Genomic DNA, 115343 nt, shown 5'->3' with positions numbered 1-115343 from the left:
TACTTTAGTGATCTTCATTACATTAATTTTGCCAAGTAAAAGTCACACAAGATGGCCAGTGAATCAATCAGAAATTTAATTTGCTGGTTTCGTTTAGCTGATTATCTTAAGAGTGAAAATAGGACATAAGTCGGAATGACTTATGTCCTATTTTCTTTTTTATTTCAGAAAAATAAAAATATCTTCTGTATGATGGCACCTCACATTACGCGGTTCTTGCTAAAAGGGCTATCTTTTTGGTAGATAGGGAAAACCATTAAGACGTTAAAAGTTTAATAAATCGAGCAATTCTCTTTTGTTAGAAAATAAGATAGCATCATTAATTAAAATACTTGGAACACTGGTTTCAATAATTGGTTGATTGGTAATAATCAAGTCAAATTCTTCGAGTCGATGGTCACCTAATTGTTCTTCCGTAATTGCTAACGTATTTGAACGAATCCGATGCAAAGCTAAAATATCGTGGACATAGTTTCCAATATATTGACTATGATTCAGGCCCATGTCGCTAATAATCAAAATCTTTTTTGAGTCGAAACTCTGGTTAATTTCTGGAAAAGTATTAAGCAAGCAAAAAATATAAGAAGATGAATAGTTTAATAGATTTGTTTCTAAAAGAGCGGAAAAGAAATGCAATTCTGCTTTTAATCGTGCATATAAGTGAAGCTGAGTAAAATGAATTTGTCGAGTGAAAAAGGTGGCCCTTTGTGTCAATTCGGAGGTGTCAAAAGGCACTAATTGAGAAAACAAATAAAGACAGGTTAACAAGTGAACAGCGAAGTCGACGACTTCTTCTGTTAATTGTTCAATCTGTGAAAAAGCATTAAATTTTAAATTTTCACGTATTCTTTGACTGATGACTTCTTGGTCTTCGGAGTAGTATTGCTGAAAAGCGCCTCTTTGAAAATACCGGAGAACTTCCCGATAGGTTTCACGGCTGAGCCCAGTAAAATGACGACTGAGTAAAAGATAATCTTCCATTTTGATTGGACTCTTTTTATCTGTTTTTTTCTGGAAACGTTGCTGAAAGCCTTGATGCTCTCTTAATAAATCAACAATAAAATACATAATAAAGAAATCGTGTTCATAACTGTTATCCATACTAATAATATTTAATTGGCATTGATTACGGCGCATTAATTGTTTGATTTCCTGCTTATCTAATTGATAAGGCAATTCATAATGACCATAATACATTAAAAAGAAAAAGGTTGTAAAAATACGTAAAGGCAATTCTTCTGTTTGGCTAGTTAATTGATAGCCTTGATCAACGATAACGCGAAGAGAGTAAGTTTCCAAGACCTGATTACACTGCTTCAATTTTCGAGCAAAAGAAGAGCGACTAATATTGATGGTATCGCAATAATATTCGATGGTTTTGCCAGGATTTTGGATAAACTCATGGAGCAATTGGGTGGTCGTTGACGTTTTTGCCATATCCGTCAGCACGTTTAAATATAAGGACACATTAAAGTTTTCTAAACGATAGCCTAATTTATGCGATGTTTTAATGGTTAAACTTTCGCCCCAACGCTGTTTAATCTCCTCAATATAACGAATAAAAGTAGACTCAGAACTACCAATATATTTTGCAAGTTCTTTTTTAGTCATCCATTTATCAGAAATGGATAAGACACGAATGATTTCTTCCATTTTCCGATAATTTTTTTCTAAAAACCTAATCATATTGTTTCCTCCCAAGTCCTTTACTTTAATGAAACAATCATCGAAACAATAACGCAATTTCAGAAATGAAACCGCTTGGTATGAAAGCTGGTGTGATTTAATGAGCTCCTTCTCTGTATAATAATTATCAGATTAGAATAATGAAATTTTACGTGCTAGGCAATTCTAATTTAACTGTTAATTCATAAAAGAAAGGAGAGAACAGACATTAAATTACTAAAGAAATTTGGGGTTTTCGGCGTAGTCTTTTTACTTGTCTCATCCTATTTCATACCGCTCATTGGCTATGCAGAAACAGCCAAAGAAGTTGAAATTACATCCGCTCAAATGATAACAGATGAGAATGATAAAACGAATATTAATATCGAGTTAAATCTTCTCAACCAAACAGAGCAGCCATTACAACGAGAAATTCAATTGAAAAATGCACAGTTCATGGATACTGCTGTAATTGAAAAAGACGGATATTCTTACCAAGTGACTAATGGTACGCTTTATCTGACTTTGGACGCACAAGTAAAAAAGTCGGTACAGCTTTCGTTAGCTGTTGAGCAAAGTTCGCTTCAAACAGCTCAGCCACCTAAGTTATTGTATGAAAACAACGAATATGATGTTTCAGTTACTTCTGAAAAAATAACAGTAGAGGATTCTGCTAAAGAATCAACTGAACCAGAAAAAATAACTGTACCAGAAAATACGAAAGAAACTAACAAAAATGATTCGGCTCCAGAAAAAACAGAACAGCCGACCGCAACAGAAGAGGTAACCAATCCATTTGCAGAAGCAAGAATGGCGCCAGCTACTTTGAGAGCGAATCTGGCACTGCCTTTAATTGCACCACAATACACGACGGATAATTCTGGGACTTATCCGACAGCTAATTGGCAGCCCACAGGCAATCAAAATGTGTTAAACCATCAAGGGAATAAAGATGGTGGTGCCCAATGGGATGGCCAAACGAGTTGGAATGGGGACCCTACTAATCGCACAAATTCTTATATTGAGTATGGCGGTACAGGAGACCAAGCCGATTATGCCATCCGAAAATATGCTAGAGAAACAACAACACCAGGGCTTTTTGATGTATATCTTAATGTGCGTGGAAATGTTCAAAAAGAAATCACGCCATTGGATTTGGTCTTAGTCGTTGACTGGTCCGGAAGTATGAATGAAAACAATCGGATTGGTGAAGTTCAAAAAGGAGTGAACCGTTTTGTTGATACATTGGCAGATAGCGGTATTACCAATAACATCAACATGGGCTATGTTGGCTACTCAAGTGACGGTTATAATAACAACGCCATTCAAATGGGGCCGTTTGATACAGTCAAAAATCCAATTAAAAATATTACGCCAAGTAGCACTAGAGGAGGAACTTTCACTCAAAAAGCATTAAGAGATGCTGGTGATATGTTAGCAACGCCAAATGGACATAAGAAAGTCATTGTACTTTTAACGGATGGCGTCCCAACCTTCTCTTATAAAGTGAGTCGAGTTCAAACAGAGGCAGATGGTCGCTTTTACGGGACACAATTTACGAATCGACAAGATCAACCAGGTAGCACTTCTTATATCTCTGGTAGCTATAATGCGCCAGATCAAAACAATATCAATAAACGGATTAACAGTACGTTTATCGCCACGATAGGTGAGGCAATGGCCTTAAAACAACGTGGGATTGAAATACATGGATTGGGCATTCAATTGCAAAGCGATCCACGAGCTAATTTATCTAAACAACAAGTTGAAGATAAAATGCGTGAGATGGTGTCAGCCGATGAAAATGGAGACCTTTATTATGAATCCGCGGATTATGCACCAGACATTTCTGATTATTTAGCGAAAAAAGCCGTTCAGATTTCAGGAACGGTTGTAAACGGAAAAGTAGTTGATCCAATTGCTGAACCTTTTAAATACGAGCCAAATACATTATCAATGAAAAGTGTGGGTCCTGTTCAGGTTCAAACATTACCAGAAGTGTCGCTAACAGGCGCTACAATTAATAGTAATGAGATTTATTTGGGTAAAGGGCAAGAAATTCAAATTCATTATCAAGTACGTATTCAAACAGAGTCAGAAAACTTCAAACCTGATTTTTGGTATCAAATGAATGGTCGGACAACGTTTCAGCCATTAGCCACGGCCCCTGAAAAAGTTGATTTTGGGGTTCCTTCGGGAAAAGCACCTGGCGTGAAGTTAGACGTGAAAAAAATCTGGGAAGAGTATGATCAAGACCCAACAAGTAGGCCAGATAACGTGATTTATGAAATTAGTAGAAAGCAAGTAACTGACACAGCCAACTGGCAAACTGGGTATATTAAATTATCAAAACCAGAAAATGATACCAGCAATAGTTGGGAGCGCAAAAATGTAACCCAACTTTCCAAAACCGCGGATGAAAGCTATCAAGAAGTTCTTGGGCTTCCCCAATACAACAATCAAGGACAAGCTTTCAATTATCAAACAACCCGTGAATTAGCAGTTCCTGGTTACAGTCAAGAAAAAATCGACGATACGACTTGGAAAAACACGAAGCAATTCAAGCCATTAGATTTAAAAGTAATCAAAAATTCTTCCTCAGGTGAGAAAAACTTAGTGGGAGCCGTCTTTGAATTGAGTGGTAAAAATGTTCAAACAACATTAGTGGACAATAAAGATGGTAGCTATTCTTTGCCAAAAGATGTGCGCCTACAAAAAGGGGAACGCTATACATTAACTGAAGTAAAAGCACCTGCAGGACATGAGTTAGGTAAGAAAACGACTTGGCAAATTGAGGTGAGTGAGCAAGGCAAAGTAAGCATCGATGGACAAGAAGTGACCACCACAAATCAAGTTATTCCATTGGAAATTGAAAATAAATTTTCTTCTTTGCCAATCAGAATTAGAAAATACACCATGCAAAACGGCAAACAAGTGAACTTAGCAGAGGCGACTTTTGCGTTGCAAAGAAAAAATGCTCAAGGAAGTTACCAAACTGTGGCAACTCAAAAAACAGATACTGCAGGATTGAGCTATTTTAAAATTAGTGAACCTGGTGAGTATCGAATGGTGGAACAATCAGGACCATTAGGCTACGACACTCTTGCTGGAAATTATGAATTTACTGTTGATAAATATGGGGAAATTCACTATGCAGGCAAAAATATTGAAGAAAATGCGCCAGAATGGACACTGACACATCAAAATCATTTGAAACCTTTTGACTTAACGGTTCATAAAAAAGCCGATAATCAGACGCCACTTAAAGGAGCGAAATTCCGTTTAACAGGGCCAGATACGGATATTGAATTACCAAAAGATGGCAAAGAAACGGATACTTTTGTTTTTGAAAACTTAAAACCAGGGAAATATGTCCTAACAGAAACCTTTACGCCAGAAGGATATCAGGGGTTAAAAGAACCAATCGAATTAATAATTCGCGAAGATGGTTCAGTCACGATAGATGGAGAAAAAGTAGCAGATGTTTTAATTTCTGGAGAGAAGAATAATCAAATTACTTTAGATGTTACTAACCAAGCAAAGGTTCCTTTACCTGAAACTGGTGGCATAGGACGCTTGTGGTTTTACTTGATAGCGATTAGTACATTCGTGATAGCGGGTGTTTATCTCTTTATTAGACGACCAGAAGGGAGTGTGTAATCAATGAAAAACGCACGTTGGTTAAGTATTTGCGTCATGCTACTCGCTCTTTTCGGGTTTTCACAGCAAGCATTAGCAGAAGCATCGCAAGCAAGCGTTCAAGTTACGTTGCACAAATTATTGTTCCCTGATGGTAAATTACCAGAACAGCAGCAAAACACAGGGGAAGAGGGAACGCTGCTTCAAAATTATCGGGGCTTAAATGACGTCACTTATCAAGTCTATGATGTGACGGATCCGTTTTATCAGCTTCGTTCTGAAGGAAAAACGGTCCAAGAAGCACAGCGTCAATTAGCAGAAACCGGTACAATGAATAGAAAACCGATCGCAGAAGATAAAACACAGACAATAAATGGAGAAGATGGAGTGGTTTCTTTTTCATTAGCTAGCAAAGATTCGCAGCAACGAGATAAAGCCTATTTATTTGTTGAAGCGGAAGCACCAGAAGTGGTAAAGGAAAAAGCTAGTAACCTAGTAGTGATTTTGCCTGTTCAAGATCCACAAGGGCAATCGTTAACGCATATTCATTTATATCCAAAAAATGAAGAAAATGCCTATGACTTACCACCACTTGAAAAAACGGTACTCGATAAGCAACAAGGCTTTAATCAAGGAGAGCACATTAACTATCAGTTAACGACTCAGATTCCAGCGAATATTTTAGGATATCAGGAATTCCGTTTGTCAGATAAGGCGGATACAACGTTGACACTTTTACCAGAATCAATTGAGGTAAAAGTGGCTGGAAAAACAGTTACTACAGGTTACACACTGACGACGCAAAAGCATGGATTTACGCTTGATTTTTCAATTAAAGACTTACAAAACTTTGCAAATCAAACAATGACTGTGTCGTATCAAATGCGTTTAGAAAAGACCGCTGAACCAGACACTGCGATTAACAACGAAGGACAATTAGTCACGGACAAGCATACCTTGACTAAAAGAGCCGCAGTTCGTACAGGCGGCAAGTCTTTTGTCAAAGTTGATAGTGAAAATGCGAAAATCACCTTGCCAGAGGCTGTTTTTATCGTCAAAAATCAAGCGGGGGAATACCTCAATGAAACAGCAAACGGGTATCGTTGGCAAAAAGAAAAAGCATTAGCTAAAAAATTCACGTCTAATCAAGCCGGTGAATTTTCAGTTAAAGGCTTAAAAGATGGCCAGTACTTCTTAGAAGAAATCTCTGCACCAAAAGGTTATCTTCTGAATCAAACAGAAATTCCTTTTACGGTGGAAAAAAATTCTTATGCAACGAACGGACAACGAACAGCACCGTTACATGTAATCAATAAAAAAGTAAAAGAGTCAGGCTTCTTACCAAAAACAAATGAAGAACGTTCTATTTGGTTGACGATTGCAGGCCTGCTAATCATTGGGATGGTAGTCATTTGGCTATTTTATCAAAAACAAAAAAGAGGAGAGAGAAAATGAAGCAATTAAAAAAAGTTTGGTACACCGTTAGTACCTTGTTACTAATTTTGCCACTTTTCACGAGTGTATTAGGGACAACAACTGCATTTGCAGAAGAAAATGGGGAGAGCGCACAGCTCGTGATTCACAAAAAGAAAATGACGGATTTACCAGATCCGCTTATTCAAAATAGCGGGAAAGAAATGAGCGAGTTTGATAAATATCAAGGACTGGCAGATGTGACGTTTAGTATTTATAACGTGACGAGCGAATTTTACGAGCAACGAGCAGCAGGCGCAAGCGTCGATGCAGCTAAACAAGCTGTCCAAAGTTTAACTCCTGGGAAACCTGTTGCTCAAGGAACCACCGATGCAAATGGGAATGTCACTGTTCAGTTACCTAAAAAACAAAATGGTAAAGATGCAGTGTATACCATTAAAGAAGAACCAAAAGAGGGTGTAGTTGCTGCTACTAATATGGTGGTGGCGTTCCCAGTTTACGAAATGATCAAGCAAGCAGATGGTTCCTATAAATATGGAACAGAAGAATTAGCGGTTGTTCATATTTATCCTAAAAATGTGGTAGCCAATGATGGTAGTTTACATGTGAAAAAAGTAGGAACTGCTGAAAATGAAGGATTAAATGGCGCAGAATTTGTTATTTCCAAAAGCGAAGGCTCACCAGGCACAGTAAAATATATCCAAGGAGTCAAAGATGGATTATATACATGGACAACGGATAAAGAACAAGCAAAACGCTTTATTACTGGGAAAAGTTATGAAATTGGCGAAAATGATTTTACAGAAGCAGAGAATGGAACGGGAGAATTAACAGTTAAAAATCTTGAGGTTGGTTCGTATATTTTAGAAGAAGTAAAAGCTCCAAATAATGCAGAATTAATTGAAAATCAAACAAAAACACCATTTACAATTGAAGCAAACAATCAAACACCTGTTGAAAAAACAGTCAAAAATGATACCTCTAAAGTTGATAAAACAACACCAAACTTAGATGGTAAAGATGTGGCAATTGGCGAAAAAATTAAATATCAAATTTCTGTAAATATTCCATTGGGGATTGCAGACAAAGAAGGTGACGCTAATAAATACGTCAAATTCAATTTAGTTGATAAACATGATGCAGCCTTAACTTTTGATAACGTGACTTCTGGAGAGTATGCCTATGCGTTATATGATGGGGATACAGTGATTGCTCCTGAAAATTATCAAGTGACTGAACAAGCAAATGGCTTCACTGTCGCCGTTAATCCAGCATATATTCCTACGTTAACGCCAGGCGGCACACTAAAATTCGTTTACTTTATGCATTTAAATGAAAAAGCAGATCCTACGAAAGGCTTTAAAAATGAGGCGAATGTTGATAACGGTCATACCGACGACCAAACACCACCAACTGTTGAAGTTGTGACAGGTGGGAAACGTTTCATTAAAGTCGATGGCGATGTGACAGCGACACAAGCCTTGGCGGGAGCTTCCTTTGTCGTCCGTGATCAAAACAGCGACACAGCAAATTATTTGAAAATCGATGAAACAACGAAAGCAGCAACTTGGGTGAAAACAAAAGCTGAAGCAACTACTTTTACAACAACGGCTGATGGATTAGTTGATATCACAGGGCTTAAATACGGTACCTATTATTTAGAAGAAACTGTAGCTCCTGATGATTATGTCTTGTTAACAAATCGGATTGAATTTGTGGTCAATGAACAATCATATGGCACAACAGAAAACCTAGTTTCACCAGAAAAAGTACCAAACAAACACAAAGGTACCTTACCTTCAACAGGTGGCAAAGGAATCTACGTTTACTTAGGAAGTGGCGCAGTCTTGCTACTTATTGCAGGAGTCTACTTTGCTAGACGTAGAAAAGAAAATGCTTAATTTCTAGCATCACCGAAGAAATTTTTAGAAAAACAAAGAGCCTGGGCCAATCACTGTCCCAGGCTTTCATGCTTTATTTTTAAGGAGGAAGCAATGAAGTCAAAAAAGAAACGTCGTATCATTGATGGTTTTATGATTCTTTTACTGATTATTGGAATAGGTGCATTTGCGTATCCTTTTGTTAGCGATGCATTAAATAACTATCTGGATCAACAAATTATCGCTCATTATCAAGCAAAAGCAAGCCAAGAAAACACCAAAGAAATGGCTGAACTTCAAGAAAAAATGGAAAAGAAAAACCAAGAATTAGCGAAAAAAGGCAGCAATCCTGGATTAGATCCTTTTTCTGAAACGCAAAAAACAACGAAAAAACCAGACAAATCCTATTTTGAAAGTCATACGATTGGTGTTTTAACCATTCCAAAAATAAATGTCCGTTTACCAATTTTTGATAAAACGAATGCATTGCTATTGGAAAAAGGAAGCTCCTTGTTAGAAGGAACCTCCTATCCTACAGGTGGTGCGAATACACATGCGGTCATTTCAGGACATCGTGGTCTCCCTCAAGCCAAATTATTTACAGATTTGCCAGAATTAAAAAAAGGCGATGAATTTTATATCGAAGTTAATGGGAAGACGCTTGCTTATCAAGTAGATCAAATAAAAACCGTTGAACCAACTGATACAAAAGATTTACACATTGAGTCTGGCCAAGATCTCGTCACTTTATTAACTTGCACACCGTATATGATAAACAGTCATCGGTTATTAGTTCGAGGACATCGTATCCCATATCAACCAGAAAAAGCAGCAGCAGGAATGAAAAAAGTGGCACAACAACAAAATTTACTATTATGGACATTACTTTTAATTGCCTGTGCGTTAATTATTAGCGGCTTCATTATCTGGTACAAGCGACGGAAAAAGACGACCAGAAAGCATGGAAATTAACGATTCGTATAATAAAAGTGACTATGTTTTTATTTTTTTAAACCCTTTACGTAGTAAATCAATGACCAAACCTAAGCAAAAATAAGTACAAAAATGAAGCCCAGAAGAAATCAACATTCTGGTTGTTAAAGGCTGCTGGGAATAATAAGTATCCAGCACAGGCGTTTGGTGAATAATAGAAAAACTTAGAAAATCTGTAAGGGCCAATAGAAATCCCTTACTATCATATCCAGAAAACCAAAGTAGTATGACGAAAAGGCTAAACATACTAAAAAAAAGAGTAAAAAAATAGCTTTTCAATTTTTAAGCCTCCTTATCGTGCATAATTGAACCAGAGAAACAGAAGTATTAACGAAATAACTAAAAGAGCAAGCCCTGAATAAAAAGCGACAAAGGGCCAATCAATCGACTGTTTAAATTCCTGCCAAGTTTGGATTTTTCTGTTTTTTTTCGCGCTATCCTCAAGCGTGAGTAAATAATTCAATAGTAAGAGGAGCAGCAACACCGTGAAATCATTTGTGGTAAAAAGCACATGTAAAAATAGAATGACAAAGACAACACGGGATAACACTCGATTCCGCAAAATTAAAAATAACTTAGCACGCATAATAAACCACCATTTCTTATCAGAGATAATGAATCTGTTTTTGTCTACTCTTTAGTTATATCATAAAATTCTTAATAACGAAAAAATGATTCGAGAAAATAATTGAAAAAAGTTTTTTTCCTGAATCATTATTTTCGTAAATAAAGAATAAACGTGTTACTCTTGGCTTATCAAATTTGGAAGGAGTGTTAAAAATGAAATATCTGGATATTATTGCTTTAATTTTATTGATTGTCGGAGGTTTAAACTGGTTATTAGTTGGTGCATTTAATTTTGATTTAGTTGCAACAATTAGTGGCGGTGCAACCACACCATTAGCAAAAATTATCTATATTATTGTCGGAATTTGTGCGATTTATTCTATTAAGTTTTTAGCTCCTTTGTTCCGCGAACCATAGGATTGATTTAAAAGATTTAGATAACGTGAAGTTATTTTGACTTAGCAATTGAGAGTTTCCTTGAGAAAGGGGACTCTTTTTTTATTTTCTATATTCGTTTCAGAAGGTTTAGATAAGCTCAAAAAATATTTCAAGAGAGCTGCGTTGTTTTCAAAATAGAACCTAGCATTACCTCGAACGTACCTCAAATAACCTGTGTCTTTTTTTGAATCATTAGTTCAAATTGATGTGATCACTAGTGAGAAAAATCAGCTCTAGGATATATAGGAAAATATAAGCATCAAATAGGGATTTTGATGATAAATTATCTTTTTCCTTGTTATGATTATAACAAGGAAAAAGAAAGTAGGGATTTATTTATGGAATTACAGGTGACAAAAAAGGCTAAATTTTTTTGTTTGGCGATGGCATTACTAATGACATTAGGTATTTTTATCAGCGCTGGTACAAGTGTTTATGCATCTGACCAGCTAGAGGATTCAGAAGTTGAGGCTGTAGCAAAAGGACTGGAAGAAATGTATGCGAATGGAGTGACGGAAGATAACTTTAAAAACTATGTCAAAAATAATTTTGCTCAGCAAGAGATTTCTTCAGTTGAGGAAGAATTAAATGTAAATATTTCTGATGCTTCAACAGTAGTTCAAGCACGTTTTAATTGGAATGCATTAGGAAGTTGCGTTGCTAACAAAATCAAAGATGAGTTTTTTGCAATGATTAGTATCAGCGCAATTGTAAAAGCTGCACAAAAGAAAGCCTGGAAAGAATTAGCAGTGACTGTATTACGCTTCGCTAAAGCCAATGGGTTAAAGACGAATGCTATTATTGTAGCTGGACAACTAGCTTTATGGGCAGTTCAATGTGGGCTAAGCTAATGAATTTAAAAGATCATGTTACGGAAATAGTAATTACTTTTATCATCGCTTTTGTGTATACTTGGATAGATTCAGGAGAAATTGAAATCTTAAAAACTCTTTTGATAACAATAATATTTTTAGCCATGTTCTATGCAATACCCAAAATCACCAATAGAAAAAGAAAATGAAGTGGTTTTAGAAAGATAATGTGATAGGAAGTGTAAGAGGAGGTAACGAGCCTTCTCTTTATTTTTTTATTGACTTGCTATGTAGATGGTTCAAGATAGCTAAAAAGCCTACCAAACCGTTAAAATGAAGTTTGGTTCACGACAACCACATTAACAGTTTAAGAGGTAATACTTATAAAAAAGCCATAGAAATTTCATTACACTTAAGGTAGAAATATAAGTATCCTATATAACATTCAGGTTTAAACTATTCAATGTTTCTTTGATAAGCTTAGCATAACTTGATTCCTACTTAGAATGGGTTCAGTAACTTTAATTCTACAGAATTTTTGGGGGTCTTTTTTTGTGAATCAAAAAAGATGTTGAAAAAAATATTGATATTAGAAATATAGAAGCTAAAAACTACATCATATCAAGATATGTTTTTTTCTAAATCATCAAAATACTTTACTAATATTTCCGCTTTTCCAAGTCCAATATTTTCAATAGCTGTTTTTCCACTTCTGATTTTGTCAATGTATTGCGTGCTGATTCCAGTTTCTTTTGCAATACGATAGCTCGTTAAATCTAGGTCTATTAATTTTTCGATTTTTTCAGTGTAAGTCATTTAATCAACTACTTTCTTTTGCTTAATATGCCTACAATTAACAAGATCACTGAGTAAGTAATCCAATTAATTACAGTAAAAAGTGTCAGTACTAAACCGACTAACACGATAGTTAATAATAGTAATACATAATTTTTATTATTCATGTTATTCTTGCTAGAATTATTCTATAGAGAAGGGAATACTAGCAAGAATAATAGGGTTAGTTTATTTCTATACTATCTAGATTTGATATAAAACATAGTTATTAGTAATTGAAAAGATGGCTAAAAAGATAAGTTTTGTAGCAGTCTTTTTCTTAATTCTTCCTTCCTATCTGTATACATTTGGATGAATTCATTCTTTTTATAAACTTTATTTAGTAAATTCCTATTTAGATAATAATCCAGTTCCTCGTTAGAATTATATCTTTTTAATAACCAATCATCGAAATACTTATTATTTTTTTCTGTATTAGGAATGCCTTCTAGTAATTGTAAATTTACAATTGTATCGATGTGTTCAACAATAAATGTTATTTCTTCTTCTGAATAACCTATTTCTCTTAAATTCTTTTTATTTTTATATTTGCTTGAAGGGAATATATGATCTTGGTGAAACTTATTTTTTAAATCTATGGCTGGAAAAATTACCGATAAAAGTGTGAAAGAGTACTTTCCAATTTTTGTATCTAGTAAATAATCAATGTCTTCATCCGTTAGGATTAAAGATTTGTTTGTATCTCTAACTTTAAGAAGTTTTGACAATGGGAACCCTTCGGATAAATCCTGCATATTTTCTCTCATTTTAAGTAATATTGAGTCTGGAGTTCCTCCAAAGATTCTTTTTAACAAAGAAATCTGAACAAAATATTTTATTTTATTCCTATCATTTAAGTATCTATCAGCTTCTAAATAGTTATTTGGGCAATCAATTTTGTATAGGTAATAAACAACAGGGATGATTACACTATTAGCAATTAAAGTATCTCCATTAAACCCAAAATTTGAAAGTAAATTCACTGCTAAAGATATTGCTTTTTTTGTCTTTTCCCAGTTAGTTTCGATTAGGTTTGTGGTTTGTTTGTCAAAATTGGAAGCTCTAAATTTAATATTCTTTTTATCAGTTAACACTAAAGCAGCCTTTAAAATATTATCTTTGTTAAAATTGAAACCGTTTCCTATCATATTTAGTTCATCAACTAATGAATAAATTTCTTCTCGAGCATTCAGATTTTGCCATTTAGCAGTCGCTAAAGAAAGCAAAAGGTCAGAATAAGTTAGCGTAGTACCACCGCTATTCATTCTGATAAAGATATCTAAAACCTTATCAATTTCTTGTGAGTTTTCTTCATAATATGCCAATATATCTTTTTCCATCATTTGATGTAAAGTTCCTAAAGAATTCATAATATAACTTGTTTTTTCAACGGATTCATTAGGAAAATTTTTCCGATAAAGCTCTTGATATCTAGCAATCACAGTAAACATTTCACCTACTTCAAATTGCAAAATATCGGAGACAGGGTACCAAAGAGTATCTTCGGTAAAATCTTCTGCTTCCTCATTAGTTAAAAATCTAAAATCAAATTGAACATCTTTGTTGGTATCTAAATTTGGAGAAACGATATTTAAATAAAGCTGTCTCGAAGGATAAGCATTGTCATTATTTTTCCATGCTCCTTTTATTTTGTAGCTGTAGGTACCTTTCAAAGCTATATAGATAGATGTTATTCTTTGTTGCCCATCTAGTATTGCTGTAACACTATCTTTATGTGAAATATTGATTTTTGTATTATGTCTAGCATCTCTTTGATGGTATTCTTTTAATATGTTATAAAATTCATATTTATTTATATTTTCATTTTGGACGTTCCAAAATAAGAACGAGCCGATGGGATATCCTTTCATAATGGAATCGAATAATCTTTCAATTTGTTCTGGTTTCCATACAAATTCTCTTTGAAGCGCAGGTAGTACATATTCATTGTTATCTATTTTCTTAATTAAATTTTTTATAGTGAAATTTACGTAACCCATTTTGAGAATCTCCTTTGACATTATTTAATTAATTTTACCACATAAAATACAAAAATATTGAATCTATTTTTATTATACAAATTTGTTATCTGGATTCTATAAGGTAATATAAATCGAAATTTCTACAGGTTTATCCATTAGAATATCTATTCATAAATATGAAATAATTACAATGGAGATTCATTTTAGAAAAAGTGGATATCCATGTGAAGCTAATCGAATCAAGTATAATTTAAATAAATTGAAATTATTCAGCAGAAAATTGGTTCGTTATGTAAAAGATTACCTTTTTAATAATGTTTTCTTGAAAGTATTCACCAAATTTTGATTATTAGTTGATACCTTTTTCTATTTTCTTTATGATTTTTCTCAAAAGTCCGAGTTCAGTCCAACTCCCAAGAAAATAAGGAACTTACTAAATCGTTGATTTAACAACGTTTAGCAAGTTCCTTTTTAATGGAGACGGCGGGAGTCGAACCCGCGTCCAAACATATTGCCACTTAAATCTCTACGTTCATAGACACTCATTTAAAGGTTCGCTTTACAGCGTGCCGAGTGACAGGCATTCTGTATTGCTAGTCTGGTAAGCTCTTCTAAATTTTACAGACGGAAAAATTTAGCGTATCCCACTTCGATTAGGACCCTGACCCGAGCACATGGGCGATACCGGGAGGATCTTCGCTAGCTGGTTTTTAGGCAGCTAAAGCGAAAGAATTGTTTTCGTTTTTAGCAGTTATATTTAACTGTAACGTTTTAACGTAGCCGTAACCTACGAAACGCAATTCAAGCTCAACTATGCCTGTCGAATCCGTAACGCCCCCGAAATAACATAAGTATCCCTTGATACTTATCAAAGTATAGCATAAATTCCTTGTTTTTTCAAAGAGTAGGATAACACTCTTTTAGATATTCATAAAAAGAGGAAGGATGGACCGTAACTCAGTTCATCCTTCCTCTTTTTATGAAAGTGTGTGGGTATGTTTTGTAATCCATTGTTGCAAACGGATATTCAACCAAAAACCATAAATTCCTAAAGTAATTATAGTTAATAAAAGCCATTTAATCCAATGACCGAATAATTGCATAGCTGTACCATCAAAATAAAGGCGTTTACCATCAATAACGGTATGCTTGATTTTCCAGTTGTACATCATACAAATTCCCCAAGGTGCGCAAATGCCTAATGTAAAGACAGTAATCAAGGTTGCTAAAATTGAAGTCCCGATATACGTTGCTAAACCACCGTCAAAATATGAATTTTTCATTCTTTTCCTCCTTAACTCATAAACTTTATTATAACAAGAATAAATGGCCTGGGAAACAAAATGAGGATGAAATAAGTATTTTTATTCATTATTGATGTGAAATATGTTATTTATGCAACTCAAACTTGGCAGCATTAGATATTTTGTAACAAATGTTATCTAATGTAACTACCATAATAAAACGTTTTCCTTAGGAAGTGAATTAGAAATTTAAAAAAAAGGCTACTTAAATGAGCATTAATATTGTACGAGACATATCTTTTTGCTATTGTCAACTTCTGAAAAAGACCACTAAGTGGAAAAAATAAGAGAAAAGAAAGGTGAATAATTTTTTATGACAAAAAGTGTAAAATTTTTAGTGTTACTGTTGGTAATGATTCTACCAATTGCGGGGGCGTTATTGATTGGTCCAATTTCGTTTGGCGCCGAATTGAGCAAAAGTCCAATCGTTGACAAAGTAGAATTGGATCATACTACTTTATATCAAGGAGAGATGACCTCCATTAAAGTATCTTTTAGTGACAAAGAGAATCAGAAAATAAAACCTGGAGATACTATTACTTTAACTTTACCAGGTGCATTAGTTGGAATGACCGAGAACGATGGCTCACCACGAAAAATCAATTTAAATGGTTTAGGGGAAGTTTTTATCTATAAAGATCATGTTGTAGCAACATTTAACGAAAAAGTTGAATCTTTACATAATGTGAATGGGCATTTTTCTTTCGGGATTAAAACGCTTATCACCAATAGTTCGCAACCGAATGTGATAGAAACGGATTTCGGAACAGCAACGGCGACTCAACGTTTGACGATTGAAGGAGTGACTAACACAGAGACTGGCCAAATTGAGCGAGACTATCCGTTTTTTTATAAAGTAGGCGATTTGGCTGGAGAGTCAAATCAAGTACGTTGGTTTTTAAATGTGAACCTCAATAAATCCGATGTCACAGAAGATATTTCAATTGCGGATCGACAAGGAAGTGGTCAACAATTAAATAAAGAGAGTTTTACATTTGATATTGTGAATGACAAAGAAACTAAATATATTTCACTTGCCGAGTTTGAGCAACAAGGTTATGGCAAAATTGACTTCGTAACAGATAATGACTTTAATTTACGTTTTTATCGGGATAAAGCACGCTTTACTTCCTTTATCGTCCGTTACACTTCGACAATCACAGAAGCAGGCCAACATCAAGCAACATTTAAAAATAGTTATGACATCAATTATCAACTAAACAATCAAGACGCAACGAATGAAAAAAATACATCACAGGTTAAAAATGTTTTTGTAGACGGTGAGGCAAGCGGCAATCAAAATGTGGAAATGCCAACAGAAGAAAGTCTAGACATTCCTTTAGAGACAATAGAAGAATGGGAACCAAAGACACCTACTTCGGAACAGGCAACAGAAACAAGTGAAAAGACAGACACAACAGAAACCGCAGAAAGCAGCCAACCAGAAGTTCATGTCTCACCAACAGAAGAAGAAAATCCAGATGAAAGTGAAACACTAGGCACGATTGAGCCAATCATACCTGAAAAACCAAGTGTGACAACTGAAGAGAATGGCGCAACAGAAACGGCAGAAAGCAGCCAACCAGAAGTTCATGTCTCACCAACAGAAGAAGAAAATCCAGATGAAAGTGAAACACTAGGCACGATTGAGCCAATCATACCTGAAAAACCAAGTGTGACAACTGAAGAGAACGGCACAACAGAAACCGCAGAAAGCAGTCAACCAGAAGTTCATGTCTCACCAACGGAAGAAGAAAATCCAGATGAAAGTGAAACGTTAGGTACAATTTCACCAATTATTCCTGAAAAACCAAGTGTGACAACTGAAGAGAACGGCACAACAGAAACGGCAGAAAGCAGTCAACCAGAAGTTCATGTCTCACCAACGGAAGAAGAAAATCCAGATGAAAGTGAAACGTTAGGTACAATTTCACCAATTATTCCTGAAAAACCAAGTGTGACAACTGAAGAGAACGGCACAACAGAAACGGCAGAAAGCAGCCAACCAGAAGTCCATGTCTCGCCAACAAAAGAAATTACTACAACTGAGAAAAAACAGCCATCCACAGAAACAACTGTGGAGACAAATAAAACTATTACATCAAAAAATCAACCACAAATACTAAACGTTCCATTAAATACATTGAAAAATGAAGGAAGCCCACAATTGGCTCACCAACTGCTTAGTGAACCAATTCAAAAATTAAATGAAGCAAACGGGCAACGAGAACTTCCCAAAACAGGCACAACAAAAACACCGTTTATGCTAATAGCAGGAATACTGGCAAGTACATTTGCCGTTTTAGGTGTAAGTTATCTACAAATCAGAAAGAATTAACAATAGAAAAGCCATCCAGCTTTCGCTGGGGGGCTTTTCTATTATCTGGAGATAAATTGCTGATAGGCGCCAATCAAAAACTATGCTACAGTAAGGTATGTACTGCTCGAAAAGGAGGGAGTAAATGACTAAAAAAATATGGTCGCACTTTCGGAAAAGCTTCACTTGGTACATTTTGATTGGCGTGATTGTTTCATTATGTAGTGCTTTAGCAATTTATTTTTTTCAACAGTTGTTAGATCATTATCAAAAAAGTTTCCAACTAGGGTTGTTAGTAGCGTATGGAACGACAATTATTTTAATTCCGCTATTGTCTTACTGTGAACAGAAACCGAAAGCTTACTTAACTAATGGCATCTATTTCTATTTGAAGAAATTAAGTTTAATAAAAATGAGCAAGATTTCCTATGAAGAATATCTAAAACTGGGAGCGGGAGCTTTACTACAAAAAGTAGAAGTTGGTGCAGCAGCTGGGAGAAATATCCACTTGAATTTTTATGGGCGCTTATTTCGAGAGTTAATTCCAGAGACGTTATTTAATTTATTTTTCATAGCATTGATTGATAAAAAATTATTACCAGCAATTCTAATTGGTTATGTGATTGTATTTATTTTAACCAAAATACTTTTGAAAACGCTACAAAAAATGAAAGAAAAAACACTTATTTCTGAAGAAGCAATGAATGCTACTTTGATACGAGGGATGACAGAACTAGTAACTTTTAGAATTAATCGAAAATATAAAAAAGAGATTGAAAATTACGCGTTAATGGCAGAGGAAAATAGTCAAAATATAACAAAAATGACTATGATCCATGAATTTTTCTTTGGCTTTTTTGCCTTGTTAGTTGCACTTATCAAAGTAAGTATTGTCGTACTTAGTTTTACTAACGTCGTGACGCTAAGTTTAGGTGGACTTGTAGCGATAGTGATGTATATCGATCGAATTTATACGCCGATAGCCATATTTAATGTTTTATTTGTTCAATATAATTTGGATAAAGTAGCCTATCAGCGCTTGGAAGATTTTTATAAAAAAGAAGATGATCCTGACTTAGCGGTTCCAGGCAAAGCGTTACCTGAAATTCAAACAATTTCATTAAAAGAGGTGTGTTTTAGCGTAGATAGTCAAACGATTATGTCCCAACAAAATCGACAATTTTCAATGAACAAAACCTATGGCTTGATTGGAAAAAGTGGGACAGGCAAATCTACCCTGATTAAATTGATTTTAGGATTATTGAAGCCGACAGAGGGGACAGTTTATGTGAATCAATTTCCTCTAACACAATTCAATTTGGAAGATTATTATGAAAAAGTTTTTTATTTATCTCAAGATGTGCCAATATTTCAAGGAACGTTGAAAGAAAATATTGTATTTAATCAAGAAATTTCTGATGAACAAGTAATTGAAGCTATGTATCGTTTTCAGTTGGGGGAACTTTATGAACGGTTACCGGAAGGCTTAAACACTATTGTGAGTGAAAAAGGAATGAATTTTTCTGGTGGCGAGAAACAACGGATTGCTTTTACACGCTTAGCATTTACACAAGCAGAGATCCTTATTTTAGATGAGGCGACTTCTGCATTGGACGAAAAGACCGAAGAAAAAGTGTTACAAGAAGTACAAAAATTTACCCATAATAAGTTGACTATTTTGGTTACTCATCGACCTAAAACCCTGCGATTTGTAGATGAAATTATTGATTTAAATGAGTGAACTTGTTAGCTCTTTGGCGCTTCTTTTGCTACACTTTTTATAAGAATTGAGAGAAAGGGGCAACTGTTGATGAATAATAATGAGCAAGAATTAGCGGAATTTTGGGATGAATTTGCAGAAGAATATGAAGAAATTCAACAAGAATCGCCATTTCCAATTGCTCGAGAATTACGTGATTTCTTGGTCCAAGAAGGCATTTTTCCGTGTCAGACATTTCTGGATATCGCAGGTGGGACGGGACGATATTTACCTTTTTTTCAAGAGCAAGTCACGGAGTATACGCTAGCCGATATTTCTCAGAGAATGTTGGAGATTGCGGAAGCAAAAGCACAAAGCAACGTTGTTTTTCTTCACCAAAGCCAAGAAAGACTGATTGAGACTGGGAAAAAATTTCAAGTCGTTTTTTCAGCGATGAATCCTGCTTTGGATACGCCGGAAAAAGTTAATGCATTGTGCCAATTAAGTGAGGAATGGTGTCTTATATTTCGGCTAGTGGAAGAGCAAGATTCGTTATTTTCTCCTTTTGAGCAAGAGAGCAACCCGCAGTTAAATTGGATGGCAAAATACAAAGCATTTCTAAAAAAAGAACAGCGACCTTTTTTCACAAAAAAATTTTTCTTTGAAGCATCAGAAGCTATTTCAAAAGACTTTTTCCGCAACTATTTTGAAGAACAATGTTCAGTTCCAATTTTAGAACAACGCGTACAAGAAATTTTTGGTTCTCATGAAATTAAGCAAAATCAGCGTACCATTATTTATGAATTAATTGTTATTCCATGTAAAAAAACAACCAGCGATGACTAATTATCGCTGGTTGTTTTTCGGTTATTTAATTGTGCGAAAGCTTTTTCTGGAATCTCTTTTTTATCAATTTTGACAGGAGATTGGATGATTCTTTTTTTACTAATGGTTGCTTCTATGTAAGCATTTGGTTCCAAAGGTTGAGGATTTTTGTCTGTCCGTTCGTAGTCCATAACTTGCGTTTTTCCATTACTTTTAACAAAAGTTAGTCGATAGTGTAAAGAATATTGGCCATCTATGCTTTTTTGATTGTCATCTACTGTTTGTTTTCGTTCAGGAATTTCTAGAGGAACTTGTGCATAGGCTTTTTCACCCTTATATGTATCTGCATAATAACGATAGCCTGTATAACCACCAACAATAAATAAGCCAATAAATAAAATAGCGCCGATTTTTTTCATTTTTTCTCCTCCTAACAATTTACAAAAATAGCATAGCAAAAGAAGAAGGAGATGGAACATCGAAAAAACGAACAGTTATCTTACAAAACTGTTCGTTTTTTTGGTCTATTTAGCTTTCATCAGAGAGTAGAAAGGAATCATTTTTATTACGATAACTAAAGAAAATAACAAAGTACAATAGGCCTGTTAAAAGAGTAACGCCTAACGAATTTGTAAATAAGATGCCAATAAAGATGAGTCCTAAAATGATTAAAGCAAGGAGATTAATACTTTTTTCAAAGAGAGACCCTCGTTTTAAAGACAGAACAAACGCCGCAGCGCTAATTAAAATCCAAATTAGCAAGACAGTGTAAGAGAGAGAACCGGCTAAGTAACCAAATAATTCATCGCCAACAAAATAAGAAAGAATAACGCCCAGATATAAAACACTGGCGCAGAAGAAAACTGAACGTTGAGGTACTTGGTGCTTGTTTAAAACCGCTAGTTTACTCATGGGTCCTTTTTTATCTTTTAAGCGAAAATATAAAAGGCGAGAAGAGGCGTATACCCCAGAATTAATAGAAGAAAACAAGGCTAAAATAATCACAAAATTTACGATGTCAGCAGCAAAAGGAATATTCATTTTTTCAAAAACCATAACAAATGGACTCACCGTTGTGCCTGCTAAGGTATTCCAAGGGAAAATAATCAAAAGTAAGAATAATGGAATGATATAGAAGGAAATAATCCGTCCCATCACACCACGAATCGCTTTAGGAATGGCTTTTTTAGGATCATCTGCTTCACTGACAGTAATCGCGATTAATTCTGAACCGCCATAAGAATAAATAACTACTAATAAAGAATTAACAATACCTTTCATGCCATGTGGGGCGAAGCCACCATGCTTGGTGATACTTTGTAAAGTAGGGAAGACACCACTGCCTAGCATTTGTTGTCCCACCAGATAAACACCAAAAATAATTAACAAAATGATGACACTAATTTTAGCAAACGCCAACCAATATTCTGTTTCTGCAAATAAACGAACCGAGTAAAGATTAATGAGCGTCGTTAAAATAGCTAAAATGAAAACAAAAAACCAAGCAGGAATATTAGGAAACCAAAGTTGTAAAAAGGAAGCTGCGGCAACCGCTTCTGCGATAATATTAATTGTCCACATGGAATAATAAACCCAATCAATAAAATCAGCAGAATGTGCACCTAAAAATGGTCGAACTAAGCCAGACAAACCATGATGTGTGTCTCCGCCATCTAAAACAAGTTTTCCTAAACCACTCATGACGATGAAGAGAACAGCACCGCCAATTAGAAAGGCGATTAAAACAGAAGGACCAGCAATACCAATTGCTTCGCCACTTCCTTTAAAAAGACCTGCGCCAATCGCTCCCCCTAAGGCTAACATCGTAATGTGGCGCGAGCTTAATTGTTTTTTTAAGGTTGTTTGTTGTGTTTCACTCATAGGATTCTCCTTTAATTGAAAAAAATAATATGAAAATAACTTTCTTTATTATATACAATTTTCTGACAATTACAACTATTCTGTCAATGAAAATGAAAAAATAAGTGAAAAATATTATGAAAATAAAAAAATTGAGCAATTTAAGTGATTAAAATTGCTCAATTTTTTTATTAATTTTTATTTTTTAATAGAGTCATAATTGTTAATGGAACAGTAATGACTACATAGCCGATGATACTAGCCACTACTAAATAAGCTATAGGACTCGAGAAATTAAATAAGTCCGTTAAAAGTATTGCGACAATCATTGAAATAGCATAACAAATGAATAATTGAATAAACCGCTTTGCAGACAAAAAATCACCTCTTCCTAATTAGTTAAAGTCTCTTTTCAATCATTTAGTATACACCTGAAAAGAAGAATAAACTATCATTAATTAAAAGAAAAAGTGAAACCACTAGCGGATTTTTTGTTCAGCTGATTATCTTAAGAATTAGAAAATGGGCCATAAGTCATTTCGACTTATGGCCCATTTTCATTTATGACGTTGGCTTCGTGTAAATTGAGAAGTCTCGTCTTCTCTAGTGGTTGGTTGCTGTGTTCGTTGTACGGTTTGCTTTTCCGGCTCGCTCTTTTTTGCAACATCAGTCACAACATTTGGCTTCTGAGAAGGGGGAACGGTTGTTTTTTTGTTTGAAGTTGGCGTAGTTCTTTTTGCTTCTTTCTTTTGTTTCTTTTTATTATTTTTATCATTTCCAGTGACTGTCAAATAGATAATCAGAAAAATCATTAGGATCGTTGCAACAATTAATAGAATAAACATGTTAAATGAAATGAACATGCATGGCCCTCGTTTCTCGTTTTTTCTTAGTTTACCAAAATTTCAAAATTTCGTCACTCTTTTCTTCAGAAAAAACGAATTTCAAAGGGGTTAAAAGAAACTTTTATAAAAAAGCCTCCTTTTTTGTGTGAAAATGCACAAAATTTCTGGAATCGTTTGCTGTTAAAACCAGATACTGGTAAAATAATTATTGTATAAGAATCATTTTAAAAAAGATTTTTGTTACAAATAACGTATTTGTTGAAAAGGCACTGTGAAGTAGTTAGAGACGACAGCCAAGTGACTTTTAATGACAGCCGCCCAATTAATTTCATGGAGCCTTTTCGTAGAAAACGAGGAGGTTATTTTGCGTGAAAGTGAGTATATTTTCGACATGCGTGGTGGATTTACTTTTTCCAAATGTAGGGCAAGCAATGGTAGAGGTTTTGGAACGATATGGCTGTGAAACGGTTTTACCAACAAGCCAAACGTGTTGTGGTCAGCCAACGTACAATAGTGGCTATGTGACAGAGAGCACGACAACGCTTAAGAATCAAATTGATAGTTTTGACGGTGCCGATTATGTGGTGGGACCTGCGGGGTCTTGCGTCGGCATGATGAAAGAATACCACAAATTTTTAGCAGATGATCCTATTTATGGACCAAAAGCACAACGTTTAGCTGAGCGAACTTATGAGTTTAGTCAGTTTCTTTATCGTGTCTTAGGGGTCAAAGATGTTGGCGCAACGCTATATGGGAAAGCCACTTATCATCGTTCTTGTCATATGACGCGAATTTTAAATGAACGAGAATCACCCTTTGTTTTGTTGGATCATGTGAAAGGATTAGAAATGATTCCTTTAGGACATCTTGAAAATTGTTGCGGATTTGGCGGAACGTTTTCAGTGAAAATGCCAGCTATTTCTGAACAAATGGTGACGGAAAAAATGAACGATGTGATTGATACAGGCGCAGAAATTTTAATTAGTGCGGATATGGGTTGCCTGATGAATATCGGGGGTAAATTCAATCGTGATGGGAAAAAGATTAAGATTATGCATATTGCAGAAGTCCTTAATCACGAAGTGGATGAAGCACGCATGGACCAACCGCAAATCATATCGGTAGGGTAAGGGGGAAGAACTGTGGGATTATCAACGAGCAATAAGCCGTTAAGTGAACGAATTGAAGAAAGTAAAAAAGATGTGTTTATGCAAAAGGCTGTCGCCAAAGCACAAGATGCCCAATGGGAGAAACGAGAAGGTGCGCGGGAAGCTTTAGGCAATTGGCCACAATGGCGTGAACTGGGAGAACAAATTCGCCAACATACCATTCAATATCTGCCTGACTATTTAGAAGAGTTCAGTGATAACGTTGCCAAACGAGGTGGCAAAGTCTTTTTTGCTCAAACCGCCGAAGAGGCCAATGAATATGTGAAACAAGTGGTTCTAGAAAAAAGGGCGAAAAAAATTGTGAAATCTAAATCAATGGTGACGACCGAAGTCGATATAGATCCAATGTTATTGGGATTAGACGATGTTAGTGTGATGGAAACAGATTTGGCGGAATTCATTTTACAAATGGATGACTGGGATGAGCCGTCACATATTGTTTTCCCAAGTATTCATAAAAATCGCGAACAGATTCGTCAGGTTTTTGCGAAAAAATTAGGGTATCAAGGAGATAATGACCCGGTAAATTTGGCACGCTGTGCACGAGAAGTGATGCGCAAATTCTTTTTGGAAGCGGAGATTGGCATTACAGGTTGTAATTTCGCTATTGCGGATAGCGGCTTAATTAACTTAAATACAAATGAAGGAAATGCTGATTTGACCATCAGTATTCCTAAGACACAAATCGTGTTAATGGGAATGGAAAGAATCGTACCAACAATGCGTGAAGCAGAGGTTTTAGATAACCTTTTAGCCAGAAGTGCCGTTGGTCAAAATTTAACAACGTATGTGACGTTTGCTGGGCAAAAAAATGCGGATGAATCCGATGGTCCGGAAGAATTTCACGTAGTCATTTTGGATAACGGGCGTTCAAAAGCTTTAGGAACAGCCTTTCAGCCAGTCTTACAGTGTATTCGTTGTGGGTCTTGTCTGAATGTTTGTCCGGTCTATCGCCATATTGGAGGGCACGGTTATGGCTCTATTTATCCAGGACCAATTGGTGCTGTGCTTTCTCCAATTTTAGGTGGATATAAACAGTTTGGGGAATTGCCTTATGCGTCTAGTCTTTGTGGGGCATGTACGGAAACGTGTCCTGTGAAAATTCCATTGCACGAATTATTAATTGAACATCGTAAAGTGATGACCGATGATCTGAAAATGAAACATGGATTTGAAGATTTCCAAATGCGTATGGTAGGTAAAGCCACTGGTTCACCAGCAATGTTTAAAGCAGCCATGAAAGTCGATCATGCTGCAGCGGGCATTTTAAGTAAACAAAAAGACATTACTGTTGAAAACATGTACAATCATGGGGGCTACCTTGATAAAGGACCAGGGTTAGTAAAAGGTTGGACCGATGTTCGTGATTTGCCAAGACCACCAAAATCTTCAGAAAACTTCAGAAGTTGGTTCAAAAAACATCAAGAAGGTGAAAAAAATGACTAACGAAGCGATTCAAAATCGAGAACCTTTTTTACAAAATCTACGAGAAAAATTAGGCGTAGAAAAACAGCCTGTTTCGGCCCATCCATTTGAGCCAGTTAATCATTTACCAGAAGAACAGTTGGCAGATAAAACACCAGCAGAGCTATTAACGATTGTGAAAGAACGTGTGGAAACGATTCACACGAACTTAGTGGAAACCACACAAGAAAATTTACTGACGACGATTCAGCAAATTGTTGCTGAGTTTGGTGGGGGCAATCTTTTATTGCCAACAGATGCACGTTTTGAAGCCTATGGATTAGCTGATTTAGCTAAGTCATTAGAGGCTGTTTCTGTTAAGCAATGGCAACCTGGAAGTGAGCAACGAGAAGCGAATATTCAAACAGCTGCTCAGGCAAATATCGCGATTGCCTTTGCTGAGTTTTTACTAGCTGAATCAGGAACGATTGTGGTGGAGTCCAATGCGGGACAAGGCAGAGCCTTACATTTTTTACCGAAGCATTACATTTCAATTATACCGTTTAGCAAACTCGTTCCACGTTTGACTCAGCCAGCAGCTTTTTATACAGAAAAAATAGAAAAAGGCGAAAAAATCGGCTCAGCGATTCACTTTATTTCAGGGCCTTCTAATTCAGGAGATATTGAAATGCAACTGGTTGTCGGGTTGCATGGTCCTTTAGAAGTTTGTTACGTGGTTGTGATGGATCGCTAAAACGCTAGAAGCATAATCAATTCAGCCCTTTTTAGAATTGATTGTGCTTTTTTTATGAGCAGGATCAAAAAAGTAAGAATCAAATTTGAAAGAAATACGTTTTTTTTCTGACCATTTTGTAAAAAAAGCGTACATAAAAATTAATTGAGTGTTAAGCACTATAGGATTGATTTACTTTGTGGTAGAATATGAGACATAAGATAATAAGGTTTTTGGAGGAATGAGTTTGAAATCAAAAGAATTAATTAAAACAGTCGTCTTTTTTGCCTGTTTAGCTTTGGGTCTGTTTTTACTGAGACAATTTGTATTTACGCCTGTCGTAGTGAGAGGTCATTCAATGGATCCAACGTTAGCAGATGGTGAACGGGTAATTACGTTAAAAAACACAGAAATTAATCGTTTCGATATTATTACTTTCCCAGCGCCAGATGAACCAGATAAAAATTATATTAAACGTGTGATTGGTTTACCTGGAGATACAATTGCGTACAAGGATGATACGTTGTACATCAATGGAAAAGAAGTTGACGAACCCTATTTAGATGAATTTAAAAAAGCCTTAACAGATGGTCAACCTTTGACAGGCGATTTTTCATTAAAAGAAAAAGTACCAGCAGATAGCTACTTTGTTTTAGGTGATAATCGACGGAATTCAAAAGACGGTCGTGTCATTGGTTTTATTCATAAAAAAGATATTTTGGGTGAAGTGAAATTTGTGATGTGGCCATTCTCACGGTTTGGTCCAATACCAGAAGTGTCAAAACAATAAAAGAGACAATGAGTAAAAGAGAAGGACGGAAATGTGTAAAAACAAACACATGTTTCCGTCCTTCTTTTGTGGTAAAATAAAGGCAGTGCAAAGGAAAAGGATGTGAAACCATGAGTGTGCAGTTTATTAGAGGAACCGCCGTGGCAGACTTAGAAGCGCCACTTATACAGGCGACAAAACAATGGCTAGAGGAAGACGCACAGCATGAAGTATTCTATTTAGTCCCGAACCATATTAAGTTTGAGCAAGAAATTCAAGTCTTGCAAAAGTTACGTCAATTACAGACAACTACGTCTGATTCAATAACCAGTACCCGTCTGCAGGTTTTTAGTTTTTATCGTTTGGCTTGGTACTATTTACAACATACACCTTTTTACTCGGCAGATGTTTTATCTGATGCAGGCGCTGCGATGATTTTCCGCAAAATTTTAGTAGAAGCAGAAGAAGAGTTACAAATTTTTAGAGGTGAAATTAACAAGCCCGGCTTTATTCAGCAACTATTTCAGCTTTATCAAGAAATGCGCGAAGGCAATATTGAGATTGCGGAGCTTTATCCATTTTTAGAAAAACAAACGGAGAACCCTAAAGGACAAGATTTACAACTTAAGTTTCAAGATTTAACGTTAATTTTTACGCGATTCCAATTACAAATGAGTCAGTATGGCTATGAATCAGCGGAGATTATTCAACATTTAAGCGAGTATTTACAAACGGTTGATTTGTCGAATGTTCAATTCGTTATTTCAGGCTATCAGCAGTTTACTGCCAGAGAATTAAAGTTGATTGAAGTGCTAATGGCGCAAGCAGGTTCTGTGAAAGTAGCCCTCGTATTGGACAAACAATATCCGCATGACTTACCTGATCCGCGGTCGTTATTTTATGAAGCGGGACAAACCTATCATCAGCTTTATCAACTAGCAAGGCAGAAGCAAATCCCGATTCTTTCAGATTATGTGGAAAAGAAAGAGGTATTAATTACAAATCCAGACTTGCAAGGATTAAACGATTATTGGATTCAATCGCAAGAACACCTGCCTCCATTAAGCACATCTGACTGGAGTGGCGATGGCTTATTTCTGTGGCGTGCTGAAAACGTTAAAGAAGAATTAACACATGTTGCAACCGAAATTCGCCGTTTAGTAGTGGAAGAAGGGTATCGGTACAAAGAAATTCAGGTGTTGACTCGTGATTTAGATTGTTATGAAAATTTATTAGAACCGATTTTTGCGGAACACGAGATTCCTGTTTATGTCGACCGAGATATGGCTATGGATCGGCATCCTTTAGTCGAATGGATTGAATCTTTATTTGCTATTCATTCGTACAATTATCGTTATCGCGATGTGCTCCGTTTTTTGAGAACGGAATTATTTATGCCAATGAATCAACTCGCTACTTCTGAAGAAAGCTTGACTGATTGGTTAAACCAACGGAACGCTTGGCGCAGAAAAGTTGATATTACCGAAAATGTGGTCCTGGCATACGGCTATGAAGGTTATTATTGGTCGCAAGAAAAAGATTGGGAATTTATTCGGTATGATTTTGAAGCGGAAGAGCAAGAAGATGTCGCTACGATGGAAGAAGAGTCAAATGCGATTCGTCAATCGCTTCAACGGCTGTTACCTAGTTACTTTCAAGCAATGATAAGTGCCAAAACTGGTTTGGAAGCAGCGACCGTCTTCTATCACTTTTTACTGCAAAGTGGTGTGGCAACACAATTAAAAATGTGGCGCTTACAAGCTATCGAAGCAGGTCAACTAGAAACAGCTCGTAACCATGAACAGACTTGGGATGCATTGATGTCGTTACTAGATGAATACGTCACTGTTTACGGAGAAAGTTCGTTTGATTTTACAACGTTTCAAGAAATATTTGTTAGTGGCTTGGAAGGTTTGCACTATAGTAAAGTGCCGACAGCGATTGACCAAGTACAAGTTCGCGCAATGGATTTAACTCGACCTGGCGCTGCCAAGGTTACTTTTGCTATTGGGATGACGGAAGAAATTTTTCCACAAAAGATTGAAAATAAAACACTGTTGTCTGATGAAGAACGTCAGACAATCAATGATACGTTAACGGAAAACCAATATTTACGTGGGACAACCGGACGCAAAATTGCGCAAGAACCTTATGTTGCGTATCTCGTCTTTTCTTCTGCGCGAGAACGGTTATATTTAACCTATCCAAGTGTTAAAGACACCGCTCAAGAAGTCAAACCGTCTCCTTATTTTAAAAATATCCAAAAAGATTTAAACTTGCCCGTTTTTGAAAAAAATGAAACAACCATTTTCGATGATGAAACGACCAGTTTAGCCCATATTAGTACGTATCGGACGTTAATCGGTGAATTAACGCGTTTGAAAAGACAACGGAAAGAAACACAAGAAGCATTGTTGCCTTTCTGGTTAAATATGGAAAAAGCGCTAATGAACCAATCAATTGCGCCGCTAGCCAAGCAAGTTTTCGAAAGTTTAACGCATCAAAATATTCCTGAAAAGATTGATGAGGTCTTAGCAGAACCTTTATATGGTAAAGATATTTATACGTCCGTTTCTCGGATGGAGAGTTTTTATCGCTGTCAGTATCAATACTTTTCTCGCTATGGCTTACGTTTGAAAGAAAGAGATGTCTTTGGGCTTTCGCCAGCAGCTACAGGGGAATTTTTCCATGAAGCATTGGATCAGTTCTTTAAATTATTGATTATTAATCAACGGAACTTATCTGAATTAACCGATCAGGAAGTCAATTTATTGGCGGAGGAAGTGCTAAATAGTATTTTAGGGGATGCGCGTTTTTCTGTATTAACGACCTCTAGTCGCATGAACTATATTCGCTATCAATTGAGTCAAACAATTAAAAAAGTCAGTTGGGCGCTGAAACGTCAAAGCCAACGAAGTGGCATGACGACTGTTCAAACAGAAGTGTTATTTGGCCAAATTGCCGCTAAAAAAGGAATTTCTGGTTTGGAATTACCATTAAAAAATCAAGGGAAAATTCATGTTCGGGGGAAAATCGACCGGATTGATCAATTGGTTACACCCGAATCAACCTATTTAGGTGTGATTGATTATAAATCGAGTCACCGTAAATTTAATATGACAGAAGCGTATTACGGCTTAGCCATGCAAATGCTGACGTACTTGGATGTGGCTTTAATGGATGCTGTGCAATTAGTTGGTCAAGAAGCTAAACCTGCTGGCTCACTTTATCTGCATGTACACAATCCTACATTATCTTATGAAGGCAAAGACGACATTGAACAACAAATGCTTAAAAAATATCAGTTTGATGGTCTTTTGATGAAAGACCCAGATTTATTGGATCATTTAGATACGAGTCTGCAAGCTAAACAAAGTTCGTTGCTGTTTCCGATTGAAGAATCCGCCAAAGAACAAATTAAACCTGGTCGTCGCCAAGAAGATAAATTTGTGACAGAACCAGAATTAGGCGCGTTGCTTTCCCATAACCGAAATAAATTTATTGAAGCGGGGAATCAAATTATTGGCGGCGAAGTTCAACTTAATCCCGCTTATCAAGGCAAGGAACGGATTGCTTGTCGCTATTGTCCGTTTCGAAGTGTCTGTGATTTTGATGTGATGCTAAAAGAAAATAATTATCATCGTATTGAGAATTTATCCAAAGAGGAAATTATGGCGCGCTTGTTAAACAAAGATGAGGAAGGAGCAACCGAAGATGAGTAAAACAATTCCACTACGTCCAGCCAATGAGCAATTCACCGACAGTCAATGGCAAGCGGTGTTTGATGGCGATGAAAATATCTTAGTTTCTGCTTCGGCTGGCTCAGGAAAAACCACTGTTTTAGTCCGCCGTGTCATTGAAAAAGTCAAAAGCGGCGTCGATATCGATCGTCTCTTGATTGTGACGTACACTGAAGCCGCCGCCCGTGAGATGAAAGAACGTATCCAAGTGGCTTTACAAAAGGCAATGAATGAAGAACAAGATCCAGAAAGAAGACGGCATTTTTCTCGTCAAATTGCTCTTTTGCCAACAGCCAATATCAGCACGTTACATGCCTTTTGTTTAACTGTTATTCGTCGTTTTTATTATTTAATTGACATAGATCCAGTTTTTCGGATGTTAACAGATGAAACAGAAACATTGTTATTAAAAGAAGATGTTTGGGATGCATTACGTGAACAATTTTATGCGGAAAATCAAGAAGAATTTTACCAATTAACAGCGAATTTTTCCAATGATCGTAGTGATGACGGACTCACTAACTTAATTTTTTCTTTTTATGAATTTGCCAAAGCCAATCCTGATCCAGAGGCGTGGATTAATGGCTTAACACAAGCCTACGAAGTAGGGGATCAGCTAGGCGAATCAACGTTATTTCAGACGTATTTAAAACCGCTAGCCGTTGAGACGTTACAACGAACTCTTCAGCGTTACGAAGAAATGGTGACCTTAACAGAGGGCGAAGAGAAACTTCAAAAGATTTGGTATTTAGCTCAAAATGAAAAGGAACAAACAAAACAATTTTTACAATTTTTAGAGAGAAATGATTTAGAAAGCGCCTATAATTTGACTGAATTGTTAAGCTTTGACCGCTACCCAACGGTTCGTGCCGAAGAGTTGAAACCAACCGCGGAACAAGCCAAACAGTTACGAGAACAAAATAAAAAAGCGTTAAATGATTTGAAAAAGCAACTGTTTACACTTTCTCCAGATGCCATGAAACAAGTCTTGAAAGAGGCCACGCCCATTGTTCAAGAAATGGCTCACGTGGGGAAACAATTTATGGAGGCCTATGGCACAGAAAAACGGCTTAAAAATTTAGTGGATTTTAACGATTTAGAACATTATACGTTAGCTATTTTAGCGAAAAATCAGGCAGATGGCTGGCATGCATCAGAAGCCTCTCTTTACTATCGCGAAAAATTTGATGAAGTGTTAGTCGATGAATACCAAGATATCAATCAATTACAAGAATCTATTTTGTATTGGTTGCGCCGCCCGCTTAGCGCAGAAGGAAACCTTTTTATGGTAGGGGATGTGAAACAGTCTATTTATTCTTTCCGCTTGGCAGATCCTACGTTGTTTATTGAAAAATACAATCAGTATGGGCAAGGCAAAGAGGGCAAACGAATTATTCTAGCTGAAAATTTTCGTTCCCGCAAAGACGTTTTAGACTTTACGAATTTAGTATTTAGTCAATTAATGGATGAGCGAGTGGGCCAAATTGCTTACGATGAGTCAGCCGCTTTGCTTCATGGCTTTGATCAATTTTCGGAGGCGGCTGATTATTCAACTGAATTGCTAATTTATGAAAAAAAAGCAACAGAATCAGTTGAATTTCCAGAATTACAATCCCCTGAGTTGTTGATTGAAGATAAGACAGAAGGGGAACTTTACGTTACTGCTTTGAAAATTCGTGAATTAATTGACCAAAATTTCTTAATTTATGATAAAAAGCTGAAAACGGATCGACCGATTACTTATCAAGATATTGTCTTATTAACGCCTACAAAGAAAAATAATTTAACTATTTTAGATGTTTTTAAATCATTAGAAATTCCAGTTCAAGTCAATGATGCTCAAAATTATTTCCAAGCAACGGAAATTCGTACAATGATTGCCTTGCTTCAATTGATTGATAATCCCTATCAAGACATTCCTTTGGCAGCTGTGTTACGTTCACCAATTGTTGGATTAAAAGAAAACGAATTAGTGCTTATTCGTTTGGCTAATAAGGAAACCAGTTACTACGAAGCATTTTTAACGTTTAATCAAAAGATGGAACCAACCATGGAGGAAGCAGTTGTTCAGGAAAAAACTATACGTTTTGCTGAATCATTAGAAAAATGGCGGGAACAGGCTCGACGCAACCAGATTAGCACCTTGCTGTGGACGATTTATCGAGAAACGGCCTACCTTGATTATGTTGGCGGGTTGCCTGTTGGCAAACAACGCCAAGCCAATTTATATGCGTTGGTCGATCGGGCCGCGGCGTATGAAAAAACAACCTTCCACGGATTATTTCAATTTGTTCGCTTCATCGAAAAAATGCAAGAAAAAGACAAAGATTTAGCAGAACCAGTCGTTTTAAGTGAAGAGAATGCCGTACGCGTCATGACGATTCACGCTAGTAAAGGGTTAGAATTTCCGGTGGTATTCGTTTTAGATATGACCAAAGAATTTAATGTCAGTGATTTGAATGAACGCTATATCTTTGAAGAAAATTTAGGGGTAGGCATTCGTTATTTACAACCTGAAGAACGAGTTATGTACGATACTTTACCATTTTTGGCGATTAAACAAGTACGATTGAGAAAATTACTATCCGAAGAAATGCGGAAGTTATATGTGGCGTTGACACGTGCAGAACAAAAACTTTTTCTGGTGGGCTCCTATAAAGACCAAGCGGCAATGTGGAAAGAGTGGCTGAAAGTTGGCGATGTGGAAACACTGGTGCTACCAGCTGAAAATCGCTTGCAAAGTAAAAGTAGTTTAATGAATTGGGTTGGGATGACATTGGTACGCCATCAAAAAGCCGATGAATATCAGCAAGAAGTAGTAGTAAGTAACGTTCCGCAAGTCAAAAAGCACCCAGCTAACTTTCATATTCAGTGGTTCAACGAAGAACAACTACGAGCAGCCATTCAGCAATTACAATTGCCAGAAAGACAAGCAGAGGATTTAGCCGAAAAAGCGCAATTATCTGCTGACAAAATCAATCGTGGTCTTGCACGGTTAAGTTTCAATTATCCGTTTGAAGTGGCTACTCGGACTACCAGTTATCAGTCTGTTTCTGAAATCAAGCGAGTATTTGATGACCCCGATAACAAAGAAATTGGTAAAATTGAGGTTCGGGAAGACAATACTATTCAAGCGCAACCGTTGATTGTCAATCGAATGATTGAAGGAGATTTAAGTAAGCCTAAATTTTTAGATACGGTTCAAGCGCCCTCAGCAGCTGAAATTGGGACAGCAACCCATTATTTATTACAACTAATTGATTTAAGTAAGCAACCTTCTTACGAGGAAGTGCGAGCTGTTCAAGAACGCTTAGTGGAAAATAAATTGATTTTACCAGCAATTGCTGAAAAAATGAATCTGGAACAAATCGTGGCCTTCTTTGACACCGCCCTAGGAAAACAATTGATTCAACACCATCAAACCGTTAGAAGGGAACAACCTTTTTCTATGCTGATTGAAGCAGAAGAGCTCATTCAAAATTATCCAGAAACGACACAAGATGATTTATTAATTCATGGGATTATTGATGGCTATATCGAATTAGACAATCAATGCATTTTGTATGACTATAAAACCGATCATGTAAAAAGCACCTCTCCCCAAGCGATTTCTGAAATTGTCGAACGGTATCGCGGACAGATGAATCTTTATCGTAGAGCACTACAAGAGGCAACGCATAAAGAGGTGTCGCACGTCTATTTAATTTTATTAAATGGAGGAGTAATTATTGACATGCAGACAGGAAATGTTGTAGATTTTATAAAGTAGAAAAAATTAGAAGCAGAAACACTTACATTTTGTAAGGAATGTGCTATACTCATTGAAGAGGTGAGGAAGATGGAAAAAGTAAAAACAGAATCGTTTGTACTTTGTCCCAAATTTGAAAAATCATTTTCAATACTTGGTAAAAAATGGAATGGTTTAATTATTGATGTTTTATTAGAACGAGGTCCTCAACGTTTTGGCGAATTAAAAGAAAAAATTCCAATGTTAAGTGATCGTGTCTTAGTAGAGCGATTGAAGGAACTAGAAGCTGAAGGAATTATCACCAAAGCTGTTCGTTGCGGTGAAGGAAATCGCTTAGAATATTTCCTAACCGAAAAAGGCGAAGACTTGCAATTAGCAATGGAACAAATTCAACATTGGGCAGAAAAATGGGTAAAAGACGAAGAATGCAGTTGACCGCAAGCAAAACTTCTTGTAAACTAAACGTAATTAAATAACTAAAAAAACAGTGATGGAAACAAGTAGTTTGAATTGACGTGTTTTAGGGAGAGTCAGCCAGAGACTGGAAGCTGATTTACACAGTCACCAAGCGAAATTCACTTCCTGAGTTTGTTTGTTTTCAAGAAGAAAGCAAACCGGTAATTGCCGTTAAATGAAATGAGTGCATGACAACAATTTGTTATGAATTAGGATGGTAACACGATAGCTCGTTCCTTTGAAAGGAATGGGTTATCGTTTTTTTTAGTTTAAATAAAAGATAGAGGGGAACGCATAATGACATTACAAGCGCAATTAGAAGCTCTTAGAGACAATACGCTCAAAGAAATCGCACAAGTTGCTACTTTAAAAGAATTAAACCAAATTCGCGTAGAAACATTAGGAAAAAAAGGACCAATCACCGAAGTATTAAGAGACATGAAAAACCTTTCACCAGAAGAACGACCAGTGGTGGGGGGCTTTGCAAATGAAATTCGTGATTTATTAACAGAAGCAATTGAAGCGCGCAAAGTTGTTTTAGAAAACGAAGCGTTAAATGCGGCACTAAAAGAAGAAAGTTTAGATGTAACTTTACCTGGAAAACAAATGCCTCAAGGCACACGTCATATTTTGACACAAGTTATGGAAGAGATTGAAGATATTTTCTTAGGCATGGGTTATCAAGTAGTGGAAGGATACGAAGTAGAATCCGATCATTATAATTTCGAACGCATGAATCTACCAAAAGATCATCCGGCACGCGACATGCAAGATACGTTTTATATTTCAGATGAGATGTTAATTCGTACGCATACTTCACCAGTTCAAGCTCGAACAATGGAAAAACACGATTTTTCAAAAGGTGCATTACGAATGATTTCTCCTGGGAAAGTATTCCGTCGTGATACAGATGATGCGACACATAGTCACCAATTCCATCAGATTGAAGGCCTTGTTGTCGATAAAAATGTCACAATGGGTGATTTAAAAGGGACGTTAGAAGTCATGATGAAAAAAATGTTTGGTGAAGATCGTAAAATTCGTTTACGTCCTAGCTATTTCCCTTTTACAGAACCTTCAGTCGAAGTAGATGTTAGCTGTTTTAAATGTGGCGGCGCAGGTTGTAACGTCTGCAAACATACAGGTTGGATTGAAATTTTAGGTGCGGGGATGGTTCATCCAGATGTGTTACAAATGTCAGGGATTGATCCAACAGAGTACTCAGGCTTTGCCTTTGGCTTAGGACCAGATCGCGTTGCTATGTTACGTTACGGTGTAAATGATATCCGTAATTTTTATCAAAATGATTTACGTTTCTTAAATCAATTCAAGGTAAAGGAGTAGTTGAAAAATGTTAGTTTCTTATAAATGGTTAAATGAATATGTTAATCTTTCAAACGTTACTCCGCAAGAATTAGCGGACAAAATGTCTGTGACAGGTATCGAAGTTGAGGGCGTTGCTGTACCTGAAGAAGGCTTAAAGAAAATTGTTGTCGGTGAAGTAAAAGAATGTGTTCCTCATCCAAACTCTGACCACTTATCAATTTGCCAAGTAGACATCGGTGAAGAAGAATTGTCACAAATTGTTTGTGGAGCACCAAATGTAAAAGCCGGAATTAAAGTCATCGTAGCATTACCTGGTTCAAGAATTGCAGGAAATCAAAAAATTAAAAAAGGTAAAATGCGTGGCGAAGTCTCTAACGGAATGATTTGTTCGTTAGAAGAGCTAGGATATTCAGACAATGTCGTACCAAAAGCCTATGCTGAAGGGATTTATTATTTACCTCAAGAAGCAGTGAATGGGACACCTGTTTTCCCTTATTTAGACATGGATGATGCGATTATTGAATTATCAATTACACCAAACCGTGCAGATGCACTAAGTATGAGAGGGGTAGCCTATGAAGTTGGCGCAATTTATCGTCAAACGCCTCAGTTTAATGATCCCGAACTCAAAGAAGATGCTTCAGATAACGTGGGAAATTACGTAACAGTGACTGTTGAAGATTCACAAGATGCGCCAGCGTATCAAATTCGTGTCATTAAAGATGTGACGATTGCAGAAAGTCCTCAGTGGTTGCAAAATCGATTGATGAATGAAGGAATCCGTCCGATTAACAATGTGGTGGACGTGACAAATTATATTTTATTATTATTTGGTCAACCGTTGCATGCATTTGACTACCAAAAATTAGATAGCAAAGAAATCTTGGTTCGTCGAGCAACAGCAGCAGAAGAACTAATTACATTAGATGGTGAAACACGTCAATTAACAGAAGAAAATATCGTCATTACGAATGGAAAAACGCCTGTCGGTTTAGCTGGCGTAATGGGTGGGGCTAATTCTGAAATCAGTCAAGAAACAACAACTGTGGCTTTAGAAGCGGCATTGTTCAATCCATTGTCTATTCGCAAAACGTCTAAACAATTCAATTTACGGAGTGAATCTTCAAGTAGATTTGAAAAAGGCATCAACCAAGCGACAGTTGGGTTAGCTTGTGATGTGGCAGCCGCGATGATTGCAGAGTTAGCCGACGGAACAGTGGTTTCAGGCACTGCAGTTGGTTCTGAAGTGGCCGTTAAAGAAGCGCAGGTAGCTGTGACTTTAGAACGAATCAACCAATATTTAGGTACTGCATTAGATAAAGCAACGGTGAATGAAATTTTTGAAGCACTCGGTTTTGCTTATGAAGTAAATCGAGGCGCCTATGAAATTACGATTCCACCAAGACGTTGGGATATTACGATTGAAGCAGATATTATTGAAGAAGTGGCGCGCATTTATGGATATGATCATTTACCTTCAACATTGCCAAGTGGAGAAACAGTTGCTGGAAGTCTAACCAAAGCACAACATGTTACGCGCCAATTAAAGAGCTTACTGGAAGGTCATGGTACGAGTGAAGCCATCAGCTATGCATTGACAACAGAAGAAAAATCCCGTCAATTTATGATGAAAGAAAGTCAAACAACACGGTTGCAATGGCCAATGAGTGAAGAGCGTTCTGTGTTACGTATGAACTTAATTTCTGGTTTATTAGATGATGTCGCATACAATGTGGCACGTAAAAATAATAATATCGCCTTCTACGAAGTAGGACGCGTTTTCTACCAAACAGAAGATCCAACAAAAAATTTACCTACAGAAGAAAATCACTTAGCACTTGCTTTAACTGGTAATACAATGGTTAAAGATTGGCAAACAAAAGCAACAGCCGTTGATTTTTATACAGTAAAAGGCTTAGTGGAAAGTATTGTAGCTGTTTTAGGATTAACAGAAAAAATCAGTTATCAAGCGACAACGGCGATTCCAGAAATGCATCCAGGCCGGACAGCATGGATTTATTTAGAAGGTGAAGTGGTTGGTTTTGTCGGACAAGTTCACCCAACGACAGCGAAAGCGTACGATATTCCAAAAACATATGTTGCTGAATTAAACTTGCAACAATTAGTAGCCATAGAAGCAGGCGGGGTTACTTATGAAGCAGTTTCTAAATTTCCAGCAGTTTCTCGAGACATTGCTTTATTAGTCGATGAAACAGTTACCAATCAAGAACTAGTTAAAACTATTTCAGATAACGCAGGTAAATATTTGAAAGAGATTCATTTATTTGATGTATATCAAGGTGAAAAACTAGGCGCTGGCAAAAAATCAATGGCGTATAGTTTAACTTTCGTTAATGCAGAAGCGACATTAGTGGATGAAGAAATTAACCGTTCAATGGAAAAGGTTGAAAAAGCGCTAATTGAAAAACATCAAGTAGAAGTAAGATAAAATAAAAACAGGAAAGTGGGGCATAAGTCGAAATGACTTATGCCCCACTTTCTAAATCTTAAGATAATCAGCTGAACAAAAGCAGCTCCTTCGGAAATAAGCCGAAATTCTCCAAAAATTAAAGAACAATTTTCGGAAATTCCTTCTTATTTCTTGGAGCTAAACACTTTTGTCTCAGCCTCCTGTTTTTAACTACATTAATAACTTTTCGCCCAATTTCGTGAAAGCCAACGTGAAAATTGTGAGATACTAAAGTTAATAATGAAATAAATTAGGGCGACGATTCCGTAAATAGTGAATACTTGTCCTGTTTGTGCGTAGCGCCCCATTAAGATATAAGATTTGCCAAAGAGTTCTTGCAAAGCAATCACGGAATACAAGAAACTTGTATCCTTGATGACAGTAACAAACTGAGAAACAATTGCTGGTAAGACATTGCGAATGGCTTGAGGCAAAACAATATGATAAAGAATTTGCCAATTTGAAAAACCTTGAGAACGTGCCGCTTCAATTTGGCCTTTATCGACCCCATTTAAACCACCACGAATAATTTCCGCTAAAGCAGCGGTGGTAAACACAGTAAAACTCACAATTCCAGCAGGTGTGGATTTGATTTTGAAAATCAAAAAAATAACATAAATCCACAATAAGTTTGGAATATTACGCACCACTTCTACATAAATACTGGCAAGTAACTTCAGTGGTCCATGGGTTTGATTTCGCAAAACGGCTAGAATGGTGCCAAAAATCGTACTCAAAATAATTGAGACGAAGGAAATATAGAGTGTCAATTTTAAGCCGTTAAATAGAAATTGAAAATTATTTGCTGTCAGTAATTGACGCATTTCTTCTGAAAAAGGCATCTGTTTTCCTCCTATCTGCTATATGCTTTCTTATTTTTTTCTTCCATTTTTCTAGCCAAATTCGCTAATGGGAAGCAAAGAATGAAATATAAGAAACCAGCAAGCGCAAAGGCGGGAATATAGTTCAAGTTGACAGACGACCAACTATTGGCAGCAAACATTACGTCAGCGCCAGAAATAATGGCAACTGTTGACGTATTTTTAATTAGGTTCACTACTTGATTGGTTAAAGGCGGTAACATAATCCGCCATGCTTGTGGTAAAATCACATACCGCATCGTTTGACCATACGTTAATCCTTGGGAGTAAGCCGCTTCAAATTGCCCTCTTGGGACAGCTCCGATTCCTGAGCGAACCACTTCAGAAATGTAGGCACCATGATAAAGGCCTACACACAGAATGGCAATCGTAGTAATAGAAAATGAAAGCAGCGGGCTTAGCAGAGGAAAACCATAATAGACTACGATAAATTGAATCAACAAAGGTGTGTTTTGAAAAAATTCTACATAGACACGACTAATTGCGTGTAAAAGTTTACTTTTAGTCGCTGATAAACTGCCAAAGAAAATGCCTAAAGCAAAGGCAACTAAGATCGCTCCTAAAGAAAGCAGAATAGTATAGAGAAATGCCTGACCAAAAATTCGCCAATCTTGAAATAAAGCCTCCCAACGATATAAGGCAAATGGCCCTTCTTCAAGCCAGGAAATATTGGCTAACAAAAACATAAAAATCCCTCCTAAAATTTTTGATTCTTCAAGTCTTAGGAATGATTAATTTTTTAAGCCCCAGTCTTGATAAATTTTTTCTAGTGTGCCGTCTTTTTCCCATTTTTCAATTAAACCATTTAGATAATCATTTAATTCAGTATTTGCTTTCTTTGTGGTAATTCCATATTCTTGTGGCGAAAAACCATCTTTTAAAATTTCTGTCTTGCCATCCACATAGCCAGATAGGATTGATTTATCCACTGAAAATGCATCAATTCGTTTAGAAGTTAACGCTGTTTTTAATTCTGGATAGGAACCTAATTCTTGATAAGTAAATTTGATTCCTTCCTCTTGCGCTTTTTTCTCTAAGTTTTCTTTTGTCGTAGCAGATTGTGCAACGCCGATTGTTTTTCCGTCTAAATCTTTCATGCTGGAGAAGTTATCCTCTTTGCGCACAAGGAAACCAATCTCATCTGTATAATAAGGAGTTGTAAAATTATAAGTCTTTTTACGTTCATCAGTAATTGTAAATGTAGCAATTACCATATCTAGTTCACCATTGTCTAAAAGGGGACCGCGCGTTTTCGCTGTCACGCCCACAAATTCCACATTCTCTTCGCTGCCGGTAATTTCTTTCGCAATCAAGCGTGCAATATCTGGTTCCATTCCTTCATTTTTGTTTGTATCAGGATTCATATAGCCAAAATTAGGAATGTCTTCTTTGACACCTACTTTAATTTTCCCCGCTTTTTTTAATTGTTCTACTGTGACCGTTTTGTTTGATGAAGCACTTTTGGAAGTTGAGTCATTGTTGCCGCTACCACAGCCCACAATGATGCCTGCTAATACAAGTAAGGAGAGTCCAGCTAGCCATTTATTTTGTTTTTTCATTGTTCATTCCTCCAATTTTTTGTTTTTTTATTCATTACCCGTTATGAATAATTTTACTTAGAAATTCTTTTGCACGAGGGTTTTCAGTGCTTGTAAAGAAATGTTCAGGTGTTCCTTGTTCAATAATCTGTCCTTGATCCATAAAGATTACACGGTCAGCCACTTGACGAGCAAAGCCCATCTCATGTGTGACACAAACCATGGTAATATTTTGTTTGGAAAGATCGACCATTACATCTAAAACTTCTTGAATCATTTCTGGATCAAGTGCCGAAGTCGGTTCATCAAAAAGGATAATCTCAGGATGCATATTTAAGGCACGAGCAATAGCGACCCGTTGTTGCTGCCCGCCAGAAAGCTGCGAAGGATAAGCAGACGCTTTATCAGCTAAGCCGACCCGTTCTAAATACTCCATGCCAGTACGAACCGCTTCGTCTTTAGAAACGCCCATCACTTTAATCGGTGCTAACGTTAAATTATCAATAATCGTTTTGTGAGCATATAAGTTAAAATTTTGAAAGACCATGGCAACTTTCTGGCGAACCTTTTGAATGGGTGCCTTCGGTTTGGTGATGTCAATGTTATCAATTACGACGGAACCATCATTGACTTTTTCCAATTGGTTCATACACCGAATTAATGTACTTTTGCCAGAGCCAGAGGGTCCGATAATGACAATTTTTTCTCCTTGTTCTACATTCAAAGTAATGTCTTTTAAAACGTGATGCTCCCCAAAATACTTATTTACATGTTCTAAAGAAATCATAGGCAGTCTCCTTTGCAATCATTTGGTAGAAAAGATAACAGAGGATTCGGTGAGAAACGTGTTATTTAAATTAAATTAACCAAATGTATTTCTAATTGTATTCTCAATGTTAGGAATTATAACATACAAAAAAATGAATTACTAGTTTTTTAATCGAAAAAGATTTCCTTCAAAAAAAGAAATAAATGAGAGCAAAACAGGAAAAATTGACAATAGTCCTTAAAAAGTAGAAAATAAAGGCAGTGAATAAAAGGCAAAGGTAGGATGAGAATGAGCAATCAAGAAGCCATTGGATTAATTGATTCTGGCGTTGGTGGATTAACTGTTTTAAAGGAAGCGCTAAAACAATTACCAAATGAACGATTAATTTATTTAGGAGATACAGCCCGTTGCCCATATGGTCCACGACCAGCCGAACAAGTCGTTCAGTTTACTTGGGAAATGGCCGATTTTTTATTGAAAAAACGAATAAAAATGCTAGTAATCGCATGTAATACCGCGACGGCTGTCGCATTAGAAGAAATTAAAGCTGCCTTGCCAATTCCAGTTGTCGGTGTTATTTTACCTGGCGCACGAGCAGCCGTTAAAGTCACAAAAAATAACAAAATTGGTGTCATAGGTACCTTAGGGACAATCAAAAGTGCTTCCTATGAAATCGCCATTAAAAGTAAGGCACCAGCAATTGAGGTGACTAGTTTAGCTTGCCCTAAATTTGTCCCCATTGTTGAAAGTAATCAATATCGTTCTTCCGTAGCAAAAAAAATTGTGGCAGAAACACTTCAAGCACTACAATTAAAAGGACTTGATACGTTGATTTTAGGTTGTACCCATTACCCGTTGTTACGTCCGGTGATTCAAAATGTGATGGGGAGTCATGTGACATTAATTGACTCAGGAGCCGAAACAGTTGGCGAAGTCAGCATGCTTCTCGATTATTTTGACATTGCCCACACGCCTGAAGCGCCTACACAGCCCCATGAATTTTATACAACTGGTTCTGCAAAAATGTTTGAAGAGATTGCAAGCAGTTGGCTTGGTATAGAGAACTTAAAAGCACAACAGATTCACTTAGGAGGAAACGAAAATGATTAGACATGATAGTCGTGCACCAAAAGAATTGCGAAAGATCACTATTGAAACCAATGTTTTTAAACATCCAGAAGGTTCGGTGGTTATTTCGTTTGGCGATACCAAAGTAATTTGCTCAGCCACTGTCGAAGAAAAGGTTCCCCCATTTTTACGAGGCGCGGGAACAGGTTGGGTAGCAGCTGAATATAGCATGCTCCCTCGCGCGACGAACACAAGAAATATTCGGGAAAGTGCGAAAGGAAAATTAACAGGGCGAACAATGGAGATTCAACGTTTGATTGGGCGGTCATTGCGAGCTGTTGTTGACTTAGAAAAGTTAGGGGAACGGAGCATTGTTGTCGACTGTGATGTGATTCAAGCAGATGGTGGAACCCGTACAGCTAGTATTACAGGCGCTTTTGTTGCTCTACGCTTAGCAGTCAATCATTTATTGATGACTGGTGCGCTAGCGGAAGACCCAATTAAAGAGCATTTAGCTGCTGTCAGCGTGGGTATTTTACCCGATGGTTATTGTGTGCTGGACTTAGATTACGCAGAGGACTCGAATGCTGCAGTGGATATGAACATCGTGATGACCGAGTCTGGTGAATTTGTGGAAATTCAAGGAACGGGTGAAGAAGCTACCTTCTCAGGAGATGAGTTAAATGCCATGCTCTTTTATGGAAAAACAGGGATTGAGGAATTAATTGCGTATCAGAAAGAAGCGCTTTATGCTTTAGCCTCTGAAGAAGTCCCTTCGCAAGATTCAGAAGAGAAAGTGATTGTCATTGCAACTAGAAATCCTGGTAAAGCGAAAGAGTTTAGTTCAATTTTTGGTGAAAAAGGATATACGGTTAAGACGTTATTAGATTATCCGAATTTGCCAGATGTAGAAGAAACTGGTCGAACATTTGAAGAAAATGCTCGTCTAAAAGCTGAAACAATTGCAGAAATTTTACAGAAACCAGTATTAGCAGATGATTCAGGATTAATTGTTGATGCGTTAGGGGGAATGCCAGGAATCTATTCTGCTCGTTTTGCTGGTGAACCAACTAACGATGCTTCAAATAATGCGAAACTATTGCACGAGTTAACGGGCGTGCCAAAAGAAAAAAGACAAGCGCGTTTCCATTGTACATTGGTTTTTGCTGAACCAAAGAAAGAAAGTCTGGTGGTCGAAGCTGAATGGCCCGGAGAAGTCGGCACGATTCCTCGTGGTGAAGGAGGCTTTGGGTACGATTCACTTTTCTATGTCCCAGAGCTTGGTAAAACGGCAGCTGAATTGTCTGGGGAAGAGAAAAATAAAGTTAGTCATCGTGGACAAGCAGTGGCAAAATTAAAAGAACAATGGGAAGAATGGCTAAAAAAATAGGAGTTGAAACGTATGAAAATCTTGGTAGTAAGCGATAATCATGGCGACCGTGACTGTTTAGTTGACTTAGTGAATCATTATGAAGGACAAGTCGATGCACTCTTTCACTGTGGTGATTCTGAATTAGAACCGACAGATGAACTTTGGCAGAAATTAATTGTAGTCCAAGGAAATTGTGATTTTTATGATGAATTTCCCAAAACTGTGACTAAAAAAGTGGGGGATCAAGTTATTTATATGACACATGGTCATTTAGCCAATGTTAGAATGGGACTCACGACACTTGCTTTACAAGCGGAAGAAGCAGGAGCGACAATTGCCTTATTTGGTCACACTCATGTACTGGGCGCAGAGCGACACAATAACATTCTCTTTGTTAATCCGGGAAGTATTCGTTTACCTCGTGGACCAGTTCAAGAGAAAACATATGCCATAATTGAAAGTACATCTGAACAATATCTCGTTCAGTACTATAACAAAGAGCACCAACCATTGGAACGATTAAAGGCAACGTTTACGAAGTAAGTGAATGTTAAGAAATAAGTGCTACTTTTTTATTTATCAGATTTTGAGCGTAGGACAAAAATCCAAAAGAGATTTTTGTCCTACGCTCTTTTTTTAGTCGACTTGAATAACCTTTAAGCCGGTCTTACGAAGTTCTGTAATTAAAGTTGATGAGCAATGTTTGTCTGTAATCAAACAATCAAAAGCGGTAATATCAGCAATTTTAAATTTAGATGTCAAGCCGATTTTTCGATGGTCCGCGACCAGAATTTTTACTTTTGTTGTTTGTTTTATCATAAGCTCATTAATTTTTGCTTCATTGAAAATTTTTGTAGTGACGCCATGTTCTAAACTGACCCCGCTACAGCCAATTACGCAAACATCGGCATGCGTTGCGGTGATTGTGTTAATGGCAATATCTCCTACCAGAACTTCTTTGGGAAAACGTAATTCGCCTCCGGTCAAAATATAATTGTATTGAGAAACATGAGGCTTGGTGGCAATTTTTAAATTATTCGTTACGATGGTCAGATGGTCGGCCTTTAAATAATGGAGAATATTCAAAGCAGTGGAACTTGAATTAATGAAAACGGTATCATAATCACTTAGATAGCTACAAGCAACACGAGCAATGGCTTGTTTTAATAACTCCGGTCCTGATTGATCAAAGTCTTTCTGATTTTGGTCGTTGTAAATACAATACCCATATTTTCGAATGATGTCATTCTTAGTTTCTAAGACATTTAAATCACGACGAATTGTGCTTAAGGAAACATTTAAAGCATCTGCTAATTTATAGGTAGTCATTTGTTTGTTTTTTTGCAGCAGCGCGAGAATGTTTTGTTGCCTTTTTTCAATGGTTTCTAATGAACTTTTCAAGTAATACAACCTCCTTTAGTTATTTTTTTGGACACGGTCCCCCATGAAATAGTATAACTCATAGGAAAACAAAACACGTAAAAGAATCATTAAAAGTGCAAACAATCATATAAAAGGGTTTTCATTGTGATTTTTTGCGGCTATGATTTTCTTATAAAGCATAACACAATCATTTGAGAAGAGGAGTGGTAGCATGAGCAAATCGATTCATGAAATTACAAAAGAAAGTTGGTTGAAGGCGACATTTCCAGAATGGGGCACTTATTTAAACGAAGAAATTAATCAGACAAATGTGCTTCAAGGAACGGTTGCACTCTGGTGGCTTGGTTGTACAGGCATTTGGCTGAAAACGCATGAGAACACGAATATTTTATGTGATTTATGGTGTGGAACAGGAAAACAAACGCACGGGAACGGCTTAATGAAAAATGGCCATCAAATGATGCGCATGAGTGGTTGCCAAAAAATGCAACCTAATTTAAGAACACAACCTTTTGTGATTGATCCTTTTGAAATAAAAGAGGTAGATGCTTTAGTTGTCACACATATTCATTCAGACCATTTGGATATTCACACAGCTGCTGCTGTTCATCAAAATTGTCCTAAGGCTCTATTTATTGGTCCAAAAGAAGTAGTGAAAACATGGCAGCGTTGGGGTGTTCCGGCAGAAAAAACACGGGTTATAGAGCCTGGTCAAGAAATAAAAGTGAATGATGTGAATGTAGTGGCCTTGGAAGCTTTTGATCGAACCGCGCTAATTACTTCTGATGATCCTGAAAATACATTTAAAGGTAAAATGCCTCAGGACATGAATGAACTAGCTGTCAATTATCTATTTGAAACCTCAGGTGGTACGGTATATCACGCCGGAGACTCTCATTATTCTAACTTGTTTGCGAAACATGGTAATCAATATGCAATTGATGTTTGCTTAGGAGCATATGGCGAAAATCCTCGCGGTATCACAGATAAAATAACTTCTGTTGATATGTTGAGAATGGCAGAATCTTTAAATGCGAAAGTAGTCATTCCTGTTCATTATGATATTTGGTCTAATTTTATGGCGGATCCAAAAGAAATCATGGAAATTTGGAAATTTAAAAAAGATCGTTTACATTATCAATTTAAACCATATATTTGGCAAGTGGGTGGCAAATTTGTTTATCCAGATGACAAAGACAACTTAGAATTTAACTTTGATCGTGGCTTTGATGATGTTTTTGTTAAAGAAAATGATACACCATTTCCTTCATTCTTGTAAGAAAGGCTGGATGTACAATGTTAACTTATTTTTGGGAGCAAGAGCTTATTCATTACCCTGATAAAGAACCGGTTAGTTGGCAAGAGGCGATTCAGGAAAGTTGTTTGATTTTACTCCAAAAACACATCATCGATCAGAGTTATGTCGATGAGATTATTCAGTGTGTCGAAACGTTTGGACCTTATATCATCATTGCTCCTGAAGTAGCCATGCCACATTCATCAGAGGAAAGCGCAGGTGTTTTTGGAACGGCCATTTCTTTTACAAAATTTAAGCAAGCAGTCACTTTTACTGGCGATCAAGAAGCAAAAACAGCAACCTTATTTTTTACATTGGCAGCCCAAAATCCCGCCGAACATCTTGAAAATATTCAGCAATTGATGGATTTATTGATGACGGATGGCGTGATTGCTGACTTGTTAGAAACAAACACGCCAATGGATTTTAAAGAAGTTATGGAGAAATATCAATTATAGGGGGAAAAATCAATGGGGGAGTTCTTGTTAAATAGTTGGACTTATTTTGCTACGAACGTTTTAACACAGCCAGCATATTTGATTGGTTTCATCGTGTTATTAGGTTATCTCTTGTTACGGAGGCCCTTTTATGAATGTTTAGCAGGTTTTCTGAAAGCGACAGTTGGTTATTTTATTTTGAGTGTTGGTTCTGGTGGTTTGGTTAATAATTTTCGCCCTATTCTAGTAGGATTGAAAGAGCGATTTAATTTACAGGCGATGGTTACCGATCCATATTTCGGGCAAAATGCAGTCGATGCAGGATTGATGAAAACCTTTGGACGAACCTTTGGTGATGTGATGATTTTGTTATTGATTGCATTTATTATGAATATTTTGTTGGTTCGTTTTCAAAAATATACAAAATTGAGAGCCGTTTTTACAACAGGGAATGTTCAGATTCAACAAGCAGCTACCGCTTTCTGGATTTTACTCTTTTGTTTTCCTAACTTAGGTAGGATCGAAGTACTAATTTTTATGGGCTTAATTCTTGGGTGTTATTGGGCAGTTGCTTCAAATTTAACGGTAGGGATTACGCAGGAATTAACAGAAGGTGCTGGTTTTGCGGTAGCCCATCAACAAATGTTTGGCATATTTATTTTTGCAAAATTAGCAGAATGGTTGAAAAAACGTGATCAAAAGAAACATAGTTCAGAGAAGGTCGATAAAAAATTGGAAGATATCGAATTACCAGGATTTCTATCCATTTTTAATGAAAATATGGTTGCTACGTCCATTTTGATGCTCTTTTTCTTTGGCATTATCTTGCTTGTTTTGGGACAAGATTATTTAATTCAAGCTAAATTTATGCAAGAAGGGCAGAGTTTCTTCTTTTATATCATGACCACTTCATTAAATTTTGCTGTCTATTTAGCTATCTTACAATTAGGCGTTAGAACCTTTGTCGACGAGTTGACGCAGTCATTCCAAGGGATTTCAAATACCATTTTACCAGGCGCTGTTCCTGGGATTGACGTAGCAGCGACTTTCGGGTTTGGCTCGCCAAACGCAGTAACAATTGGGTTTCTCTTTGGCGCATTAGGCCAGTTTTTAATGATTGGCTTACTGATTCTATTAAAGTCTCCGACAATCGTTATTGCGGGTTTTATCCCATTGTTTTTTGATAACGCTGTCATAGCTGTTTATGCAAATAATCGTGGCGGAGTAAAAGCTGCTTGTTTATTCCCATTCCTTTCAGGTTTAATCCAAGTAGGTGGCTCAGCTTTATTTGCTACATGGATTGGATTATCTCAATATGGCGGTTATTTGGGCATGTTCGATTGGGCGACAGCTTGGCCGTTATTTACAATCATTATGAAAGTTCTAGGCTATGTTGGCGTAGCAGTGGTGGTGATTGGGTTACTAATAATTCCGCAACTTCAGTATCGAAAAAATCCAGAAGGTTACTTTATGATTGTCAATGATTATGAACAATATGCTAAAAAATTTCAAGAGAATTAAAGGAGGAATTTAAAATGAGAATACTTGTTTCCTGTGCCAATGGTTCTGGCACGAGTCTAATGATGATGCGTAGTGTTGAAAAAGCAATGAAAGAACTAGGTGTACCGATTACAAAAATTCATCATTGCGCCATTTCAGAAGGAAAAAGCTCTGCTAGCCAATACGACGTTGTTTTTACTCCAGTCAATTTTTTACAAATGTTTCAGCAAGCAGAAAAACGTGGAGTCACAGTGATTGGCATTAAAAATGTAATGTCTGCAAAAGAAATTCAAGAAAAATATATGGCTTCAGATCGTTATCAAAAATCTGAATAAAAGGATGGGAAAGATGAAAAGACCAAACTTACAAATCGCTTTAGATCATAATAGCTTAGAAGACGCTTTAGCAGATTGTATGAAAGTCGGAGAAATTGTCGATATTATCGAAGTTGGCACTATTTTGTGTTTACAAGAAGGCCAAAAAGCAATTCGTTGTTTAAAACGCATGTTTCCTAATAAAACGATTGTTGCTGATACAAAATGTGCTGATGCGGGCGGTACAGTTGCTCGTAATGTCGCACAAGCAGGCGCTGATTTCATGACGGTCATTTGTTGCGCCACCTTGCCAACGATGGCTGCAGCTCAAAAAGAAGTCCGAGAATTACAAGTAGAACTATATGGAAATTGGACAATGCAACAAGCTCGACAATGGCGAGAATTAGGGATTAATCAGGTGATTTATCATCAAAGTAGAGATGCTCTTTTAGCTGGCGGCAGCTGGGGAGAAAAAGATTTGAATAAAGTTCAAGAACTAATTGACTTAGGCTTTGAAGTGTCCGTCACAGGTGGTTTAACTGTCGAAACGCTTGAATTGTTTCAAACAATGGCAGTTGCAACATTTATTGCGGGCCGTGGGATTACTGAATCAAAAAATCCTGAACAAGCAGCCAAAGATTTTCAAAAAAAAATCGATCAGATTTGGAAGTGATAAAATGGCACGAATTGGACTGTATGAAAAAGCACTCCCGCAAAATTTAACTTGGGCAGAACGATTCACATGGGCCAAAAAGTTAGGGTTTGATTTTTTAGAAATGTCAATTGATGAATCCGATGAACGTTTAGCACGATTGGCTTGGACACCAAGCCAGTTACAAGAACTTTCTCAATTAATGGTGAAAGAAGATTTTTTTATCCATTCTTTGTGTTTAAGTGGTCATCGGCGGTTTCCTTTAGGCTCTTTAAATAAAGAAACACGTGAAAAAGGGCGGAAAATTTTATCTCAAGCGATTCATTTGGCCCATCAATTAAACATACGGGTAATTCAAATAGCTGGCTATGACGTCTTTTACGAAGAAAAAACTGCTGAAACAAGGGAATTTTTTCTTCAAGGTCTGAAAAAGGGTGTTGAGGAAGCTGCACAATACGGTGTCATTCTGGCTGTTGAGATTATGGATGATCCTTTTATGAATAGCATACAAAAATTTCTAGAGATTAAGGAACAAATTCCGTCTCCTTTTTTGCATGTTTATCCTGATTTAGGTAATTTGTCTGCTTGGCCGGAAAATAATCCGGCGGTTGAGCTTGAAAAGGGAATTGCTGAAATCGCTGCTATTCACTTAAAAGATACCTTCGCTGTAACAGACACATTTGAAGGGAAGTTTCGGGAAGTTACTTTTGGAGAAGGCTGTGTTGATTTTACAGGCTTATTGAAAACACTCAAGCGGTTAAACTATAGTGGTCCTTTTTTAATTGAAATGTGGAATGAAACGGATTTGAATTTTCAAGAAAAAATTCAAGCCGCGCAGCAGTATCTCTATCCCAAATTAGCAGAGGTGGGTTATTATGAACAATAAAGCGATCATCCAAGCAATGAAACAACGTGTTTATGAAGCGAATCTGGCTTTGCCAAAACTGGGCTTAGTCAAATTAACGTGGGGCAATGTTAGTGAAATCAATCGGTCATTAGGGATTATCGTAATTAAACCAAGCGGCGTCAAGTATCAAGAAATGACCAAGGAACAGATGGTAGTAACTGATTTAAACGGACAACTATTGGAAACCAATGCATTAAAGCCGTCTTCTGATTTACCCACACATCTTTATCTTTATCAAAAAATGCCAGAAATTGGAGCGATTGCGCACACGCACTCCCTGAATAGTGTTACATGGGCTCAAGCAGGGCGAGCCTTACCTCCTTACGGTACAACCCATGCGGATGCTTTTTATGGCGCTGTACCTTGCACAAGAGCGCTCTCTGAAAGTGAAATTAAAGAAAACTATGAAGAAGAGACTGGCAAAGTCATTGTTGAAACATTTCGTGAACAAGAACTAGATCCTTTAGCAGTTCCAGGAGTGCTAGTTTATGGACATGGCCCATTTACTTGGGGCATGACTCCGGAAAAAGCAGTTGAAAACAGTTTGATTTTAGATGAAATCTGTTCAATGGCACGTTTGACGGAAACAATTAACCCAGCTGTTGAACCAATTGATCATTTTTTATTGGATAAACACTATCTTAGAAAACATGGGATTTCCGCTTATTATGGTCAGTGATGGCTGTGATGAAACGTGTGAAAAAGAAGGATAATTGACTGATTAATTGGTCTTTTATAAAAACTTAGTTGTCTGTTATGGGACAACTAAGTTTTTATTTTTTTAAGAAAGCGTTCTCTTATTTTTGGAGAGAATAGAACAAAACGTTAATTTTCGTTTGTTAAGTTATGAAGAATTTGCGAATTCCAAGACTTTTTCCGCAAAATTAGGTACAATAAGTTACGTGTTAAAGAATTAGAAATGGAGGCAACCCAATCATGATAGGGACTGCTGTAAAAGAATTATTATTAGAAAAACAAGAAACGTTTTTAGTACCCGCCGAAAATGTCGCCAATGTAATGTGTTTAAATCCGTTAAGTCACGCGGCATTAGTCTTATCGCAAGTTCGCTATTCCAAGATTCCTGTGTTAGATAAGGGAGATCGCTTTGTTGGCTTAATCGGCTTGACAGACGTTGTAGATAAAATGTTTGATTTGACTTCAGTGGATTTTGAAAAATTGAATGAATTTACTGTGGCCGATGTAATGGAAGTCAATGTTCCTGTAATTGGTGAATCGTGGGATTTAGAAGAAGTGTTACATTTATTAGTAGATGCTTCTTTTTTACCAGTGGTTGATGATAATCAACGCTTTAAGGGCATCATTACACGCAAAGAAATTTTAAAAGCGGTCAATCATATGGCGCATGAATTAGAAAAACATCATCTTGTTCTGCCTAAATCAGAAGAAGAAATGAAAGTAATTTAAATAAAACGCAAGAAACTCTTTACTTTTTTCTCATAAATGCGTTATTCTGTATGATAACACGAAGTAAAGGAGTGCTGTGATTGGACGCATATGAGATTATTCAGTATATTGGCAATGCCAAAAAGCAAACGCCTGTTAAAGTAACACTGAAAGGGCAATTAAAAGAAGTCACGTTTCCGGAAACAATTAAGGTCTTTAATAATTGTAAAACTGGGACATTGTTTGGCGATTGGGCTGACGTAAAACCTTTTTTAGAAGCAAACAAAGAAAAAATTGAGGATTATGTTGTAGAAAACGATGCACGTAACTCAGCAATTCCTTTTCTTGATCTGAAAGACATTAATGCTCGGATTGAACCAGGTGCTTTGATTCGCAAAAAAGTTGAAATTGGCGATCAAGCGGTGATTATGATGGGGGCTATTCTAAATATTGGCGCCGTCGTTGGTGCAGGGACTATGATCGATATGGGCGCTGTTTTGGGCGGTCGTGCAACTGTAGGGAAGCATTGTCATATTGGCGCAGGAACGGTTTTAGCTGGTGTCATTGAACCACCAAGTGCCGCACCTGTGGTTATTGAAAACGAGGTTGTCATTGGAGCGAATGCGGTCGTACTAGAAGGGGTTCGTGTTGGTGAAGGTGCCGTTGTGGCTGCTGGGGCAGTAGTTGTGGAAGACGTTCCAGCGCATACCGTTGTTGCAGGCGTGCCAGCAAAAGTAATTAAACAAATTGATGATAAAACCAAGAGTAAAACAGAGATTTTAGAAGAATTACGTAAACTCTAAAAATAAATTAGTCAGTCGCGATGAAGAAACTTCTTCATGGCGGCTTTCGATTACCCAAAAAATGAAGGAGTGGCTTTTGTGGAGCAAGAAGAATTAATTGCGATTAGACGGCAACTACATCAAATACCTGAAATCGGTTTAGAAGAAAAGGAAACACAAGCCTTTTTACTTAATGAAATTGATAAAATGAAGCAACCTTATCTGCAAGTTCGAACATGGCAAACGGGGATTTTAGTCTTCATAGAAGGCAAAAATCCTCAGAAAACCATCGGCTGGCGTGCTGATATTGATGGTTTACCTATTCAAGAGGAAGTGGTTTCTGCTTTTCAATCAAAACGACCAGGGTTTATGCATGCCTGTGGGCACGATTTTCACATGACAATCGGTTTAGGGGTTTTGAAAGAATTAAGTCAACAGCAACCAGACAATAACTTTTTATTTTTATTTCAACCTGCTGAAGAAAATGAAGCAGGGGGGATGTTGATGTATGAAGACCATGCGTTTGGTGAGTGGTTACCTGATGAATTTTATGCGCTTCATGTTAATCCTGATTTGCCAGTCGGAACTATTAGTACCAGAGTAGGGACATTGTTTGCTGCCACTTGTGAAGTGAACATTACCTTAAAAGGAAAAGGTGGACATGCGGCTTTTCCGCATCAAGCGAATGATATGGTCTTAGCGGCCACCAATTTAATTCAGCAAGCGCAAACGATCGTTAGTCGAAATGTTGATCCTGTGGTTGGGGCAGTCGTTACTTTTGGGACTTTTCATGCAGGGACTGCCTGCAATGTGATTGCCGAAGAAGCAACTTTATCTGGTACAATTCGCACATTGACAGCAGAAACTAATGAACAAACGCAGCGAAGAATTCGCGAAATTAGTGAAGGTATTACACAATCTTTTCAATGTGAAGTAACTGTTCATCTTGATCAAAAAGGGTATTTACCTGTAGTGAATGAGCCAGCATGTACCACGAATTTGATTGAATACATGAGCAAACAAGCAACAGTTCAATTTCAACAAGCACCGGTTGCAATGACAGGTGAAGATTTTGGCTATCTATTGTCTAAAGTCCCAGGCACGATGTTTTGGTTAGGCGTGGCAAGTCCTTATAGCCTTCATTCTGCCAAGTTTGAACCCAACGAAGAGGCGTTATTGTTTGGAGTGGAGGCAGTTAGTGGCTTTTTAAAATCATTGGACAATTAGAAAAACAGCCACCAGATAACTAATAAATATCTGGTGGCTGTTTTTTATTTTGCAATAATGGGCGTATTGGGAATCGTAAAGCCGGCCTCTGTTAATGCTTTGATATATTGAGCTAGAAATTCTTCTTTGACCGCAAATTGTTTGCCGTTTAGTACATACATGGTCGTTCGCACCGCAAAGTTACCATTGCCTAAATCGACCATACCAAAAATATCTGGCCCAGTTTGAATACTTTCGATATACTTTTCTTTTAACGTTTCATTGACTTCTGTAATCACTTCACAAATTTTTTCATAACCTTCTTCAGGATTGATGCGGACATCAATTAACACTTGCATATTGGCACGAGACAGGTTACTGATTGTGGTGATGTTTCGGTTTGGAATAAAATGAACAGTTCCATCAACCGCTTTAATTTGAGTGGTTCGTAATCCGACAGAAGTAACAGTTCCTTCAATATTTAACGCCAATAAGCGAATATAATCGCCTACATCCATTTGTTGTTCTAAAATAATGAAAAATCCGGTAATTAAGTCATTCATGAATCCTTGAGCCCCTAAACCAATGGCAACACCGGCAATTCCCGCTCCGGCTAATAATGAGCCAACAGGCACACCGACAATGGTCAAAAGAGAATAGATGAAGAAAAAGAACAGCGTATATTGAAATGCATTAATGATTAAAGTGTGTAATGTTTTTAAACGGCTTTCACTAAAATGTTGCTTTTTACTATAATTTGCATAGGTGCGATCAATTAAATATTTCCCGATTCGCTGAATAATAAAAAATAGAAAAATTAAAAATAAAATTGATAAACTTTTTTCAATTAAGGTAGCGACAATGGCATCCCAATTAATATTGTTCCAAAAGCGTTGTAGCGCGCTCACTTTTTTTACGGTCGCTTCTGCTAAATCAGGAGCAGAAGAATCGACTGTTTCAGTACTGGCTAAACCAAGTATCAACATAAAAATCCAACTTTCTCTAAAATTTCTTCTTTTAGTATACTAAATCTCTCGGCGAAAGGGGAAGAAAATAGAAAGTTTTTTTAAAGACTTAACATGTTTTTTTAGGAATGTTATAATTTTGTAAATAAATAATATATTTTATAATTTTGTTAAAGGTTGTGAGTGCTGCGTGAAAGTTTCAATTGAATGGGCAAAAAATGATTTACTTTCTAAATTACCTGTAACAATTTTTATTGATGAGCGATGTGCTACTCGCTTGACGGCTGACAAGCGACGAACATTTATCTTCCATAATCCAGTCGCTTTACGATTAGGGAGTCGTTTTTTTAGTAGTCAGATAATCGAAATTGCGGAATCATGTACATTGAAAGTTTCCTTTAATTGGTCCTGTGTTTATCTCTTTTGTATCTGGTTACTTGCAGTTAAACTGTGGATTGGAAGCGTTAGCGGTCGAACAATTGTAGTTGTGGCACTAATCGGAGTGCTGACCTATTGGCGTCGTTATTTATTGAAAATAAAGAAAATGACCTGACGAGTCGTGATTGTTTCGTGAAAGAAGAATGCGTAGTATACTAAAAGTAATGAAAATGAAGGGACTGAAGAAACACATGACTTTGGATAAAACAAAAAAATTAGCAAACGGCAATGAAATGCCACGCCTAGGTTTAGGTGTTTGGCGTGTAGAAGATGGCTCAGAAGCAACAAATTCAGTAAAATGGGCTTTAAAAGCGGGTTATCGCTTGATTGATACGGCAGCCGTTTATAAAAACGAAGTAGGGGTGGGCGAAGGTATTCGTCAATCGGGTATTCCCCGCGAAGAAATTTTCGTGACGACGAAATTATGGAATGAAGATCAAGGCTATGAAAATGCGATTAAAGCATTTGATAAAAGCTTAGAAAAATTAGGGTTAGACTATGTTGATTTATATTTAATTCACTGGCCTGTTGCTGGTAAATATAAAGAATCATGGAAAGCATTAGAAGAAATTTACGCAAGTGGTCGTGCCAAAGCAATTGGCGTTTCCAATTTTCATCAACATCATTTGGAAGATTTATTAACAGAAGCAAATGTTGTGCCAATGGTGGATCAAATTGAATTACATCCTACGTTAACACAAGAACCGCTACGAAAATATTTAGCCGAAAATAAGATTGCCGTGGAGGCTTGGTCTCCTCTAGGACAAGGTAATTTATTATCTGAACCAGTACTAGTGAAAATTGGTGAAAAATATGGTAAATCAGCGGCCCAAGTGATTATTCGTTGGCACTTACAAAATGATATTATCGTGATTCCTAAATCTGTTCACGAAAAAAGAATTCAGGAAAATTTTGCTGTCTTTGATTTTGAATTAACACCAGAAGAAATAACCGCAATTAATCAGTTAAATAAGGATCATCGTTTTGGTGCAGATCCAGATAATTTTGATTTTTAAGTATGATAGCAAGTAAAAACGGAGGGGCGAAAGACGTCCCTCCGTTTTTACTATAATTTTTGAACAAAGTAGTTAAAGAGTGCTTGGGATTTGGCATCACGTGCGTACATTAGTTCAGGATGCCATTGAACAGCTAATAAAGGCTGCTGTTCATTTGTTGATTCCACTGCTTCTGCAAGGCCATCAGAGGACCAAGCAGTAACGCGTAAATCTTTTCCTAAAGTATGTAGTGCTTGGTGATGGTACGAGTTGACTTGACCAGTTGTACCATATATGTTTGATAATTGACTGTCTGGTTCAACATCAATACGATGCGTCGCAAAGATTGGTTGAGTGGGTTGTTGTCCGTGCTTAACTGACCATTGAGGATACATCGATAAATCTTGATATAATGTGCCACCTAAAGCAACATTGACTAATTGCATTCCACGGCAAACCGCAAAAATAGGTTTGTTTTGTTTTAAGGCTTCTTCAATTAGGGCTAATTCAAACTCGTCACGATCACGATTCGTTTCTTCTAATTTTATATGGGGTTCTTGTCCGTAAAATTCAGGGGCAACATCTTGACCGCCTGCTAAAAGTAGTTTATCAATTTGTTGTATATACGTAGCGGCTAATTCTTTGGGGCCAATTGGCAAAACGAGAGGAACGCCACCTGCGGCTTGAACAGCGCTAACAAAACCTTGTGGGGTGTAAGTCACTTGGTTACCGTGAAACACTTCAGCTGCCTGCAAAAGTTGATTGCCAGCGATTCCAATAATTTTTTTTGTCATAATAACATCACATCCTCAATAAATTCATACGTTCTATTGTAGCACTTTTTTTGAAAAAAGTGTTTGAGAAGAAGTCGAGACAAGTTTTGTCTCGGACAGCTCTCAAACACAAAAAACTCAGTAAGTGAACAAGTGAAACTTTTTAACGTTCACGAATGACTTCGATTTTATAACCATCTGGGTCGACAACAAAGTAATAAGATGGTGCAGTTCCGGGTAAGCCTTTTAAGTCAGTAACAGTTAAGCCAGCCGCTTGATGTTTTTCGTGTAATCCTTCTAAATCATCTGTACTGATGGCGATATGACCATAACCGTTTCCTAAATCGTATGCTTCATGATCATAATTATAAGTTAGTTCTAGTTCGTAGTCGTCTCCTGGTAAAGTTAGATAAACCAAAGTAAATTTATTTTCTGGAAAATCACGACGGCGACTTTCTTCAAAATTGAAGGCTTTTTGATAGAAATCTAATGATGCCTCTAAATCTTTTACACGCACACATGTATGAGCCATTTTCATAGTTAAAAACTCCCTTTCAAACTTAATTATATTTCCAACGTTAATAGTAGCATAGATAAACGTGAAATGTAGAGAAAAACGCTTGGTTTCTGACTTGTTCTAAAGGAATTTCTCAGGTAAAATAGATGAAAAGAGAAGAGGTGCGCCAATGAAAACGCCAACGTTTGGAAAAAGAGAAGAGACATTGACCTATCAAACAAGATATGCTGCATACATTATTGTTTCAAAGCCAGAAAATAACACAATGGTTCTGGTACAAGCGCCAAATGGAGCTTATTTTTTACCAGGAGGCGAAATTGAAGGCACCGAAACGAAAGAAGAAGCGATCCATCGAGAAGTGCTAGAAGAATTGGGAATTAGTGTAGAAATTGGCCGTTATTTAGGGGAAGCTGATGAATATTTTTATTCGAACCATCGCCAAACTGCCTATTATAATCCTGGCTATTTTTATGTAGCGAATACTTGGCGGCAACTTAGCGAACCCTTAGAAAGGACCAATACTTTACACTGGGTTGCACCAGAAGAAGCAGTCCGTTTATTAAAAAGAGGAAGCCACCGCTGGGCCGTTGAAAAATGGCTAGCGGCAGCATCATAAAATAACGAATAACCCTCAATCTATGTTGATTAGATTGAGGGTTATTGTTATTGAAAAGAATGTTTAAATTAAAACCATTTTTTCAATAATTTGAGCGACACCATCTTCGTCATTACTAGTGGTATGCACATCGGCAATTGTTTTAACATTTTCTGTCGCATTGCCCATCGCAACACCAATCCCAGCGTAATCAATCATGGATAAGTCATTTTCATTGTCACCAATGGCCATCACTTCGTCTTTATTTAAGCCTAAATGGTCTGCCAATTTTGCTAGAGCATTGCCTTTGCTAGCATTTTTATTCATGATTTCATAGTAAAAAGGCGTACTTTTAACAGTCGTATATTTTTCGGTAAAATGTAATGGTAATTTTGCAATGGCAGGATCTAAAACTTCCGGCTCATCAATCATCATCATTTTAATAATGTTCATCTCTGGTGTCATTTCATCCACCGTACGATATTTCAAAGGCATGTTCACTAAAGATGCTTCGTGAATCGTATATTTACCAATATTGCGATTGGCAGTGTAAATAGCGGAATCATCAATTGTGTGCAAGTGAGCGCCGACTTTACGAGAATACATTTCAATTTCTAAAAAATCCTCATAACTCAAGGTATAGCGTGAAATAATCGCATTATCTTTGGTTGCTTGGACAAGCGAACCGTTGTAGGTAATCACGAAATCATTTTCACCATATAAGGCTAATTCATCCAATTGTTCTTTCACGCCTGGCAAAGGACGGCCTGTACATAAAACAATACGAACGCCTTGATCATTTGCTTTTTGGAGCGCTTCTTTGACCCGTGGGGTAATCTTGTGTTGTGAATTTAGCAATGTTCCGTCGATATCAATAGCAACTAACTTAATTGACATAGAATCCTCCTAGAAAACCTATTTTTTTAAAACTAACGCACCATTATGAATGTAACTTGAAAACTCACGATACGTCTCATCAAATAAATCGTAATGTTTTTTATTTCCTTGGTCAAGCATTTCTTTAGGGAAATAGAAACGTTCATCTCCTTGACTCTGACCAGCAAGTGCTGCAACTAGGGGACTGACCGTTGCCAATTCCACTAATGAGCCATCTTTTTGCATCAATTCAATTTGTGTACGATGACGGTCTTTATTTGGACGATAAAAATCGTAAGGTAAATCATAGCTTGAATTAATGGCAGTATAATATTTAGGGTTGAAACCAACTTTTTCAATCAATTCCCTTAAATAAGCAATCGTTGCTGCGCTCTCTTTTTCGTTCGTAAAGGTGGCTGACTTCAGAGGCTTACGCATAAGGAAACGTTTGGCTAAATCACCTAGAATTGAATCAGGCACATCCATCCATTGTGTAAAGTACGTAGAGAGGACGCCATCATCTAATTTTAAATATTCTTGTAAGGTGAAGTCCCCTTTAAAGAATGGTACAAGCAGAGAGGCTTGTAAATCATAGTCAAATTCAGGGTTTTCAAATAATTCTTTCGCCCGATGCAATAAATGATCAAGAATCACTTCCATCCCGCGAGAAACAGGGTGGAAATAGACTTGGACATACATTTGGTAACGACTAACGATATAGTCTTCCACCGCATGCATCCCATTCATAGCAAAGGCAATGCCTCCTTTGTAGGGTCGAATCACACGTAAAATTCTAGTTAAATCGAAAGTTCCGTATTCCGTCCCTGTAAAGTATGCATCACGTAACAGATAGTCCATGCGATCGGCATCAATTTGACTAGAAATCATTTGCACCACTTGAGGATTTGGGTATTGTTTAGTAATAACGCTGGCGACTTTTTCAGGAAAATCTGCCGAAACACGGTTTAAAATTTGATAGACTTCCGTTTCTGGTGAGGTGATGATTTGGACCGTGATTGCTTCATGGTTTGTATCAAAAATATGCTCGAATGTATGTGAATAAGGACCATGACCGACATCATGTAATAAAGCTGCGCAAAGTGTAATCAGGCGCTCGTCGTCATTCCAGCCGTTTTCACCTAATCGTTCCACAGAGTAGTTACGTTGGAAAATCTCACAAATCCGACGTGTAATTTCGTAAACACCCAAAGAATGGGAAAAACGACTATGTTCGGCACCGTGAAACGTAAAAGAAGAAGTACCTAGTTGCTTAATGCGACGTAATCGTTGCACTTCAGCAGAATTAATAAGGTCTAAAATCACTTGGTGTTGGACATGAATATAATTATGGACGGGATCACGAAAAACTTTTTCGATTGGTAATCGTTGCTCTTTATACGGAATCGTCATACGATCTCTCCTTTAATTAAGGCGTTTCGTTGCGCCATTTTTTCCAGCTGGACAGTTAAATTTGTTTGGAACCATTCTGAGGTTATAATTGGTTCGGTTAAGTTTGGATCAATAGATTTTTCAAATTGTTGAGGTAATGCTTCGATTAAACGGGTTTTTACGGCGTCTATTGTTAATGGAGTCTCAATCAGGGTTTCTAAATTTGCCATCACTGCTGGATCAACGGGTGGATAGCCATTTTCACCAAATTGTTGTTGTAAGCCAGCAAGGTAAAAGTCTCGCACCACTTCTCCACGAGCAAGTTGATTGCCGTTAACGCTGATGTAAATCATGACAGCAATACCGTCTTTGACGCGTCGTTGGGCAATCCCAGCAAACTTTTGACCGCCAATACTTAAATCATAAGTACCGGGACAATAGGATGTAGTAATTTCAAAGGCGTCAATCTCTTTCTCCGGAAAACTCTGACGGAGCCAAGTCCACATTAATTCATAAGCCGCATCGATACTTAATTTGTGTTCAGAATTATTTGGTAAAATAAGTGAAACATTTAAAATACCCGAATCGGCAATCACCCCTAAACCGCCGGCATTGCGAACGACTACAGAATAATCGTTTTCTTGCAGAGAAGTGATGCCTTCTTTTAGATGTGGTACACGGGTATCTTTCATGCCAAGAATCATTGCTTGATCCAATTGCCAGAAATGAATGATTGGTTGGTGCTGCATTCCTGAAAAAGTAGTTAAAACATCGGTCAAGGCAAAAGGTAAAAAATAGTCACTGTTTGTTAAACAACCTGAATCAAGGAGCATAAATGATTCGGTGTGAAGGGGAAAAGTTGTGCTCATAAAAAACGTCCTGTCTATTTATAATTACGTCATTTAATACGTTTATTTTCTTACTCTCTCTTATATTATATACAAAAAACGCAAAAAAGCATGTTATATAAACGAATTCTGAAGGAATTCTCTAAAATAGTAAACGGTTTTCTTATTAAATAGATGAAACAAATGCTTGCAACCCGTGAAAAGAGCTTATACAATAAGAAAAGGTACATAAGCAAGGGAAAATTGACTTTAGTTGACAAATACATTGAAAAAGTCAACAATAAGAAAGTTATATTTTGGAAAAGGAGTGACCATTATGGATTTATCAACAGGCGTTCCTGTATCGATTCAACTAAAAACGATTGTCCAACAAGGCAACGAACAAAAAGATTTTTTCTTTGACTTAGAAGGTCAATTAGTAAAAATGGGTGATACATTATACATTCGTTACAAAGAAGAATTATTAGAGGATACAGAACCAACCCCCGTAACCATTAAAATTGAACCAGACGGGCATGTTCAGTTGATTCGTGCTGGCGAATTACGGATGCGTTTAAGATTTGGCTATCAGGAAAAATTAGATACAAGTTATCGAACCCCTTATGGCTTGCTACAGATTAGTACGTTTACACATAATTTGCGTGTTAGTTTAAAAGATCAACCAATGTCTGGTAAGATTTTAGTTGATTATGATTTATACTCTCAAACAGAGCGAATCGGAGAATATCATTTAGAATTAGAATTTACTGCATAAATATTGCAGAATAGAATTGATTTTTTTTCAATGTTTTTGTATGATAAGGAGTAGACTGTGAAAGGACGTGTACCTCTTGGAAATTAATGTATTTGAAGGGTTAAACAAAAAAGAATTATCCATGATTGAAGTAGCACACGCTATTTTAGAACAACATGCAGATGTAATGGATTTTTCTGATTTAGTTAACCAAATCCAAAATTATCTTGGCAAGTCTGATAGTGAAATTCGTGACCAATTAGCACAATTTTATACAGATTTAAACATCGACGGTAGCTTTATCTCATTGGGAGACAATCGTTGGGGCTTACGTTCATGGTATCCAATCGATTCAATCGATGAAGAAGTTACACATGGCTTGGAAGAAGACGAAGAAGATGCACCACGTCGTAGAAAACGTAAAAAAGTAAATGCCTTCATCACTAATCCAAACGATGAAGATGTAATTGACTATAACGATGACGATCCAGAAGATGCTGAATTAACAAATGATGATGAAGAAGACATCTTGTACGATGATGAAGAAGATGAAGATGAAGAAATCAAAGCATACAACTCTGACTTACAAGAGATTGGTGCAGATTCAGACGATGATGAAGAAGACATTCCGCAAATCGAAGAAGATTTAACAATCATTGATGACGATGATGTTGAAGATGAAGACGATTTTGATGACGAATATTCTGAAGAGTAAGAAACCAAAAAGCTTGATTCCTAAGAAGGAGTCAAGCTTTTTAGTTGAATGCCCAAGAAAAATGAGAAAATAGAAAAAATTATTTTCTTGAATAGAAGTACTTGACCTGATGTCCGTTTGCTTGTATTATACTACTTGGGCACCTTTAAGAAGGTCAGAAGTTTGAACGAACTTACAAGCTCCCTATTCGTAATGGATAGGGAGCTTTTCTATTTTTGTTTCTTTTTTATTTGGAGAAACGTAAGAGTCTCAAAGTTGTTTTACTTCTCTCTACAAAATATTATCAAAGAAAGGGTTTTTAACTATTATGACAAAATACATCTTTGTTACAGGTGGCGTGGTTTCTTCTATCGGAAAAGGGATTGTCGCAGCATCTTTAGGACGATTATTAAAAAATCGTGGATTAAAAGTAACGATTCAAAAATTCGATCCATATATTAATGTGGATCCGGGGACAATGAGTCCTTACCAACATGGAGAGGTTTTTGTCACAGATGATGGTGCCGAAACAGATTTGGACTTAGGTCACTATGAACGTTTTATTGATATTAACTTAAATAAATACTCAAACGTAACCACTGGAAAAATTTATTCAGAAGTCTTACGTAAAGAACGTAAAGGGGAATACTTAGGTGCAACAGTGCAAGTTATTCCACACATTACCAATGAAATCAAAGAAAAAATCATGCGTGCAGCGAAAATGACGGATGCCGATGTGATTATCACAGAAGTAGGTGGTACTGTCGGCGACATCGAATCATTACCTTTCCTAGAAGCATTGCGTCAAATGAAAGCTGATATGGGTAGTGACAACGTAATGTACATCCATACAACCTTGATTCCTTACTTAAAAGCGGCTGGCGAAATGAAAACTAAACCAACACAACATAGTGTCAAAGAATTAAGAAGTTTAGGGATTCAACCAAATATTTTAGTGGTCCGTACGGAATTACCTGTTTCTCAAAACACTAAAAACAAATTAGCACAATTCTGTGATGTTAATCCGGAAGCGGTAATTGAATCTCGTGATGTTGAAACGTTATACTCCATTCCATTAGCACTTCAAGCACAAAATATGGATCAAATTGTTTGTGATCATTTAAAATTGGATGCACCGGCTGCAGACATGACTGAGTGGCGTGCATTAGAAGAAAAAGTTCTTAACTTGAAAAAGAAAACAAAAATTGCGCTGGTTGGTAAATATGTTGAATTACCAGATGCCTATATTTCTGTTGTAGAAGCATTAAAACATGCTGGGTTTGATTTTGATTCAGATATCGAAATTGATTGGGTTGATTCACAAGAATTAACTGCTGAAAATGTCGCTGAAAGAATTGGTTCAGCAGATGGTATTTTGGTTCCTGGTGGTTTTGGTGATCGTGGAATTGAAGGAAAAATTGAAGCGATTCGTTTTGCTCGCGAAAATGACGTACCATTCCTTGGTATTTGTTTAGGTATGCAAATGGCCTGTGTAGAATTTGGTCGTAACGTTGTGGGCTTAGAAGATGCTGGTTCTGCAGAAACTAATCCTGACGTGACAAATAACATTATTGATTTAATGGCAGATCAAGAAAACATCGAGAATTTAGGTGGCACACTACGTTTAGGTTTATATCCATGTAAATTGAAAAAAGGAACGAAAACTGCGGCAGCATACGGAAATGAAGATGTTGTCCAAGAACGTCACCGTCATCGTTATGAATTTAACAACAAATATCGTCAATTATTTGAAGAAAATGGCTTAGTTTTCTCTGGAGTTTCACCAGATAATCGTTTAGTTGAGATTGTTGAAATTCCTGAAAAACAATTCTTTGTGGCTTGTCAATTCCACCCAGAATTAATTTCTCGTCCAAATCGCCCACAACGCTTAATCAAAGGATTTGTTGGTGCAGCTTTGGCAAATAAAGAAAGTAAATAAGCAAAAATGGACGAAGTGATTCAGTTCACTTCGTCCATTTTTAATCTAAAAAAGTACGGGGCTCATCATGAGCCCCGTACTTTTTATGCTGCTTTATTTTCATCTGGTTTAGAACTACTTTCAGGTGGTTGCGGCGGTTCTTGTGAACTAGAACTTGATGGTTCAGGTGGTTGTTCCGATGTTGCCGGTTGCTCTGCTGAGGAAGAGCTTGCCGGTTGTTCGGTTGATGGTGGCGCTTCAGAGGAAGAAGGCGCACTTTCTGAACTAGAACTTGATGAACTTTCCGCTTCTTTTGTGGAAGAGGATTCCACCGTACTGCTAGATTCCGGCTGTGGTGCTGAAGAGGTAGTACTTGGTAAAACTTGTACATTTGGTACCTCATAGGCATCTTTCACGTATAATTCATTACCTACCCGCACAACACTGTCTGGCTGCACCCAGTCATCGTTTGAAACATTTTGAGACAAGTAACTCATTATTTCACGATAAACATCCGAGGCAATCCCATAGTATTCTTGATAGATTGGTGTATTTCGATCATTGTATCCAGTCCAAACAGAAACGGCATAGTGTGTTGTATAACCAACAAAGGTACTATCCGGGGCAATTCCTTTTTCTGTTGTGCCCATTCGCGCTAAATCTTCATCAGTATAGTTAGAAGTCCCTGTTTTGGCCGCTTGGATTAAGCCTGGAATGGCGCCGTTAAATCCTGTTCCGCCGTTTAAAACATCTTTTAACATATCCGTCATCATATAGGCGGTAGAGTCTTTCATCGCACGTTTACCATCAGGTTGATAATCAACGCTAGTTCCATCATTGAAAACGACTTTGTTTACGTAATACGGTTTGTTGTAAATCCCGTTATTGGCGAAAGCCGCATAAGCTGCTGCTAACTTCAATGAGGAAATTCCATATTTATCGCCATCTACATCGCTTGTGTTACTTGAAATGGCATTCGAGGCTTCTAAGTTTTTATAGTCAATTCCTAGTCCTTTAATGAAAGGCATGATGTTTTCTTTACCAACTTCATCAAACGTCTGGACCGCGGTCGTGTTACGAGAACCCATAATCGCACGGCGCATAGTAATGACGCCTTGATATGTTAAATCAGAGTTGAAGACATCAATGTCGGTACCAGGATATTTCGTTGGTTTATCCACCATGAGGCGACCTGTCGAATAATTTAAATTCTCAATTGCGGGACCATAATCCATGATTGGTTTCACGGTTGAACCAACATCACGTTGGGTGTTAACAGCTAAATTGTTTCCTAATTGTACATCATCAGGAATGTGACGACCACCAATCTGTGCTCGGACTTGTCCAGAGGCAACATCAATAACGGTTGAAGCCACTTGCATTTTATCATCTGGAAACGCAACGTATTGATCACTGTTGACAATATCGTAAAGTTGTTTTTGGGCATTCATATCTAAGTTTGTGTAGATATCTAGTCCGTCTGTGTAAACATTTTTACCAGTTTTTGCTTTCACTTCATTGATTACTTCTTTGACATAATTATCTACGACTTTTCGATTGTCATCACTGGCTTTTAATGGCACTAAGCCTTCATCGATTGGGGTCGCTTTAGCTTTTTCGTACTCTGCTTTCGAGATTTTTTTATTGTCGTACATTGTGTAGAGTACGACATCTCGGCGTTCTTTAGCAGTATCTGGTTTTGTATAGGGATCATATGAGTTTGGCGCTTGTGGCATTCCTGCCAGTAGGGCCGTTTGTGGTAAATCAAGTTCAGATAAATGTTTACCATAATAATTTTCAGCCGCTGTTTCCATTCCATAAAAACCATTCGCCATGTAGACTTTGTTAATGTAGTAAGTTAAAATTTCTTCTTTTGATTTTTCACGTTCTAAACGAACAGCCATCCATGCTTCTTGTGCTTTCCGTTTCAAGGTTTGGTCAGATTCTTTTGTAGAGAAGTAGGACAATTTAATTAATTGTTGGGTTAAGGTACTTCCGCCTTGTAATCCACCATTTTTGACATTTGAAAGGGCAGAACCGATAATCCGAATCGGATCCACACCAATGTGTTTATAGAAACGACGGTCCTCGACAGAAACAATGGCATCTTTTAATAATTGAGGCACATCATTTGGTTGAATTAATTCACGCTTTTCTGCGCCTAAATCCTCAAAAATTTCATTATTAATATCGTAAAGCTTCGATGAAACTGTCGCATTCAGTTTGTCATCTTCTAATTTTGGGGCTTGTCGTGCATAGAACCAAAAAAGACCAACGCCTGCTAAAAAAGCGACCATCCCAGCGATAAGTAAGCCAAGAAAGATTTTTAAAACAAGCCGTTTTTTCTTTTTCGGCGGTTGTGTCTTTTTCTTGTAACTCGACTTCGATGAGGTGTTGGATGCATGTCTAGCAGCTCGCGAGCCTGAATTTGCGGTTGGCATAAATAGCAACTCCTTTGTTATACTTTCAAAACTTTATGAATCTAGTGTGTCTGAATATATTGTTCCACTGCGTCGAGATAAGGGATTCGCGGTGCGATTCCAAAAGATAATTCAATTCCTTCTTTCTCGATGAGTGCAAGCGGCATAGATTTTTTTCCAGTAACTGCTTGGTTTTTCCAATGCGTTATTAGATTTTCACCACTAAAAAAGAAGCAGCGTTTTAAGCTTGAAAACCATAATAGCACAAAACAAATCCCTTGTTGTGCTATACATTGTTCCATATGATCAATTTGATGTTGATGAAAATTTTTAAAGGGAAAGGACGTGGTATTTTTCGTTTCTTTCGCTTCAAAATCTATGTAACGGCCTTGATATACACCGTTATAATCAGTCGTTGAAGCTTGTCTAAAGTAGGCCTCCTTAATAACAGCCGCACTTCGTTTGGGATAATCTACTTTAACAATTTGAACAGGAGTTGGTTTCTTATGAACGACTGCTTGCTTATTCAATAGATAATATTGATTGCTTTGATTGATCGCTTCTTCGAAATCCATCCCACGATTACCAAATTCAACGGGGCGTTTCTTTTTTACTTGTTTTTTTGGTGATTGTGCTTCATGATGATTATAAGGTATTCCGTTAGGATAATGGAACGTCACGTTTATCACACTCCTAGCCTGTATTATACCAAAAAAAAGACCTGAAAGAAAAGGGATGACTTATGGAAATGATAAAAACCCTCTATGTCACCGGTTATCGCAGCTTTGAATTGGGGATATTTCAAGGAAAAGACCCGAAAATCACAGTTATTAAAAATGTCTTAAAAAAAGAGTTAGCCAGTTATATTGAAGCGGGAGTAGAATGGATTTTGATTTCTGGCAATTTAGGTGTTGAACTTTGGACAGCTGAAGTAGTTGGGGAATTAAAAACGGAATATCCAGAAGTTCAGCTAGGTTTGCTTTATCCATTTAAAGACTTTGGCAATAATTGGAATGAACAAAATCGAGAACTGTTAACGAAAGCGGAAAGTTTGGCTGATTATATCAACTCAGTAAGTCATCAGCCCTATCAATCGCCAGCACAATTAAAAATGCATACAAAATTTCTTTTGGAACATTCTGGGGGCAGCTTACTTATTTATGACAAAGAGTACCCTGGCAAAACGGAGTATTTTTTAAAGGACGCACAACATTTTTCGGAACGAGAACCCTATGATATTCGCTTAATTACAATGGATGATTTACAAAACTCGGTGATTGATTAGAGAATCTGTTTGATTTTCTAGCTATTTTTCGTTACAATAGTATTTGTGGAACTATGAAATTTTCTATCGTAAATAAACAAATGAGGTGTAAACATGGCAAATTTAGTATATAGTCCTAAAGACATTTTACAAAAAGAATTTAAAACGAAAATGATGAACGGGTATGACCCAATTGAAGTAGACGAATTTTTAGACAATGTTATTAAAGACTACGAAGCTTATAATAAAGAATTATTAAGCTTGCAAGAAGAAAACAGCCGCTTAATGGCAAAATTAGACCAATTATCAAAAGCCCAACCAACGCCTCGTGTTGCTCAAGAAGTACCAAAAAGTGCAGCAGTGACCAACTTTGATATTTTAAAACGTTTATCAAACTTAGAGCGTGAAGTTTTTGGTAAAAAGTTAGATGAAACACCTTCAACACCTTCAACACCTGTAACGCCTTCTGCACCGTCAATGACTGCAGAACCAGCGAACCATGATGTTGATAATGCACAAACACGTCAATTTTAACAAGACAATTTAAGTCAAGTTTTCACAAGAAACAAAAAGCATTTGTTAGAATAGCGGACACTTGTTGTAGTGTATAAATTTTTGCTGTTCGTCTAAACAGATTTGTAATTTTCGGGTGATCGCGGTTTGCTTTTGCAAGCTGAGGAAAGTCCATGCTCGCACAAGCTGAGATGCTTGTAGTGTTCGTGCTTAGCGAAATCATAAGCTAAGGTACTCTTTTAGAGTAACGGCAGGAAAAATGACTAAGGTTTCGACTATGTCAAAGTATCCTTGAAAGTGCCACAGTGACGAAGCGATGTGGGAAACTCCATCGGTGGAACGCGGTAAACCCCTCGAGCGAGCAACCCAAACAATGGTAGGGGCGCTCTTCTAAAGGAAATGAACGAGTAGAAGAGGCAGAGTTTACTCTGCAGATAGATGATGACCGTCACCAATTTTTCCTGAAGAATTGGTGATACAGAACATGGCTTATAGAAAATTACAAGTAATTCAGGAAGACCTTCCAACGTAGTTGTGAAGGCTTTTTTTACGAAAAGAATAAAAAAATGTTAAAATAAAGAAACTGAGATAAAAGTAGTAAGCTGTCTGTTCTAAAGAGGCCGGGACAGGACCGTTTAGTTCAGAGAAAGCGGACAATTATAAAAAACAAGCGGAGCAGTAGTCGGCAGGACTGTTAGCTCCAGACAATAAAAAAGAGTCAAGAAGGAGTTTTTATGACGAAAGAAAAAACATTCAAACTTGTTGCAACGGCTGCTAGTGGCTTAGAAGCATTAGTTGGAAAAGAATTGCGTGATTTAGGGATTCCCTGTGAAGTAGAAAATGGCCGGGCCGTCTTTGAAGGCACTGTTGAAACAATTGCTACTGCCAATTTATGGCTACGGACAGCAGATCGGATTAAAATCGTCGTTGGCGAATTTAACGCCTATAGTTTTGATGAATTATTTGAAAAAGTTGAAGCACTTCCTTGGGAAGATTATTTGCCTTTAGATGCAGAATTTCCAGTTGCAGGTAAATCAATTAAGTCAAAATTGTATAGTGTTCCTGATTGCCAAGCCATCACCAAAAAAGCCATTGTTAACCGTTTAAGAGAAGTTTACCATCGTCCAGCGACGGTGCCCTTAACTGAAACAGGAGCTTTGTTTAAATTAGAAGTGGCTCTGCTAAAAGATAAAGTGACGTTGACGTTGGACACGACTGGGCCAAGTTTATTTAAACGGGGCTATCGCATTGAAAAGGGGGGCGCACCTCTTAAGGAAAACATGGCAGCTGCTTTAGTGATGTTGACCAATTGGCGCAAAGATCGTCCTTTTTATGATCCAGTTTGTGGTTCTGGAACGATTTGTATTGAAGCAGCGTTAATTGGCCATAACATTGCCCCTGGCTTTAATCGTAGTTTCACTTGTGAAACATGGGATTGGGTTGATCCAGCAATTTTTGAAAAAGTACGTAACGAAGCCGAGGCAAAGGCAGACTACGATGTTGAATTAGATATCTGTGGTTCAGATGTTGATGGGCGAATGATTGAAGTCGCACGAGCGAATGCTGAGGAAGTTGGTTTAGGTGATTCAATTACCTTTAAACAATTGGCATTAAAAGATTTTACAACCGAGAAGGAATATGGTGTAATGGTAGCTAACCCGCCTTATGGTGAGCGTTTAGGAGAAGAGGAAAGTGTTCGTCGTTTGTATAAAGAAATGGGCCATGTTTTCCGTCCGTTAACTACTTGGAGCAAGTATATACTGACGAGTGATCTTGCTTTTGAAGAATATTATGGTGCCAAAGCTACTAAAAAACGGAAGCTTTACAACGGAGCCTTACGAACAGATTTATTCCAATACTGGGGAACACGTCCACCAAGAAAACCACGGGAAGACTAAGAAAGCTGGTGTAAAAAAATGAAGGAAGCTGTATTTTTACAAGAAGTGAAAGAAATTCAATTACTAAAAAATGCCTTGACATTATTAGACTGGGATTCATCAACTGGGATGCCAGAAAAAAGTAGTCCTTTTCGAGGAGAAGTAGAAGGGTATTTAACCGGATTATATTTTGAACGAAGTATTGGCCCAGTTATTCAAGAAGCATTGGCCTATTTTGAGACACGCCCTGAAGAATTATCTGAATTAGGGAAACTGGTTTTTGAAAAAGTAAAAGAAGAATATGCTTTGAATAAAAATGTTCCAGCTGAACGTATGCAAGAATATGTTAAAGTATTAAACCAAGCACATACAGATTGGCTAAAAGCACGCGCTGCACAAGATTTCGGCTTGTTAGAAGAAACCTTAACGAAGGTCGTTGCGTTCCAAAAAGAGTTCATTCCTTATTGGCAAAAAGAAGAAAAAACTCCGTATGATGTGTTATTAAATCAATTTGAACCAGGAATGACGGTTGAGAAGCTAGACCAAGTATTCGACCAAGTAAAACAAGGGATTCAAGAAATTCGGACCGTTTTAGCGGAAAAAGGTACGCCGCCTAGAACTGACTTTTTATCTAGAAAAATGACCAAAGAACAACAACGCCGTTTTGTGATTGGTGTGGTTGAACAATTAGGCTATGATTTTTCAAAAGGCCGATTAGATGATACAGTTCATCCATTTATGACAGCTCTAAATCGAAATGATGCGCGGATTACTACGCGCTGGGAAGAAAATAATTTCTCAATGGCAACATTTGGTGTGATTCATGAAGCGGGTCATGGGATGTATGAACAAAATTTTGATCCTAAATTTGACTTTACGCCGCTAAGCGAAGGTGCCTCTATGGGGATTCACGAATCACAATCGCTCTTTAATGAAATTATCATTGGTAGCAACCGGGCTTTTTGGCAAAAACAATACCCGTTTTTCCAAGAATGCGCAGAAGGTACTTTTGATGATATTGCTTTTGAAGATTTCTATGCTTCTTTAAAAGAAACGAAAGCAAGTTTGATTCGGATTGATTCCGATAGTCTCACCTATCCTTTGCATATCATTATTCGTTATGAAATTGAAAAAATGTTATTTAATGGTTCTTTGGAAGTCGCTGATTTGCCAAAAGTGTGGAACGAAAAATACCAAGAGTACTTAGGCGTATCACCTGAAAATGATTTAGAAGGTGTCCTTCAAGATGTTCATTGGTCTGGAGGTAGCTTTGGTTATTTCCCATCTTATGCCTTGGGTTATATGTACGCCGCGCAACTATTTCACGCAATGAAACAAGAATTATCTGTTGATGAAATTTTAGCTTCGGAGGATTATTCTGATATCCGTAAATGGTTAACACAACATATTCATCAGTACGGCGCTTCACGTAAACCAAATCAATTAATTTATGATGCAACGGGAGAAGAATTGAATCCTAGTTATTTAATTGATTATATGAAAGCTATTTATTTTGATGTTTATCATGTGCAATAAGTGAAACAAGCAAGGGGAAGTGGACAACAACAATGTTATCAATTCGTGAATATTTAGAAGCTGGTGAAACAACAATCTCAAACTTACTATTTGATCATTACCAAAAAATTGGTTTGAAAGATGATGAATTTCTCTTTTTACTGCAACTTTTTCGTTCGCAAAATGCAGGCGATTTATTTCCAGACTTAATGGCGATTGCAGAGACGATGGGCAAAACGCCAGATACGATTTATAAGTTATTAAATCAATTGGTTTCTCGCGGATTTATTCGAATTGAAACACAACAAAACCAAAAAGGTCAAATGATGGATACGTATGATTTACTGCCTGTTTTTCAAAAGATTCAATTATTTTTACAAACGAGCAAAGAAAAACAAGTTGTCGCAAACCACGAAGATGAAATTAAACAGCTTTACCAAGGCTTTGAAAAAGAATTCGGACGTCCACTTTCACCCATTGAATTAGAAATGATTGGTCAGTGGTTGAACACGGATCATTATTCCCCTGAATTAATCCGGTTAGCGTTGCGAGAAGCCGTTTTAAATCAGGCGTATAGTTTGAAATATATTGATCGTATTTTACTTGCGTGGGAGCGTAAAAATATTACCACCAAAGAACAAGTGGCTGCTGATCAGAAAAAACGAAAAGATTCTATGATTCAAAATGAGATTGAACAACAAGGTCAGACACAAGAATCGTTGCCAAAGGTTACATTACACAATTGGTTAAATCCAGAAGATAGTGAATAAAAAGGAGGTGGGCCATGCTATCAAAAGAGAAAACAATGGAAGCTATTGAAATTATGTATGAGATGTTTCCAAATGCAGAATGTGAATTAAAACATAAGAATCCTTTTGAATTATTAATTGCTGTGATTTTAAGTGCGCAAGCAACCGATGTATCGGTAAATAAAGCGACTCCTGGTTTATTCGCAGCTTTTCCAACTCCAGAAGCTTTAGCAGCTGCGCCGGTGGAGGAGATTATTGCTAAAATAAAAACCATTGGCTTATATCGCAATAAAGCAAAAAATATTAAAGCGTGCGCACAACAACTTTTAGAACGTTTCAATGGAGAAGTTCCGCAAACCAGAGATGAACTGGTCAGTTTACCTGGCGTGGGGAGAAAAACAGCCAATGTAGTAATGGGAGATGCTTTCGGCGAACCGGCTTTTGCAGTAGATACACATGTGGAACGAGTGTCCAAGCGCCTTAGAATTTGTAAGCTAAATGCGAATGTTACTGAAGTTGAGCAGACCTTAATGCGTAAAGTTCCGAAAGAACTCTGGGTGAAAACGCACCATACCATGATTTTCTTTGGGCGTTATCACTGCCTAGCAAGAGCGCCTAAATGTGAAGCCTGTCCGCTACTCTATATGTGTCAAGAAGGCAAAGAACGGATGAAAGGGAAATAACATATTTTTCCTAAAAAAGCGAGCCACAAGTCCAACCGACTTTTGGCTCGCTTTCTTTTTTGATTTTTAAGAAACGCAACAAATGATTGCGGTTTCTTAAAAATTGATTTAGTATAGACAGTGTGGTATATACTAGAAAATTTATTTTTTTGAAGAAAGATAGGCGATGAGATGACAGAAAATGCACCCAAATTTAAGCAAATTTCTGCAGAAATTGAAAAGAAGATTCGAGACGGTCTGTATGTAAGTGCACAAAAATTACCTTCAGAATATGATTTAGCTAAAGAATATAACTGCAGTCGCTTGACCATCCGTAAAGCGATTGATGATTTGATCCGCAAAAATATTTTGGTAAAACGACATGGTAAAGGTAGTTATGTGATGTCGCAAGCGAAAATTCAAAGTGGCCGCGCTGGCTTACAAGGTTTTACTGAGGCAGCCAAAGCTTACGGGAAAAAAAGCCAGACAGAAGTCATTTCCTTTGAAGAAGTAGTACATCCCGCTGAGAAAATTCGGGAGGCGCTCCAAGTAGGCAAAAATGAGGCAATTTATGAACTGATTCGCCGCCGAATGTTAGACGGCGAACCAATGACAGTTGAAAAAATTTATTTGCCACAGGCATACGTACAAGGCCATACGAAGCAAGACTTCGAGGGCTCTCTTTTCTGCTTAATCGAGAAGAACGTCGAGATTGCTTATTCGCATCAAGAAATTGAAGCAATCTTAGTTGAAGCGGAAATTTCAGAATTATTGCATGTTCCTGTGGGCCAGCCACTTTTACAAGTCCACTCTATCACCTATGCGCTTGATGCAACCCCCATTTTATATGATGTCTCTTTATATCGAGCAGATCGGTACACATTTAAAAACACACTGACCCGCTATAGCCCGTCTGAAAACAACCAAGTGGAGCTAGGAGGTTCTTGGAACGAATGAAGATAAAAGAAGAAATAGCCGCTCAAAAAGATTTATTTTATGAAGACTTAAACAAAATTATGGCGATTCGAAGTGTGAAAGGGTCGCCTAAAAAAGAGGCACCTTTTGGCGAAGGACCGAAAAGAGCCTTGGAAGAAACGCTGAAACTAGCAGAGCGTTATGGCTTTCAAACTGAGATTGTCAATGACGCAGTTGGCTATGCGCAATGGGGAACAGCGGAAGAATATCTGGGAATTATTGGTCATTTAGACGTAGTACCAGAAGGTTCTGGCTGGTCAGTGCCGCCCTTTCAATTAACGAAAAAAAATCAACGTTTGTATGGTAGAGGAATTCTAGATAATAAAGGTCCTATCTTGGCTTGCCTGTATGGAATGAAATTACTGAAAGAACTTGGTTACCAACCAAAGAAAACCATTCGCTTAATGTTTGGCACGGATGAAGAAAGTGGGAGTGGAGATATCCCCTTATATTTAGAGAAGGAAAACGCACCCGTTTTTGGATTTACTCCAGATTGTAAATATCCAGTAGTTTATGGGGAGCGAGGGATTGTTAATTATGAAATCACAACGACCATCCCAGATGATTCAAGTGAACAAATTGGTCAGATTATAGGTGATCAAGCAAAAGACCACGTACCTGATCAATTAAGTGTGGTGATTGCGGGAAAAACAACGGCAATCACGGGAAAACGTGCTCCTTCCAATGCGCCAGAACTAGGCAAGAACGCGATTACTTTATTGGCACAGAAAATTAGCGAGGAACAGTTAGTCAAAGGAAATTTATTACAGTATTTCGACTGGTTAACCGCTAGTTTTCACGAAAAGCACTATGGCGAAGGAGTAGCTCTAGACTTTAAGGATCAGGATAGTGGGCAATTGATTTTAACGCCCTATGCGTTGGAAAAACGAGGACAGCAATTGGTGTTATCATTGGCCGTGCGTTATCCTGTTTCTATTACAGAAAATGAAGTAACCACGCAGCTAACAAAGGCACTATTTCCAGAAAGTGAAGTGACTGTCATCCGCCGTCTCCCTAGTACGTTGTTTCCAAAAGATGAGCGCAATGTTCAAAAATTAACCAAGGTTTATGAACAAATTACTGGCTTAGATGGGACGCCAGTTACAACTACAGGTGCTACGTATGCTCGCTTTATGCCGAATATCGTTGCTTTTGGGCCGTCATTTCCTGGTCAAAAAGGCATTGCGCATAACCAAGATGAATATATGGATGAAAAAGATTTACTGCTTAATCTGGAAATCTATATGCAAGCGATGATTGCATTAACAGAAGCGTAAAACCAATAGAAGATACACGTATGAGAAGAAGCCAATGTGTTTCGTAGAGGTCGCATACGTGTATCTTTTATTTTTCTGTATAAAATTTCATTTTCAGTATATACAAAACAGTATATACTAGTTTATAATGGTGGAGAAATGTAAGCGTTAACGAAAGGGCGGATGGAAAATGACTTGGGGTGCAATTGCGACATGGCGGATGGCACATGATGGGTTACTAAAAGCTGCAGAAGAATTACAACAAGGAGGTGCTGCAGGCACAGCTGTGGAACAATTAATTAAAGAAGTAGAAGACTATCCTTTTTATAAGTCAGTGGGCTACGGCGGTTTACCTAATGAGGAAGGAATTTTAGAAATGGATGCTGCCTATATGGATGGAGATACATTTGCAATTGGTGCTGTGGCAGGAATTACAGATGTTAAAAATCCGATTTCAGTGGCTAAAGCATTAAGTAAAGAGAAGTTTAATAGTTTTCGTGTTGGCGCAGGTGCAACGAAATATTCAATGTTGCACGGTTTTGAAAGAAAGAATATGTTGACAGAACGCGCTAATCAATGGTGGCAAAAGCGTTTAAAAGAAATTCAGGAAAATCAGTTGAACCCCTATGATGGGCATGATACTGTCGGCGCTATTACGTTAGACCAAACAGGATCAATGGCAGCTGGCACTTCCAGTTCGGGACTCTTCATGAAAAAAGCAGGACGTGTTGGTGATTCACCACTGTCAGGTTCTGGTTTTTATGTTGATAGCGAAATTGGTGGTGCTGCGGCTACAGGATTAGGTGAAGATTTAATGAAAGGCTGTCTTTCTTATGAAATCGTCCGTTTAATGGGGGAAGGGTGCTCGCCACAACAAGCATGTGATCAAGCCGTCTATGCTTTTCATGAAAAATTGACCCAACGTTATGGGAAAGCAGGAGCTTTTTCACTAGTGGCCATGAACAAACAGGGAGACTGGGGCGTAGCTACGAATGTGGAATTTACTTTTACGGTTGGTACTGATATGCAGCAACCAGAAATCTATATTGCAAATCCAGGCAAGAATCATACCACAGAGATTCAGCCGATTTCACAAGAATGGTTAGCAGCCTATGAAAAAAGAATCAAAGCACCAATTGAATAAATGAGGAGAGTGAAGGAACATGAGTAAAAAACAAATTTATCTTTTTTGTGATGCAGGAATGTCTACAAGTATTATGGTTAATAAAATGATGGAAGTGGTGGAAAAACATCAAATGCCTTTAATGATTACTGCTTTTCCTATTGCAAGAGCACAGGAAGTGGTTGAAGCAGAGAAGCCTGTTGCTATTTTATTAGGACCACAAGTCCGTTTTTTATTAGAAAAAACAAAAGAACAATTTGCTCCTCAAGGGATTCCTGTCGCTGCAATTGCGCCAGAAATTTATGGCATGATGGATGGCGAAAAAGCATTGAAAGAAGCGCTGCGGTTAATTAAGCAAAATAAAAAATAATAGATAGGAGTGACGACCGTGCAAAAATTTTTGGATTGGTTAGAGCGCGTATTGACCCCTTTGGCAAAAGTGATAGGAGAAAATAAGTATTTAGTAGCGATTCGTGATGGCTTCCTTTTATCAACGCCCTTGTTGATTGTTGGTTCGGTCTTCTTATTAATTGCTAATTTTCCTTTGCCGCAATGGGATACTTGGATGTCTCATTTGCTTGGTAAAGACTGGGCGACAATGATGTCTGTTCCAGCTAGTGCTAGTTTTGATGTAATGACCATTCTGGCCGTTGTCGGTATTGCCTATAGTTTAGGGAAACAATTCAATGTGGATGCAATGCAAGCAGGAATTATCGCATTGGTTTCATTTTTTATTGTAACGCCTTATCAAACATTATTTACACCGGAAAATAGTTCAAAGGTTTATGAAGTTACTAGTTTACCTTTAAAATGGATGGGTTCCAGTGGCTTGTTTTTAGGAATGATTGTCGCATTAATTGCGACTCGTTTATTTGTGGCCATTGTTCGTAAAGGGTGGACAATAAAAATGCCAGAAGGAGTGCCACCAACAGTGGTTAAGTCTTTTGAGGCCCTGATTCCGAGTTTTTTAGTTGTTACTCTCATGTTTTTAGTCAATTGGCTGGCTGCTTTAACTCCTTATGGTAATTTACAAGATGTTATTTTTGAATTTCTACAAACGCCCTTATTGAGTCTTGGTAATACCTTAGGTGCAATGAGTATTGCTTATTTATTTTTACACTTCTTTTGGTTCTTTGGCATTAACGGAGGTAGCGTGGTTGGCGCAGTCTTTAATCCTGTTTTGCGGGCATTGTCTGTTGAAAATTTACAAGCATTTAAAGACGGTCATGAAATTCCCAACATCATCACTGGACAATTTCAAGATATGTTTGCAACATTTGGTGGCGCCGGTTCCACACTCTCATTAATCATTGTGATGGTCTTATTCTGTAAAAGTCAACGAATTAAAAAGCTTTCGCAACTTTCACTAATTCCTGGTGTTTTTGGGATTAACGAACCAATCATTTTTGGGTTGCCAATTGTTTTAAATCCAATCCTTTTAATTCCATTTGTATTAGTACCTGCGATTAATATTATTATTGCCTATTTTGCTATGGATTGGGGCTTAGTTCCATTGACGAATGGTATTCAATTGCCGTGGACGACCCCGCCAATTATCTCAGGATTTTTAGTCAGCGGTTGGCAAGGATCAATTCTGCAAGCTCTCTTATTGGTACTAGGAATGTTCATTTATTATCCTTTTATTCGAGTTATGGATGACCAATATTTACGTGAAGAATGGAAAGCACAAGAAGAAGAGAGTGAAGAAATTGATTTTGATTCCTTTGACTTCGATGATTTATAAAAAAGGAGGAAATAGGCGTGAAAAAAATCCTTTTAGTCTTAAACCACAGTTTAGCAGGATTTGGCAGTGATGAACAAGCTCAGCTGAAACCAAGTGGTAAAAAAGCTCCCTTAGGTCCAGGGGTAACATTGCTACCATTTTTACAGAAGCAAGGAGCGGAAATTGTTGCGACACTTTATTGTGGTGACCAATATTATTTGGAAAACGAGGAAGAGGTAGCAAAGAAATTTATTGGCTTTGCAAAAAAGTTTCATGCCGATGCGGTTCTTTGCGGACCTGCCATGCATTATCCTAATTTTGGAGAAATGGCCGCTCATCTAGCTTGTAAGTTTAATGCTGCAGGCATTCCTGCAATTGCAGCGATGGCAGAAGAAAATCCAGCAGTTAGTCACTATTATCAGCAAGTACCGATTGTGAAGATGCCCAAAAAGGGCGGCATTGGTTTAAATAATTCGTTTAAACAAATGGCGCAATTGGTCGTGGCAAAAGCAAATGGAAAAGAAACCAAACAGTTAGAAGAAACAAGTTGTTTTTAATTGTTGATAATCTAAAGAGAAATCCAGAATGAACACATGATTGTGTTCGTTTTGGATTTTTTGCTTTTGTTTAGCGAATGTATGTTCTATAATAGGGAGGCAGATAGGTGGGATTACGTGAAATCAACGAGAAAAATTGCGGTTCGTCAAGTGGTCGAATTTATTTTAAGGCGGGGAAGTATCGATTCTCGCCATGTGAGTGAACATACACCACAAGAAGGTAGTCGCCTTCATCGAATGTTGCAAAAGGAAGCGGGGAGCCTTTATCAAAAGGAAGTATCTTTAAAAATTGAGGTGCCTTTAAATGGCCATAATTATTGTGTAGAAGGTCGTGCAGACGGCATTTTTGTGAAAGAAACTGGGCAAGTGGTCATTGATGAAATTAAAACATCCGAGCCAGCGTTTGAAGAATTGCCGCCAGAAAAGGTCGAATTGTTTTGGTATCAAGCGATGTGTTATGGTCACATGTATTGCCAACAAGAACAACTTTCTGAAATAACGCTTCAACTCACTTATTATCAGACCACCACAAAACAAATCACACGACAAGAACGCCATTTTACAGAAGCTGCATTAGCGGAGTTTTTTACTGATTTGATGAAGCGCTATGAACAGTGGGTAATTTTTAAAGAAGAGTGGCGTATTTTGAGAAATAAATCATTAAAAAATCTTAGTTTTCCTTACGGGGAGTATCGCAAAGGGCAACGAGAATTGGCGGTAGCCGTCTATAAAACAATTCTTAGTAAACAGCGGCTCTTTGTGGAAGCACCAACTGGAACAGGCAAGACAATGTCCACTCTTTTTCCAGCGATGAAAGCAATTGGTGAAGAAGAAGGCGAACGGATTTTTTATTTAACAGCTAAGACCATCACGCGGCAAGTGGCTGAAGATGCTGTCAAAGCGCTGTCTGAAAAACAAGCGCAAACTAAGAGTATTACGTTAACAGCAAAAGATAAAATTTGTTTTTTAACTGAACGAAATTGTACACCAGAACATTGCCCGTTTGCTGACGGCTATTATGATCGTTTAAATGAGGGACTGTGGGATTTATTGCAACATGAAAATCATTTAACGAGAGAGGTTATTGAACGGTATGCACAAAAGCACCAATTGTGTCCATTCGAGTTGTCGCTAGATGCAAGTCTTTGGTGTGATTTAATTATTGGCGATTACAATTATCTATTTGATCCAACGGTTTATTTACGGCGCTTCTTTGAAGAACCCCAAAGTGCAGAAGAGAATATTTTTTTAGTGGATGAAACCCATAATTTGGTTAATCGTTCACGGGAGATGTATTCGGCCGCTATTTCTAGGAATGCGGTTTTGCAAATTCAAAAAAGATTGCAAAAAGAATCTGTTCAATTAAAAAGAGTTTGTCAAAAAGTCTTAACTACGTTTGATGATATTGAAGCAATCTGTGAAGAAAAAGACACGGATTTTTTTGCCCAACGCGCGCCAATTGATTCATTAGTTAAACAGATACATCGATTAACAGAAGTAATTGCAGAATGGTTGCCAGAAAATCAACACATTGAGGAATTGGCGTCGATTCTCAGTTTTTATTTTGATTGTTTAAGTTATCTTCGAATCAGCGAGTATTACGACAACGGCTTTTATACGTCTATTTCTTTGCGAAACTATGACTGCGTTGTGAAACAATTTTGTGTCGATCCGGCTTATTTATTGTCACAACGATTAGATAAAGGGAAAGCGAGTATCTTATTTTCGGCAAGTTTAACACCTCTGAATTATTATCAAGAAGTGCTTGGTGGAGGTGAAGAAAGCCTACGTTATCGGATTCCGTATCCTTTTCCAGAAGAAAATCAATTGTTGATGATTGGTAGTCATCTTCAAACAACCTATAAAAACCGTGAAAAAAGTTATCCACAGATTAGTGAACTTTTAGGGAAGTTAAGTGAAACAAAAACAGGTAATTATTTAATTTTCTTCCCTTCTTATGCCTATATGGATGATGTCTATCAAGTATTTAGCCAACGTTACCCGCAAGTAAAAACTCAAATTCAGGGAACGGACTTAAACGAAAAAGAGCGAGAAGCATTTTTAGCTGAATTTAAAGAGAATCCTCAAGAAACTTTCATCGGTTTTTGTGTTTTAGGTGGTATATTTTCAGAAGGAATTGACTTGAAAGGTACCCGATTGATTGGTACGATAATTGTTAGTGTCGGGCTACCACAAATGAATCCGGAGCAAGAACTGATTCGCACTTTTTATCAAGAAGAGCGAGGGCAAGGGTTTCAATTTGCGTATCAAATTCCTGGCATGAATAAAGTCTTGCAAGCGGCTGGACGTGTCATTCGAGATGCGCAAGATAAAGGCTTTGTGTTGTTATTAGACGAACGATTTGAATTACCAAGTGTCCAGCGTTTCTTTCCGCCGCATTGGTTGGCGCATCGAAAGGCAAACACCAATGAACAACTCATTCAACAAGTGAAACAATTTTGGTTAAAAAATAAAGAAAACAAAGGAGGAAACAAATGAAGACCATTTTAGTCCTTCATACAGGTGGGACCATTTCCATGTCGAAAGTAGCAGGAGGAAGTGTTGCCCCGAATGAAAAAAATCCGTTGATGGAACAAGAAGCATTATTTTCTGGCAAGGTTCATTTAGTTGTTGAAGATATTTTTAATATTCCCTCACCACACATGACCTTAGAACGGATGTTTCAATTAAAAGAACGGATTCAAAAAGCTTATTCTGAACCAATTGATGGCGTGGTTATTACGCATGGAACAGATACATTAGAAGAAACTGCTTATTTTTTAGATATAACCTTAGAGAAAAAAATCCCCATTGTTTTAACAGGAGCAATGCGGTCAAGTAACGAAATCGGTAGTGATGGCTTGTATAATTTCATCAGTGCTATTTGGACTGCTTGTTCAGACGAATCGTACGATAAAGGTGTTTTAGTCGTGATGAATGATGAAATTCATACGGCGCGTTATGTGACAAAAACACATACAACGAACGTAGCGACGTTTCGGACGCCAACTTTTGGACCAATAGGAACCATTGCGAAAGAACGTGCTTTTTTTGCGAAAGAGGTCTTACCACAAGAAGTTTGCGATGTTTCTTCTGTGAAAGGAAATGTTCACGTAGTGAAGGCCTATGCGGGGATGGGTGAACGGATGTTTGAATTATTAAACACCCCAGAAACGGATGGGTTAGTAATTGAAGCGCTAGGTGCGGGTAATTTACCGCCAGAAACGCTCCCAGCATTACAAAAAATGCTAGATAACGGGATTCCAGTCGTTTTAGTTTCTCGTTGTTCCAATGGCATTGCTGAAGATATCTATGATTATGCTGGTGGTGGCGTTGGCTTGAAAAAAATGGGGGTTGTTTTTGCTCGTGGCTTAAACGGACCGAAAGCGCGGATTCGTTTAATTGTTGGTTTAAACAGCGAAAAAAATCCTGCAGAGTTAAAAGAATTTTTGGAACAGTAACTAATTTTAAGGAGAAAATAAATGAAGCTGTTTGAACGCATTCATCAAGATACTGAAATTCGACAAATTTATGATGCAATTGGTCAAATGGAAGATGAAGAAGCTGGGTGGGCATACCATAATTGGTTTCATGTAAACAATGTCGTAGCCATGACGGAAATGATTTTGAAACAACTTGCTGTTTCAGAGGAGTATTTAGAGGCGGCAAAAATTGCGGCACTGCTCCATGATGTGGGTGCGCTACAAGGAAAAGCAGGACATGCACTTCGTGGAAAACAATTTGCAGAAGCATATTTTCGTAAGCAAAAGATTTGTTTGCCTTATCAAGAAGAAATTTTATCTTCTATAGAAAATCATAGTAATGGCTTTGATTCGGAAGAGTTAATGACACTAGCGCTAATCATTAGTGATAAATTAGATATTACAACCTCTCGTGTTGCAAAGGCTGGTTATTTCGTGCCAGGAATGCGGCAATTTCAATTTTTAAAGAAAATTGAAATTATGCTTTCAGAACAAGAGGTTTGTGTCGCGTTTACGGCAGAAGAAGAACTGGATTTAGAAGAATTAAATGCGTTTTATTTTATGCCAAAGGTCTTCAAAGCAATTGCCGCTTTTTCAGAAAAAATTCAACGCCGACCAATCGTTTTATTGAATAATCAAGAATGGCCAGTACCAAAACAAAAAATCCTTCAACTATTCATTAACAGTTGAAGGATTTTTTTAGCGATAATTGTTAAACTCAAGAGCCATTGGTAAATCTAATTCTCGTAAAAGAGCCATGACTTTTTGTAAATCATCCCGACTTTTTCCAGTTACCCGAATTTTGTCTTCTTGGATTTGTGACTTAACTTTAATCCCAGAGTTTTTGATAGCTGTGTTGATTTTTTTCGCATTTTCTTTATCAATACCACTGATTAAATCACCATATTGGCGAGCGGTACCGCCTAAGGCTTTTTCACTTTCTGAAAAATGAATATTTTTAATCGGAACATTGCGTTTGACTAATTTTCCAAATAAAATATCCTTCACTTGCTCGACTTTATAATCATCTTCAGCTACGACTACTAATTTATCGTTTTCCAATTTAATATCAGCAATTGACCCTTTAAAGTCAAAACGATTTTTCAATTCTTTCAAGGCAATTTGAATCGCGTTTTTGACTTCCTCCATATTGACCTCTGAAACTACATCAAAACTTGCTTCTTTTGCAGCCATGTAAAAACCTCCTAAAATATTCTTTGCTTCATCATATCATGAAATAGTAAAAAAGGTTAGGCTAGAATCATTTTGAATAGAGAAATAAGAAGATCAGTTTTTAGGGATATCTTCCCGCATTCTTTCATGGAAACGTTGCAAAAAAATTTTTTTCAATGTTCGCTTTTAGCCCCTTTTCTTTTAGGATAGAACCTGTTATTCTAAGTCAGAAGAATAGCGAAGGAGCGAAGAAAAATGAGTCGATTGGTTAGTACTTACCAAAGGAATGAATCGATAAAAAAAATAGCAGTGATGGCGATAACCGCTTTGACTTCTGCGGTCGGTTTGAATTTCTTTTTGATTCCGGCAAAAGTTTTTTCGGCAGGGATGAACGGAATTGCGCAAATCATTGCTACATTATTATATACAAATTTAGGAATCCATATTAATACAGGGATTTTCATTTTATTTTTAAACATTCCCGTCTTCATTCTAGGGTTTGTAAAATTAGGGAAACAATCAACGATTCTTAGTTTCATCAATGTTATTGGTATTTCCGTTGTCACTATGTTTGTGCCAATCGTAACAGTCACAACGAATCCTTTGATGAACGCAATTATGGGTGGTGTCTTAGTCGGCGTTGGCGCAGGGCTTTCATTGAAAATGGGCTTTAACACTGGCGGCATGGACATTATTTCACTGATTCTTTCAAAAACAACAGGGAAAACCGTTGGTAATTTTATGTTCTTATTAAATGGTATTATTGTGCTGTTGGCTGGTTTTGTATTTAACTGGGAAAGTGCGTTGTATACTATTATTTCTATTTACTGTTTGAGTCAGGTGGTCGACATGATTCATACCAGTCACCAAAAAGTCACAGCAATGATTGTCACCACGAGACCAGAAGCCGTTGCCTTAGAAGTTTCTCAACAAATCGCTCGTGGCATGACCTTGTTGCCTTCAATCGGCGGCTATTCAGGTGCAGAAGGTCGGATGATTATGATGGTCATTACTCGCTACGAGCTCTATGATTTAGAACAAGCAGTTTACAGTATCGATGAGAATGCCTTTGTAAATATTTTACCAACACAATCGGTTTTAGGGCGTTTTGCCAATGAAGATGAACAACGGATTTTTCATAGTACAGGAACATTTCCTGAGCTTCAATCCTACAAGGTGAAACGTTATCCACCAAAGAAAAAATTAAAATAGCAAGTCGGCCTTCAGGTCCCAAAGTCTTAACGGGAAAACTGGAGGTTTTTTTATAAAAATGAAGGTTATGTGAAAGAATAGACAAAAATTTTCTGAAAAAGGGAATTTTACTAGAAAAGTGTCAGGAATTCTGCTAAAATAGAACCGTTGGTTAGGGAACACCTAACAAATAAAGTTTTTAAAAACTTAGGAGGAATTTTTTATGCCAGTAGTATCAGGAGCAGAATTCTTAAAAGCAGCACGTAAAGGCGGCTATGCAGTAGGTGGCTATAACACAAATAACTTAGAATGGACACAAGCGATTTTAGAAGCAGCAGAAGCTAAAAAAGCACCAGTTCTAATCCAAACATCAATGGGCGCTGCTAAATACATGGGCGGCTACAAAGTAGCTAAAGACATGATTACTAATTTAGTAGACTCAATGAATATCACAGTTCCAGTAGCAATTCACTTAGACCACGGTGACTACGAAGCTGCTTTAGAATGTATCGAAGTTGGCTATACTTCAATCATGTTTGATGGTTCTCACTTACCATTCGAAGAAAACTTAAAATTAGCGAAAGATGTAGTTGAAAAAGCGCACGCTAAAGGTATTTCTGTCGAATGTGAAGTTGGTTCAATCGGTGGTGAAGAAGACGGAATCATCGGTACTGGCGAATTAGCTGATATCGAAGAATGTAAACAAATGGTTGCTACAGGTATTGACTACTTAGCATGTGGTATCGGTAACATCCATGGTCAATATCCAGAAAACTGGAAAGGTTTAGCATTTGATCACTTACAAGCGATTGCTGAAGCTGTCGGTTCTGATGTACCTCTAGTATTACACGGAGGTTCTGGTATTCCTCAAGAACAAATTGAAAAAGCAATTTCAATGGGTATCTCAAAAGTTAACGTAAATACAGAATTCCAATTATCATTCGCTAAAGCAACGCGCGAATATATTGAAGCTGGTAAAGATTTAGAAGGTAAAGGATTTGACCCTCGTAAATTATTAGCACCAGGTAAAGCTGCAATCATCAAAGATGCAGAAGAACACATTGATTGGTTCGGTTCAGCTAACAAAGCTTAATCAACTAGTTACGTTAAAGACAGCCACAGCACGTGGCTGTCTTTTTTATTTTTTGTTATTTTTTCATTCTATTAAAATACCTGAGAAGTTTTCTTTTTTCTTAAGCTTGATTATGATAGAATGATTGGGTAGTTTATTTAGAAAACGTATATTATAGATAGGTGAGAATATAAATGAAAAAAATCGTAATCAATGGGAATCGTCCATTAAAGGGCGAAGTAACCATTAGCGGCGCCAAAAATAGTGTGGTCGCTTTAATTCCAGCTGCTATTTTAGCAGATTCGCCCGTGACTTTAGATGGCGTTCCTGACATTCAGGATGTTCACTCATTAATTGAAATTTTAGAAATTATGGGTGCTAAAATTACTTTTGAAAATAATACATTAATTATTGACCCAACAGAAGTTGTTTCTGTGCCAATGCCAAAAGGAAAAATCAATAGCTTACGTGCGTCCTATTATTTTATGGGCTCACTTCTTGGTCGATTTGGGGAAGGCGTTGTCGGCTTACCTGGCGGTTGTTACTTAGGACCTCGTCCAATTGATTTACATATCAAAGGATTTGAAGCATTAGGCGCTCATGTAACCAACGAACATGGGGCGATGTACTTGAGAACAGACGAAGCTGGCTTACAAGGAACCCGAATTTTTATGGATATGGTATCTATTGGCGCTACAATCAATGTCATGTTAGCTGCAGTTAAAGCCAAAGGCAAAACGATTATTGAAAATGCTGCGCGTGAGCCAGAAATTATTGATATTGCTACATTATTAAATAACATGGGTGCAAAAGTCCGAGGAGCTGGAACGGACGTTATTCGGATTGAAGGTGTCGAAGAATTACATGGTTGTCGTCACTCGATTATTCCAGATCGAATTGAAGCTGGGACTTATTTAGCTATGGCAGCAGCTATGGGTGAAGGAATCAAAGTTCGAAATGTTATTTATGAGCATTTAGAAAGCTTCATTGCGAAATTGCAAGAAATGGGCGTTAAGATGACAATTGAAGAAGACATGATTGAAGTTCATCCGTCACATGATCTGAAAATGACGACGGTGAAAACCTATCCGTATCCTGGGTTTGCCACAGACTTACAACAACCGTTAACGCCATTACTTTTAAAAGCGCAAGGAACTGGTGAAATTATTGATACGATTTATGCTCAACGAAATAAGCATATCCCTGAGTTAGTGCGGATGGGGGCTGATGCTTCGGTTGAAGGCAATATGATTATTTTAAATGGTCCAAATCAATTGCACGGTGCAGAAGTAGTCGCCTCTGATTTACGGGCAGGCGCTTGCCTAGTCACTGCCGGCTTGATGGCTGAAGGTACGACCACTATTTATAATGTAGAATATATTTTACGTGGGTACGACCACATTATCGAAAAGTTAACTGCTTTAGGCGCTGATATTCAAATGCTAGAAACCGAAGAACAAGAAGGTCCGTTTGAGGTGGATCAATGAGCGACTATTTAACAATGGCTGAATTGGAAAACAGTACGTTAAAAGATATTTATGCGTACGCGAAAGAGTTTAAAATTCCTTATTATAGCCAAATGAACAAAAAAGAATTGTCTTTAGCTGTGATTCGTGCACAAGCTGAGAAGCAAGGGTTTTTCTTCATGGAAGGAATTTTAGATATTGTTTCTCAGGATGGTTATGGCTTTTTGCGGCCAATTAATTATGGACCAAGTGCAGAAGACATTTATATTTCTTCTTCTCAAATTCGTCGTTTCGGATTGAGAAATGGGGACAAAGTAGCTGGCAAGGCGCGTCCGCCAAAGGAATCAGAACGTTACTATGGACTCATGCATGTTGAAAGTGTCAATGGGAAAGATCCTGAAGAAGCGAAAGAGCGGCCACATTTTCCAGCGCTAACACCGTTGTATCCTGAAAAACAATTAACGTTAGAAACAACGGCTGGCAGATTATCAACACGAATGATTGATGTATTTGCCCCAATTGGTTTTGGGCAACGTGGTTTAATTGTAGCGCCGCCAAAAGCCGGGAAAACAAGTGTTTTAAAGGAAATTGCTAATGGGATTACAGAAAATCATCCTGATGTGGAATTGATTCTGTTGTTAATTGACGAGCGTCCTGAAGAAGTGACTGATTTAGAGCGAAGCGTTAAAGGCGATGTGGTTTCTTCAACTTTTGATCAACAACCACAAAATCATACGCGAGTTGCTGAATTGGTTCTGGATCGAGCAATGCGCTTAGTTGAAGACAAACGGGACGTAGTTATTTTAATGGACAGCATCACTCGTTTAGCAAGGGCCTATAATTTAGTGGTCCCGCCTAGTGGTCGAACCTTAAGTGGCGGAATAGATCCAGCTGCGTTTTTCAAACCTAAACGATTTTTTGGTGCTGCCAGAAATATCGAAGAAGGGGGCAGTTTAACTATTTTAGCCACGGCATTGGTGGATACAGGTAGCCGAATGGATGATGTCATCTATGAAGAATTCAAAGGCACAGGCAACATGGAGCTCCATTTATCTCGTGAATTAGCAGAACGCCGTATTTTCCCAGCAATTGATATTAAAAAATCAAGTACGCGAAAAGAAGAGTTGCTAATGACACCAGAACAACTAGAAGAAACGTGGAAATTGAGAAATAATATGTCAGGAGACTCGCTGGAATATACGGATCAATTCATAAAAATGTTAAAACGGACCCAAAATAATCAACAATTATTTGAAGTTTTCCATGATGTTTCGTTTGGCAAACAAATTAAAAGAAATCCAAAAAGATAATTGCATACCAACTGAAAACATGGTAAGATAGCATTGTTGTATACCGACAAAATAACTCTGATACAGCAAATGGATCAGGGCAAAGGAGCGAAAAAACGTATGAAACAAGATATCCATCCAAATTACCAACCAGTAGTATTCATGGATTCAACAACAGGTTTCAAATTCCTTTCAGGTTCAACTAAAGGATCTTCAGAAACTGTTGAATGGGAAGATGGCAACACTTATCCATTATTACGTGTTGAGGTTACTTCAGACTCACACCCATTCTACACTGGTCGTCAAAAATTCACACAAGCCGACGGACGTGTGGACCGTTTCAACAAAAAATACGGTCTCAAAGACGAAAACGCAAATCCAGACGCATAGTCTTTCAAAACATTGTTATGACAAGGTTTATAGAGGTTTTCCACTGTGGTGGGAAACCTCTATTTTTGTTGGATAGGCAGTTTTAAATTCAGAGAAATTATTTAAATATTATTTTATTTAACTGAAAGTATAGCTAGTCCGTATACCGTATAATTTAAATTATTTGGATAGTATACATATTGTAAAGTGCAATTGTCTTTTTAGAATCTTTAAGGTATAATTTGTTTTAATGAGTTTATATGTAAGCTTTTTCTTTTTAAAGACTTTGATCATATCTTTTTTATAAGAAAACTATTGTTTGTGAAAGGATATAAAAGTGCTAAAACAATTGTACTTAACAGTATTAAGATGGAGACCGTACAAGCATAAAAAAGTAAAAATTGTGTACATAATGAGTTTCCCAAGAAATGATGGACATTTAATTGAACAATTAGAACAACACTATCACGGAATGATAATAGTACTTTATACAAAAAATTGTCAATCATACGCAGCATCCTTAAATCAAAAAGGCATAAAGACGATACTTTTTGATAAGAAAACTTTGTTGATTACAACGGCGATTTCATACTTGAAGTCAGCGCCGTTAATTTTTGTAGATAATTATTTTCCAGAATTGGCAATTTTAAAAAAAAAGCAAGTAGTTATCCAATTATGGCATGCTAATGGGGCTTTAAAACAGTTTGGCTGGGGTGCTTATCACACGAAACATAGAAGTAGCAAGGATCAAATCAGGTTTCAAAAAGTTTACGATAAAATGAATTATTTTATCGTTAATTCACTAAAAATGGAAGCAATTTTTAGAAACAATTATCGTCTCGAGAATGCTCAATTTTTTCATTTTGGTTCGCCGCGTCTTGCTTATCTTGAAAAATTAGAGGTAGGAGAAACAAATCAGAATAACAAAATTTTATATGCACCAACTTATCGAGAGGGATCGAACGAAATGATGCTTGTGATAAATCAAGCAATAAAGGCTTTTTCTGCTATGCCAAAGTTTCATTTTTATATGAAATTACATCCATCAATCCAGTTAGATGCCATTGAACTACCGAGAAATGTTTCTATTTGGGAAAAGCATATTTTTGAAAGCTTTAGTGAAATAGGCTACTTGATTACTGATTATTCGAGTGTGGTCTTTGAATACATGCATGTTAAAGAGCAACCGAACATTTTATTTTTTTGTCCAGATTTAGAAAAATACGCATTAAATCCTGGAATTGAGCCTGATTTTTTTGAATATTTACCAGGACCGTTAGTTGAAAATGAAAAACAGTTGATTGTGGCATTGTCAAATTTTTCAATAAATAGTTATAAAGATAATATTACTAGAATTAACGAAGAATGGAATCAATATCAGTCAAAAGAGACCATTAATAAAATAGTAGAGTTGGTAGAGAGAATCTTGGGGGGATTTTGTGAAAAGTAAGGTACGCACTGAATATATTGGGGGATTACCAGTTGACGTATTAACACATCAAGAAATTATGGATGACTTAGAAAGTTATCTCAAAGCTAAAGAGAAAATGATTGTAACTAGCGTTAATCCGCAGATTTCATTGTTAGCATTTGAACATCCAGAAGTTAAGTTATATTTGAAAAGAGCAACTCATCGGATTGCAGATGGGATAGGTGTGGTCAAGGCATCGAAGCTAATGGGTGGGTCTATTCGTGAAAGAGTTACAGGAATTGATGTCATGGATAATTTTTTAGAGTATGCAAATCAACATAAGGAACGAATCTTCTTGTATGGTGCAAAGCAAGAAGTAGTTGAAGCAGCAGCTAAAAATATTCAACGACAATATCCAGGGATTGTTATTAGCGGTATTTTACATGGCTATACAAAGAAAAAACAGCAAGAAATTGTGGAACAAATTAACAAAGCTGAACCAAGGTTTGTCTTTGTAGCATTAGGTTCACCGAAACAAGAGATTTTTTTGGAACAAACAATTGATCACCTGACAGCTAATGTATTTTTAGACGTAGGCGGTACTTTTGACGTATTAGCTGGATCAGTAAAAAGAGCGCCAGAATTTTATATAAATCACAATTTGGAATGGTTATATCGTTGTTTGACAATGAAGAGATACGATCGGTTAATGCAAATTCCTAAATATATTTATTTGACTATTAAGTATCGGAACAACAAATCTAGGGGGCAGTAAATGATTATTTTGTTTATTTGGGAAAATGACGTAGACACAACTTTTTATATCGTGAAAATAGAGAAAGATGAGAAGTTCATTTTACGAGTACCACCTATTCACAAACTAAGTAAATTTGTTCAAAATAATCAATGGAATAGTTTGATAGAAGAATTAAGAAAATTGTCTTCATATGAAGTAACTGAGTACATAATTATAAAAAAAGCAATGCTTTTTTCGTATCTTTTTGAAGACGATAAAGAAATTGTTATTTCAAATCAAAGTGAGCGGCATCTAATAGATCAAAATGGCAAAGAATGGTTTTTACCAAAAGGAAAAGTTGCTGTAAATCAAGAGGTGCTTTCAGAATATCTTCGTTTTAATCATTCAGATGCTGAACGTTCATTTGAGCATCAGGAACACATTTTTCGTTTAACGAAAATTAAATTATTAAAAGATAAAAATCCGTTAAAATTGCAAAAGCAGTTAAAGCAATTAAAAAAAGCTACAACAACGTCTTTCTCTATAAAATCTCTGAGTAAGTTATTACTAATTTATACTGCTACAGAAAATAAAAAATTTGATCGAAAAACCATCAAAGTCAATCAAGAGTAGCCTTTTTTCTATTCACAAAAATTGATAATTAACGAAGAAATATCAAAGTACAATGGAGGTTTTTATGAAAAAAATACTTACTTACGGCACATTTGACCTCCTACACTATGGTCATATTAATTTGTTGAAAAAAGCGAAACAACAAGGGGACTACCTGATTGTTGGACTTTCAACAGATGCTTTTAATTTAGAAAAAAAGAAACAAAGTTATTTTTCATATGAAAAACGTAAACAATTATTAGAGGCAATTCGTTATGTTGATTTAGTTATTCCTGAAACTAGTTGGAAACAAAAAGTTTCCGATATTGCTGAATTTAAAATTGATACTTTAGTCATGGGCGACGATTGGCAAGGGGCTTTTGATTTTCTAGAAGTTGAAACAACCGCAAAGGTTCTTTATTTGCCACGAACGCCAGAAGTATCAACCACACAGATAAAAAAAGAATTATATTATAGTGAATAATAAAAAGTCTCCTTGGTATTTTTCAAGGAGACTTTTTTCAAGATTATCCTTCCCAAAAGTCAAAGATTGATCAGCATTGTTTCGCTGATTTGTTAGACTAGTAGGTACATTCAGCTTTATAAAGGAGATCTTGAAGAAATGAGTAGAAAAAAAGTCGGTGTTTTCTGTCTATTTCTGTTTTTCACATTTTTTATTATTGTTCCAAAAGTAGAAGCTACAGAAGAAATGAAGACTAAATTTACAGTAACGCCTGTTTTACCAGAAAATCAAGTGTCAGGAACATCTAGTTATTATGATTTAATTCTGGCACCAAAGCAATCTTCCACTATTGTCTTAGACATAAAAAATAAGACAGACGAAAAATTGTCCATTGTATTGACTCTAGCAAATGCATCAACAAATGATAATGGGTTGATTGTGTACAATGATTTTGATAAACCACTTGATTCATCGTTAAAGGTTCCGCTGACAGACTTGGTTACTTTAGAAAATGAGGAAGTGAGTGTGCCGCCTCATCAAACAGTATCAGCAAAGATGAAGGTGAAGGGACTTGATCAGCCTATCAAAGGAGTTGTTTTAGGCGGGGTTTATGCGCATCTCAAAGATGAAAAAACAGAGGAAGAGAACCAAACAACGGGATTAACCAGTCGCTACGGGTTTAATGTTGCGATTGCCATGAGGAGTGCTGAGAATGCTCCTTTAACAGAGGTGAACCAACTGAAATTAGTGAAAGTAACACCTACAATTGCTTTAGGGGCCAAATCACTAAAGGCGGTCATTCAAAATCCATATGCTGCTATTTTTCCAGAAGTTCGTTTAGAAGGTCAAGTGATAAAAAAAGAATCCTCTAAAAAAATTGCACAACGGACACTAAAAAATGTTCGCTTTGCCCCAAATAGTTCCATGAATTTTCATCTTGATTTGGGTAAACAACCGCTAGATGCTGGGACTTATATATTTACAGGACGTGCTATTTTACAACAAGATGAACAACAGTCTTGGCCTTTTCAACAAGAATTTACGATTAACACTCGTGAAGCAAAAAAATTGAATCAAGAGGCTACGGTCAAATGGGTCCTACCTACATGGTGGTTACCGACTTTCTACACGTTGTTAGTAATCACAATTGGGGCAATTTATAGTGTCATTTGGCGCAATAATTATCAAAAAACAAGCGAAAAGGAGAGTGAGAATAATGGCTAGTTGGTTTTGGTTGTCTGGCGGTTTAGCGGTCATTTGTTTTATGTTTTTCCTCTTTTCTTTGCTGACTAGTATGAGTTTTATTCAGCATGCAAAAGAACCCAGAAGTATTCTAAAAGAAACGCTTTTAAGTTGGTTAATGCTTTTACTTAGTGGTGGGTGGATTACAATCGGACTATTGTTATATTTTTCGCTAAAGAATCAATAAACAAAAAACGAGCATTCATTGTTAGATAACCGTGAATGCTCGTTTTTTTGTTTTAGGAAAATGCTCTTTAGCAACTTGCCAGATTTCATTGGGCAACCTGACTGAAATTGTTAAATTGTTCTGTCGAAACGACAAAAAAGTGGTAAACTAAACGTGTATGTTAGTTATTTAATCAAAAGTAATGTATCCGCTTACTTATAAAATGGAAACGAAGGAGCATATTGCAATGACAGAAAAACTTTTAGGAAGTATCGAAGCCGGTGGCACAAAATTTGTATGTGGCGTTGGGACAGATGATTTGACCATCGTAGAACGTGTCAGTTTTCCCACAACAACCCCAGAAGAAACAATGAAAAAAGTAATAGAATTTTTCCAACAATATCCTTTAAAAGCGATTGGGATTGGTTCGTTTGGTCCGATTGATATTCACGTTGATTCTCCTACGTATGGTTATATCACTTCTACACCAAAATTAGCTTGGCGTAACTTTGACTTGTTAGGAACTATGAAACAACATTTTGATGTGCCAATGGCTTGGACAACGGATGTGAATGCTGCGGCATATGGTGAGTATGTTGCTGGAAATGGGCAACATACATCTAGTTGTGTATATTATACAATTGGAACTGGTGTTGGCGCTGGAGCGATTCAAAACGGTGAGTTTATTGAAGGCTTTAGCCACCCAGAAATGGGGCATGCGTTAGTCCGTCGTCATCCTGAAGATACGTATGCAGGAAATTGTCCTTATCATGGAGATTGTTTAGAAGGGATTGCAGCAGGACCAGCAGTTGAAGGTCGTTCTGGTAAAAAAGGTCATTTATTGGAAGAGGATCATAAAACTTGGGAACTAGAAGCTTATTATTTAGCGCAAGCAGCGTACAATACGACTTTATTATTAGCGCCAGAAGTGATCATTTTAGGTGGCGGCGTCATGAAACAACGTCATTTGATGCCGAAAGTTCGTGAAAAATTTGCTGAATTAGTCAATGGATATGTGGAAACACCGCCTTTAGAAAAATACTTGGTGACGCCTCTTTTAGAAGATAATCCAGGAACAATTGGTTGCTTTGCCTTGGCAAAAAAAGCTTTAATAGCTCAAAAATAACCATTTATTCGCAGTTCATGCATTATATTTGAAGGAAATGGCTAAGAATGATACTCTTATTATGTAATTAATTATTTAGGAGGGATTAGCATGGCAGATTTAAAAGGACGTTTTGACGATGCAAAAGATAAAGTAGAAGGTACTGCAAAAGAAGCGCAAGGCAAAGTTACGGATGATAAAGGCAAAGAACTTGAAGGAAAAGCTCAATCAACCTTTGCTGACGTAAAAGACAAAGCACGTGATGCCGGCGACGACCTTAAAGAAGGCGCTGAAAAATTAACTGATAAAGTTAAAGAAGGCTTTGAAGACTTAAAAGACAAATTTAGTAAAGATAAATAAAAATTAACAAAAGAGCGTGGGCTTACGTTGAAATAACGTAAGCCCACGCTCTTTTGTTTAGACATCAAATCCTTGTTTTTGCAAGAAAATTTTTACTTCTGGGCGACGATTATAAGAAAAATAGGACAAAGACTTCTGTGACCAATCCGCTGTTTGGGCGTTACTTGAGCGGCTGGCATAATAATCTTTTAATAATTCATCATATGTGTGCATATCTGTCAATTTGTCTGATTGGTAGTGATTTTCGCTTAAAATATTTTCAAAAGGCATCCGTGGTTTTACACCATTTAACGTTTCTGGTACACCGATTGTTAATCCGAAAAGTGGTACAGTTAATTCAGGCAAAGATAAGCGTTTGGCTACTGTGTCTAAGTCATTTCGAATGCCGCCAATATAACAAATCCCTAAATCCATAGATTCAGCCGCAATGGCCATGTTTTGCGCAGCAATCGTTGTATCAACGGCAGCTACTAATAATGATTCTGGTGTCTTTAAGGGTTCTAATGATTGCCCCTCTTTTGACAAAATCGTTGCATGACGATACAAATCAGCAACAAAAACATAGAACACACCAGTGTTAACGACATAGTCTTCACAATTCGCTAAACGTCCCAATTCTCTGCGTAGCTCAGGATCTTTGATTTCTATAATTGTATAAGCTTGTAAAAAATTGGAGCTTGATCCTGCTTGAGCTGCAGTAATTAACTGTTGTTTCTGCTTGTCCGTTAACGCTTGCTTTTTAAAATGACGAACGGAACGGTGACTTAGTAATTGTTCGATTGTTTGATTCATAAAAAACCTCCGTTTAAATTAAGAAAGAGAACAGAAAAACCCACAGCTTAATAGTGGGTTTCTCTGTCGTTAATTGCTAAAGATTACAGAATACGTTCAAATGGATCTAAACTAATTCCTTGGTCTAAGACGATTTTTGCGTATTCTTTCGCTGCAAATAAAGAATGATCTTTGTAGTTTCCGCACTCTTTTGCAGAGACTGCTGGAACAACTTCTGTATTGATTACTTTGTTTAAAACGTTGACTAATGCATCACGGATTTCTTGTGGTGAATGTTGATCCCACATAATCATATAAAAACCAGTGCGGCAACCCATTGGCGAAATGTCAATGATTCCTTTTAATTCATCACGCATGTTAACTGCTAACAAATGTTCCAACGTGTGTAATGCGCCTGTTGGTAGGGCATCTTTGTTTGGTTGTAAGAAACGTAAGTCATATTTTTCGACTAACGCATCACCATTTTGTTCTGTGCCAGCAAGGCGAACATATGGTGCTTTTACTGTGTTGTGATCTAATTCAAAACTTTCTACGCGTGCCATGAAATTTCGCTCCCTTTATAATTAAATTCGTTTTAACTATAACAAATTTAAGTCAAAAGTCAATGGATAGTCCTTTGATGGGTAATAGTTTTAAAATATCATGGGAAAATAAAAAAATCATTTTTTTGACTATGTAGGTTTTTTCAATACTATGGTAAAATAGGACAAGTAGCTTTTACAAGAAGGTAAGAGGGGAGTATGAAAATATGGGAAAAGAATATCATGTTGCCGTGGTAGGAGCAACAGGTGCTGTCGGGACAAGAATGATTGAATTGTTAGCAGAGACAAGTTTGCCAATTGCCAGTGTGAGGTTATTGGCGTCTAAGCGTTCTGCTGGACAAGCGATTCAGTTTAAAGGGCAACCTCTTATCGTGGAAGAATTAGTCCCGGAATCATTTGAAGGAATCGATTTAGCATTATTTAGTGCTGGTGGGAGTATTTCCGAAAAGTTTGCACCAGAAGCAGTTAAGCGCGGAGCTGTCGTTGTTGACAACACTAGCCATTTTAGAATGGCAAAAGATGTTCCTTTAGTTGTTCCAGAAGTGAACCCGGAAGCCTTGAAAAATCATCAGGGAATCATCGCAAATCCCAATTGTTCTACGATTCAAATGATGGTGGCCTTAGAACCAATTCGGCAAGCGTTTGGCTTAGAACGAATCATCGTTTCAACGTATCAAGCTGTGAGTGGCGCAGGTATCCGTGCAATTAATGAGCTAAAAGAACAAGCCGAAGATTTTTTAGAGGGAAAACCTGTCAGCGAATGGTCAGCTGAAATTTTACCAGCTGGCAGTGACGAAAAACATTATCCAATTGCTTTTAATGCGTTGCCTCAAATTGATGTTTTTTCAGAAGCAGGGTATACCTACGAAGAATGGAAAATGATGAATGAAACAAAAAAAATCATGGGAGACAACAAGCTAAAAGTCGTTGCCACCTGTGTCCGTATTCCGGTAATTTCAGGACATTCTGAATCTGTTTATATAGAAGTGAAACAAGCAGATGCATCGGTCTCAGCCATCCAAGAATTAATGGCGCAAGCTCCAGGTGTAATTTTGCAAGATGAGCCAAGTGAACAACTATATCCACAAGCGCTAAATAGCGTCAACCAGAAAGAAACATTTGTCGGCCGTATTCGTCAAGACGTTGACGTGAAGAACGGTTTCCATTTATGGATTGTGTCAGACAACCTATTAAAAGGAGCTGCTTGGAACTCGGTCCAAATTGCTGAAACGCTACACGAAATGAATTTGCTTCGTGTACCTGAAAACGACTAGAAGGTTTGTATTGTATACTCGGGAGGGAATAGGATGGATTTAACGAATGCAACAATTATTACGGCAATGGTTACGCCGTTTCAAGAATCGGGAGAAATAGATTTTGATAAACTACCGCAATTGGTAGACTATTTATTGGCCAATCATACAGAAGGCGTTATTTTAGCAGGAACAACTGGTGAATCACCCACGTTAACTCATGAAGAAGAATTACAATTATTCCAGCGAATTATTGAACTGATCGATGGACGTATTCCGATTATTTGTGGTGTGGGTACGAATGATACACGTGACTCAGTCGCTTTTGTGAAAGAGTTAGCGACAATCGCTGGTATCGATGCTGTTTTGGCGGTTGTTCCTTATTATAATAAACCAAATCAAGAAGGTATGTATCAACATTTTAAAACCATCGCAGAAGCAAGTGAACTACCAATTATTTTGTACAATGTTCCTGGTAGAACGGCTGCATGTCTAGAAGTGGAAACTACTTTGCGCTTAGCACAATTGGAAAAAATTGTGGCGATTAAAGAATGTGCAGGGTTAGATGCAATTACTGAGTTGATTGAAAGAGCGCCAAAAGACTTTCTAGTGTATACTGGAGAAGACGGGTTGGCTTTTGCCACCAAGGCACTTGGCGGACAAGGGGTTATTTCGGTAGCCAGTCATGTCTTCGGTTCGTCAATGTATGAGATGTATCAAGCGCTGGAGCAGGGGAACTTGCCGGAAGCGGCTAAAATTCAACGACAGTTATTACCAAAAATGAACGCCTTTTTTTCAGTGCCTTCGCCGGCACCCGTGAAAGCGGCCTTAAATCATTTAGGTATTCCTGTTGGAAATTTACGTTTACCTCTAGTTGCTTGTACACCAGAAGAAGAGCAAAGAATTATTCGCACGTTAGAGATTTAAAGAACGTGTAATCATAGAGAGGTGAAAAGAGTGAGTACAATAAAAATCGTTCCATTAGGCGGCGTTCGTGAAAATGGAAAAAATATGTACGTTGCTGAAGTGGAAGATGAAATTTTTGTACTGGATTGTGGATTACAATATCCAGAGAACGAACTTTTAGGAATTGACGTCGTCATTCCGGATTTTACGTATTTAGAAGAAAATAGTGAACGAATTGCAGGGGTCTTTTTAACACATGGCCATGCAGATGCAATTGGGGCCTTACCGTATTTGCTTTCAAAAATTCAAGTGCCTGTTTTTGGGACAGAATTAACGATTGAACTAGCAAAACTAAGTGTCAACAGTCATGCGGAAACGAAGAAATTTAAAGATTTCCATGTGATTGACCCGCATACAGAAATTGATTTTGGTCAAGCAACGGTGAGCTTCTTTAAAACAACGCACACCATTCCAGATTCGATTGGTGTTAGCATCAAAACAAAAGAAGGTAACATTGTTTATACTGGTGATTTTAAATTTGATCAAAGTGCGATTGAGATGTATCAAACCGATTATGGCCGCTTGGCTGAAATTGGGAAAGAAGGCGTCTTGGCGCTACTTAGTGATTCATCAAATGCTGAAAACCCAGCCCAAGTTGCATCGGAAGCCCAAATCGCTGATGAAGTGTTCGACACGATTCGCTATTGGGAAGGACGAATCATCGTGGCATGTGTGGCAAGTAATTTGCAACGGGTCCAACAAGTATTGAATGCAGCGGATCGTTCTGGTCGTAAAGTCGTTTTGACAGGCCAAGATTTTGAACGGATTATTCGGACGGCGATGAAATTGGAAAAATTACAATTGCCAAGCGAAGATCTATTAGTGAAACCAAAAGAAATGAAAAAATATGCACCCGAACAATTATTAATTTTAGAAACAGGCCGGATGGGAGAACCTATTAAGTCACTTCAAAAAATGGCTAATAATACACATGGTGTCGTTCGAATTGAAGAAGGCGATTTAGTTTATATTACGACAACGCCAACAACGGCCATGGAAACAACGGTTGCCAAAACAGAGGATATTGTCTATCGGGCCGGTGCTACGGTGAAGCAAATTTCCGACAATTTACGTGTGTCTGGTCACGCTAATCCGAATGACTTGCAATTGATGCTGAACTTAATGAAACCAAAATATTTCATTCCTGTCCAAGGTGAATACCGCCAGTTAGCTGCGCATGCGGACTTAGCACACGAAATTGGCATGCCTTATAAAGATATCTTTATTACAGGTCGTGGGGACATTCTAGAGTATACAAAAGGTAGAATGTCGGTAGCTGGCAGCACAACGGCCGAAAATATTATGATTGACGGGATTGGTGTCGGCGATATTGGTAATATCGTTTTACGAGATCGTCGTATTCTTTCCGAAGATGGTATTTTTGTGGCTGTTGTGACAATTAATCGCCGAGAAAAACGAATTGTTTCACCAGCTAAAATTACTTCTAGAGGTTTTGTTTACGTTAAAACAAGTAAAGACCTAATGAAAGAAAGTAGCAATATTGTTACAGAAATTGTTGAAAAACATTTAGAAAGTGACGATTTTGAATGGAGCAAACTGAAACAAGAAATCCGCGAAAACTTAAGCCGTTATTTATTTGAACAAACCAAACGTCGTCCTGTGATCTTACCAATTATCATGGAAGCGACGCAACGCAAGCGTCCCAAAAATAACGCATAGTTCGTCCTGATAAAAGCAGGTGATTTTAGGAGAAATTCTTCTAAAGTCATCTGTTCTTTTTTGTAACTTTCTTCTATAAATATGGTACTATTAATCAGAGCGCTGAATAAAGGAGGCGATTTTAGTGGAAGAGATTGTGTTGTTCCATACCAATGATCTTCATTCTCACTTTGAAAATTGGCCCAAAATACGGCGTCTGGTTAAAGCCAAACGTTCGCTGTACCAAAAAGAGGGCAAAACAGTCGTAACCATTGATTTAGGTGACTTTTCAGATCGGTGTCATCCTTTGACCGAAGCAACAGATGGTCGAGCAAATGTAGCTATAATGAATACATTAGCGTATGATCTGGTTACAATTGGAAATAATGAAGGAATCGGCAATTCAAAGAAACAATTAGAGCATTTATATGATCAGGCAACATTTGAAGTGGTCTTAGCTAATTTAGAAGATCCAAAAACCCAAACGTTACCAGATTTTTGTCAAGCATATAAAATTATGACAACTAAAGAAGGCACAAAGTTAGGGTTTATTGGCTTAACCGCACCATTTCCTTTAACGTATAATCCCAATGGCTGGACAATCAAACAAGTGGAAGCAGTCCTTCCTCAACTGATTACAGAAGTTGCGCCTCAATGTGATGTTCTCATTTTGCTTAGTCACTTGGGGATAGATACTGATTTTATGATTGCGGCGAATTATCCTGAAATTCAAGTGATTTTAGGTTCCCATACACATCATTTATTTAAAGATGGTGAAAAAATTAATCATGTGCAACTAGCAGCTGCTGGCAAATATGGACAGTATATTGGTGAAGTGCATCTGTTTGTGGATGCCGACACGAAGCAAGTCACAAGTTATGCAAAAACGATTGAAACAGCAAGTTTAGAAGAGCAAGCAACTGATGCCAAGGAAATTGCGGGTTACTTAACGGAAGGTCATCGACTATTGCAAGCGCAGCAAATTGCACAAATCCCTGAAACTTTGTCAACGGACTTACGGCAACCGCATGCCTTTATAACTGTTGCCTTGAAGGCGTTAAAAGAAGCGGGGCAGACCGAAGCGGCTGTGTTAAACAACGGGTTATTTTTAGCAGATTTACCAGAAGGAATAATCAATGCAGACCAATTACATGAAGCCTTGCCTCATCCAATGCATTTAATCAAGGTTACCTTGAAAGGGTCAGACATGAGCCGTTTGATTCGTGAAATGGAAAAAAGTCGTCAATTTCTGCGGAAATTTCCGATTCGCGGGATGGGCTTCCGCGGGAAAATTTTTGGCGAATTATGTTATGATGGGATTCGTTTTGAGCGAAATAGCCAGACCGTTTTTTGGCAAGGGAAACCTATTCAGCCAGAGCAGAAGTATACGCTGACAACAGTGGATCACTTTCAATTTGTTCCGTTTTTCCCAACGATTGAGTTAGTTGGAGAAGTCGAATTTTTATTTCCAGACGTTTTAAGAACTGTCGTGGCGAACTATCTGCATGCCCACTATCCAATCAAATAAAAACAAGGTATAATAAAAACTAGGTGGTGAAAAAATGACAGACAAAAAGACAACCGAAAAAAAAGAAAAAGAAACAGAAACTGCTGCAACCTTTACAGAAGAACTAACAGCAGTTCTTGAAGAAATAAAAGAAGAACCTGTAAAAGAAAAGAAAAAAGGGGAAATTGTCACCATTGTGAATGAAACAGATATTCAAATTGGTGAAAGAGAGTACCGAATTGTTAAAAATCATCGTGATGCCTTTGATCCTGAACGCTTAGGTGAACGGTTTAGTGAAGTATTAGCGCGTTATGATTATATCGTAGGAGACTGGGGCTATGAACAGTTACGCTTGCGTGGCTTTTTTGATACTTCTAATCGTCGGGCAGCGCCGGATCAACGCATTGATACACTAGAAGACTATTTGTATGAATATTGTAATTTTGGCTGTGCCTATTTTGTAATTGAACGAACAGGGGAACGTAAAGAAAAAACAACGCATCGTCGTCGTCGCCATAAAAAGAATAATCGTTCTAACTCGTTTGTCGAGGAAAAGAGTGCGCCCGCTAATAAAAATAGCAAGCCAGTGATTCGTACGCGAAAAGAAGAAAATAAAAAAACGACTACACCCAAACAGCCTAGTCCCAAAAAATCTGGCAAAGGCTTTACGATTCGTCAACGTGAGGAGTAAACAGAGTGAAAAAAGACTATCAAGGATATTTAATTGATTTAGATGGAACGATTTATTTAGGAAAAGAACCAATTCCAGCCGGAAAACGTTTTGTCGAGCAGTTACAGGAAAAAGATTTGCCTTTTTTATTTGTAACGAATAATACCACTAAATCTCCTGAAACAGTGGCACAACGTTTAGCAAATGAATTTGATATTCATGTCCCAGCATCCCTTGTTTATACAGCGACTTTAGCGACGATTGATTACATGAAAGAAACCAATCGAGGCAAGAAAGTCTTTGTCATCGGCGAGGCTGGTTTAATTGACTTAATTTTAGAAGCAGGTTTTGAATGGGATGAAACAAACCCTGATTATGTTGTCGTGGGACTTGATACAGAATTATCTTACGAAAAAGTGGTTTTAGCTACCTTAGCCATTCAAAAAGGGGCGTTGTTTATTGGGACCAATCCAGATAAGAACATTCCGACAGAAAGAGGCTTATTACCTGGTGCAGGTTCAGTTGTGACGTTTGTGGAGACAGCTACTCAAACAAAACCAGTTTATATTGGCAAACCAAAAGCGATTATCATGGAACGAGCGATTGCGCATTTAGGCGTGGAAAAAGAGCAAGTAATTATGGTTGGAGATAATTATGAAACCGATATTCAATCAGGGATTCAAAATGGTATTGATAGCTTGTTAGTTACATCAGGTTTTACCCCTAAGTCAGCTGTTCCAACTTTGCCAACGCCACCAACCTATGTTGTTGATTCCTTAGATGAATGGACTTTTTGAGTATGATGAGGTCGAAATTGCGTTTAAGGGAAACACTTGGACTCATTTGTTTGTTTTTAACGATTGTGGCTTTAAGTATCACGATCACGATTAATTTTCGTCCATTGTATCTTTTTGATATCCAACACTTAAATATTTTAAAAGACGTAGAGGTTGATCGTGTGACCTTGATTAAAAATTACGATCATTTAATGATGTACTTAAACAATCCTTTTGAAAAAACATTAGTATTTCCTGATTTTCCAATGTCTGATAGCGCGGCTTTTCATTTTTATGAAGTGAAAAAATTGTTTTTATTGTGCTATGGCATATTACTAGTTACGTTGTTGCCTAGTGTCCTTTATTTAAAATATTTGGTAAAAAATCAGCGTTTATGGACATTGATACGGCCATTTCAGTGGGGAATGTTTTTGCCTGTGCTTTTTGGCTTTTTCATGCTGATTGGCTTTGATCAATTTTTTATTGCGTTTCATGGATTATTTTTTAACAACGATGCTTGGTTATTTAATCCGCTGACTGATCCGATTATCAATGCCTTACCTGAAGCCTACTTTATGCATTGTTTTATCTTGTTTTTTGTTTTATTAGAAGGCCTGTTTTTGATAGGTGTTTTATTCGGAAAACGTTCTTTAAAAAAATAAAGAGAGAAAAGTGAACAATTCCAAAATTGCTCGCTTTTCTTTTTTATTCAATCTAGTTTTAAAAACTAGATTGAATAATTGTCAAAAGTATGATATTCTTTTTTAGAAATGGTTAGGAGGGTTTTTATGGACGAGATAGAAAAATCACTACAAAATTGGGGCCAACAATTGGAAAACGTTCATTTGCCAAGATGGCATGAGTTACCAGACATTGAATTATATATGGATCAAGTGATTACTCTGATAGAAAAATACTTATCCCCATTGATTACACTGGAAAAACATACTTTGTTAACGTCCTCAATGGTTAATAATTATGTCAAACACGGGTTAATCCCGGCCCCAGTGAAAAAGCGCTACAATCAAAAGCATTTAGCGTTTTTAATTGCGATTACGTTGTTGAAACAAGTGTTAACATTGCCAGAAATTAAGCAAGGCATTTTATTCCAAGGAGCCACGGTTGGTATTCGTGAAGCGTACAATTTATTTTGTCAAGAACAGGAACGAGCGATTTATGTGATTGCTGCTCAAGCGCAAGAAAAAGAAGTTCAGGCCAAATCACAAGAACCTATGGGGATTGAATATTTGGCTGTAAAAGCAGCGACAATGTCTTTTGCTACTAAAATGTTTAGTGAAAAAGTGATTGAATTGGAACAAGAATACTTAAAAGAAATGGATGAGATGACACATGAATAAAGAAAAGATCGCACTACTGGTTGATTCTGGGACAGATGTTCCAGAGGCATTAGTCAAACAATACGGCATGTATGTCTTGCCTTTACAGATTATTTATCCTGAAAAAACCTATACAGATAAGGTAGATATTACACCAGAAGAAGTGTATCAACGTTTAGAGAAAGAAATCCCTAGTACTTCATTACCAGATGGAGCAACAATCCAAGCTATTTTTGACAAAATTAAAGAAGCGGGTTACGAAAAAGTCTTAGCGGTGACCATTTCTAGTGGTTTAAGTGGAACCTATAATGTGGTTCGCTTGCTTGGAGAACAAACCGAAGGACTAGATGTATTTGTTTTAGATACAAAGAACATTGGTATCGGGGCTGGCATTCAGGCGATACGAGCAGCAGAATTAATTGAAACAGGATTAGGATGGCAAGAATTACAACAAAAATTAACAGAAGAAGTAGCCAATGCAAAAGTATTTTTTAATGTAGCCACTTTAGAATATTTACAAAAAGGTGGACGAATTGGTTTAGTCACTTCTATTTTAGGCAATGCGCTAAAATTAAACCCCATTATTTCTTGTAATGAAGAAGGCATTTACTATACGGTGGCTAAGTCTCGCGGCCGTAAAAAAAGTCTTGATAAAACGTTTGAGTTGGTGACGAACTTTATAGGTGAGGCACCCCGTTTTCGTTTGGCAGTCGCTCACGGTGCGGCAGAGGAAGAAGCAAAAGCAATGATGGAACGCTTGAAAGCAGCTTTTCCACAAGCAGAAGAAATTTACTTTGGAACGATTAGTCCGGCATTAGTTGTTCATACAGGACCAGGACTTTTAGGTGTTGGTATACAGTTATTAAATGATTAATTAAATGAAAAATCTCCTCAAATTTTTTTGAGGGGATTTTTCATTTAAGATTTCTCTTTTTCATAGAAATATCATTTTGCTGAAAAAACAACGAAAATTATATTGAAAATTTCACGAATGTGTTACAATTTGTCTGCAAAGGGGGAATTTTTTGTGAAAAAAGCAATAGCAGAATGTTTAGGAACATTTATTCTTGTCTTTTTTGGGACAGGAACAGCCGTTCTAGGAAATGGTATGGAAGGGATTGGAACAACGGGGATTGCCTTAGCATTTGGGTTAACAATCGTTGCTGCTGCCTATAGTATTGGCACAATTTCAGGTGCACATCTAAATCCAGCTGTTTCTATAGGAATGTGGCTTAATAAACGAATAACAACAATGGAACTAATCTACTATGTAGTGGGACAAATTGTTGGCGGCTTGATTGCCTCATTTGCATTATTAAGCATTCTAAAAGGTGCTGGTAAAAGTATTGAGAACTTAGGTCAAAATGGCGTAGGGGAATTAAGTGTTGCTGGTGCATTGACAGTCGAAATTATTTTAACATTTATTTTTGTTTTAGTTGTCATGACAGTTACAAGTGCTAAGAAAGGTAATGCTTCATTAGCAGGAATCGTAATTGGGTTAACACTAACAATGATTCACTTAGTCGGCATTCCTTTGACAGGAACTTCTGTCAACCCAGCTCGTAGCATCGCGCCAGCCGTTTTTGCGGGTGGTTCAGCGTTATCTGAGTTGTGGATTTTTATCGTTGCGCCATTAATTGGTGGATTATTAGCCGCTCTTGTAGCAAAATTCGTCTTAGATACGGAAGAATAGATTAGCGAAAGAAGAATCTTTGATAACAAGCGTCAATTGTTGTTAGAGATTCTTTTTTTGTTATACTAGGAGAACCTAAAGGCGCATTTTTAACCAAAGATGAAAACATCATCAAAATAAGGTATAATAGGAAAGTATCAAATAAGATTAGAAGGAAAAAGAGGTGTCTCTTTGTGAAGAAAATTTTAGTAGTTGATGACGAGAAGCCAATTTCAGAGATCGTTAAATATAATTTGGTTAAAGAAGGATATGAAGTATTTACTGCTTACGATGGAGAAGAAGCACTTGAAAAAGTGGAAGAAGTGGAACCAGACTTAATTATTTTAGACTTAATGCTCCCTAAAATGGATGGCTTAGAAGTCGCGCGAGAAGTGCGCAAAACACATGATATGCCAATCATTATGGTGACTGCCAAAGATTCTGAAATTGATAAGGTTTTAGGATTGGAATTAGGAGCCGATGACTATGTAACGAAACCATTTTCAAATCGTGAATTAGTTGCTCGTGTAAAAGCCAATTTACGGCGAGGTGCAACCAATGCGAAAGAAGCTGAGGTGACAACACAATCTGAATTAACGATTGGTGATTTAACCATTCATCCTGATGCATACATGGTCTCAAAACGGGGTGAAAAAATTGAATTAACCCACCGTGAATTTGAGTTACTTTATTACTTAGCAAAACATATCGGACAAGTGATGACTCGTGAACATTTATTACAAACCGTTTGGGGTTATGATTATTTTGGGGATGTGCGGACAGTGGACGTAACCGTACGTCGTTTAAGAGAAAAAATTGAAGATAGTCCAAGTCATCCAACGTATTTAGTTACTCGTCGTGGGGTTGGTTATTATCTAAGAAATCCTGAACAGGAGTAATCAGGTATGAAGAAAAAAGTTCACTTTTTTCAATCTGTTAATTTTAAGATTGCTTTATCATTTATTCTGCTGTTACTGATTGCGATTCAAATCATTGGTGGCTATTTCATTCGTGAACTGGAAGCCACTACAATTTCCGATTTTAAGAAAAATATGGATTCCCAGGTTGTCCAATTGTCAAATACGTTAAGCACGCAGATGAGCAATAAAGATCTCGAACGTAGTGATGTTGATGCAAATTTAAAAAAAGCGTTATCTGATTTTTCAAATGCAGATATTTCTGAAGCGAGAATTGTCGATGATAAAGGGATTATTCGGGCAACCAATGATTTAAATCAACAAAATATTATTGGGAAAAAGAATGATTATCGTGATTTAAATGACTTTACGAGTAAAAAATATCAAGCTTTAGATAATGATAAACGCGTGTATGTGAATGTCCAGCCGATTCAATCGCCTACTGGAGAAACAGTGATTGGTGTCCTTTATGTGAAAAGTAATTTAGAAAATAAATACCAAGAAATTACCAACACAGCAAGTATCTTTTTCACTGCTTCTATTATTGCCGCAGCAATCTCGATTATTGTGACTTTACTGATTGCACGATCAATCACGAAGCCGATTGGTGAAATGCGCGAGCAAGCCATTCGAATCGCTCGTGGTGATTACGCTGGAAAAGTAGAAGTCCATGGAAAAGATGAATTAGGCCAATTAGCAGAAACATTTAATCAATTATCAGAACGGATTGAAGAAGCACAAGAAACAATGGAAGCAGAAAGAAATCGTTTAGATAGTGTCTTAACGCATATGACAGATGGTGTCATTGCGACGGATCGCCGCGGAAAGGTGATTACGATTAATGAAATGGCCCTTTCATTATTAAATGTAAAAAATGAAAATGTGATTGGGACCTCGTTATTAGAGTTGTTAGATATTGAAGAAGATTACACATTGCGGAAGCTGTTAGAAGAGCCAGATGAACTGCTGATTGATCGCTCAACGTCTGATCGTGAAGAAGACCAAATGATTATCCGGGTAGACTTTACAATGATTCGTCGGGAATCAGGATTTATTACTGGCTTAGTTTGCGTGCTTCATGACGTCACAGAACAGGAAAAAAACGAACGGGAAAGACGGGAATTTGTTTCCAATGTTTCTCATGAGTTGCGAACGCCTTTGACAAGTATGCGTAGTTATATAGAGGCTTTGAGTGAAGGAGCTTGGGAAAACCCTGAGATAGCGCCGAATTTCTTAAAAGTCACGTTAGAAGAAACCGACCGGATGATTCGTATGATTAATGATTTGTTGAATTTATCTCGGATGGACTCTGGAAATACACATCTTCAATTAGAATATGTGAATTTTAACGAATTGATTAATTTTGTCTTGGATCGCTTTGATATGATGATTGAAAATGAGCAAAAAAATTACAAAATTCGCCGTGAATTTACTAAACGCGATTTATGGGTAGAGTTAGATACAGACAAAGTAATTCAGGTTTTAGACAACATTTTGAACAATGCGATTAAGTATTCGCCAGATGGCGGCGTCATTACCTGCCGACTAGTTGAAACACATAATAATGTCGTCTTTAGTATCTCGGACCAAGGTTTGGGCATCCCTAAAAAAGATCTCGGGAAAGTCTTCGAGCGTTTTTATCGTGTGGATAAAGCACGTGCGCGAGCACAAGGTGGGACTGGTTTAGGTTTAGCAATTTCTAAAGAAGTAATTCGGGCCCATAACGGGAGTATTTGGGTGGAAAGTACAGAAGGTGAAGGATCGACTTTCTATATTTCACTACCATATGAACCTTATGAAGAGGATTGGTGGGAATGATGAAATTATCAGAATGGATTACAAGAATTGGCTTGATTTTGATGGTCATTTTAAGTATATATTTTTCAGTCAATATCTGGCTGAATTCTGCCAAAAAAATACCAGAAATGAAGTCGGGAAGCCAAGTCACAACAGCTGTCAATGAAAAAGCCATTGGCGATGTTTATTTACCTTTGCAATTGATTCGAATAACTGATGGAAAAGCGATGCAAAGTAATCGTGAAACATTAATTAGTAATGTTCAAAATGATATTAAAATGGCTACGTTTGGTAAATTGACACAAGTTGTGACAAAAAATGCAGAGCAACTTAAGCGCTACAACCAAATGGAACAAGGCATTGAACTTCTTTATCAAGGTCCCTTTTTAATCTCGGACTATGCTTCGATTTATAATCTATCCATTAATTTTACTAACTTTAATGAGTTGACGGACCAGTATTTTACGAAAATTCAATTGGATTTTAACGAAAATAAGATACGTTTTTTAGATTATGATCAATCCAACGTCTATGAAGCGCCCATGACTGTTAATAAGGCGCGCTTAATGGGAATTATCAATAAAGAGGGATTGCAATATCAAGACGTTTCCGAAAATACGCTAACCAAACAAGGACAATGTTATTTAACCAATGATATGAAGTTGAAAAAGTACAGTTATATCTTAGCTTCGCAACCAGTTACTCGTTTTAGGAATGCTTTTTTCAATGAAACGGAAGATATCCAAACCAATGAAGACAGTCAAGACTTAACCTATACGAGTAAAGAAGAACGATTGTTTGCAGAAGAAAAACTGGGGAAAATCGATTTTAAAGGGACCTTGCCAGAAGAGAATAAACGGGACTCAATCTATAATCAAAGCTTTTCTTATGTAAAACGTTTAGGAACCAATATGGGGAATTTACGTTACTTTGATCGAACGAAAGATAGTGTCAATTATCGGACTTTTGTGGAAGGTTTCCCAGTGTTCAGTAATGATTTAAAAGGCCAAGTGGATATTCGCATCACGAACAACGATGGTGCTGCACCAAGCGTAACCATTAACACAAGTGTGAATACGATCCAAGTGCCGATTCCTTCAGAAGAAGAAGTGACGCTGGAAAGCACGGAAAAATTGATTAAGCGTTTAGAAACGGCTGGTGCTAAAAAGGAAAAAATCCAATCGGCTGTTATCGGTTATACGTGGCAGACAATTGAAGAAGTCAAACAAGTCGTTGATTTAAGTCCGGAATGGTATGTCCTTTATAACAACAATTGGTACACTGCAACGGACTTGGTAAAACAATTACCAAGCTTGGAGGTGGGCTAATGGATTTTAAACGAATTGAGTGGATTTTCTTCTTAGCGTTTTTAGGATTAAATATCTTTTTATTTGGAATTTATCGGGAAGGTCAACAAGAGGAGAGCAACGTCTCTTCTTCCAGCCAAACAGAATCGATTGAAAGTCGGTTGGAAAAAGATAACATCTCGTATAAAGGGACACTTTCTTCAGAACGATTGGAAGGTTATTATTTAAGTGGCGAACAAACCAATTTTTCTGCTGCTTTAAAAATCCAACGTGAAAAGAATAAAAATTTTTTGAGAAATGGGCTGCAAATTGCGGATAATACTTTAACGAGTGTACCTAGTAAAAACTATTTTATTGATCCTAAGAAAATTGATAAAGATTTAAGTACCTTTTTAAATGAAAAAAATGCTTTATTATTCGGAGACGAATATCAATACTTACCAGAATTTTCTCATTTAAAAGAGCCGACGGCAGAAATTGTGGCTGCACAATCGTATAAAGGAATTCCTTTTAGAGACGACACGGCAAAATTAAGTATTTTAGCAGATACGTCAGGTGAATTATGGAAAATTAGTAAATATTCGCAAACGCACATTGAAAATATTGAAGAGTTACGGGACAAAACGGATTTATATTCCAATCGTGATGCGATAGACACGCTCTATATGAATAACCGGATTCCTAGTAATTCCAAAATAACATTCATTAAATTGGCCTATTCAAGAATTTATAAAATTCGTGAGAAAAATGTATACGTTCCAGTCTGGTTTGTAGGAATTTCTACTGGTGAAGATTCAGTTGAAATTGAACAGGTGAATGCCGTAAGTAATACCATCATCACAAATAATACTGTGCCAAAGGTGGAAAAACATTAAGGTCCGTTGTATAATGAAACACGTTAATGTTGTAATGTAGAAGGGAAGAGTTTTAAATGGATTCAGAGTTTGCTTTTAATATCAGTGTTCTTGCCAGTGGCAGTACAGGCAATTCCCTTTTTATTGAAACCAACCAAAAGAAAGTATTAGTAGATGCGGGTTTAAGTGGCAAAAAAATCACTTCACTGTTAGCAGAAGTCAATCGCAAACCAGAAGATTTAGATGCGATTTTAGTTACACATGAACATCGGGATCACATTCACGGCGTTGGCGTGTTAGCGCGAAAATATAAGTTAGATGTCTATGCCAATGAAAAAACGTGGCAAGCGATGGATCCCATGATTGGCAAAGTCGATGTCGCTCAAAAACATATTTTTGAAATGGGCAAAGTTTTGACCTTGGGAGATATGGACATTGAAAGTTTTGGTGTCTCACATGATGCGATTGCGCCTCAATTTTATCGTTTTCATCGCAATAATCGTTCCTTTGTTGTTCTAACGGATACAGGTTATTGTAGCGATCATATTCGTGGCACGATTGAAAACGCAGATGCTTATTTAGTCGAAAGCAATCATGAAATTGAAATTTTGCGAGCAGGACCTTATCCATGGAGTCTTAAACAACGGATTTTAGGAGATAAAGGCCATCTATCCAATGATGATGGTGCTCTTGTGATGGCGGATGTGTTAGGTGATAAAACAAAACGCATTTATTTAGGCCATCTTAGCAAAGAAAATAATACGAAACTTCATGCGCGAATGGCAATGGAGTCTACTTTGAAGCAAAAGGATTTAGGCGTCGGTGAAGCATTTAAGGTATATGATACAGACCCCGATTCAGCCTCAGAGTTATTTCAAATTTAGAATAATGGTGGTTTATCAGTTTTTGAGCGTGGAGCAAAAATCCAAAGTGATTTTTGTCCCATGCTCATTTTTTGTTCTTTTATCCAGCTGGTTTGACAGAGACATCGGTGATAATACTTTTAAACTCTTAGTTAATTTTTTGACAAATACTTGTGTTTGTCTGGTGTTAGGAGTATAGTTAACTAGATTTTTACTAGTGGGAGGTCTATAATGTTTCAATTTTTACCAAACTCTGTTTTACAGATGAGCACTATTTTTCTTTCGATTATTATCGAAGCATTGCCTTTTGTCATGTTAGGTTGCTTGATTTCAGGCGCTTTACATGTTTTTTTAACACCAGAACGAGTAAAAAAAGTGTTACCTAAAAATAAATTTTTATCAATTTGTGTAGGTAGTTTCCTAGGGTTTTTCTTCCCTTCTTGTGAATGTGGGATCGTACCCATTGTGCATCAATTTGTTAAAAAAGATGTACCAACACATACCGCTTTTGCTTTTATGTTAACGGCACCAATCATTAATCCAATTGTGCTATTTTCAACATACGTAGCCTTTAGTGGCGCAACAAAATTTGTGATTTGGCGAGTTTTAGGCAGTATGATTGTCGCGTGGGTTATCGGCATTTGGTTAGCTTATTTTCGAAAAGAATCAATTTTAACAGAAAAAGAGTTAGCGCAGATTAAAGAAGAGCAGGTTGCTCATACGCATGAACACGTTGATGAAGCTCGTTCATTTTGGAAAAACGGCTGGTCAGCGTTAACCCATAGTATTGATGAATTTTTTGATACGGGTCGTTATTTAATTTTTGGTTCTTTGTTAGCAGCAATCATGCAAACCTATATTCCAACTGGTGCGCTTATGCAATTGGGCCATTCAAAGATTTTAGCGATTCTAGTCATGCTAGTCATCGCTGCCACTCTATCACTTTGTTCAGAAGCAGATGCATTTATTGGTTCTTCTCTTTTGAGTTTATTTGGCACAGGACCAATTGTCGCCTTCTTAGTTTTTGGTCCAATGGTAGATATTAAAAATTTATTGATGATGAAACGTTATTTTAAGATGTCATTCATTGTACAATTTGTTTTGATAGTGGCGCTTGTCGTAACTATTTATGCGGCAGTAGTTTAGAAAGGAGGCCTACAATCGATGATACGATTTATTATTTTAATTGGATATATGGGGTTGATGATGTATCTTCAAATTTCAGGTGAACTGAACCAATATATCAATATTCATTATAATTACTTAGCTGTTTTATCAATGGTTTTAGCTTTTATTATGGCGATTGTCCAATTGATTTTGTGGAACCAAGCAGATCCATCAATGCAAAAAAAACATGAAGACATGCACCAACATGGGGGACATGAACATCATGGCCATCAGCATAATTTGGAAAAACCTAGCCAAAGAGGGCTTGCCTATTTACTACTTTCTTTACCATTGATTGTTGGCTTATTATTTCCGACAGTTAGTTTAGACACAACAATTGTTGAAGCAAAAGGATTTAACTTTCCAGTAAGTAAAGAATCAGTAGGGGATCCTGATATGCAAACGCAATATTTGAAACCTGATACAAGTATGTATTTCAATAAGACGGATTATGACAAGCAGATGGCAAAAGCCATGAAACAATATGATGGCCAATCTGTGATTTCAATTACTGATGAAAACTATTTGGAAATTATGGAACTAATCTATAATTATCCAAGTCAATTTGCAGGGAAAAGGATTTCTTATAAAGGCTTTGTCTATAATTCAAAAAGAGAAGAAAGTGTTGACCAGTTTGTCTTCCGTTTTGGGATTATTCATTGTGTCGCTGATTCTGGCGTTTTTGGCTTGTTGGTTCATTTTCCTGAACATACTCAATTTCAAAACAATGATTGGGTAACGATTACCGGCACGGTTGAGTTATCCTATTATCCACCGTTTAAACGGCAAATACCAACTGTGCAAGTGGAGAAAGTCAAAGCAGATCAAGCACCAAAAAATCAATATGTCTATCGTTCCTTTTAAAAAAAGTTGGTTGCTTCCTTATCAAATGGCAGCAACCAACTTTTTTGCTATCTATTTTTTAATTTTGTTGCGCTTACGACGAATAAAACCCAAAGATTCTCTTTTTTCTCGAAAGCTGCGGATATTCTGATTGAAAACCTCAGAAGCGACTAAGCCTAACGCAATTGCCCCAGCAATCATTACAGCTTGCACGGTAAAATAGGCGCCTTTTTCATAATTGCCAATTACGATATTCCGAACAGCTTGATAAGCTAAGCCACCAGGTACCAATGGAACAATACCAGGAATATTAAAAATCGTGACAGGCATTTTCAATATTTTTGAGAATAGGTAGCTTACTGCCGCAACACCGACAGCACCGATAAGGGAACCTAATGCTGCATTTCCACTAAAAACTTCAACGATTACCCAATAAAGCATCCAGCTCACACTACCAGTTAGACCACAAGCCACCAGTGATCGTCGAGGA

Annotated in this window: 109 protein-coding genes, 2 other RNA genes, 1 pseudogene and 1 other annotated feature (2 of these 113 only partly in view); of the genes and pseudogenes, 85 read left to right on the top strand and 27 right to left on the bottom strand. The window is 37.2% G+C overall.

The window, feature by feature from the left end; translation table 11 throughout:
* Positions 1–79, top strand: partial view of a DUF805 domain-containing protein gene (locus IGL80_RS09540; protein WP_002358131.1) — the 3' end only. Its footprint begins 317 nt before the window's first position; the window shows 79 of its 396 coding nt (coding positions 318–396); its start codon lies beyond the left edge, outside the window; the stop codon is at positions 77–79.
* A gap of 185 nt (positions 80–264) precedes the next feature.
* On the opposite strand, the gene IGL80_RS09535 is transcribed toward IGL80_RS09540, so the two are convergent.
* Positions 265–1686, bottom strand: coding sequence for a helix-turn-helix domain-containing protein (locus tag IGL80_RS09535; protein ID WP_085366657.1), 1422 nt, complete (start codon positions 1684–1686; stop codon positions 265–267).
* Positions 1687–1860: 174 nt separating this feature from the next.
* Between IGL80_RS09535 and ebpA the strand changes: the two genes are divergently transcribed.
* From ebpA to srtC, 4 genes are all read left to right on the top strand, one after another.
* The gene (gene ebpA, locus IGL80_RS09530; protein WP_002360611.1) at positions 1861–5325 is read left to right on the top strand and encodes an endocarditis and biofilm-associated pilus tip protein EbpA; all 3465 of its coding nucleotides are present in this window, start codon (positions 1861–1863) and stop codon (positions 5323–5325) included.
* A gap of 3 nt (positions 5326–5328) precedes the next feature.
* A complete protein-coding gene (gene ebpB, locus IGL80_RS09525; RefSeq protein WP_002360610.1) occupies positions 5329–6759 on the top strand; it encodes an endocarditis and biofilm-associated pilus minor subunit EbpB in 1431 nt (476 codons plus the stop codon).
* A complete protein-coding gene (gene ebpC / locus IGL80_RS09520; RefSeq protein WP_002360608.1) occupies positions 6756–8639 on the top strand; it encodes an endocarditis and biofilm-associated pilus major subunit EbpC in 1884 nt (627 codons plus the stop codon). The genes ebpB and ebpC overlap by 4 nt, the downstream gene beginning before the upstream one ends.
* A 93-nt stretch (positions 8640–8732) precedes the next feature.
* Positions 8733–9590 carry an Ebp pilus assembly class C sortase gene (srtC, locus tag IGL80_RS09515; RefSeq protein WP_002360607.1) on the top strand — a complete coding sequence of 286 codons (858 nt, stop codon included), beginning with the start codon at positions 8733–8735 and terminating at the stop codon, positions 9588–9590.
* Between the two features lie 313 nt (positions 9591–9903).
* Here srtC and IGL80_RS09510 read toward each other — a convergent pair whose 3' ends face one another.
* Positions 9904–10197 (bottom strand): hypothetical protein, encoded by a 294-nt coding sequence (locus tag IGL80_RS09510; protein ID WP_002358125.1) that lies wholly within the window; start codon positions 10195–10197, stop codon positions 9904–9906.
* Positions 10198–10391: 194 nt separating this feature from the next.
* Between IGL80_RS09510 and IGL80_RS09505 the strand changes: the two genes are divergently transcribed.
* The 3 genes from IGL80_RS09505 to IGL80_RS09495 all read left to right on the top strand — a co-directional run bounded on the left by IGL80_RS09505 (position 10392) and on the right by IGL80_RS09495 (position 11637).
* Positions 10392–10595: a DUF378 domain-containing protein gene (locus tag IGL80_RS09505; protein ID WP_002381996.1), complete on the top strand. Its 204-nt coding sequence runs from the start codon at positions 10392–10394 to the stop codon at positions 10593–10595.
* Positions 10596–10954: 359 nt separating this feature from the next.
* Positions 10955–11467 carry an enterococcin EntV gene (entV, locus tag IGL80_RS09500; protein WP_002358120.1) on the top strand — a complete coding sequence of 171 codons (513 nt, stop codon included), beginning with the start codon at positions 10955–10957 and terminating at the stop codon, positions 11465–11467.
* Positions 11452–11637 (top strand): hypothetical protein, encoded by a 186-nt coding sequence (locus tag IGL80_RS09495; RefSeq protein WP_002384733.1) that lies wholly within the window; start codon positions 11452–11454, stop codon positions 11635–11637. Before entV ends, IGL80_RS09495 begins: the two co-directional genes overlap by 16 nt.
* A gap of 412 nt (positions 11638–12049) precedes the next feature.
* On the opposite strand, the gene IGL80_RS09490 is transcribed toward IGL80_RS09495, so the two are convergent.
* From IGL80_RS09490 to IGL80_RS09475, 4 genes are all read right to left on the bottom strand, one after another.
* On the bottom strand, positions 12050–12244 hold the full coding sequence (locus tag IGL80_RS09490; protein ID WP_002360606.1) for a hypothetical protein: 195 nt from the start codon (positions 12242–12244) through the stop codon (positions 12050–12052).
* Between the two features lie 266 nt (positions 12245–12510).
* The gene (locus IGL80_RS09485; protein ID WP_002360605.1) at positions 12511–14262 is read right to left on the bottom strand and encodes a DUF262 domain-containing protein; all 1752 of its coding nucleotides are present in this window, start codon (positions 14260–14262) and stop codon (positions 12511–12513) included.
* Between the two features lie 454 nt (positions 14263–14716).
* Positions 14717–15083: a transfer-messenger RNA gene (ssrA, locus tag IGL80_RS09480) on the bottom strand.
* Between the two features lie 138 nt (positions 15084–15221).
* Positions 15222–15527, bottom strand: coding sequence for a DUF898 family protein (locus IGL80_RS09475; RefSeq protein ID WP_002360604.1), 306 nt, complete (start codon positions 15525–15527; stop codon positions 15222–15224).
* A gap of 334 nt (positions 15528–15861) precedes the next feature.
* Between IGL80_RS09475 and ace the strand changes: the two genes are divergently transcribed.
* The 3 genes from ace (at position 15862) to IGL80_RS09460 (ending at position 20410) form a co-directional block, all read left to right on the top strand.
* A complete protein-coding gene (gene ace, locus IGL80_RS09470) occupies positions 15862–17886 on the top strand; it encodes a collagen-binding MSCRAMM adhesin Ace (protein ID WP_192436379.1) in 2025 nt (674 codons plus the stop codon).
* Between the two features lie 124 nt (positions 17887–18010).
* Positions 18011–19606, top strand: coding sequence for an ATP-binding cassette domain-containing protein (locus tag IGL80_RS09465; protein ID WP_002360601.1), 1596 nt, complete (start codon positions 18011–18013; stop codon positions 19604–19606).
* A gap of 69 nt (positions 19607–19675) precedes the next feature.
* Positions 19676–20410 carry a class I SAM-dependent methyltransferase gene (locus tag IGL80_RS09460; RefSeq protein WP_002404449.1) on the top strand — a complete coding sequence of 245 codons (735 nt, stop codon included), beginning with the start codon at positions 19676–19678 and terminating at the stop codon, positions 20408–20410.
* On the opposite strand, the gene IGL80_RS09455 is transcribed toward IGL80_RS09460, so the two are convergent.
* From IGL80_RS09455 to IGL80_RS09440, 4 genes are all read right to left on the bottom strand, one after another.
* Positions 20407–20808, bottom strand: a complete 402-nt coding sequence (locus tag IGL80_RS09455) for a YxeA family protein (protein WP_002358048.1) — start codon at positions 20806–20808, stop codon at positions 20407–20409. The genes IGL80_RS09460 and IGL80_RS09455 overlap by 4 nt on opposite strands.
* Positions 20809–20917: 109 nt before the next feature.
* A complete protein-coding gene (locus tag IGL80_RS09450) occupies positions 20918–22270 on the bottom strand; it encodes an amino acid permease (RefSeq protein WP_002404447.1) in 1353 nt (450 codons plus the stop codon).
* A gap of 170 nt (positions 22271–22440) precedes the next feature.
* Positions 22441–22626, bottom strand: coding sequence for a hypothetical protein (locus IGL80_RS09445; protein WP_002358046.1), 186 nt, complete (start codon positions 22624–22626; stop codon positions 22441–22443).
* A gap of 180 nt (positions 22627–22806) precedes the next feature.
* Positions 22807–23094, bottom strand: coding sequence for a hypothetical protein (locus IGL80_RS09440; protein WP_002393431.1), 288 nt, complete (start codon positions 23092–23094; stop codon positions 22807–22809).
* Positions 23095–23462: 368 nt separating this feature from the next.
* On the opposite strand from IGL80_RS09440, the gene IGL80_RS09435 reads away from it, so the two are divergent.
* From IGL80_RS09435 to pheT, 9 genes are all read left to right on the top strand, one after another.
* A complete protein-coding gene (locus IGL80_RS09435) occupies positions 23463–24224 on the top strand; it encodes a (Fe-S)-binding protein (protein ID WP_002360596.1) in 762 nt (253 codons plus the stop codon).
* 12 nt (positions 24225–24236) lie between these two features.
* Entirely contained in the window at positions 24237–25709 is a 1473-nt protein-coding gene (locus IGL80_RS09430; RefSeq protein WP_002360595.1) for a LutB/LldF family L-lactate oxidation iron-sulfur protein, read from the top strand.
* Entirely contained in the window at positions 25702–26421 is a 720-nt protein-coding gene (locus IGL80_RS09425; protein WP_002360593.1) for a LutC/YkgG family protein, read from the top strand. Before IGL80_RS09430 ends, IGL80_RS09425 begins: the two co-directional genes overlap by 8 nt.
* A 220-nt stretch (positions 26422–26641) precedes the next feature.
* The gene (lepB, locus tag IGL80_RS09420; protein ID WP_002358039.1) at positions 26642–27190 is read left to right on the top strand and encodes a signal peptidase I; all 549 of its coding nucleotides are present in this window, start codon (positions 26642–26644) and stop codon (positions 27188–27190) included.
* A 110-nt stretch (positions 27191–27300) separates the two neighbouring features.
* Complete coding sequence (locus tag IGL80_RS09415; protein WP_002404445.1) at positions 27301–30891, top strand: PD-(D/E)XK nuclease family protein; 3591 nt, start codon at positions 27301–27303, stop codon at positions 30889–30891.
* Positions 30884–34678 (top strand): helicase-exonuclease AddAB subunit AddA, encoded by a 3795-nt coding sequence (gene addA / locus IGL80_RS09410; protein WP_002360589.1) that lies wholly within the window; start codon positions 30884–30886, stop codon positions 34676–34678. The genes IGL80_RS09415 and addA overlap by 8 nt, the downstream gene beginning before the upstream one ends.
* 69 nt (positions 34679–34747) lie before the next feature.
* Positions 34748–35092: a winged helix-turn-helix transcriptional regulator gene (locus IGL80_RS09405; RefSeq protein ID WP_002358035.1), complete on the top strand. Its 345-nt coding sequence runs from the start codon at positions 34748–34750 to the stop codon at positions 35090–35092.
* Positions 35093–35135: 43 nt separating this feature from the next.
* Positions 35136–35354, top strand: a binding site (T-box leader).
* 56 nt (positions 35355–35410) lie between these two features.
* Positions 35411–36457: a phenylalanine--tRNA ligase subunit alpha gene (pheS, locus tag IGL80_RS09400; RefSeq protein WP_002360588.1), complete on the top strand. Its 1047-nt coding sequence runs from the start codon at positions 35411–35413 to the stop codon at positions 36455–36457.
* A 7-nt stretch (positions 36458–36464) separates the two neighbouring features.
* A complete protein-coding gene (gene pheT, locus IGL80_RS09395) occupies positions 36465–38888 on the top strand; it encodes a phenylalanine--tRNA ligase subunit beta (protein WP_085366459.1) in 2424 nt (807 codons plus the stop codon).
* 197 nt (positions 38889–39085) lie between these two features.
* Here pheT and IGL80_RS09390 read toward each other — a convergent pair whose 3' ends face one another.
* Genes IGL80_RS09390 through IGL80_RS09375 form a run of 4 tightly spaced genes read right to left on the bottom strand, consistent with a single transcriptional unit; the run spans position 39086 to position 42115 of the window.
* Positions 39086–39751, bottom strand: a complete 666-nt coding sequence (locus tag IGL80_RS09390; RefSeq protein ID WP_002382114.1) for an amino acid ABC transporter permease — start codon at positions 39749–39751, stop codon at positions 39086–39088.
* A gap of 11 nt (positions 39752–39762) precedes the next feature.
* Positions 39763–40476, bottom strand: a complete 714-nt coding sequence (locus IGL80_RS09385) for an amino acid ABC transporter permease (protein WP_002363695.1) — start codon at positions 40474–40476, stop codon at positions 39763–39765.
* Positions 40477–40521: 45 nt separating this feature from the next.
* On the bottom strand, positions 40522–41349 hold the full coding sequence (locus IGL80_RS09380) for a transporter substrate-binding domain-containing protein (RefSeq protein ID WP_002360586.1): 828 nt from the start codon (positions 41347–41349) through the stop codon (positions 40522–40524).
* Positions 41350–41383: 34 nt separating this feature from the next.
* Positions 41384–42115 carry an amino acid ABC transporter ATP-binding protein gene (locus tag IGL80_RS09375; protein ID WP_002360585.1) on the bottom strand — a complete coding sequence of 244 codons (732 nt, stop codon included), beginning with the start codon at positions 42113–42115 and terminating at the stop codon, positions 41384–41386.
* 264 nt (positions 42116–42379) lie between these two features.
* Here IGL80_RS09375 and racE point away from each other — a divergent pair, with 264 nt between their 5' ends.
* Genes racE through IGL80_RS09360 form a run of 3 tightly spaced genes read left to right on the top strand, consistent with a single transcriptional unit; the run spans position 42380 to position 45080 of the window.
* On the top strand, positions 42380–43207 hold the full coding sequence (racE, locus tag IGL80_RS09370) for a glutamate racemase (protein WP_002358027.1): 828 nt from the start codon (positions 42380–42382) through the stop codon (positions 43205–43207).
* Complete coding sequence (rph, locus tag IGL80_RS09365) at positions 43200–44555, top strand: ribonuclease PH (protein ID WP_002358026.1); 1356 nt, start codon at positions 43200–43202, stop codon at positions 44553–44555. The genes racE and rph overlap by 8 nt, the downstream gene beginning before the upstream one ends.
* A 12-nt stretch (positions 44556–44567) precedes the next feature.
* On the top strand, positions 44568–45080 hold the full coding sequence (locus tag IGL80_RS09360) for a metallophosphoesterase (RefSeq protein ID WP_002404444.1): 513 nt from the start codon (positions 44568–44570) through the stop codon (positions 45078–45080).
* A 93-nt stretch (positions 45081–45173) separates the two neighbouring features.
* Here the strand turns inward: IGL80_RS09360 and IGL80_RS09355 are convergent, their stop codons facing one another.
* Positions 45174–45938, bottom strand: coding sequence for a DeoR/GlpR family DNA-binding transcription regulator (locus IGL80_RS09355; protein WP_002382117.1), 765 nt, complete (start codon positions 45936–45938; stop codon positions 45174–45176).
* A 193-nt stretch (positions 45939–46131) separates the two neighbouring features.
* Here IGL80_RS09355 and ulaG point away from each other — a divergent pair, with 193 nt between their 5' ends.
* The 10 genes from ulaG to IGL80_RS09305 all read left to right on the top strand — a co-directional run bounded on the left by ulaG (position 46132) and on the right by IGL80_RS09305 (position 54440).
* Positions 46132–47199, top strand: coding sequence for an L-ascorbate 6-phosphate lactonase (gene ulaG / locus IGL80_RS09350; protein WP_002360582.1), 1068 nt, complete (start codon positions 46132–46134; stop codon positions 47197–47199).
* A 17-nt stretch (positions 47200–47216) separates the two neighbouring features.
* Positions 47217–47675 (top strand): PTS sugar transporter subunit IIA, encoded by a 459-nt coding sequence (locus IGL80_RS09345; RefSeq protein ID WP_002360581.1) that lies wholly within the window; start codon positions 47217–47219, stop codon positions 47673–47675.
* A 12-nt stretch (positions 47676–47687) separates the two neighbouring features.
* Positions 47688–49175, top strand: a complete 1488-nt coding sequence (locus tag IGL80_RS09340) for a PTS ascorbate transporter subunit IIC (protein ID WP_002360580.1) — start codon at positions 47688–47690, stop codon at positions 49173–49175.
* A gap of 14 nt (positions 49176–49189) precedes the next feature.
* Positions 49190–49489, top strand: coding sequence for a PTS sugar transporter subunit IIB (locus IGL80_RS09335; protein WP_002358018.1), 300 nt, complete (start codon positions 49190–49192; stop codon positions 49487–49489).
* A 13-nt stretch (positions 49490–49502) separates the two neighbouring features.
* Entirely contained in the window at positions 49503–50141 is a 639-nt protein-coding gene (locus IGL80_RS09330) for a 3-keto-L-gulonate-6-phosphate decarboxylase UlaD (RefSeq protein ID WP_002381985.1), read from the top strand.
* Between the two features lie 4 nt (positions 50142–50145).
* Positions 50146–51006 carry an L-ribulose-5-phosphate 3-epimerase gene (locus IGL80_RS09325; protein WP_002360579.1) on the top strand — a complete coding sequence of 287 codons (861 nt, stop codon included), beginning with the start codon at positions 50146–50148 and terminating at the stop codon, positions 51004–51006.
* Positions 50996–51706, top strand: a complete 711-nt coding sequence (locus IGL80_RS09320; RefSeq protein ID WP_002360578.1) for an L-ribulose-5-phosphate 4-epimerase — start codon at positions 50996–50998, stop codon at positions 51704–51706. The genes IGL80_RS09325 and IGL80_RS09320 overlap by 11 nt, the downstream gene beginning before the upstream one ends.
* 257 nt (positions 51707–51963) lie before the next feature.
* Complete coding sequence (gene cbpB / locus IGL80_RS09315) at positions 51964–52452, top strand: cyclic-di-AMP-binding protein CbpB (protein ID WP_002358013.1); 489 nt, start codon at positions 51964–51966, stop codon at positions 52450–52452.
* A gap of 80 nt (positions 52453–52532) precedes the next feature.
* Positions 52533–53234, top strand: coding sequence for a 2,3,4,5-tetrahydropyridine-2,6-dicarboxylate N-acetyltransferase (dapD, locus tag IGL80_RS09310; protein ID WP_002360577.1), 702 nt, complete (start codon positions 52533–52535; stop codon positions 53232–53234).
* Positions 53235–53270: 36 nt separating this feature from the next.
* Positions 53271–54440 (top strand): N-acetyldiaminopimelate deacetylase, encoded by a 1170-nt coding sequence (locus IGL80_RS09305; protein ID WP_002404442.1) that lies wholly within the window; start codon positions 53271–53273, stop codon positions 54438–54440.
* A 44-nt stretch (positions 54441–54484) separates the two neighbouring features.
* Here IGL80_RS09305 and IGL80_RS09300 read toward each other — a convergent pair whose 3' ends face one another.
* On the bottom strand, positions 54485–55405 hold the full coding sequence (locus IGL80_RS09300; RefSeq protein WP_002382128.1) for a mechanosensitive ion channel family protein: 921 nt from the start codon (positions 55403–55405) through the stop codon (positions 54485–54487).
* 169 nt (positions 55406–55574) lie between these two features.
* Between IGL80_RS09300 and IGL80_RS09295 the strand changes: the two genes are divergently transcribed.
* Together IGL80_RS09295 and IGL80_RS09290 are read left to right on the top strand one after the other, a co-directional pair.
* A complete protein-coding gene (locus IGL80_RS09295; protein ID WP_002358008.1) occupies positions 55575–55937 on the top strand; it encodes a hypothetical protein in 363 nt (120 codons plus the stop codon).
* A 28-nt stretch (positions 55938–55965) separates the two neighbouring features.
* Positions 55966–56838: an aldo/keto reductase gene (locus IGL80_RS09290; protein WP_002384710.1), complete on the top strand. Its 873-nt coding sequence runs from the start codon at positions 55966–55968 to the stop codon at positions 56836–56838.
* A gap of 50 nt (positions 56839–56888) precedes the next feature.
* Here IGL80_RS09290 and IGL80_RS09285 read toward each other — a convergent pair whose 3' ends face one another.
* Both IGL80_RS09285 and gloA read right to left on the bottom strand, forming a co-directional pair.
* A complete protein-coding gene (locus tag IGL80_RS09285) occupies positions 56889–57611 on the bottom strand; it encodes a gamma-glutamyl-gamma-aminobutyrate hydrolase family protein (protein ID WP_002358005.1) in 723 nt (240 codons plus the stop codon).
* Positions 57612–57753: 142 nt separating this feature from the next.
* Complete coding sequence (gloA, locus tag IGL80_RS09280) at positions 57754–58128, bottom strand: lactoylglutathione lyase (protein ID WP_002358003.1); 375 nt, start codon at positions 58126–58128, stop codon at positions 57754–57756.
* A gap of 148 nt (positions 58129–58276) precedes the next feature.
* Here gloA and IGL80_RS09275 point away from each other — a divergent pair, with 148 nt between their 5' ends.
* Positions 58277–58723 carry an NUDIX hydrolase gene (locus IGL80_RS09275; protein WP_002363716.1) on the top strand — a complete coding sequence of 149 codons (447 nt, stop codon included), beginning with the start codon at positions 58277–58279 and terminating at the stop codon, positions 58721–58723.
* Between the two features lie 63 nt (positions 58724–58786).
* Here the strand turns inward: IGL80_RS09275 and yidA are convergent, their stop codons facing one another.
* The 3 genes from yidA to IGL80_RS09260 are packed head-to-tail and all read right to left on the bottom strand — an operon-like array spanning position 58787 to position 61800.
* Positions 58787–59599 carry a sugar-phosphatase gene (gene yidA, locus IGL80_RS09270; protein WP_002360571.1) on the bottom strand — a complete coding sequence of 271 codons (813 nt, stop codon included), beginning with the start codon at positions 59597–59599 and terminating at the stop codon, positions 58787–58789.
* 18 nt (positions 59600–59617) lie between these two features.
* Complete coding sequence (locus IGL80_RS09265; protein ID WP_002357999.1) at positions 59618–60988, bottom strand: dNTPase; 1371 nt, start codon at positions 60986–60988, stop codon at positions 59618–59620.
* Positions 60985–61800 carry a lipoate--protein ligase family protein gene (locus IGL80_RS09260; RefSeq protein ID WP_430598548.1) on the bottom strand — a complete coding sequence of 272 codons (816 nt, stop codon included), beginning with the start codon at positions 61798–61800 and terminating at the stop codon, positions 60985–60987. The genes IGL80_RS09265 and IGL80_RS09260 overlap by 4 nt, the downstream gene beginning before the upstream one ends.
* 331 nt (positions 61801–62131) lie before the next feature.
* Between IGL80_RS09260 and IGL80_RS09255 the strand changes: the two genes are divergently transcribed.
* The 3 genes from IGL80_RS09255 to IGL80_RS09245 all read left to right on the top strand — a co-directional run bounded on the left by IGL80_RS09255 (position 62132) and on the right by IGL80_RS09245 (position 65181).
* Positions 62132–62569, top strand: a complete 438-nt coding sequence (locus IGL80_RS09255) for a DUF1934 domain-containing protein (protein ID WP_002382132.1) — start codon at positions 62132–62134, stop codon at positions 62567–62569.
* 76 nt (positions 62570–62645) lie between these two features.
* Positions 62646–63263, top strand: coding sequence for a DNA-directed RNA polymerase subunit delta (rpoE, locus tag IGL80_RS09250; protein WP_002357996.1), 618 nt, complete (start codon positions 62646–62648; stop codon positions 63261–63263).
* A gap of 307 nt (positions 63264–63570) precedes the next feature.
* On the top strand, positions 63571–65181 hold the full coding sequence (locus IGL80_RS09245) for a CTP synthase (protein ID WP_002357995.1): 1611 nt from the start codon (positions 63571–63573) through the stop codon (positions 65179–65181).
* Between the two features lie 83 nt (positions 65182–65264).
* Here IGL80_RS09245 and IGL80_RS09240 read toward each other — a convergent pair whose 3' ends face one another.
* Both IGL80_RS09240 and recU read right to left on the bottom strand, forming a co-directional pair.
* Positions 65265–67601 carry a PBP1A family penicillin-binding protein gene (locus IGL80_RS09240; protein ID WP_002360569.1) on the bottom strand — a complete coding sequence of 779 codons (2337 nt, stop codon included), beginning with the start codon at positions 67599–67601 and terminating at the stop codon, positions 65265–65267.
* A 41-nt stretch (positions 67602–67642) separates the two neighbouring features.
* Positions 67643–68260, bottom strand: a complete 618-nt coding sequence (gene recU / locus IGL80_RS09235; RefSeq protein WP_002388848.1) for a Holliday junction resolvase RecU — start codon at positions 68258–68260, stop codon at positions 67643–67645.
* Positions 68261–68322: 62 nt separating this feature from the next.
* On the opposite strand from recU, the gene IGL80_RS09230 reads away from it, so the two are divergent.
* From IGL80_RS09230 to IGL80_RS09155, 16 genes and pseudogenes are all read left to right on the top strand, one after another.
* The gene (locus IGL80_RS09230) at positions 68323–68865 is read left to right on the top strand and encodes a DUF1273 domain-containing protein (RefSeq protein WP_002360568.1); all 543 of its coding nucleotides are present in this window, start codon (positions 68323–68325) and stop codon (positions 68863–68865) included.
* Between the two features lie 93 nt (positions 68866–68958).
* The gene (gpsB, locus tag IGL80_RS09225; protein ID WP_002360567.1) at positions 68959–69378 is read left to right on the top strand and encodes a cell division regulator GpsB; all 420 of its coding nucleotides are present in this window, start codon (positions 68959–68961) and stop codon (positions 69376–69378) included.
* Between the two features lie 107 nt (positions 69379–69485).
* Positions 69486–69854: RNase P RNA component class B (gene rnpB / locus IGL80_RS09220), an RNA gene on the top strand.
* A 237-nt stretch (positions 69855–70091) separates the two neighbouring features.
* Positions 70092–71255 carry a THUMP domain-containing class I SAM-dependent RNA methyltransferase gene (locus IGL80_RS09215; protein WP_085366461.1) on the top strand — a complete coding sequence of 388 codons (1164 nt, stop codon included), beginning with the start codon at positions 70092–70094 and terminating at the stop codon, positions 71253–71255.
* Positions 71256–71273: 18 nt separating this feature from the next.
* Positions 71274–72770: a carboxypeptidase M32 gene (locus IGL80_RS09210; protein ID WP_002360566.1), complete on the top strand. Its 1497-nt coding sequence runs from the start codon at positions 71274–71276 to the stop codon at positions 72768–72770.
* 32 nt (positions 72771–72802) lie between these two features.
* The gene (locus IGL80_RS09205) at positions 72803–73519 is read left to right on the top strand and encodes a DnaD domain protein (RefSeq protein WP_002357986.1); all 717 of its coding nucleotides are present in this window, start codon (positions 72803–72805) and stop codon (positions 73517–73519) included.
* A gap of 14 nt (positions 73520–73533) precedes the next feature.
* On the top strand, positions 73534–74181 hold the full coding sequence (gene nth / locus IGL80_RS09200; protein ID WP_002357985.1) for an endonuclease III: 648 nt from the start codon (positions 73534–73536) through the stop codon (positions 74179–74181).
* 171 nt (positions 74182–74352) lie between these two features.
* Positions 74353–75117 (top strand): GntR family transcriptional regulator, LSA1692 subfamily, encoded by a 765-nt coding sequence (locus IGL80_RS09195; protein ID WP_002360565.1) that lies wholly within the window; start codon positions 74353–74355, stop codon positions 75115–75117.
* A complete protein-coding gene (locus IGL80_RS09190; protein WP_002404439.1) occupies positions 75114–76412 on the top strand; it encodes a Sapep family Mn(2+)-dependent dipeptidase in 1299 nt (432 codons plus the stop codon). The genes IGL80_RS09195 and IGL80_RS09190 overlap by 4 nt, the downstream gene beginning before the upstream one ends.
* 169 nt (positions 76413–76581) lie before the next feature.
* Positions 76582–77535, top strand: coding sequence for a N(4)-(beta-N-acetylglucosaminyl)-L-asparaginase (locus tag IGL80_RS09185; protein WP_002357982.1), 954 nt, complete (start codon positions 76582–76584; stop codon positions 77533–77535).
* A 19-nt stretch (positions 77536–77554) separates the two neighbouring features.
* On the top strand, positions 77555–77884 hold the full coding sequence (locus IGL80_RS09180; RefSeq protein WP_002357981.1) for a PTS sugar transporter subunit IIB: 330 nt from the start codon (positions 77555–77557) through the stop codon (positions 77882–77884).
* 18 nt (positions 77885–77902) lie between these two features.
* Positions 77903–79258, top strand: a complete 1356-nt coding sequence (gene celB, locus IGL80_RS09175) for a PTS cellobiose transporter subunit IIC (RefSeq protein WP_002384702.1) — start codon at positions 77903–77905, stop codon at positions 79256–79258.
* A gap of 17 nt (positions 79259–79275) precedes the next feature.
* Complete coding sequence (locus IGL80_RS09170) at positions 79276–79794, top strand: GrdB-related putative oxidoreductase (RefSeq protein ID WP_002360563.1); 519 nt, start codon at positions 79276–79278, stop codon at positions 79792–79794.
* Between the two features lie 36 nt (positions 79795–79830).
* Complete coding sequence (locus IGL80_RS09165) at positions 79831–82293, top strand: helicase C-terminal domain-containing protein (protein ID WP_002404438.1); 2463 nt, start codon at positions 79831–79833, stop codon at positions 82291–82293.
* A complete protein-coding gene (locus IGL80_RS09160) occupies positions 82290–83255 on the top strand; it encodes an asparaginase (RefSeq protein ID WP_002357976.1) in 966 nt (321 codons plus the stop codon). The genes IGL80_RS09165 and IGL80_RS09160 overlap by 4 nt, the downstream gene beginning before the upstream one ends.
* 21 nt (positions 83256–83276) lie before the next feature.
* A pseudogene (locus IGL80_RS09155) lies at positions 83277–83959 on the top strand (HD domain-containing protein).
* A gap of 16 nt (positions 83960–83975) precedes the next feature.
* Here IGL80_RS09155 and IGL80_RS09150 read toward each other — a convergent pair.
* A complete protein-coding gene (locus IGL80_RS09150; protein WP_002357974.1) occupies positions 83976–84470 on the bottom strand; it encodes a YajQ family cyclic di-GMP-binding protein in 495 nt (164 codons plus the stop codon).
* Between the two features lie 234 nt (positions 84471–84704).
* Between IGL80_RS09150 and IGL80_RS09145 the strand changes: the two genes are divergently transcribed.
* From IGL80_RS09145 to IGL80_RS09085, 13 genes are all read left to right on the top strand, one after another.
* On the top strand, positions 84705–85661 hold the full coding sequence (locus IGL80_RS09145) for a YitT family protein (RefSeq protein ID WP_002381974.1): 957 nt from the start codon (positions 84705–84707) through the stop codon (positions 85659–85661).
* Between the two features lie 202 nt (positions 85662–85863).
* A complete protein-coding gene (locus IGL80_RS09140) occupies positions 85864–86733 on the top strand; it encodes a class II fructose-bisphosphate aldolase (protein WP_002357972.1) in 870 nt (289 codons plus the stop codon).
* A gap of 173 nt (positions 86734–86906) precedes the next feature.
* Positions 86907–88199, top strand: a complete 1293-nt coding sequence (locus tag IGL80_RS09135; protein ID WP_002357969.1) for a UDP-N-acetylglucosamine 1-carboxyvinyltransferase — start codon at positions 86907–86909, stop codon at positions 88197–88199.
* Complete coding sequence (gene rho / locus IGL80_RS09130; protein WP_002357968.1) at positions 88196–89488, top strand: transcription termination factor Rho; 1293 nt, start codon at positions 88196–88198, stop codon at positions 89486–89488. The genes IGL80_RS09135 and rho overlap by 4 nt, the downstream gene beginning before the upstream one ends.
* Positions 89489–89587: 99 nt before the next feature.
* On the top strand, positions 89588–89857 hold the full coding sequence (locus IGL80_RS09125; protein ID WP_002357967.1) for a type B 50S ribosomal protein L31: 270 nt from the start codon (positions 89588–89590) through the stop codon (positions 89855–89857).
* Between the two features lie 316 nt (positions 89858–90173).
* Positions 90174–91286 (top strand): teichoic acid biosynthesis protein TagB, encoded by a 1113-nt coding sequence (gene tagB / locus IGL80_RS09120; protein WP_002360560.1) that lies wholly within the window; start codon positions 90174–90176, stop codon positions 91284–91286.
* Positions 91276–92022, top strand: a complete 747-nt coding sequence (locus IGL80_RS09115) for a WecB/TagA/CpsF family glycosyltransferase (RefSeq protein WP_002360559.1) — start codon at positions 91276–91278, stop codon at positions 92020–92022. Before tagB ends, IGL80_RS09115 begins: the two co-directional genes overlap by 11 nt.
* The gene (locus tag IGL80_RS09110; protein WP_002360557.1) at positions 92023–92616 is read left to right on the top strand and encodes a hypothetical protein; all 594 of its coding nucleotides are present in this window, start codon (positions 92023–92025) and stop codon (positions 92614–92616) included.
* 52 nt (positions 92617–92668) lie between these two features.
* Positions 92669–93079: a glycerol-3-phosphate cytidylyltransferase gene (gene tagD / locus IGL80_RS09105; RefSeq protein WP_002384695.1), complete on the top strand. Its 411-nt coding sequence runs from the start codon at positions 92669–92671 to the stop codon at positions 93077–93079.
* A gap of 138 nt (positions 93080–93217) precedes the next feature.
* A complete protein-coding gene (locus IGL80_RS09100; RefSeq protein ID WP_085366463.1) occupies positions 93218–94282 on the top strand; it encodes a DUF916 and DUF3324 domain-containing protein in 1065 nt (354 codons plus the stop codon).
* Positions 94275–94487 (top strand): hypothetical protein, encoded by a 213-nt coding sequence (locus IGL80_RS09095; protein WP_002357965.1) that lies wholly within the window; start codon positions 94275–94277, stop codon positions 94485–94487. The genes IGL80_RS09100 and IGL80_RS09095 overlap by 8 nt, the downstream gene beginning before the upstream one ends.
* A gap of 226 nt (positions 94488–94713) precedes the next feature.
* Positions 94714–95592 carry a fructokinase ScrK gene (scrK, locus tag IGL80_RS09090; protein WP_002357964.1) on the top strand — a complete coding sequence of 293 codons (879 nt, stop codon included), beginning with the start codon at positions 94714–94716 and terminating at the stop codon, positions 95590–95592.
* A gap of 90 nt (positions 95593–95682) precedes the next feature.
* On the top strand, positions 95683–95931 hold the full coding sequence (locus IGL80_RS09085; protein ID WP_002357962.1) for a YtxH domain-containing protein: 249 nt from the start codon (positions 95683–95685) through the stop codon (positions 95929–95931).
* Between the two features lie 57 nt (positions 95932–95988).
* On the opposite strand, the gene nfsA is transcribed toward IGL80_RS09085, so the two are convergent.
* Positions 95989–96723, bottom strand: a complete 735-nt coding sequence (gene nfsA / locus IGL80_RS09080; protein WP_002360554.1) for an oxygen-insensitive NADPH nitroreductase — start codon at positions 96721–96723, stop codon at positions 95989–95991.
* Positions 96724–96806: 83 nt separating this feature from the next.
* On the bottom strand, positions 96807–97265 hold the full coding sequence (locus IGL80_RS09075; RefSeq protein ID WP_002357960.1) for an S-ribosylhomocysteine lyase: 459 nt from the start codon (positions 97263–97265) through the stop codon (positions 96807–96809).
* Between the two features lie 206 nt (positions 97266–97471).
* Here IGL80_RS09075 and IGL80_RS09070 point away from each other — a divergent pair, with 206 nt between their 5' ends.
* The 17 genes from IGL80_RS09070 to IGL80_RS08990 all read left to right on the top strand — a co-directional run bounded on the left by IGL80_RS09070 (position 97472) and on the right by IGL80_RS08990 (position 114874).
* Positions 97472–98539: an aspartate-semialdehyde dehydrogenase gene (locus IGL80_RS09070; protein WP_002360553.1), complete on the top strand. Its 1068-nt coding sequence runs from the start codon at positions 97472–97474 to the stop codon at positions 98537–98539.
* Between the two features lie 33 nt (positions 98540–98572).
* Positions 98573–99445 (top strand): 4-hydroxy-tetrahydrodipicolinate synthase, encoded by an 873-nt coding sequence (gene dapA / locus IGL80_RS09065; protein ID WP_002360552.1) that lies wholly within the window; start codon positions 98573–98575, stop codon positions 99443–99445.
* A 30-nt stretch (positions 99446–99475) separates the two neighbouring features.
* Positions 99476–101164: a ribonuclease J gene (locus IGL80_RS09060; protein WP_002360551.1), complete on the top strand. Its 1689-nt coding sequence runs from the start codon at positions 99476–99478 to the stop codon at positions 101162–101164.
* 124 nt (positions 101165–101288) lie between these two features.
* Complete coding sequence (locus IGL80_RS09055; RefSeq protein ID WP_002357955.1) at positions 101289–102671, top strand: bifunctional metallophosphatase/5'-nucleotidase; 1383 nt, start codon at positions 101289–101291, stop codon at positions 102669–102671.
* 34 nt (positions 102672–102705) lie between these two features.
* Positions 102706–103341, top strand: a complete 636-nt coding sequence (locus IGL80_RS09050; protein ID WP_002360550.1) for a YutD family protein — start codon at positions 102706–102708, stop codon at positions 103339–103341.
* 5 nt (positions 103342–103346) lie between these two features.
* A complete protein-coding gene (locus tag IGL80_RS09045) occupies positions 103347–104117 on the top strand; it encodes a TIGR01457 family HAD-type hydrolase (protein ID WP_002357953.1) in 771 nt (256 codons plus the stop codon).
* On the top strand, positions 104105–104758 hold the full coding sequence (locus tag IGL80_RS09040; protein WP_002404480.1) for a TIGR01906 family membrane protein: 654 nt from the start codon (positions 104105–104107) through the stop codon (positions 104756–104758). The genes IGL80_RS09045 and IGL80_RS09040 overlap by 13 nt, the downstream gene beginning before the upstream one ends.
* Positions 104759–104884: 126 nt before the next feature.
* Positions 104885–105454, top strand: a complete 570-nt coding sequence (locus tag IGL80_RS09035; RefSeq protein ID WP_002357951.1) for a DUF1836 domain-containing protein — start codon at positions 104885–104887, stop codon at positions 105452–105454.
* On the top strand, positions 105447–106307 hold the full coding sequence (locus IGL80_RS09030) for a DegV family protein (protein WP_002357950.1): 861 nt from the start codon (positions 105447–105449) through the stop codon (positions 106305–106307). The genes IGL80_RS09035 and IGL80_RS09030 overlap by 8 nt, the downstream gene beginning before the upstream one ends.
* Before the next feature lie 117 nt (positions 106308–106424).
* Positions 106425–107126: an MIP/aquaporin family protein gene (locus IGL80_RS09025; RefSeq protein ID WP_002404481.1), complete on the top strand. Its 702-nt coding sequence runs from the start codon at positions 106425–106427 to the stop codon at positions 107124–107126.
* A 173-nt stretch (positions 107127–107299) separates the two neighbouring features.
* Complete coding sequence (gene yycF / locus IGL80_RS09020) at positions 107300–108004, top strand: response regulator YycF (protein ID WP_002357947.1); 705 nt, start codon at positions 107300–107302, stop codon at positions 108002–108004.
* Positions 108005–108010: 6 nt separating this feature from the next.
* Positions 108011–109840: a cell wall metabolism sensor histidine kinase WalK gene (walK, locus tag IGL80_RS09015; protein ID WP_002357946.1), complete on the top strand. Its 1830-nt coding sequence runs from the start codon at positions 108011–108013 to the stop codon at positions 109838–109840.
* The gene (locus IGL80_RS09010) at positions 109837–111147 is read left to right on the top strand and encodes a YycH family regulatory protein (protein WP_002404482.1); all 1311 of its coding nucleotides are present in this window, start codon (positions 109837–109839) and stop codon (positions 111145–111147) included. Before walK ends, IGL80_RS09010 begins: the two co-directional genes overlap by 4 nt.
* Entirely contained in the window at positions 111147–112001 is an 855-nt protein-coding gene (locus IGL80_RS09005) for a two-component system regulatory protein YycI (RefSeq protein WP_002365516.1), read from the top strand. Before IGL80_RS09010 ends, IGL80_RS09005 begins: the two co-directional genes overlap by 1 nt.
* A 56-nt stretch (positions 112002–112057) precedes the next feature.
* Complete coding sequence (locus tag IGL80_RS09000; RefSeq protein ID WP_002357943.1) at positions 112058–112864, top strand: MBL fold metallo-hydrolase; 807 nt, start codon at positions 112058–112060, stop codon at positions 112862–112864.
* A gap of 210 nt (positions 112865–113074) precedes the next feature.
* Positions 113075–113989 carry a permease gene (locus tag IGL80_RS08995; RefSeq protein ID WP_002357942.1) on the top strand — a complete coding sequence of 305 codons (915 nt, stop codon included), beginning with the start codon at positions 113075–113077 and terminating at the stop codon, positions 113987–113989.
* Between the two features lie 18 nt (positions 113990–114007).
* Entirely contained in the window at positions 114008–114874 is an 867-nt protein-coding gene (locus tag IGL80_RS08990; RefSeq protein WP_002357940.1) for a TIGR03943 family putative permease subunit, read from the top strand.
* A 51-nt stretch (positions 114875–114925) separates the two neighbouring features.
* On the opposite strand, the gene IGL80_RS08985 is transcribed toward IGL80_RS08990, so the two are convergent.
* A protein-coding gene (locus IGL80_RS08985; protein WP_002382172.1) for a threonine/serine exporter family protein crosses the window boundary here: on the bottom strand, positions 114926–115343 show its 3' portion. Its footprint extends 83 nt past the window's final position; the window shows 418 of its 501 coding nt (coding positions 84–501); the start codon falls outside the window, past its right edge — the gene reads right to left on this strand; it ends in the stop codon at positions 114926–114928.

This window comes from Enterococcus sp. DIV2467a, from assembly GCF_050532945.1.
In the GTDB taxonomy this organism is placed as follows: Bacteria; Bacillota; Bacilli; order Lactobacillales; family Enterococcaceae; genus Enterococcus; species Enterococcus faecalis.
Note: the sequence above shows the minus strand (reverse complement) of the source record. Positions and strands in the feature narration are given on the sequence as shown.

Coding starts and splice junctions, on each gene's coding strand:
- IGL80_RS09535 (WP_085366657.1), bottom strand. CDS start 1,686: ATGATTAGGTTTTTAGAAAAAAATTATCGGAAAATGGAAGAAATCATT.
- ebpB (WP_002360610.1), top strand. CDS start 5,329: ATGAAAAACGCACGTTGGTTAAGTATTTGCGTCATGCTACTCGCTCTT.
- ebpC (WP_002360608.1), top strand. CDS start 6,756: ATGAAGCAATTAAAAAAAGTTTGGTACACCGTTAGTACCTTGTTACTA.
- srtC (WP_002360607.1), top strand. CDS start 8,733: ATGAAGTCAAAAAAGAAACGTCGTATCATTGATGGTTTTATGATTCTT.
- IGL80_RS09510 (WP_002358125.1), bottom strand. CDS start 10,197: ATGCGTGCTAAGTTATTTTTAATTTTGCGGAATCGAGTGTTATCCCGT.
- IGL80_RS09505 (WP_002381996.1), top strand. CDS start 10,392: ATGAAATATCTGGATATTATTGCTTTAATTTTATTGATTGTCGGAGGT.
- entV (WP_002358120.1), top strand. CDS start 10,955: ATGGAATTACAGGTGACAAAAAAGGCTAAATTTTTTTGTTTGGCGATG.
- IGL80_RS09495 (WP_002384733.1), top strand. CDS start 11,452: ATGTGGGCTAAGCTAATGAATTTAAAAGATCATGTTACGGAAATAGTA.
- IGL80_RS09490 (WP_002360606.1), bottom strand. CDS start 12,244: ATGACTTACACTGAAAAAATCGAAAAATTAATAGACCTAGATTTAACG.
- IGL80_RS09485 (WP_002360605.1), bottom strand. CDS start 14,262: ATGGGTTACGTAAATTTCACTATAAAAAATTTAATTAAGAAAATAGAT.
- IGL80_RS09475 (WP_002360604.1), bottom strand. CDS start 15,527: ATGAAAAATTCATATTTTGACGGTGGTTTAGCAACGTATATCGGGACT.
- ace (WP_192436379.1), top strand. CDS start 15,862: ATGACAAAAAGTGTAAAATTTTTAGTGTTACTGTTGGTAATGATTCTA.
- IGL80_RS09465 (WP_002360601.1), top strand. CDS start 18,011: ATGACTAAAAAAATATGGTCGCACTTTCGGAAAAGCTTCACTTGGTAC.
- IGL80_RS09460 (WP_002404449.1), top strand. CDS start 19,676: ATGAATAATAATGAGCAAGAATTAGCGGAATTTTGGGATGAATTTGCA.
- IGL80_RS09455 (WP_002358048.1), bottom strand. CDS start 20,808: ATGAAAAAAATCGGCGCTATTTTATTTATTGGCTTATTTATTGTTGGT.
- IGL80_RS09450 (WP_002404447.1), bottom strand. CDS start 22,270: ATGAGTGAAACACAACAAACAACCTTAAAAAAACAATTAAGCTCGCGC.
- IGL80_RS09440 (WP_002393431.1), bottom strand. CDS start 23,094: ATGTTTATTCTATTAATTGTTGCAACGATCCTAATGATTTTTCTGATT.
- IGL80_RS09425 (WP_002360593.1), top strand. CDS start 25,702: ATGACTAACGAAGCGATTCAAAATCGAGAACCTTTTTTACAAAATCTA.
- lepB (WP_002358039.1), top strand. CDS start 26,642: ATGAGTTTGAAATCAAAAGAATTAATTAAAACAGTCGTCTTTTTTGCC.
- IGL80_RS09415 (WP_002404445.1), top strand. CDS start 27,301: ATGAGTGTGCAGTTTATTAGAGGAACCGCCGTGGCAGACTTAGAAGCG.
- addA (WP_002360589.1), top strand. CDS start 30,884: ATGAGTAAAACAATTCCACTACGTCCAGCCAATGAGCAATTCACCGAC.
- IGL80_RS09405 (WP_002358035.1), top strand. CDS start 34,748: ATGGAAAAAGTAAAAACAGAATCGTTTGTACTTTGTCCCAAATTTGAA.
- pheS (WP_002360588.1), top strand. CDS start 35,411: ATGACATTACAAGCGCAATTAGAAGCTCTTAGAGACAATACGCTCAAA.
- pheT (WP_085366459.1), top strand. CDS start 36,465: ATGTTAGTTTCTTATAAATGGTTAAATGAATATGTTAATCTTTCAAAC.
- IGL80_RS09390 (WP_002382114.1), bottom strand. CDS start 39,751: ATGCCTTTTTCAGAAGAAATGCGTCAATTACTGACAGCAAATAATTTT.
- IGL80_RS09385 (WP_002363695.1), bottom strand. CDS start 40,476: ATGTTTTTGTTAGCCAATATTTCCTGGCTTGAAGAAGGGCCATTTGCC.
- IGL80_RS09380 (WP_002360586.1), bottom strand. CDS start 41,349: ATGAAAAAACAAAATAAATGGCTAGCTGGACTCTCCTTACTTGTATTA.
- IGL80_RS09375 (WP_002360585.1), bottom strand. CDS start 42,115: ATGATTTCTTTAGAACATGTAAATAAGTATTTTGGGGAGCATCACGTT.
- racE (WP_002358027.1), top strand. CDS start 42,380: ATGAGAATGAGCAATCAAGAAGCCATTGGATTAATTGATTCTGGCGTT.
- rph (WP_002358026.1), top strand. CDS start 43,200: ATGATTAGACATGATAGTCGTGCACCAAAAGAATTGCGAAAGATCACT.
- IGL80_RS09360 (WP_002404444.1), top strand. CDS start 44,568: ATGAAAATCTTGGTAGTAAGCGATAATCATGGCGACCGTGACTGTTTA.
- ulaG (WP_002360582.1), top strand. CDS start 46,132: ATGAGCAAATCGATTCATGAAATTACAAAAGAAAGTTGGTTGAAGGCG.
- IGL80_RS09345 (WP_002360581.1), top strand. CDS start 47,217: ATGTTAACTTATTTTTGGGAGCAAGAGCTTATTCATTACCCTGATAAA.
- IGL80_RS09340 (WP_002360580.1), top strand. CDS start 47,688: ATGGGGGAGTTCTTGTTAAATAGTTGGACTTATTTTGCTACGAACGTT.
- IGL80_RS09335 (WP_002358018.1), top strand. CDS start 49,190: ATGAGAATACTTGTTTCCTGTGCCAATGGTTCTGGCACGAGTCTAATG.
- IGL80_RS09330 (WP_002381985.1), top strand. CDS start 49,503: ATGAAAAGACCAAACTTACAAATCGCTTTAGATCATAATAGCTTAGAA.
- IGL80_RS09325 (WP_002360579.1), top strand. CDS start 50,146: ATGGCACGAATTGGACTGTATGAAAAAGCACTCCCGCAAAATTTAACT.
- IGL80_RS09320 (WP_002360578.1), top strand. CDS start 50,996: ATGAACAATAAAGCGATCATCCAAGCAATGAAACAACGTGTTTATGAA.
- cbpB (WP_002358013.1), top strand. CDS start 51,964: ATGATAGGGACTGCTGTAAAAGAATTATTATTAGAAAAACAAGAAACG.
- IGL80_RS09305 (WP_002404442.1), top strand. CDS start 53,271: ATGGCGGCTTTCGATTACCCAAAAAATGAAGGAGTGGCTTTTGTGGAG.
- IGL80_RS09300 (WP_002382128.1), bottom strand. CDS start 55,405: ATGTTGATACTTGGTTTAGCCAGTACTGAAACAGTCGATTCTTCTGCT.
- IGL80_RS09290 (WP_002384710.1), top strand. CDS start 55,966: ATGCGTAGTATACTAAAAGTAATGAAAATGAAGGGACTGAAGAAACAC.
- IGL80_RS09285 (WP_002358005.1), bottom strand. CDS start 57,611: ATGACAAAAAAAATTATTGGAATCGCTGGCAATCAACTTTTGCAGGCA.
- gloA (WP_002358003.1), bottom strand. CDS start 58,128: ATGAAAATGGCTCATACATGTGTGCGTGTAAAAGATTTAGAGGCATCA.
- IGL80_RS09275 (WP_002363716.1), top strand. CDS start 58,277: ATGAAAACGCCAACGTTTGGAAAAAGAGAAGAGACATTGACCTATCAA.
- yidA (WP_002360571.1), bottom strand. CDS start 59,599: ATGTCAATTAAGTTAGTTGCTATTGATATCGACGGAACATTGCTAAAT.
- IGL80_RS09265 (WP_002357999.1), bottom strand. CDS start 60,988: ATGACGATTCCGTATAAAGAGCAACGATTACCAATCGAAAAAGTTTTT.
- IGL80_RS09260 (WP_430598548.1), bottom strand. CDS start 61,800: ATGCTCCTTGATTCAGGTTGTTTAACAAACAGTGACTATTTTTTACCT.
- IGL80_RS09255 (WP_002382132.1), top strand. CDS start 62,132: ATGGATTTATCAACAGGCGTTCCTGTATCGATTCAACTAAAAACGATT.
- IGL80_RS09245 (WP_002357995.1), top strand. CDS start 63,571: ATGACAAAATACATCTTTGTTACAGGTGGCGTGGTTTCTTCTATCGGA.
- IGL80_RS09240 (WP_002360569.1), bottom strand. CDS start 67,601: ATGCCAACCGCAAATTCAGGCTCGCGAGCTGCTAGACATGCATCCAAC.
- IGL80_RS09230 (WP_002360568.1), top strand. CDS start 68,323: ATGGAAATGATAAAAACCCTCTATGTCACCGGTTATCGCAGCTTTGAA.
- gpsB (WP_002360567.1), top strand. CDS start 68,959: ATGGCAAATTTAGTATATAGTCCTAAAGACATTTTACAAAAAGAATTT.
- IGL80_RS09215 (WP_085366461.1), top strand. CDS start 70,092: ATGACGAAAGAAAAAACATTCAAACTTGTTGCAACGGCTGCTAGTGGC.
- IGL80_RS09210 (WP_002360566.1), top strand. CDS start 71,274: ATGAAGGAAGCTGTATTTTTACAAGAAGTGAAAGAAATTCAATTACTA.
- IGL80_RS09205 (WP_002357986.1), top strand. CDS start 72,803: ATGTTATCAATTCGTGAATATTTAGAAGCTGGTGAAACAACAATCTCA.
- nth (WP_002357985.1), top strand. CDS start 73,534: ATGCTATCAAAAGAGAAAACAATGGAAGCTATTGAAATTATGTATGAG.
- IGL80_RS09195 (WP_002360565.1), top strand. CDS start 74,353: ATGACAGAAAATGCACCCAAATTTAAGCAAATTTCTGCAGAAATTGAA.
- IGL80_RS09190 (WP_002404439.1), top strand. CDS start 75,114: ATGAAGATAAAAGAAGAAATAGCCGCTCAAAAAGATTTATTTTATGAA.
- IGL80_RS09185 (WP_002357982.1), top strand. CDS start 76,582: ATGACTTGGGGTGCAATTGCGACATGGCGGATGGCACATGATGGGTTA.
- IGL80_RS09180 (WP_002357981.1), top strand. CDS start 77,555: ATGAGTAAAAAACAAATTTATCTTTTTTGTGATGCAGGAATGTCTACA.
- IGL80_RS09165 (WP_002404438.1), top strand. CDS start 79,831: ATGATTGTGTTCGTTTTGGATTTTTTGCTTTTGTTTAGCGAATGTATG.
- IGL80_RS09160 (WP_002357976.1), top strand. CDS start 82,290: ATGAAGACCATTTTAGTCCTTCATACAGGTGGGACCATTTCCATGTCG.
- IGL80_RS09150 (WP_002357974.1), bottom strand. CDS start 84,470: ATGGCTGCAAAAGAAGCAAGTTTTGATGTAGTTTCAGAGGTCAATATG.
- IGL80_RS09145 (WP_002381974.1), top strand. CDS start 84,705: ATGAGTCGATTGGTTAGTACTTACCAAAGGAATGAATCGATAAAAAAA.
- IGL80_RS09140 (WP_002357972.1), top strand. CDS start 85,864: ATGCCAGTAGTATCAGGAGCAGAATTCTTAAAAGCAGCACGTAAAGGC.
- IGL80_RS09135 (WP_002357969.1), top strand. CDS start 86,907: ATGAAAAAAATCGTAATCAATGGGAATCGTCCATTAAAGGGCGAAGTA.
- rho (WP_002357968.1), top strand. CDS start 88,196: ATGAGCGACTATTTAACAATGGCTGAATTGGAAAACAGTACGTTAAAA.
- IGL80_RS09125 (WP_002357967.1), top strand. CDS start 89,588: ATGAAACAAGATATCCATCCAAATTACCAACCAGTAGTATTCATGGAT.
- IGL80_RS09110 (WP_002360557.1), top strand. CDS start 92,023: ATGATTATTTTGTTTATTTGGGAAAATGACGTAGACACAACTTTTTAT.
- tagD (WP_002384695.1), top strand. CDS start 92,669: ATGGAGGTTTTTATGAAAAAAATACTTACTTACGGCACATTTGACCTC.
- IGL80_RS09100 (WP_085366463.1), top strand. CDS start 93,218: ATGAGTAGAAAAAAAGTCGGTGTTTTCTGTCTATTTCTGTTTTTCACA.
- IGL80_RS09095 (WP_002357965.1), top strand. CDS start 94,275: ATGGCTAGTTGGTTTTGGTTGTCTGGCGGTTTAGCGGTCATTTGTTTT.
- scrK (WP_002357964.1), top strand. CDS start 94,714: ATGACAGAAAAACTTTTAGGAAGTATCGAAGCCGGTGGCACAAAATTT.
- IGL80_RS09085 (WP_002357962.1), top strand. CDS start 95,683: ATGGCAGATTTAAAAGGACGTTTTGACGATGCAAAAGATAAAGTAGAA.
- nfsA (WP_002360554.1), bottom strand. CDS start 96,723: ATGAATCAAACAATCGAACAATTACTAAGTCACCGTTCCGTTCGTCAT.
- IGL80_RS09075 (WP_002357960.1), bottom strand. CDS start 97,265: ATGGCACGCGTAGAAAGTTTTGAATTAGATCACAACACAGTAAAAGCA.
- IGL80_RS09070 (WP_002360553.1), top strand. CDS start 97,472: ATGGGAAAAGAATATCATGTTGCCGTGGTAGGAGCAACAGGTGCTGTC.
- dapA (WP_002360552.1), top strand. CDS start 98,573: ATGGATTTAACGAATGCAACAATTATTACGGCAATGGTTACGCCGTTT.
- IGL80_RS09050 (WP_002360550.1), top strand. CDS start 102,706: ATGACAGACAAAAAGACAACCGAAAAAAAAGAAAAAGAAACAGAAACT.
- IGL80_RS09040 (WP_002404480.1), top strand. CDS start 104,105: ATGGACTTTTTGAGTATGATGAGGTCGAAATTGCGTTTAAGGGAAACA.
- IGL80_RS09035 (WP_002357951.1), top strand. CDS start 104,885: ATGGACGAGATAGAAAAATCACTACAAAATTGGGGCCAACAATTGGAA.
- IGL80_RS09030 (WP_002357950.1), top strand. CDS start 105,447: ATGAATAAAGAAAAGATCGCACTACTGGTTGATTCTGGGACAGATGTT.
- IGL80_RS09025 (WP_002404481.1), top strand. CDS start 106,425: ATGTGTTACAATTTGTCTGCAAAGGGGGAATTTTTTGTGAAAAAAGCA.
- walK (WP_002357946.1), top strand. CDS start 108,011: ATGAAGAAAAAAGTTCACTTTTTTCAATCTGTTAATTTTAAGATTGCT.
- IGL80_RS09010 (WP_002404482.1), top strand. CDS start 109,837: ATGATGAAATTATCAGAATGGATTACAAGAATTGGCTTGATTTTGATG.
- IGL80_RS09005 (WP_002365516.1), top strand. CDS start 111,147: ATGGATTTTAAACGAATTGAGTGGATTTTCTTCTTAGCGTTTTTAGGA.
- IGL80_RS09000 (WP_002357943.1), top strand. CDS start 112,058: ATGGATTCAGAGTTTGCTTTTAATATCAGTGTTCTTGCCAGTGGCAGT.
- IGL80_RS08995 (WP_002357942.1), top strand. CDS start 113,075: ATGTTTCAATTTTTACCAAACTCTGTTTTACAGATGAGCACTATTTTT.
- IGL80_RS08990 (WP_002357940.1), top strand. CDS start 114,008: ATGATACGATTTATTATTTTAATTGGATATATGGGGTTGATGATGTAT.